This is a genomic window from Prevotella sp. (assembly GCF_036570325.1).
Classification (GTDB): Bacteria; Bacteroidota; Bacteroidia; order Bacteroidales; family Bacteroidaceae; genus Prevotella.
The window spans coordinates 403,700-519,042 of the sequence record NZ_DATCYK010000056.1 but is presented as its reverse complement, the minus strand read 5'-3'; the positions used below and the strand labels follow the sequence as shown (position 1 = coordinate 519,042).

The window sequence follows — 115,343 nt, the reverse complement described above, 5'->3', positions numbered from 1 at the left end:
CTCTTTAAAAAGCTGGGGGGCATTCCCGTAGAACGTTCCAAACATACAAGCATGACCGATAGAATGGCAGACTTTGCCATCAAAAGCGAACGTTTTGGACTTTGTATCACGCCGGAAGGAACTCGTAAACCAACAAAAGATTGGAAAAAAGGATTTTATTTTATAGCTTTAAAAGCTAATTTACCTATCTTGCTTTTTGGTGTAGATTATGAAAAGAAACTGATTAAGGCAACAAAAATCATTATCCCCAATGGTGACATAGAAGCTCAAATTGCTGAAATCAAGTCCTACTTTAAAGATTTTAAAGGCAAAATACCAGATAATTTTATGTATGAATAGTTTCCTTATGAGGAGAATTTGTCTATCCCTATTAGGGCTAATAATCATCTTTTGTGATAGCTTCTCGCAACCACAGAAAGGTAAATATTTTATTAATGACAAATCAAAAACTATTCATATACAATTAGATAATGACTATATAAATCAAGAAGTTACTACCAAGGGTATAAAGAAAATATATAAATATTGGCATAAAGTTTTATCCCCTTCCTACCCCAATTACAAGATTCAAGTCAATTGTGCCGGTGCACCCGTGGAATATTTCATAAAGGATTACAAATTACCTGCGGAATCTTCCACCGCACATTGGGGCCACATTGAATATAATGGTATCCCTTGGGTAGAAAAAAAAGATATTCCATTTGCAATTACGAATGGGCTACAGAACAGACACCTAAGTCTTTGGGCAAGCCATGGAAGATACTTTGACCAAAACAAAGGCTTTTGGAAATTCCAACGCCCCTTATTATTTGAGACTGCCGAAGACCTTTTTACTCAAACAATAGTGGTACCTTATTTAATACCCATGCTTCAAAATAGTGGAGCCATTGTCTTTTCTCCACGAGAGCGCGATTGGCAGGAAGATGAGATTATCATAGATAATGACAATCCCACAGAACCATCTTCACCTATCACACAAGGCACATATACCGAAACAAATCACTCTGAAAAATGGCAAAACACTCAACAAAATGGCTTTACTTTCCATGCGGGTGCTTATACAGATGGTGAAAATCCATTTACACAAGGAACGGCCAAATACGCAAAAACAACAAGAAGTAAGCATGCTTCCACTATTACTTATCAGCCAAGATTCCAATCCGCAGGGAATTACGCAGTATATGTCAGCTATCAATCACTCCCCAATAGTATTTCTGACGCAGAATATATTATAACCCATCAGGGACAAAAAACAACCTATAAAGTCAACCAACAGATGGGTGGTGGCACATGGGTGTACCTTGGAACATATAAATTTGACCAAGGCTGCTCGTCTGCCAACAATGTTGTTCTGACCAATGCTTCTAACAACAAGGGCGTCGTTACTGCTGACGCCGTAAGATTTGGAGGTGGAATGGGAAACATCCAAAGAAGTGGAGCCATCAGCGGATTACCCCGGGCCATAGAAGGAGCAAGGTATTCTGCCCAATGGGCCGGAGCCCCCTACAAGGTATATGCCAGTAAAAATGGCCTTGACGATTATGGGGACGATATAAACACACGCCCCCTTATGACCAATTGGCTATCAGGAGGCTCCTGCTTCAATCCAACATCAGAAGGCTTAAAGGTTCCCATTGAGCTTGCCTTGGCCATCCATAGCGATGCAGGCATATCGGCAGAGCCTAATGGTTTGATTGGTTCCTTGGCCGTATGCACAACAGAAATCAATGATGGCGTGTTTGCATCCGGAGTTTCCCGAGAATTATCTTTGGACTTTGCCCAACGCATACTCGATGGATTAGACCGTGATTTACTCTCTACTTATGGCAGATGGAACCGTCGCTATCTGTGGGACCGTAACTATGCGGAAACCCGATCTCCCGAAATTCCCTCAGCCATACTGGAAACCATGTCCCACCAAAACTTTGAAGACATGATTCTTGGCGAGGATCCCAACTTCCGCTTTACGATGGCACGGTCTATCTATAAGTCCATACTAAGATTCATCAATGATAACCACGGCAGACCAAGTATAGTGCAGCCATTGGCTCCCAAAGACTTTAAGATAGAAATACATGATGGTACAGCCACACTATCATGGAAGCCTACGACCGACAAATTGGAACCAACCGCAGTCCCAACTTCTTACAATGTCTATATTGCCGAAGGTGAGTCTGGCTTTAATAATGGCGTTCTCGTGACACAACCTGAAATGCAATTACAATTGACACCCGGCAAACAATATAATTTTAAAGTTACCGCTGTCAATCGAGGGGGCGAAAGTTTTCCATCTTCCGTGCTGTCAGCAATCTATCATTCCCAAGCTACAAGTAAAATACTCATTATAGATGGCTTCACACGCTTGTCAGGACCGGCCGTAATCAAAAATCAAAATGAGAAGCGATTTGATTTAAACGAAGATCCGGGTGTCAGCTATGGAATGACCGCCCAATGGCTGGGTGGAAAATTTATAATGGGCAATCAATATGACGACGTTATGGTTCATGCCGACGCCATGTCAGCCTTGCACGAATATAATGTAGAAAGCGCAACAATGGAAGCTGTCGAAAATGGGCTTGTAGACTTAAACAAATATGCCTTTATAGACCTCATGCTCGGCCTGCAAAGAAACATGCCACATGCGCTAAAACATTATAAGACATTTTCTCCCATGCTCCAACGGAAGTTATTGGCCTACGCAACAGCTTCCAAGGGCTTATTGGTAAGCGGAGCATACATAGGAACTGACATGACAAAGGCGAGCGAGAGAGCTTTTCTCCAGCAATTGTTCAAAATACAATACGAGGGGAGAAACAGAGATACGGAAAGTTCTATGATTCATGGTCTAAACATGAATTTCGACATATATAGGCAACTTAATAAAGACCACTACGCCGCTACATCCACTGACATATTAGTTCCGGACACTGTCTATACACAAGGACCATTCCGTCCCCAAAGTATCATGATGTACAGCGACTCCACAAGTGCGGCCGTCAGTTACCAAAGTCCTGATTATACAGCCATAGCCTTAGGATTTCCATTTGAGACGATAACCGCTCGATCGGTACGCAAATCTATCATGGAAGGACTGCTACGCTATGCCCTCCCTCGGCAAGAAGCCGTGGAACCCAAGAACAAACATAAACACTAACCATTATAAATAATAACAAGTATGTATAAAATACAAGCTAACAAAACAGGAACGAGAAGTATCGAAGTGACAGACGAACATCTGGCAACCCTCGATAAATACCAATTGCTTCGCAATTTAGTAGACAGCAACGGAATCATCGACGAAGCTATTTTAGACAAGCTCCGCCTTAACATCAGAGCTTTATTAGAATCAGAGAACGGAAATCAAAAAGATTTGCTCGACTTATGTCTTGATGTTATCTACAATAGTAATATGAAAGCATGTGGCTTAGAACACCTTGTACGCCTTTATATTGACTGGAAAGAGGAAAATACAGAAGCAGGAGGAAACGCCGAATGATGTTGACAGACTTCCTGCCAACCACACGAAAAGAATGCGATCTTAGAGGATGGGACCAGCTGGATGTCATCTTGTTTTCAGGCGACGCCTACATAGATCATCCGGCTTTTGGTGCCGCAGTCATAGGCAGAGTCTTGGAAGCACATGGCTATAAGGTCGCCATTGTTCCTCAACCTGATTGGCACGGTGATTTTCGGGATTTCAAAAAATTAGGCCGTCCACGCCTTTTCTTCGGAGTCTCGCCGGGAGCTATGGACTCTATGGTCAATCACTACACGGCTAACCGCAGGCGCCGTAGCGATGACGCATACAGCCCAGACGCCCGACATGGGCTTCGTCCGGATTACCCTTCCATTGTATATACCCGAATATTGAAACAATTGTTTCCCGATGTTCCCGTGGCATTGGGCGGCATTGAAGCCTCAATGAGGCGTCTGACCCATTATGATTATTGGCAGGATAAGCTCAAGAAATGTATCTTATGCGAATCCGGCGCCGACCTCATTATCTATGGCATGGGTGAAAAGGGTATCATTGATTTGGCAAAACGGCTGGAGACCGGTGAGCCAATCACCACCATAAGGGATATTCCCCAAACGGTTTTTCTATGCAATGAGAAGGATATTCCCAATGGCATTACCGATACGGACATCGTGCTCCACAGCCATGAAGAGTGTGTGGAAAACAAGAAATCACAAGCTGAGAACGTACGGCATATAGAAGAAGAATCGAACAAAATACACGCACAAAGACTTCTACAAGCCGTGGATAAGAAGTGGGCGGTTGTAAATCCTCCCTATCCTACCATGACTTCAGATGATTTGGACGCTTCGTTTGACCTACCTTACACCCGACTTCCCCACCCCAAATACAAAGGCAAACGTATTCCGGCTTTCGATATGATAAAATTCTCGGTGAATATTCATCGTGGTTGTTTTGGCGGCTGTGCCTTTTGTACCATATCAGCTCATCAAGGAAAATTTGTTGTTTGCAGAAGCAAAGAGAGCATATTGAAAGAGGTAAAGCAAGTCATAGCCATGCCCGATTTCAAAGGCTATCTGTCCGACTTGGGTGGCCCTTCGGCCAACATGTATGGCATGGGCGGTAAGAATCATGCCATTTGCGAAAAATGCAAACGCCCCTCGTGCATTCATCCGCAAGTTTGTCCCAACCTGAATACCGACCACAGTAAGATTTTGGATATTTACCACAGCGTGGACGCCTTGCCGGGAATCAAGAAAAGTTTTATCGGCAGCGGTGTCAGATACGACATTCTCCTGCATAAGAGCAAAGATGAAAAAGTAAACGAGGCCGCCAAACAATACACCAAAGAACTGATTTGCAGCCACGTAAGCGGTCGTTTGAAAGTGGCACCGGAGCATACGAGCGAAAACGTTTTAAAGCTCATGAGAAAGCCATCGTTCAACCAGTTCTATGAATTCAAGCGAATCTTTGACAGAATCAATGCCGAATACAACTTGAAAGAGCAGCTTATCCCCTATTTCATCAGTAGTCATCCCGGCTGTCATGAGGAAGACATGGCCGATTTGGCGGTAAAAACTAAGGATTTGGATTTCCACTTGGAGCAGATTCAAGACTTCACACCGACGCCGCTCACCATAGCTACTGAAATGTGGTACACGGGATACAATCCTTACACGCTTGAACCTATATTCTCCGCCAAGACGCCTAATGAGAAGTTAAAGCAGCGTCAATTCTTCTTTTGGTACAAGCCTGAAGAGCGCGACAACATAGAAAAGGAGTTGAAACGTATAGGAAGAGCCGACCTGATAGAGCGTCTATACCACGGAATGCCCCGTCGCAGGACATACGGACCGGGCGCCCCGGCCGGACGAAAAGGGAACACTGAGGCTTTCTCTCCGGCAAAAGACGCAGGCAGGCGCTCTAAGGCCAGACACGTACGCCGTCAGAACGAAACTTCCATCCAGCCGACTTCCGGTAATACTAAAACCAAAGGGCGGAAAGGTGGACGCAAAAGTTTTAACCCCAACTTTTAGGAATCCTGCTCCTGCATGTTGATACTTGCGTCATTCCAAACACGCATTATACACTTTACCGCCAAAAGCATATTAACAAAGAAGGCTCTCATATTTTTATGAGAGCCTTCTTTATTTTAAGGTAATATCAATAAATTACATCTTATCTATCAAACTTACACTTCTTCAGGTGTAATGAGCTTGTAGCCCTTACCATGGATATTGATAATCTCTATCTGATCATCATCCTTCAAATGCTTACGCAGCTTGGTGATATAAACGTCCATTGAGCGGGCATTGAAATAGTTATCATCTATCCAAATGGTCTTGAGTGCGAAATCGCGCTGCAAAATCTCGTTGGCATGAGAGCAGAGAAGTGCCAAAAGTTCGTTCTCCTTGGTTGTCAACTTTGTTTGCTTATCACCTATCGACAATAGCTGCTTTTGCGTGTCAAAGGTGAAACGGCCTATATGATACAACGTTGATTCCTTATTCTTCTTACCACGAACACGGCGGAGGATAGCCTCAATACGGAATACCAATTCCTCCATTGAGAATGGTTTAGTGATATAATCATCGGCACCTATCTTGAATCCCTCCAAAATATCGTCCTTTAATGTCTTGGCCGTAAGGAAGATAATAGGGATTTCCGCATTAGCCTGACGTATTTCCTGTGCCAATGTGAAACCGTCTTTCTTCGGCATCATCACATCCAACACGCAAATATCAAATTTACTCTTCATGAACTCTCTGTAACCAAGTTCACCATCGGGGCAAAGTGTTGCTACAAAGCCTTTGGCCTGAAGATATTCGCGAAGCAACATACCTAAGTTCTCATCATCTTCGCACAACAAGATTTTCAATTTTTCTTCCATAATTATATTAATTAAATGTTTATATTATTGTTTGCAAGCTGCCATCCTTTCTTTCATACGTCAGCCACAAAGGGCAGTTTTACCGTGAACTTCGTACCTTTACCATACTCGCTATCGACCTTGATTTCACCATCATGCAGATCGACCATCTTCTTGACATAGGCCAGTCCTAAGCCGAAACCTTTCACGTCGTGAACGTTACCCGTGTGTACTCGATAGAACTTATCAAACACCTTTTTCAGGTTATCGCGCTTGATACCGATACCGGTATCTTTCACCGACAGATAGACAAAATTTCCCTGATTCCATGTCTTAAGATAAACATTGAGCGGCTCTTCGGGCTTTCTGTATTTAACGGCATTGTCAAGTAAATTGAATATGACATTCTGAAAGTGCATCTCATCCACATAAATGGTTGAGTCGACAGCCGCTATGTCGGTATAAACTTTTCCACCGGTATGCTCCACTCGCAGGGTGAAAGAGTTGCCAATATTCTCCACCATCTCGTTTAGATCAAACTGTTTCTTTTTCAAGACAGCCTTTTTGCGGTCGTACATTGACATCTGTAGTACCTTTTCTACCAAAAATCTCAACCGCTTACTCTCATCATTGATGACTCCACCCAAATGGGCCATCATGCTCTCACTCTTGCTCACGCTCTTGTCATTCAGCATTTGCGCGGCCAAGGAGATACTGGCAATAGGCGTCTTGAGCTCGTGGGTCATGTTATTGATAAAGTCATTCTTTATTTCCGTATAGCGCTTTTGCTGGAAAACGACCACGATTGTGAAAATAAAAGTGACCAACAGCACAAAAGTAAAGACGATACTGGGAATCATGAACTTCACTGACGAGAAGATATAACTACCCATATCCGGGAAATGAACCCTGACAACACCCATTTTTGATGACGGGTCATTCCTAAACAGAGGTTGAGAATAGACGTTTTCCTCACCTTCGGCCGTATAGTCCGGACATCTGTAAACTTCGCGTCCATCTTGCGTACAAACCGTAAAATGATAGGGAATATTCACGCCATTGTTAATCATTTCGGCTTTCAAATCTTGATCGAGCAGCTTAAAATTAATACGCTCTTTCAAGGGTTTGTCACTTGCGGAGTAGAGGATAGAATAAACCACCTCATCCAACAATGCTTTCTGATAGACATATCGGTTCTTCACTATTTCCTGAAGCGACTTTGAAGCCTCGGAAATAGAATTCTTGTCGCTCTTCAATATCATCGCTTTAGGACGCTGTGCGGGACGGGTCTCGATGGTTTTCAGTTGAAAAGAGGAATAAATGGTACCGTCCTTCCCGGCCACGGCATAGGAGTGTGACTGCTGAATCGTGCCGTCATTGCCCAACGCTCCGGAGCGAGTCCCTACAGAGTCCTGCCTGAAAGCCTTACGTTCGGTTTCGTTTACATCCTTCTCCAAATATCGTAGGGTCTCATTCAGTTCCAAATTTCTCGAAGCTTGATAAAGGGCACGCATCACACTCTCGTCAAATTGCTCCTTCTTCATGCTTGCCATCTCCTGTATGTAATTAAGCTGGAGATAAAGAAGCGCCAAAAACGAAAGTCCCATAATAATGGCGATGGTCCAAATAGTTCGTTGCTTCATAAGGTATATTTTATTTAAACTTTTAGTTGTTGTGACAAAGATAGGAAAAACCTTAATACATTAACAATATTGTGTTAATATTCAAACTTGATTTTGCAATATTTAACCAAACAAGGAGTTTTTCGTTCAAAATATACAACTAATATTCCAATTATAGGCGTTTTATATGCTCAATATATAAAATAGCACTGTAAAAAGTCTGTCAACACAATAAAAATCATACCGCCAAGCATGGTTATTTTGTAAAGAAAACTATACGAAAAAAGCGCATGGAAAAATCATCCATTTAGAAATGAAAAGCCATTTTTAGCAAGTTAGAAAGCCGGAAAAACAATCCCGCTTTACCAATTGGCACCCTCTTAAAAAGCAATTACAGCCCTTTCGTCTACCCAAAGCACAACTTCTACCTCACAAAAGCAATGCTTTGAAATGTAGAAAATAAACAAAATAAGCGCTCAAAACAAATCCGAATCACAGACAAAATCAAATAAGTAACTAATACCAAAAGGATTACAAAGTTTTGTCAGATTCCATTATTTGCGGCCAAATCATTTTATTCCAAAAATAACGCAGAGATTTTCGACCTTTTGTAAAATAAATTCTCAACTTATTCCGGTGGTTATCTATCCTATTTACTCTACCACATAAAGATATGAAAAAGGCCGCATCGCAAATCTATTGCGGTGCGGCCCTTGTATGTTTTCAATCGCCTTTGCGATTAAGTAAATCGTTAGTCTTCGTCTTTCTGCTCAGCTTCGTGCTCAGCAATCAGCTTACCTTGAATGTCATTGGGCACAAGCTCGTAGCTGGCAAACTTGGTTGTGAACGAAGCCCGACCACCGGTCAGAGAGCTGAGGCTTATCGAATAGTTAGCCAATTCCTTGAGTGGAATCTTAGCTTGTAGCTTTTGATAACCGGCTTCACTATCCATTCCCATGATAAGGGCTCGACGGCCTTGTAAATCACTCATTACATCGCCCATGAAATCAGACGGCACATAAACCTCTAAATCATAGATAGGCTCAAGAATTTTTGGTCCGGCCAACTTAAACGCGTCGGCAAAAGCATGTCTTGCTGCTAACATGAAAGAAAGCTCGTTGCTATCAACGGGGTGCATCTTGCCATCAAATACAATGACACGAACGTCACGGGCGTAGCTGCCGGTCAACGGTCCATGTTCCATGCAGTCCATAATACCCTTCAAGATAGCCGGCATGAAGCGTGCGTCAATGGCACCACCAACAACCGAGTTGATGAATACGAGCTTGCCACCCCACTCCAAATCAACGACTTCTTTACCCTTGATATTCATCTTGAACTCCTGATCACCAAACTTATAGTTCACGGGATCAGGCATGCCTTCAGCGTAAGGCTCTACAATCAGGTGTACTTCGCCAAACTGACCGGCACCACCACTCTGTTTCTTATGGCGATATTCAGCCTTCGCGCTCTTGGTAATCGTTTCACGATAAGGAATTTTAGGCTCACCAAAGCTGACATGCAACTTCTCATTATTTTCCAATCGCCATTTCAATGTACGCAGATGGAACTCTCCTTGACCATGAACAATAGTCTGGCGCAATTCCTTTGACTGCTCAACTACCCATGTGGGATCTTCCTGACGCATCTTTAAGATGGCGGCCATCATCTTCTCTGTATCTTGCACATTGTCGGCCTTGATGGCTCTACTGTACTTAGAGTTAGGATATTTAATGAAATCAAAGCGCCACTCTACATCCTTACCGTTAAGCGTATTGCCCGTTTTCACGTCTTTCAACTTCACCGTACAACCAATGTCACCGGCCATCAACTGGTCCACAGCTACACGGTTGGCTCCCGCACAAGCATAAATCTGTCCCATGCGCTCACGGCTTCCCCTATCGGAATTGACAAGGTCGTCGCCCGGTTTCACACTACCGCTCATTACTTTGAAGTAGCTCACCTCACCAATATGGGGCTCCATACCGGTCTTAAAGAAATACAAACTTTCCGGACCGGTACAATCGGGAACGATTTCCTCACCACGTGTATTATGGAGTTTGGGCATTTCGCTCACGAAAGGCACAACATTACCAAGGAATTCCATCAGGCGTTGAACACCCATATCCTTGCCTGCGCAAACACAGAACACTGGGAAGATTGAACGAGTGACAAGTCCCTTGCGAATACCCTCACGTAACTCATCCTCTGTAAGCGTTTCTGACTCAAAGAATTTCTCCATCAATCCCTCGTCATTTTCCGCGGCAGCCTCAACCAAAGCCTTATGTAGTTCCATGGCTTTATCCATTTCCTCGGCGGGAATTTCCTCACGCTTAGGCTCTCCTCCGTCAGCCGACCATGAGAGTTTCTTCATAATCAGCACGTCAATAATGGAATTAAAACCGGCTCCGGTGCTCACGGGATATTGCACTTGAACGCACTTCGGTCCATAAATATCCTGCATGGTAGCGATAATGGAGTCAAAATCACATTTATCGGAATCAAGTTGATTAATTAAGAAAATAACCGGTTTTTGGAGTTTTTCTGTATATCTGAAATTGTTTTGTGTGCCCACTTCCGGACCATATTGGCCGTTAATAAGGATAACGGCTTGGTCGGTTACGTTCATGGAAGTAATGGCACCACCGATAAAGTCATCACTTCCGGGACAATCAATAATATTTAGCTTCTTGTTGTTCCACTCTACATGAAATACCGTGGGGAACACCGAGTAGCCATATTCAAGCTCAACCGGGAAATAGTCGCTTACTGTGTTTTTGCCTTCCACACTTCCCCGACGCTTGATAATGCCAGCTTCAAATAACATACTTTCGGCAAGAGTTGTCTTGCCGCTGCCCGCACTGCCAAGCAATGCAATGTTTTTAATCTCATTTGTTTGATAAACTCTCATATCAAAAGATTTAAAGTGTTAGTAATATTTGTTCATGGCCGCAACCGCTTTGCCTAATACGAGCTTCCAACAGTTGCTTTTTGTTGACGCCTAAGATACTATTTTTCACCACATAGCCCAAAGAATTAAGCTAAAAAGAGGGCAGTTTTAAAACATATTAGTAAATTTGTATGAATTTTGCAAAGCTCTCTTAACTTTACACATTATATAAATGGCCGGTCTTTATATTCATATTCCCTTTTGTGCCAGCAGATGTATATACTGCTCATTCTATAGCACCACCTCTCTCCAGCTCTCCAACCAATACGTCGATACTTTGTGCAAGGAGATTGATTTAAGGCGAAAAGAGGTTGATACTATCCAAACGATTTATCTTGGCGGAGGGACTCCCAGCCTTCTCTCACCGGCCCATCTACAACAACTTTTTCAAAAAATAAAGAGCTCGTTCAGTACAGCTTCTGATATGGAAGTAACCATCGAATGCAATCCTGACGACATAACGACCGAGTTTGCTGATTGCCTTGCCAACCTGCCTATCAACAGAGTGTCTATGGGTGTGCAGACTTTTAGCAACGAACGGCTGAAGTTCCTGCGTCGTCGACATACCAAAGAAGAAGTTTACAAGGCTGTAGAGAGATTGAGAAACGCAGGAATTACAAATATCAGCATTGACCTTATATTTGGTTTTCCTTCAGAACAACTCGCTGATTGGGAGGCAGATATAGACGAAGCATTAAAGCTAAACATACAACATATTTCAGCCTATAGCTTGTCGTATGAGGAAGGCACTCCTTTACATCGCATGCGCAAATCAGGAATCATTACGGACATCGACGAAGAATTAAGCCTTCAGATGTATGAACTACTCGTCAAAAAACTTTCTGAAAATGGCTTTGAGCACTATGAAATCAGTAATTTCGCCAAAACAGCAACAGCATTAGATGGTACTGCTATATCCTTTCGGTCAAAGCATAACTCAAGCTATTGGCATTCTATTCCCTATTTAGGAATAGGAGCAGCGGCCCATAGCTATGACGGAGAAACTCGAAAATGGAACATTGCAGACCTGAAAACTTATATGAACAGCATATCCAAAGGGATATTACCTCTTGAAATCGAGACTTTAGACGAACCCACAAGATACAATGATTGTATAACAACAGTTCTCCGTACAAAAGAAGGCATTAACCTTGAATGGTTCAAGAAAAACTTTAATTACGAATTATATGATTATCTGTTACGTGAGAGTGCTCCTTATATTAAGGCAAACCAATTGACCATACATAACAATCACCTCGCATTAACGGCAGAAGGCATTTTCATAAGCGACATGATAATGAGTGATCTCATATATGTATGAAGCCATAAGTATAGCGCTATTGGCCCATATTTAATAAAAAAATATTGTATTTTTGCAGCCTCTAAATTATATTGTTTTTATCAAGAGTAAAATGCAGAATCAATTTTCACGCACGCAACTATTATTTGGAAAGCCTGCTCTCGACACGCTAAAGGGAGCCCGAGTAGCTATTTTTGGAATCGGAGGTGTTGGTGGACATGTTGTAGAAGTACTGGCCCGCAGTGGCGTCGGCGAGTTAGCAATAATCGATAATGACCGTGTTTGTATAACCAATATCAATCGACAAATTATCGCCTTACAGTCTACTATCGGGAGATATAAGGTAGATGTTGCAGAAGAACGCATACATGATATTAACAAAGAATGTATTGTACACAAATATCAGATGTTCTATTTACCACAAAATGCGGATGAAATAGATCTATCTAAATATGATTATGTAGTAGATTGTATAGATACTATCACCGCGAAAATAGAACTCATCAAGCGCTGCCACAGCCTTCATATCCCCATCATATCAAGTATGGGCGCCGCCAACAAACTCGACCCAACAGCTTTCGAGATTGCCGACATCAATAAAACGCAAATGGACCCCTTGGCTAAAATCATTCGCAAGAAACTCCGCAAATTAAATATACCAAAGCTAAAAGTCGTATATAGCAAGGAAGAACCTTTACGTCCAATAGAAGAAACTACCATCCCCACTCCTAATGATGGCGCTTATGCTGATAACGATATGGAAAAACAAGCGGAACGCCGAACTGTCCCGGCAAGCAACGCCTTTGTTCCTGCCGCCGCAGGGATCATCCTCGGAGGCGAAGTTGTTAAGGACTTGATTGCCGCAGCCCACACAATGAGAATTACATCGGAAGACAGAGAGGCAAACAAATACGCACAAGCGGCTGCAGAAAAAGCACAAATTCATGCTAATAATCAAATTACTACGGAAACAAAGGCCACAAAAGAATAGCCATACAAGGCTTTTTATCTGCTGTATTTTAAAAGAATGATATGTTCAGACCATAACACTAAACAGAATATTCTCAAACAAGAATACAATAGTCAACACAATATTGCACAAAAAACGATAGAAAAATTTGGCCAATATAAAAAAAAAGTATATCTTTGCACTCGCAATTTAGGAATGACCTCAATTAGGAATAATCGGGGTGTAGCGCAGCCCGGTAGCGCTCCTGGTTTGGGACCAGGCGGCCGCAGGTTCGAATCCTGTCGCCCCGACTAACGGGAACATAAATATTTGGTGTCTTAACCGAGCGGTTAGGTAACGGTCTGCAAAACCGTGTAGAGCGGTTCGACTCCGCTAGACACCTCATAAAAAAGGAACCAATATTTGGTTCCTTTTTCTTTTGTATTTATGGATGTGCAAATTGAATACACACCGGATGCGGTAAGACTATCGGTTTATGGGTATTCGTAAGCATGCCGGTTTTACGATTAATTCTATATACTTCTATTACATTACTATCCCGACAAGCCACCAACAAATACTTTCCATTAGGCGTTATATTGAAATTACGTGGATGGATACCGGTCAACTGATACCCTATTCTTTCTAATTTACCATCGCTAAGTACCTTAAATATAGAAATACCATCCCCTTTCAAACGACTGCTTGCATAAAGACAACGACCATTAGGGGCGATATGAATGTCTGCCCCACCCCTTGCATGTAACGTATTTGATGGCAAAGACTGCATAAACTCCAAACGACCTGCATTATATTTAAATACAGATACCGCATCAGACAGCTCACTCATGACATATACGTGCTGCCCATCAGGCGATTGGATAATATGTCGTGGACCTGAATCCTTTTGCATTTTAGCGGCTACTCCGATGTATTGTAAGCGGCCATCTTCATGATTCAGGCGATAAGCTAATATCTGATCCGCACTAAAATCAGAAGCCAAGACAACACCATCGTTCATTAATTTTACGCAATGAACGTGAGGAGCAGCCTGCCGAACATTGTCCGGACCACCTATATGCCCATCAAATAATTGCATCCGTGGGGCAAGTGTACCATCCTCCTTTACAGCAAACACACTCAACGAACCTCCACTGTAATTAGCCGTGAATACAGAGTTATGGCCAAGATCGACATAACACGGGTCAGCTCCTCCCGTCAATTGATTATTCATTAAAGTCATATTCCCTGAACGCTCATTAAACTCTATGGAATTTAAAGAGGCCGACTCATTACTCAGCTCACTGACAGCATAAATAAATTTTCTATCCTTGCTGATGGTAAGATATGAAGGATTGACAATTGACAAAGAATCTAACAAATGGCATTTACCGGTCTTTTGGTTGAAGCGAAAGGAATAGATACCATGACTTTCTGTGTCAGTGTAAGTGCCAACAACCATTGACAACTCATTTATTTTACCTTGTGCAAAAGAATAACCACAAGCACCGGCAAGCAAAGCCAAAACAACAAGACGTTTGAACATAGCTATCCCCGCATATTTTTATCAACAAAAGAGAACGGCAACATATCTTTTACGGAATTAATAATATAAGTTCCATTCGTTCCATAAAGATAAATCTTCAGGTCATTGCCATACCGATCCTCCATTTCCATCATCACTTGGCGACATGCTCCACAAGGAGTGATGGGATTCTTCAGGAATCCTTCGTGATTCCGGGCGGCTATGGCAATCTCTACGATAGCCTGATCAGGGCATTGAGACTGGGCCGCAAATATAGCCGAACGCTCCGCACACAATCCTGATGGGAATGCCGCGTTTTCCTGATTTGCCCCAACCACAATTCTACCATCAGCCAACCGCAAAGCTGCTCCCACATAAAAATGGCTGTACTTCGCATACGAATTATTGGTCGCATCCAAGGCGACGTTAATCAATTCTTGCTCTGCCGGCTGCAGTTCCTCCAATTGAGTACACTGATAGTTTATTTCCAATTTTAGATTTTCCATATATAAAGCTATTAGTTTAAAGAGTAATCAGAATTTATCCTCACCGGATTCTTCTATAGTAACGCTATAAGTAATACTACACACGATTGCTTAGATAACGCTAATTATCGGTTTTTATTTTTCACATACCATGTATGTGTATAGAAATGATAGCAAATCAACGAGACAACAGAAAGCAAAATAGCAGCCTTCAATAGCACAGTCGGGTGAAATTCTAACAAGAAATAACCAAACGACAAACCTCCAAACAATCCCGATTCCCAGCTTAAGAAGAAAGAGCTTTGACTCGTCCCACGCTGACAGTGATTGCTCAATTTTATGAAAAACAGTTGGAATCGAGCGCCAATAATCCCCACTCCCAGTCCTATAAGCACGGGTACAATCATCCTTACAGACGTATCTTGCCCCTTGAGAAGCAAAAGTAATAAAGCTATAATGATAACAAAATGCCCTGTAATGATCTCACTTTTCAAATCAGCGTTCGCAAAAACCAAACGCTCTGATACGATAGCGAGAAGTAACCCCACAAAGACCATACCATAAAAAGCCAAATTAAAATTGCCGGCCAGCAACATACCTACCACCAACAAGATTGCTATTTGATTGAAAAAGAGAGCAAATCCCTGCGGCAAAAGGAATCTATCCAAGCTAATTTTAGGCACTTGATCGTCAGGAGCCTTAAAAGGAAAACTGACTAAAGACACTAAGAACAAGGCCCCTACCACCAAAGCGATAGCGGCAAGTTCACTAACATGAACCCCGCCAAGCATTCCCGCCACCACACACATCACCGGTCCCAAAGAAAGTGCCATGCGAGAAAACCATCCCGCGGCATAATTGGCTTCAGTTCTTTTAAACGATTCGCACACGTCAATAATCAATGTTGACATCAGAACCATCTGCGCAAGCCCATAGAAGACGCCCAATGACAGACTCGCACCTAAGCGGAGCGCAAAATACAAGTCAACCGGCAATCGCTTACTTGTTTCTGACAACAGCCATATAGCACCTAACGAAAGGATTACCCCCAACAGACTATTAATACAAACCCTATTCCGGCGGTAAGTCTGAACCAAGTAAGAACATCTTGCACCCAAGCCGTATAGTCCTATGGCATATACCCCAAAGACACACGCAACTTGCCCCAAAGATAGTCCCAAGGCCGAAAATAAAGAAGGAACCATAACTATCTGCATGTAAACAGCAGACGTTAACAAAAGGTTAGCTAAGGCTAACATCCAAAAAGCTTTATGCCAAAGCTTCGCATGAACAGGGGTATTCTGAGTATCCAAAAGCTAATCTATCTATTTGTCTACAAAAACAAGTTTCAACAAATCGTCCGGTTCAAGTCCCTCAAAATGTGGGATGACTATGTCCGACATAGGAGCTATGACATCCACGGGATTTGTTGTGGCCAATCCCACGACCGTCATTCCCGCGGCTCTAACAGATTTCAACCCGTTAATACTATCCTCAAAGCCCACACATTCTTGTGGTGAGCAACCGAAGAACTCGGCTCCTAATAAATAACATTGGGGATGAGGCTTGCTTTCTGTAAAATCTTCACTTGTGAAAATCCGGTCAAAATAACCTTTAAATTCGGGATGGTGCGCATAAACTTGTTCCATTTTCATGGCATTGCTGCTGGTCACCACTGCTGTCTTCAAGCCCTGCTCACGAAGTTTGGTCACAAAAGGTACAACTCCTTTGATATAGTCATAACTCATAGACTGCTCAAAGTCATTAATCGCTTCCACGATAGAAGCTTGTACTTCCGTTGCTCCGGGAAAATAAGAATCAAATATCTGCGTCAGGGTTTGTCCTTTAATCTTACTTCCCAAGCCCTCTATCTCTGGCAGATACTTTGCTCCTAATTGCTTCCAAAGGGCAGAATATTGCGTTTCCGTATCGAAAATGACACCATCTAAGTCAAAAAGAAACACTTTTTTCATGAAGATTCCAAATTTTGTGCAAAAATACAAAAAGTTTATATATATAAGGAGAAAGAAGAAACAAAATGATGTAATTTTGCAAAAGATTCAAGATGAATACATTGATAATGAAAAGTAGGATGGCGCTTATTACCGTATTCTTTGCTATTTGGGCAGGAATTTTAACGGGATGTCATAGGCAAACCACCACATCAGATATTCAATTTGACAGTTTGATGATAGATACTGTATATAAATTGACCGACAGCAAGAGCAGTCCCACCTTGACATTGCAGCTTCATTTAACCTATGCCAAGGGTAAAGGCAGCCAAATTATCAATCGGCAATTGGCCCGTGAACTCTTCAGCCAAGGCTATTCCGACAAGCATGCCCCAAGTAGTGAATAAGTTTGCCACCCAAATTCTCCACACATACCGGCAGGATTATGCTGCCATGCACCGAGAGGACGTTGAAAATGATTCGGCGTATAACCTAAGGTATACCCTTCATTCAGCAACCGTTTTCTCAGAAAAGGCCGTCACCTACTGCCTATACCGCCAAATACGACAAGGCGGTTACCAAACTCGGCAAGTAACTACACTCTGCTTTGACCCAAAAACAAAACGACTCTTATCGCTCAACGACCTCATTCCCGCTCCCTACACGAAGGACGCCAGAGCTGAAATCGTGGAAAAATTATGCAGGAAATTCAATGTGGATAACGAGCAACAATTGGCAGATTTGTCAATAACATTCAACGAATCATCCGACTATCCCTCAAATTTCATCCTACACGATGACGGTATCACTGTTATTTTCAATCAAGATGAAATCGCGCCACATAGCTTTGGGGAGATACGCATTAAGATAAAAAGATACTGACAATGGAACTCATCAACAAATATTTTAAGGATTTAACCGAGACACAGCGCAACCAGTTTGCCGCCTTAGCCCCACTCTACAAAGAGTGGAACGAGAAGATTAATGTCATTTCACGCAAGGATATAGCCAACATTTATGAGCATCATGTGCTCCACTCCTTAGCGATTGCCAAAGAATTCCATTTCAAAGCAGGAAGCCAAATCCTCGATTTTGGCTGTGGTGGTGGTTTTCCCGGTATCCCGCTTGCCATCCTTTTCCCCGAATGCCACTTTAAAATGATTGACGGAACGGGCAAGAAGGTCATGGTGGCCCGTGAGATAGCGCAAGCCATCGGGCTTAAAAACGCGGAGCCGGTTCACCTACGCGGCGAAGAAGAAAAAGGCAAATACGACTTTATTGTCAGCCGAGCTGTCATGCCACTTCCCGACTTAATGAAAATCGTAAGGAAGAACCTAAGCCCCAAAATGAACAACGCGAGGCCCAATGGTGTCATCTGTCTGAAAGGCGGACAATTGGATGAAGAGCTTAAACCCATGGGCAAGAAGGTAGAAGTTGTCCCCATCAGCAACTATTTTGAGGAAGAGTGGTTCGCTGAAAAATTCATTGTTTACTCCTATTAATATGCTGACCATTAAGACATTTGCATGCAATATGTTGCAGGAAAACTGCTACATTGCGAGTGATGAGACAGGAGAAGCCGTCATCATAGACTGCGGTGCCTTCTATCCGGAGGAACGGCAAGCTATCGTTGACTACATCACCACCAACAATCTCACCCCAAAACATCTGCTGGCTACGCATGGCCATTTGGATCATAACTTCGGAAACAACACCATCTGTGATGTTTTCCACCTGCAACCAGAGGTATCGCATAGGGATAAAAAGCTGATAGATACGCTCAAACATCAAGGCCGCCATTTCTACAACATGGAGCTTGACTATGATTTTCCGCCCGTAGGCCATTACTTTGAGGACAACGAAATCATCACATTTGGTAATCATGAAATCAACGTAATCGAAACTCCGGGCCACTCCAAAGGCAGCGTTGTCTTCTATATTCCCACAGAAAACGTACTCTTCAGCGGTGATACGCTCTTCTATCGCAGTATCGGCCGAACTGATTTTGCGGAGGGAAGCATGTTTATGATCATCAATAGTCTGCATCGATTGGCCCAGTTGCCCGACAATACAAGGGTACTTCCCGGGCATGGAATGGAAACCACTATCGGCGATGAATTGGCCCACAATCCCTACATGGGCCGCTAATCAATCCTCACAACCAACAAACCAAGCATTGAATAAACCCGAAAAAATTATATTAGGTATTGACCCCGGCACCAACGTTATGGGATACGGCGTGCTGAAAGTGTCAGGCAATACGGCCCAAATGGTTGTCATGGGAATCATCGACTTGCGAAAAATGAGCGATCCCTATCTGCGATTAGGCAAGATATTCGAGCGTGTGACAAGCATTATAGACGAATACCTGCCCGACGAAATGGCCATCGAAGCCCCTTTTTTCGGCAAAAACGTTCAATCCATGCTGAAATTAGGACGTGCGCAAGGGGTAGCCATAGCTGCCGCCATACGCCACGATGTACCCATACATGAGTATGCGCCACTGAAAATAAAGATGGCCATTACCGGACAAGGACAGGCCACCAAAGAGCAAGTTGCCGGCATGCTGCAACGCTTGTTGAAGCTCGACGCACGGGACATGCCCAAGTTCATGGACGCCACCGACGCCCTCGGAGCTGCTTATTGTCACTTCATGCAGATGAAAAATCCTCAGATTGAAGGCAAACAATACCGCAGTTGGAAAGACTTCGTCAGCAAGAATCCCGGTCGTTCCGGGCTATAAAGCAAGACTACAGACTGTCGGTGAGCACCCCGTTCAGCCGCAACAGTTTTTACATTAATAAGAGTTATAAAATATTAGTAATCAAGTATATAAAGAAATTATTAAACATTTAACGCAGCGTTGTGACGCAATGAGTTTCCAATAGCTTAGCTTTCACCTCCTCAAAGCAGCCTTTTCAGCGCCTCAAAACAGTCCTTTCAGGCGTCAAAAAAGGCTCTTTTGAAAAGTAAGAAAACTACTATTCGGAAATCATTTCCCAGCACCTCCGCCTCGCCCTTGGCATTATCGTGGTACAAGCATGCCCAAACGACTTTCTAAAAGAAGATTTATCTTCACGATAGAGTCCAATACCCGCATGTTTTCCCACCCTATTAAATACATAGAAATATTAATTAAACAACAAACAAATATGAAACAAACAATGATCGCGATTGCGCTTCTGTGCCTCTCTTTTGTGGAAGCAAAGGCGCAAGACGTCTATAAAGAAATCTTACAGACGTCAACCAAAGTTGCCACCGACAGGGCAAACGACATGGAAACCCGCAAGATTGCCACTTTCAAAGTGGATGCACTCAAGTATTTGCTCATGAAAACCAATGAGCTCATGCCCGACAGCAATATGCACATGGTGGATGTACAAGCCTACGCTATGTACAGATTCGTAAATGAATATGTAGAATCTTTGTCTAAAGCAAATAAGAAAAAGGACAAAGAACTCATCATGACGATTTACAAGGAAGCTACCATCCACAATCCACGGTTCAACGATATGGATAAGGAACTCATCCTTGCTTATTACAATAATGATAACTTCCTGACCCAATTCTCATTGGATTGTGACTGGGAAAAGGCCTTGAAAGAAGTTGAAAACGTAAAAGAGGCGGCTAAACAACTATAAATTCATTAAATAAAGAAAATCGGTTTCTGTTGTGAGAATGTCACCGCGGAAACCGATTTTCTTTATAATAAAACGACTATTTACATTACTCCGTCCTCACGGAGCTTCTCTTGCCATCGCCAAGCGCTCAACAGCACGTCCTCAAGCTGTGTGTCAGCTTTCCATCCCAACACCTCATTGGCCTTGGTACAATCGCCCCAAATCTTTTCAATATCGCCCTCACGACGGGGACCAAACTTCCAATTTACTTTCACACCGGTAGCCTTTTCAAAGGTATCAATAATCTCCTTGGTAGAATTTCCCTTACCGGTTCCGATGTTAAAGTATTCCAAACTGTCGGTTTCTTTATCCAACACACGGGTCATCGCAGCCACATGGGCCTTGGCCAAGTCCACTACGTAGATGTAATCACGGATGCACGTGCCGTCAGGAGTATTATAGTCATTGCCAAAGATCGTCAGTTCCTTACGCACTCCCATGGCTGTTTGAGTAACGAACGGTATCAAGTTATTGGGCACTCCGTTAGGCAATTCGCCTATCAATGCCGAGGGGTGAGCCCCGATGGGGTTAAAATAGCGAAGCACGATACTCTTGATAGGCGCATGGCTGTGGATATAGTCATAGATAATTTGCTCATTAATCTCCTTTGTATTGCCATAGGGCGACACGGCTTTTTGATGGGGCGCTGTCTCTGTCACGGGCAAATTCTCAGGCTTCGGCTGGCCATATACGGTGCAACTCGATGAGAAAATAATGCCCTTCACGTCATATTTGGGCATTAGCTCCAACAGATTCACTAACGACACGACATTGTTTCGATAATACAAAAGTGGTTTCTCCACGCTCTCTCCTACTGCCTTTGATGCGGCAAAGTGGATAATTCCCTCTATTTTGGGATATTTCTTAAATACTGATTCCGTAGCCTCATAATCCTTTAAATCGACTTTTTCAAAGGCAGGACGGACACCTGTAATTTTCTCAATGCCATCAAGCACTTCTATCTTTGAGTTACTCAAATCGTCAACAATTACAACCTCGTATCCCGACTCAATAAGTTCTACCGTAGTGTGGCTGCCTATAAAGCCCGTGCCACCGGTCACCAAAATGGTTTGTTTCATAATGCGATTGATATAATAAGTATAATTTCAATTCTGTAAATAAAGAAAAATATGAAGCCAAAATATAAAAAATTCACAATGGCTTCAATTATTTTGCTAAATTAAGCTATATTTGCCACATGGCAAGAATTATTCTACTGATATTTACATTTTTTAATCTTATGAGCGCGTTTGCCCAGCAAACGGTTGTTTATCACCCACAAATAGCCACGGTTACGGTGATGCGTGAAAACGATTGGCGCTCATTGCCGGTAATCCCGCTGCAAGGTGATCAAAGAATTTGCGTGGACTTTGATTGTTTCGACACCAACTTTCATCGCTTCTTATACAAGATAGAACACTGCGAAGCTGATTGGACGGTCTCGGAAGGACTGTTCACTACGGATATTGCCAATGGTTTCTTGGAAGATTTGGAGATACCCCACATCGAACCATCCGTAAATACCACGATTCCATATACGCACTATGCTTTCGCCATACCTAACGAACGGGTAAGCCTGAAATTGAGCGGTAACTACAAAATCACGGTTTACGACGCGGACGAGGATAATCAGCCGGTATTCACTTGTTGCTTTATGGTTGTCGACAAAAAGGTGGGTGCCTCGCTGAAAGTCAACACAAACACAGATATAGATATTAACAACGCGCATCAACAAATTGATTTTCGGGTAACCCATAGCGGTATGGTTGTCACCTCACCGCAAACCCAGTTCAAAACAGTAGTCCTGCAAAACCATCGTTGGGACAATGCGGTGTTCAACCCACAGCCACAAACTGTCAACCAGCAAGGCTTGACATGGCAGCACAACCGACAGCTGATTTTTGACGGAGGCAACGAATATCGCAAGTTTGAAATATTAGACACAGACCACCCCACGATGGGTATTAAGGATATAGTTTGGGACGGAAATATGACACATGCCTACTTATGGCCCGATGAACCTCGGCCCAACTACGTCTTGGCACCCAGTGCCAACGGTCCGTTTGTCATCCGTAACAGCGACAATACAGAAATTCACACAACAACGGATTACGTGGACGTGCACTTCATGCTCAAAATTCCGCGGCAGCAAGCACCAATCTATATCAACGGGAACTTTACAAATGGGCGCTTCGAGCCTCCCTTCCGAATGGAATACTCAACAGAGGAAAATCAGTACCAAGCCACTATCAGGCTCAAACAAGGCTACTATTCATACCAATATGTAGAGGAAGCAGGCAATGGCAAGCTCAAACCATTGCACACGGAAGGTAATTTTTACCAAACAGAGAACCATTATCAGCTACTCGTTTATTACCGTAAGCCTAACGGGCGAACCGATGAGCTGGTAGGATTGGTAGAATAATGGCAGGAGTAAAGTTCAGGTGTTATATATATAATAAGGTACAAGAGATAACAGAAAGACTAAAAACAATGCAAATAAGTGACAATTACATCTATTTTAAATATTTATAATAGCATTTTGTTTAAAATCTAAATATATTTCTTTAACTTTGCAACGAGAGATGAAGAAAAGCGATAAAGTTGTGTGCGAAAACAGCTTTATTCGTTACAAAGTAAAACTATTAAAACATAAAGCTTATGAAAGCAGTGGACATTGTTGAGAATTTAAAACAAAGATTTCCGAATGAACCCGAGTACATACAGGCTGTGAGCCAAGTATTAGGCACGATTGAAGAAGAGTATAACAAGCACCCCGAATTTGAGAAAGCCAACCTCATAGAGCGGCTTTGCATTCCCGATCGGTTGGTAGAATTTCGTGTTTCGTGGGTAGATGACAAAGGAAACGTCCAGACAAATATGGGCTATCGCGTTCAGCACAATAACGTCATAGGTCCTTATAAAGGTGGCCTCCGCTTTCATAAGTCAGTAAACTTGTCTATCCTGAAGTTCCTCGCGTTCGAGCAAACTTTCAAAAATTCACTGACAACACTGCCTATGGGCGGTGCCAAAGGAGGCTCTGACTTTTCACCACGTGGCAAAAGCAATGCGGAAGTCATGCGTTTCTGTCAGGCTTTCATGACCGAACTCTACCGCCATATCGGTCCGGACGAGGATGTTCCGGCCGGCGACATTGGAGTTGGTGGCCGTGAAGTGGGCTATATGTTTGGCATGTATAAAAAACTGACACATCAGTTCCAAGGCATATTAACCGGCAAAGGACAAGAATTTGGAGGCTCAAGAATACGGCCTGAAGCTACCGGATACGGCAATGTTTATTTCTTACAGAACATGTTGAAGACACAAAACATGAGTCTTGAAGGAAAGACCGTGCTCGTTTCGGGAGCCGGTAACGTAGCGCAATATACCATCGAGAAATTGCTCCAATTGGGCGCCAAACCGGTCACTTGCTCCGATTCCGATGGATATATCTATGACCCCGATGGCATTGACGAGGAGAAATTGTCCTATATCATGGAGCTCAAGAACATAGAACGGGGCCGTATCAGAGAATATGCTGAGAAGTATGGCGTGAAGTATGTGGAAGGGGCGAAGCCTTGGTTTGAGAAAGCTGACATCGCCACCCCATGCGCCACCCAGAATGAAATAGACGAAGAAGCCGCAAAGGCGCTTGTTGCCAACGGCGTAATAGCCGTAACCGAAGGCGCTAACATGCCTACCGTACCGGCAGCAATCAAGGTTTTCCAAGACGCGAAAATCCTATATTGCCCGGGCAAAGCCTCCAATGCGGGTGGCGTAGCTGTGTCGGGTCTTGAGATGACTCAGAACTCGGAGCGTCTCCGTTGGAGCCGGGAGGAAGTGGACGCCAAGCTCCATGAGATTATGGACGACATCCACAAAAGTTGCGTAAAGTATGGAACACAGCCCGACGGCTACATCAATTACGTAAAGGGAGCTAATGTTGCAGGATTCTTAAAAGTAGCCAAAGCTATGATGGCACAAGGTATCGTGTAATCAGTATCGGGTATTTCCAACGATAAAAGCCATATCCTAACTCTTTTAATCAGAGTGGATATGGCTTTATTTTATGCTGTATAAAAGTCAACCGGCAACTTAGCCGATTGACTTATTACGAACAATCATTTATTGAATTGCCCTTCGGTTCAATATTAGCAAACTTTCTCGAGCTTCTTCATCACAGAGAAGATGAATACGAACGAAGCAAGACAAAGAGCTACCAATACGCCCCAAACCACTGTCAAGGGGACGTTCTTCCAAAGATAGGCAGGAATCTGAACCAAGAAATTACCAATGGCGGTAGCACCAAACCAGCAACCCATCATAAGTCCCTGATACTTTTGAGGAGCAACCTTAGACACAAATGAGATTCCCATTGGTGAGAGCAAAAGTTCTGCAAAGGTAAGAACCAAATAAGTAGAAACCAACCAATTGGGAGATACACGCTGCTCGTCAGAAAGCGTATAGCTCAACCCTACGGAGGCCATAATCATGATAACATAACCCGCACCAGCAACAAGCATTCCATAACCAATTTTCCGGGGAGCAGTAGGTTCTTTGCCCCTTGAAGCCAGCCAGCCAAAAATAGCCATGCTGACAGGTGTAAGACCTACTACGAAGCAAGGATTGAACTGCTGGAAAATAGGAGCAGAAATAGCTGTGTCAACATCCAAAATGCTGTTATACTTGTAGCCAAGAAAGCATCCGGCCACAGCTATGATTACGAAAGCTATCGTCTTCCCCTTGGACGTTTTGCTCTGGAAAAGGGCGAACAATGCGTAGATAATCAAAATGACAGCCAACAAGTTGGTCACATCAAAGAGCATACCTTCAGCGCCATGCACGCTTGTAACGACAAAGTCACGGGCGAAATAGGTCAAGGTGAGGCCGTTCTGATGGAATGCCATCCAGAAGAAAATAACCACGGCAAAGACAAGGAACAAAGCCACCAAGCGTGACTTAGTGTCTGCTTTCTCTTCAGGTGTTTCCTCTTTCACAACCTTCGCTGCTGCCTCAGCAGACTTGTCACTCTTCTTAGCAGAGTTATCTACGTTGGCAAATGTCCAGCGGAAACCATAATAGATACAGATTGATACAATCAGAGATATACAAGCTACACCGAAAGCATAATGATAGGCAGTTTGCTCGGAAGCTCCCAAAGAAGTCTTAGCCCAGTCCATTATTTTCAAAGCGGCCGTAGGAGCGAACAAAGCACCTATGTTGATAGCCATATAGAAAATAGAGAAGCCTGCATCACGCTGCGACGCATACTTAGGATCGTCGTAAAGATTGCCCACCATTACTTGCAAATTGCCTTTAAACAAGCTCGTTCCAATACAAATCATCAGCAAGGCTCCCACCATGATAGATATGGCCGCAACACCCGAACCTGCGGGAATGGCCAAAAGGAAGTAGCCCAAGAACATGATTAGAATACCAAAGGTGACACATTTGCCAAAGCCTATTTTATCGGCAACCGCACCACCCGCAATGGGAAGGAAATAAACAAGCATGAGGAATGTGGAATACACTGTTCCGGCAAGACCTTCTCCCCAGCCGAAATTAGCCTGTAAAAACAAAACGAAAATGGCCAACATTGTGTAGTAGCCAAAGCGCTCACCGGTATTGGCAAGGGCCAAAGCATAAAGGCCTTTAGGTTGATTTTCAAACATAAGTTTTTGTAATTAATTAATATTAGGTATAATTTTCTGTCTGATTTATTAGGGTAACGGCCACTAAGAATTATTCTTTCTTCTTGGTCCGGGATATGTCAAAGAGATATGCCGCTTTGATAACAATATTGCCTAAATTGGACTTTGCAAAATAATCACGCTTGGAATTGCCGTAAATATTGCCTAAACCATAATAATAACGTCCTTCCAACAACATGTGTCCTAACTTGGGATGAGCATATTCTATTCCGGCTCCCAACGCTATTCCATAATCAAATTTATTCTCAAGCGCCATTGTTTCTTGAGCGATAATCTGATTACTACGGGCATTGAGATTACGTTTATCAAAGTCATAGTTCTTTTCCGTGGACTCACTGATGAAGAAACCAAACTGCGGTCCTAAGTTCACGAAGAACTGCAAGCCCTTAGCCTCCTTTCCCCAAGCCAAATGTGCAAAAATGGGTACTTGTATGTAATTCAATGTACGGCTATATTTCTCAGCTTGTCCGGTTGTTTCATTGATAACAGCTTTCCTCTCATGATCGATAATATCTTCTTCCCAACCTACTTGTGCATAGTTAACTTCACCGAGAATAGAGCAGATTGTTGAGAAATATTTCTCAGAAGTATATTTGATGGTGATACCTCCGGTAATGCCATTGTGCATTTTTAAATTCACCTTTGGGGTGAAACCAACGTCACTCAAGACCATACCACCGTTGACACCAACCTGAAAATCACTACGGTGAGAACCTACTTGAGCCTGCGCCGAAAGGGCTATAACGCCCAACAACATTGTTAAAAGTCTTTTCATAGAATGGATTTGTCTCATCACAAGTTAATATTTCATTAATTCTAACTTGTTGTCATAGCGGTAATGCACGAGCAAAAAGCTGTTATTCTGATAACCTCCCGCACCCACTTTCACAAAATGCAACGGTGTTTGCAATGCACGATAAGCACTTTGATTTTTCATTCCGACAAAGTTCTTGCCGTACGTATGCAGGCCCTGAATAAAATAACGAGCCTGATCATATCCGGTCAAGGCAAAACAAGGAAGCGCCATTTGCATTTCCGAAGCAAACCAACGGCTATAATAACGCTCAAGTTGTTGCGTGCTACTTTCCAAAGGATTATAATAGAAAGTGGAGGGTATATAGGTGTCAAACTTATGGAAATGTTCTATATTATATTTGGTATACATCAACCACTCCGTATAACCATAAAGCGAAATCAGCAGCCCTTTACGCATGGCTAAAAGCCCATCAAGTTTATTTAAGGCTACGGTCAGCTCCGGAGACCTTCCCGTATTGAGGATAACAACATTGCGTTTGTTCACGTCAAATGCTTTTGCAAAACTTTCCTCACTCGACTTCAAGTTAGTAATACTATAGGTTATGCCCATTTTTTCAAGCTGCTTGCGCAAACCGAAAGTAAATGGAGCTTTGGTACTGGTTGTATCGTTACAATCTATAAAAACCGGATGGGTATCCTTAAATTGCGATAAGAATATATCGATACTACGCTGATTCAATTGTGATGGCGACTGATAAACTTGGAAAATTCCCTGATAATTTTCCACATCATTCCCAGAAATAGAAAATGGTATCACCATTTTAATATGATTGCTCTTGCAAAACTGTGCAAGACTTTTCACTTGTTTTGTATAAAGAGGGCCAAAAATAATATCACAGTTTTTGGCTTTTGTATCTTTCAATATTGAATTTATATCTGTATCTATCGCGACATTCCAAGCACTGATATCCGTAGATATGCCCTTAGCTTTCATGTCTTCGCACGCCATCAGTACACCACGATAGTATTCTATCATACGACGTCCGTCTCCATCTACATCATGCAGTGGCAACATTACCCCTATCTTTATCCCTTTTCCGGCCTTATTCGCCTCTACCGGAGCAACCGTAGGCTTGAAAGTTTCTGCTCCTTGGCCAATATTTGCAGACGAGTTAACTGCTGATTTAGTGCCAACCTCGGCCCCATTTACCTGCGGAATCAGCACATAATCGCCATGCCGGAGCTCAAAGCCCTCTTGTTTCATTTCGGGATTAGCGTCTAACAACTGCTGAATTGTTAAACCAAATTTCTTAGAAATACCATAAACCGTGTCTTTTCTTTTCACTTTGTATTTCTCACGCACAACAAGTGACTGCGCCAACAAAGCACTGCTAAGAACAAATACAATGAGGAAAAAAGAAAATCTCTTTATCTGTAACATCATTATTCTCAATTTATTTACATTGCAAAATTAGTAAAATAATCGAATAATACTCAATAAAGGCATGGTTTTTCGATAGGTTTGGCAGCAATTAACACCATATAAGCATAGAAATATCATCCCATATTCAAGCCCTATTCCGTTAAACTTTCCATATTCATGCACTTTTTCAGGACGTTTTTTGTAACTTTGCTTCCTTAAAATTAAGCGACAATCGTAATGAAAAGAGCTATCATTTTTGCGATTCTATCAGTGCAATTAAGCCTTGGCTTAGCTCAATCCATGCCAAGTGTCTCCCCTACTGTAGACATAATTCCACCTGATAAAGATAAACTTACAAGCATTACGCTCTACTCCGGATCCGCTCCAATAAGTTGTTCATTCAAGGCTAACCCTATAGGAGCTGAGGGGTGGAACGCATATTATGAGTGGCATTTCCGATTAGACAATGCGCAAAGTGAACCATATTTAAGAAGATATGAGGAAGAAACACCATTACTTATCACCCAATCGGGAATCCACTATGCGCAACTTTACGCAAAATTTGTTCACGGAAAAGACACCATAATTTTCGATGAGCATGACATTCCCCCCATTAAAATAACCGTTTCAGAAAGTAAACTGGAAATGCCTAACGCTTTCTCACCCAATAATGACGGCATAAATGATATTTACAAACCAAAGAATGGATACCAAAGTATTGTTGAGTTTCATGCAACGATATTCAATCGATGGGGACAAAAGCTATTTGAATGGGGCGATCCATCGCAAGGATGGGACGGAACAAGCCATCGAAAGCCCATGAAACCGGGCGTTTACTTTTGCCTTGTAAAAGCAAAAGGAGCTGATGGAAGAGTTTTCAACATTAAAACTGATGTAAACTTACTTAGAGGATACGAAGATCAAACAAGCAATGAATAAGATAGAAGTATTGGGCGCAAGAGTCCACAACCTAAAAAATATTGACGTACAAATCCCAAGAGGGTCATTAACAGTTATCACCGGACTGTCCGGTTCCGGCAAGTCTTCTTTAGCTTTCGACACGATTTTCGCTGAAGGACAGCGTAGATACATTGAGACTTTCTCTGCTTATGCCCGCAATTTCTTAGGAAACATGGAACGGCCTGATGTTGATAAAATCTCAGGTTTAAGCCCCGTTATCAGCATTGAACAAAAAACAACCAACAAGAATCCACGTTCCACTGTTGGAACCACTACCGAAATATACGATTACTTACGCTTGCTATATGCCCGAGCCGGCACAGCATATAGCTATATTACGGGCGAGAAAATGGTGAAATATACCGAGGAAAAAGTAATCAAAATGATTTTTGAAGCCTATGCCGGAAAGTCTATTTACATCTTAGCGCCTTTGGTTCGCAATCGCAAAGGCCACTATCGTGAACTTTTTGAGAGCATGCGCAGAAAAGGATACCTGCACATTCGGGTTGATGATGAAATCATGGAAATAACCCGAGGCATGAAAACCGACCGCTACAAGAACCATAATATAGAGGTAGTTATCGACAAGCTGAAAGCTCCCGAAGCCGATTCATTAGACGACCAACACGTTCACTTAATCGCGGAAAGACTGCGTAAAAGCGTAGAAACTGCCATGAAACAAGGAGACGGACTTATCATGATTCTTGATAAGGACACCAACACGGGCAAATATTTCTCAAAACGACTGATGTGTCCCACCTCCGGAATCTCCTATAAAGACCCAGCTCCCAATATATTTTCTTTCAACTCACCCGAAGGAGCCTGCCCTCACTGCAAAGGATTGGGCTATGTCAACGAAATAGATATTAAAAAGGTGATCGAGAATCCTAAAGCAAATATCTATGAAGGGGGTATCATTCCATTAGGAAAATACAAGAACCAGATGATTTTCTGGCAGATAGAAGCCATCCTGAAAAAGTATGACTACAATTTGAAAACACCACTAAAAGATATTTCCCCAGAGGCAATGGATGAGATATTATATGGCAGTCTTGAAACCGTTAAAATCGACAAAGAGCTCGTCCACACCTCTACCGACTACTTCGTGACCTTTGACGGTATCATCAAATATATAAAGAATGTCATTGACAATGATGATACGGCCGCCGGTCAAAAGTGGGCCGACCAATTTCTTGCCGTTACCAAATGTCCGGAATGCCATGGAAAAAGGCTCAACAAGGAAGCACTCTCTTATAAGATTTGGGATAAGAATATCGCTGACGTTGCCAACTTTGACATTCTTGACCTGAAAGAATGGACCGACCAAGTGGAAAACCATTTGGAGCCACAGCAGCAAACGATAGCCGAAGAGATTTTAAAGGAAATACGAACCCGAATCCGTTTCTTATTAGATGTAGGTTTAGATTATCTGAGTCTCAACCGTCCCAGCGCCTCACTTTCAGGAGGTGAGAGCCAACGCATACGCTTGGCGACCCAAATAGGCAGCCAGCTTGTCAACGTCTTATACATATTGGACGAGCCAAGTATCGGCTTACATCAACGTGATAACGAGCGACTTATCAATTCACTGAAAGAGCTACGCGACCTCGGTAATACGGTTATAGTCGTAGAACATGATAAAGACATGATGTTGGCAGCCGACTGGATTATCGATATTGGACCCAAAGCCGGCCGTAAAGGTGGCGAAGTTGTATTCCAAGGCACGCCCAAAGAAATGCTCAAGACCCATACTATCACGGCCCAATTCCTTAACGGAAACCAAGAGATAAAGATACCGGAAACAAGACGGGAGGGCAATGGCAAGAAGATCACCATCAAGGATGCACGGGGCAATAACTTAAAACACGTCAATGTAGATTTCCCACTTGGGAAATTAATCGTGGTCACAGGCGTTTCCGGCTCAGGCAAATCTACCTTGATCAACGAGACACTGCAGCCCATTCTCTCGCAACATTTTTATCATTCGCTCAAGAAACCTATGCCCTATGGAACGGTGGAAGGCACTGACAATATCGACAAGATAGTAAATGTCGACCAAAGTCCTATCGGGCGAACGCCAAGAAGCAATCCTGCCACTTATACGGGCGTGTTCAGCGACATACGCTCTCTTTTTGTGAACTTGCCCGAAGCAAAAATAAGAGGTTATAAGCCCGGAAGGTTCTCTTTCAATGTAAAAGGAGGACGCTGTGAGACTTGTGGCGGCAATGGTTATAGAAGTATAGAAATGAACTTCCTGCCAAATGTCTTCGTACCATGCGAGGTTTGCCATGGCAAACGCTATAACAGAGAGACTTTAGAGGTAAGATATAAAGGTAAGAGCATAGCCGACGTGCTGGATATGACAATAAATCAAGCGGTAGATTTCTTTGAGAACGTGCCCAACATCCTCAATAAAATCAAGACCTTGCAAGATGTCGGATTAGGATATATCAAGTTAGGACAAAGCTCTACTACCCTATCAGGAGGTGAAAGCCAACGAGTAAAGTTAGCGACCGAGCTCTCCAAACGCGATACGGGCAAGACGCTATATATCTTAGATGAGCCTACCACCGGCCTGCACTTTGAGGATATAAGAATCCTTATGGACGTTTTGCAGACTTTAGTCAACAAAGGCAATACCGTAATCATCATCGAACATAACTTGGATGTCATTAAATTAGCCGACCATATTATTGATATTGGCCCTGAAGGAGGCCGGAACGGAGGTACTATTCTCTTCCAAGGCACTCCGGAAGACATGGCAAAACAAGGAATAGGACACACGGCTCCATTCGTGGCTCACGAACTTGGAATTAAATAAGTGTGAAAAATTACAGATTCGTATTTAATAGCCGTTAATACGATTAACATATTAGTTAAATTGGAATAAAAATTAACAAGAAACTCACTATTCGAATGTTATTAAGTTTATATTTGCAATCAATTAATCGAAAGAAGGCTAACGTTTTAACACTTTATCCTCTTTGAAACTAAATTGATTAAACTATAAACATCAGAAAATATGAAAAAGCATTCTAATTTGATTTTGTCTGCCATGTGTGTTACTGCACTGGCATTCTCTGCCGGTAGCTTTATGAAAGTAAACGCGGCCAAGAACGTTGCTTCTTCCGCTGTAGGACAGCCCGTTGATTTAACTTACGCTGCTGACAAAGCCCTGCCTGCTGTGGTTCATATAAAGTTTGTACAAAACTCCAAGATTCAGACTGTTGAGGTACAACCCGATCCGTTCAGTGACTTTTTTGACCCATTCGGATTCTTTGGAAATCCCAATCAAGGAAACAATGGTTCCCAAAGAAGAAGGGTGCAAACTCCTAAGAAAGAGGCTACCGGCAGCGGTGTCATCATCAGCCAAGACGGATATATCGTAACCAACAACCACGTTGTGAACGGTGCCGATGAGCTTACCGTTACGTTGAACGACAACCGTGAGTTCTCCGCAAGAATCGTTGGTACCGACCCCATGACCGATTTGGCATTGATAAAGGTCAATGGCAAGAATCTGCCTACACTGCCTATCGGCGATAGTGAGAAGCTCAAAGTAGGTGAATGGGTGCTTGCCGTGGGCAATCCTTACAACCTCAGCTCTACTGTTACGGCAGGTATAGTCAGTGCCAAGGCGCGCTCATTGAGTGGCAATGGTGATGGCCCGAGCGTTGCCAGCTTCATACAGACCGACGCAGCCATCAATCCCGGTAACTCCGGAGGCGCATTGGTAAACACCCAAGGCGAACTTGTGGGAATCAACGCCATGCTCTATTCGCAAACAGGTTCGTACAGTGGATATGGTTTCGCCATTCCTACCACTATCATGAACAAGGTAGTTGCCGACCTCAAAGCCTACGGTACAGTGCAGAGAGCAGTGTTAGGTATCAGAGGAGGTGATGTGTTAGACTACATCAACAGCCAAAAAGAGAACAACAAAAACGTGGACTTAGGTACCAACGAAGGCGTCTATGTAGGCGGTGTTGATGAAGGAAGTTCTGCAGCTAATGCCGACATTCAGAAGGGTGATGTCATCATTAAGGTAGACGATAAGAAAATCACCAAGATCTCCGAACTTCAGGAATACCTCTCTAAGAAGCGTCCCGGCGACAAGGTTACAGTAACCTATCTCCATAACAAAGAACGCAAGTCGAAAGCCGTTACCCTCAAGAATGCGCAGGGCAACACCAAACTTGTGAAGACCGCCGACTTGGATGTACTCGGCGCAAGCTTCAAACCCGTAGGCAAAGAAACCAAGGACCAATTAGACATTACTTTCGGTCTTGAGGTTACCAAGGTTGATAAGGGCGCCATCAAAGACGGTGGTATCGGTACCGGTTTCGTTATCTTGTATGCCAACGACAAGGCTATCAAGACCATAGCCGACCTACAAGAAGCTGTCAAGGCAGCCTCTACAAGCAAAGACCCGGTACTTATCATCAAAGGTATGTGGCCCACCGGAAAACAAGATTACAAGGTTGTAAAAGTCAGCGAATAAAATCATAATTGATTGATAATACATTTGAATTGCATGGTTAGCTATGAAGATAGTCGACCATGCAATTCTTTTTTTATGCCAAAACGGAATTACAGAACGATAAAAGCTGGCCTTTCATGCCGTCAAAAGGCTGCTATGAAGCCATCAAAGCTGCCTTTTGACAAGTCCAAAACACAGCTTTCAGAAAAGCACTTGCCCACCCTCGGACGACTCAAAATAAATGTCAAAAATTTGGAGAAAATAAAATAAACCACTACATTTGCAATTACGCATGTAAATTGACACCTTATGAGACAACTGAAAATCACAAAATCGATAACCAATCGGGAGAGCGCATCTCTTGATAAGTATTTGCAGGAAATTGGTCATGAGGAGTTAATCAGCGTAGAAGAAGAGGTTATATTGGCACAACGAATCAGAAAAGGCGATCGTAAGGCCTTGGAAAAACTGACCAAAGCCAACCTCCGATTCGTGGTTTCGGTGGCCAAACAATACCAAAACCAAGGACTAAGTCTGCCCGACCTTATCAACGAAGGAAACGTTGGCCTCATAAAAGCCGCGGAGAAGTTTGATGAGACGAGAGGATTTAAATTTATTTCCTATGCCGTTTGGTGGATACGCCAAAGCATATTGCAAGCCATCGCGGAGCAAAGCCGAATAGTAAGACTTCCACTTAACCAAGTCGGCTCCGTCAATAAAATCAATCGGGTGCTCAGCAAGTTTGAGCAAGAGAATGAACGCAGGCCCAATGCCGACGAGATAGCGGCCTGCATAGATTTACCCGAGGAGAAGATTGAAGAGGTATTGAAAGTTAATGGCCGGCATATTTCCGTGGATGCGCCCTTTGCCGATGGCGAAGAAAACGGGTTGCTTGACATATTGCCCAACATTGACACTCCTTCCGCGGACAACGAACTCGTGAAAGAATCGCTCCGAGAGGAAATAGGCAGAGCGCTCAACCTCCTGAATGAGAGAGAAAAGAACGTGATAGAGGCCTTTTTCGGGATAGGCATGCCGGAAATGACATTGGAGGAAATTGGAGATAAATACGAACTGACTCGGGAACGAGTAAGACAAATTAAAGAGAAGGCCATTCGACGCCTTCGCCATAATACGCAAAATAAAATGTTAAGATCCTACCTCGGGAGATAACAGATTATGATTTGAAAACTAAAATTAATTATGAAAATTAAGGGATTATGCTTAGCCTTGTTACTGCTATTTGGCAGCTTATCAATGAATGCTAAGCACATTTTAACGAAAGGCTTTTTGTTTGGCTTTGCCTCCTCATTCAATGATTCTACTGTTTACCTTACCAATATTCAAGAGGTAGATGCCATTTGGGTAGACAGCAAAAGCAAGTTCCTATACAGCAAAGAGAACTACTCCTATCAGTTAAGAGACCATCTGAAGGACAATGGCATGTCGACGCCTACTTGTGTAACGATATTCGCTACCAAGCGCAAAGACATTGAGAAAAAATACATAGCTTTGAGAAAAAGATATACTTCAAGTAAAAAACAGAACTTCATTGTCAAGTATCTGTCAGACACAGACTTCCAATTTAAGCCGATAACACTCAGCGAAGAAGAGAATAACAATGTTATTGTGAAACAAACCTCAAAGAAAAGAAAGAGCAAATAAAGAATGACGAGCTATATATTTTGCATAGCCCAACACTATATCAAATTAGATTTTGATGACCAATACATAATAAGGAAGCAGCTACTGCTTCCTTTTATGCCTTTTATGGTTAAAGAGATTGAGGACCATAGTCCGCTGCTATTTACCCTGACCGTCACGCAAGACGACATACAAACCAACAACGAAGCCGTCTCCCGAATGAGTACAGTAGATACGGGAAACGGTGACATCATAGTGGACCGGCTCCCCAACGGGGGGTATCAATACACGATTAAGAATATTGAGTCGCAAAAGTGCTGCCTTTTAAAGACGGATAAACTGTTCCAAAATTGCACATGCCAACTATTTGGTGATTATAACATGCAACGGTTTGGCCTCAACAATGCGCTCATGCTCTCCTATACTTTTGCGGGAAGTTACAAGAATACATTACTTATTCATGCCTCACTTATCAGGCACGAGCATAAAGCATACGCGTTCACGGCCAAGAGTGGCACCGGAAAAAGCACGCAAGCGAATCTATGGTTGCAACATATTCCCAACTGCGACTTGATGAATGACGACAATCCTATCATTCGATTGATTGACCAAAAGTTGTATGCCTTCGGAAGCCCGTGGAGCGGCAAGACGCCTTGCTACCGCAATATTCGTGCGGAATTAGGAGCCATCATTCAAATATGCAGGGCTCAGGAGAACTCCATTACCCAACTCTCTCCCATCCAATCGTTTATCATGCTAATGGGCGCATGCTCCTCTATGAAATGGGATGTTGACATTTACGAAAGAAACTGTCAACTGGCTAAGCAAATCATAGAGGCTTCGCCCATCTACGCACTTCACTGCTTACCCAATAAAGAGTCGGCAATACTATGCCAGAAAACAGTTGCGAAGTAAACAGTAATGAGGGTGCGACGAAGAGAGTTGTCATTCCCAATGCGATCCTTTTCCCGGAAATAGCCAAGCTGTTGGAGCAAGGCCATAGCGTTTCGTTACGATTATTGGGGGGCAGCATGCGCCCTTTCTTGGAAGACAAACGTGATATTGCGGTATTGAAACTATCCGAAAATTACCATGTAGGAGACATTGTGCTAGCCCAAATAACGCTTACTCACTTCGTACTTCATAGGATTATAGCCATAGCTCAAGACGATATTACACTCCGAGGAGACGGCAACTATGGTTGTGAATATTGCAAGATAAAGGATATAAAGGGTATAGCCTTGGGCTTCTATCGCAAAGGTCGTACTACGTTCGAGTCGGTAGAAAGCCGTAAATGGAAATTTTATGCGTGGCTATGGCCGGCACTTTTCCCGATAAGAAGATACTTGCTGTTTGCCTACCGGCTCAAACTTAAAATTACAAATAGCTATAAAAAATAAAATGGATGGCGTCAATTGACGTCATCCATTTCTATTATTCCTGCTTCATTCCATGCTTTGATGGTCTCTTGACAATCTGCTCGGGCAACTTCAGGCGCAACATCATATTCCTCAATTATGGCAGCCACCATCTCGTCAATGGTGAACCGCTCTTTATTTACTACGAAATTCCATAGGTAAGCAGCTGATTCATTGAGTCCTATTACCTTATTGAAATTTATGTTTTCAATGCCTTCGGCGATGATAACATTCTCACCGCATACCGTTAAAAGTCGGAATCCTGACTTTACTTTCATCGTCTTAAAAATTTAAATATATGAGAATTACTATTATTTCTTCAGATGTGTAATAAAGAAATTACTAACCTGACGTAGCAAATGGTTACGAGTGTTACCACCATAAATGCTATGATTACGATTTGTATAGTATATTTCTTTAAAATCTTTGTCAGCTTGTACCAATGCCTCGGCGTACTCAAAAGAGTTTTGGGGATGAACATTATCATCAGCCATGCCATGGCAAAGCAGGAGAGCTCCCGACAATTTCTCCGCACGACGGATAGGGTTTTCGCCATAACCTTCGGGATTTTCTTTCGGGGTGCGCATGTATCGTTCTGTATAAACAGTATCGTAGAACTTCCAATTGGTAGGAGGTGCTATCGCTACGCCTGCTTTGAAGACCGCGTCACCGGTACTCATACTCATCAAAGTATTGAAACCGCCAAAGCTCCACCCCCAAATGCCGATTGCAGACGCATCCACATAAGACTGCTTTCCTAACCACAAGGCTGTTTCTACTTGATCTTCGGCTTCCAATACACCCAAATTCAAATAGGTACATTTCTCAAACTCGGCGCCACGTCCTCCCGTTCCACGTCCATCTACACTGACAACGATGAATCCCTGCTGGGCCAAATAAGAGTCAAAAGCTCCTCCCTGCCCCATGCTTCCCGCACTCCAACTGTTTTTTACCTGCTGTGAACCGGGACCACTATACTGATGTAAGATTACCGGATATTCCTTTGAAGCGTCAAAATCAAGTGGCTTCACCATCCAGCCATCCAACTGTGTACCATTTTTTGTTACAAAAGAGAAAGCCTCGCGCTTAACAAAACCATATTCACCTACCAAACTTGCCAGCGCAGCATTGTCTTCAAGCACTACGATTTCCTTTCCACTCTTTGATAAAATGCTATACCGGTAAGGCGTGTTATAATCACTCCATGTATTAATAAAGAATTGGAAATCACCCGAGAAGATTGCTTCATTCCAGCCCTCCTTGGCAGTCAATCTTTCCATCTTCCCATTTTTATGAGCCACATAAATCTGTCGGTCATGGCTATTCAAGGTTGCGGCCTGAAAATAGACATCACCTGACTTCTCATCAAAGCCATATACCTCTGTTATATCATACTCCCCATCACCTATCTTGCGCTTTAAGCTACCGTTCAGGCTATATTCATAAAGGTGCATATAGCCATCCCTATCGCTCGGAAGCAAAATACTCTGCTTACCGATCAATATTCCTTCCATGGCTTCTTCTTTTACATACTTGTCAGAAGCCTCTTTTATAAGGAGCTGGGATAAAGTAGTACGGGGATTGACAGAATAAAGATTGAGCACATCCTGATGACGATTCATCGTGAATACAACGATCTGATTGGGATTAACAGTAGCCTTTATACGAGGCATATAGCCATCTTCGTCTAAAGGAACTTGTAACTGATTAATTTTGTGAGACTGAATATCATAAGCCCAAGCAGACACTTTCGCGTTCTGCTCACCGGCCTTAGGATATTTATAAGTATAAAAACCGGGATAAGTACCGTATCGTCTTAAAGTAGGATGAGAGCCTTCAAAAAGTTGAAGAGAATACTCTTTCACATTACGCTCATCATACTTGAGCCAACAAAGCATGGTTCCATCCGCATTAAAGACCAAAGATGAGTTGGTGGAAAATTCTTCTTCATTCACCCAATCAGGAATACCATTGATAATTTCGTTGAACTTACCGTCTTTCGTCACTTGCGTTTCTGCGTTATCATACAACAGTTTCACCAAATAAATATTATTGGAACGCACAAAAGCTACTTGATGACCATCAGGAGACCATACGGGAGTTTGCTGAGGTCCATTGACCGATAACCGCTCAAGTTTTCTGGTCTTTATTGTATAAATATAATATTCAGCGGTAAAAGAACGGCGGTATATTCGCTTGGTTTTTGTTTGTATGAGTAAGCGAGTGCCATCGGGAGAAGGAATATACCCGTCAATCTCCTTTATAGACTCTCCTTGCGTATTTTGCAAATCCAGCAATACACTGCTTTTCTTTCCGGTTTTAAAAGAATAAGCCTCTATCTTAGAATTATCATCACTTATGCAAGTATATAAGTCGGTTCCACTCACGGGGCGGATGTCACTTATCCCTTTGGCAGCAAACTTACCTGAAGTTATATCTGCAATTGTCAGTTTTTCTATAGCCATAAGTTGGAAAGCTGCAAACAACATGGCAGCGCACAAAGATATAATTCTTTTCATACGTACATCTAATAATTTATTTTTATATACAGTAGCAAAGATAGGGGAAAAATAGTATATTTGCAAAATAAAGCCCAATTAATTAGGATTCTACAAATGGTTTATAACGACTTTGGCCACTGGATTAGCCAACAATTTCCATTCAAAATACAAAAAATTTCTATTGACGCAGGGTTTTCCTGCCCCAACCGTGACGGGAGAATAAGCTTTGGAGGATGTACTTTTTGTGATAACAAGACATTTAGTCCTGCCTATACAAATAGAGCTAACAGTATAGCCGAACAAATAGAAAAAGGTAAAAGCTTTTTCAAACGAAAATATACGAACATGAAGTTCTTAGCTTATTTTCAGGCTTTTACAAATACGTATGCACCACTTGATTACCTGAAAGCCCTCTACGAAGAAGCCTTAATGCAAGATGATATTATAGGTCTTGTCATTGGGACCCGACCGGATTGTGTCAATGAAGATTTACTAAACTATTTGGCAGAAGTGAATCGAACCAAATTCGTACTCATTGAATACGGAGTCGAAACAATCCATGACGCAACGCTGGAACATATAAACAGAGGACATTCTTTTGAAAGCAGCGCAGAGGCCATTCGCATGACCCACGAAAAGGGCCTCCTAACAGGTGCTCACATGATTCTTGGGCTACCCAGAGAGAACAAAGACATGATTCTTCAACAAGCTGATATTATGTCCGCACTCCCTATTGACATACTAAAGGCACATCAAATGCAGATTATTAAGGGTACCGCATTGGCAAAAGAATACGCCACAACACCCTTCCACATCTTTTCGGTTGAGGAATATATTGAACTCATTGCTGAGTACCTCAGCCGACTTCGGCCAACAATCGTTATTGACCGATTTGTAAGTGAAGCTCCCAAAGACTTGCTCATAGCTCCGCAGTGGGGGCTAAAGAATTATGAATTTACGAATTTGCTCGCTAATTACCTAAAGAAAAATGAGATTAGTCAAGGCTGCAAATATAATCCAATAACAACTATTTAAATAGTGGAAATTATCTATTTAAATACAGAAAAGTCTTTACTGCTTAATAGTTTCTCAATCGTAACCGATGGATGGGAGCGCATATACTTATCAATAGAGTCAACGTAAGGTGCTGAAAAAAACTTTTTGTGCATTACTTTATTAGTAACCCACATCATTTTCCCCATGTGAAGATCGTGTTCTTTCTGTGAACGAGCAGCCAAATTATCCAATGGATACAAGCTCAACAGATAGAAACTTAGACAATCGGGAACTATATATTCACGGCGCATTGTTTCACGTTGCTGCAGTGAATAATACTTTTTATACAGAGGATAGTCTGTTCCTAAGTACTTATCAAGTGAGATTCCAATTAATTTATCGCCAATTAAGACACTCTGATTTAAGGCCCCTATTTGCGTATAAATTTCAGGAAGAGGGAGTTGAGGCAGTAACACTTTCAAACGAGAAAATGCCACATTAAATGATCTCTTTATGTCATCCAAATTTGCAAATTGAGCTTCCGCATCAGAAATTAAGGTTTGCAAAGTTGTATCTTGGTAAAAACTAAGAAACTTATTATTAATATCAGGCTCATAAACAGCCCCTATCTTTAATACGTTTTCTATAAGTGCACGAGTCTCTATCGGATATTCAGTATTCATTTGCTGCAAAGCAGAGAAGTCACCGGTAGTAAGATAACGGCTCTCTAAGCGATCATAGCGCTCTATTTTTATGACACAGCGTTCTTGATCCCCTAATGACTTTAAGTTAAAATCACAGCTCGTGCAAAATAAAAGTACACTTAACAATATGAATACTGATTTCTTCAACAAACTCTTCTTCGCTTTTAATTATAGTGCAAAAATAGCAAATAAACTCATACAAACCAAAATAAAAGCTAAATAAATCAAATATTAGCCTAAAATCATCCCTTTTGAGTAGCCGTAGTATTAATTTATTTAAATTATAATCATATTGAAATACATTATACTTCTATCTTTCTCATGGCAGTACTTAATGGCTATGATACTAAGTAAATAGGCATATAATTTGGTACTATATAGAAATTAAACTAAATTTGCAGTTGTAATCAATCTTTCAAATCTAAATTAAGAATGGCACAGAGTGAAAATAAGGTATTGTTAATTTATACGGGTGGCACTATTGGTATGGGACGAAACCCTCTTACGGGAGCATTAGAACCACTTGACTTCAACCATTTGAAAGACAATGTCCCTGAAATGAAATACATTAAGGCGGGCTTTGATGTTTACCAATTTACAAATCCTATAGATTCCAGTGATATTGATCCATCTACTTGGGCACGACTTGTAGATATTATTACAGAGAACTATGATACGTACATGGGCTTTGTCATTCTTCATGGTACAGATACAATGGCCTATACCGCATCAGCCCTTTCATTCATGCTTGAAAACTTAACAAAGCCTGTTATCTTAACGGGAAGCCAGCTACCCATCGGCCAACTTAGAACCGATGGCAAAGAAAACTTGGTTACCAGCATAGAACTTGCCTCACTTACCGACGACTCTGGGCACGCCATGATACCGGAAGTTTGTATCTATTTTAGTGGAAAAGTGCTTAGAGGAAACAGAGCTACCAAGCAAAATGCCGACGAGTTTAACGCCTTCGATACTTTTAATTACCCTCACTTATGCGAAGCCGGCGTTAATTTTACATTCCATGCACACCATATACTTAAGCCTGACTTCACCAAACCAATGATTCCTCATAAGGAGTTAAATCCTAATATCATTGTATTTTCACTATTCCCGGGTATTCAGGAGAGCGTAGTACGACATTTAATTGATGCACCGGAATTACGGGGTATTATCCTTCGCAGCTATGGTAGTGGCAACGCACCTCAATACCCGTGGCTAATTAACTTACTAAAGAAAGCGACGGAGCGCGGCGTATGCGTTGTCAATATCAGTCAATGTATATCAGGACGTGTGGAAATGGGACGCTATAACACTGGTTACCAACTAAAAGATGCGGGTGTTATCTCAGGATATGATAGTACGGTAGAAGCTGCTACGACTAAACTCATGTATCTTTATGCAAGATACGATAACATTCAAAAGATTCAAGAGTTAATGAATACATCAATAGCAGGAGAAATTAATACTTCCATTTCATATCTACCGGAAGATGATCAATAAATATGTACTCTACAAATGTACGAGTACGATTTGATACCTTATCATCTACACAATAATACGAGTCTTGTGATAATTCTCACGAAACTCTGTTGGTGAGCATGCTTTCTTCTTTTTAAATATCCTATTGAAATTGCTAAGATTATTAAAACCACAATCAAAGCAGATTTCAGATACTGATTTCATGGTGTCAACCAACATTCTTGAGGCATATCCTAATCGAATATCTATAATATAATCGGATAGACTTCGTCCGGTATGCAGCCTGAAGAAACGACTAAAAGCGCTGGGACTCATACCTGCCATATCAGCTAATATGGGCAATCGAATTTCGTGCATGAAGTTCTCATTTATATAATTTTTCACTTTCAGAACCCTGCGGCTATCATCCTCTATCACAATTTTCGCAAAGCTACTTGTCGCTAATGTTCGAGCCGTTGTACTCTTTGAAAGTTCATAAAGAATTGACATGAATTGGCTGACAGCATAAAATCCATCCTTAATACTACTCAACGTATCGAGTTGAGTATAGACTCGCAGCACATCCTCCATCGAAAAACATAATCCTTTTTTAGCCTCTGTCATCATCTTACGCATGCCTTTAAAAGGATTGCGACCAAAAAAGTTATCTTCAGTCATGTTGAAATCAAACTGCACCGTTATCTCCCGAATATCCTCGCTATGACAATCTGCTTGTTCCCACACATGTTCCAAATCCGCACTTGTAATCAATACCAAGTCATAGTCACCAATCGTTTCTGAAGAATCTCCTACAATACGCTTCACACCGGAAGCATGTTCAACGAAATTCAGCTCATAAACCTCATGGCTATGAATAGGATAAGTAAACTCTTTCTTATGTCTATCAGCGATGTATAATACATCCTTGTGCATAAGAGGAGTAATTTCATGTATGACTTTTCGCTCTTCGGACATAAACGATAACACCAAGAAAGTACACTATAAAAAACTAAATGCGTAGATCCTTTATAATTTCCGCCATCTTCTGCTTCGTCTTAATGGTAGTTGGAACCAGTGGCAAGCGTAGAACGTTTTCTATGAATCCCATATCATTTAGCAACGCCTTTACACCCGCCGGATTGCCATCGACAAATAAAAGGCTATATAATTCAGTAAACATGTGATGAATCTTCCGAGCCGGGTTATACTCTCCCTTAAACTCTAAACGTATCATACGTGAAAATTCCTTGGGCAAAGCATTTCCTATCACCGAGATAACACCGGCAGCTCCACTAGCCACCATTGAGAATGTCAGCGCATCATCGCCACTTATCACGTCAAATGAATCCGGTTTATTCTTAATGATTTCATCAACTTGTTCCAAACTTCCACTCGCTTCCTTTATCGCAACGATATTGTCAAAATCTCGTGCCAACCTAACGGTGGTTGCCGGTTTCATGTTGATTCCGGTTCTTCCCGGCACATTATAAAGGACAATTGGTAATGGACTTGCTTCCGATATAGCTTTGAAATGTTGGTAAAGTCCCTCTTGAGAAGGCTTGTTATAATATGGACAAATACTTAAAATACCATCAATACCACTCCAATCAGTATTGTTGATTTCATTAACAACAGCCGCAGTATTATTACCTCCACAATATTTCAGGATCCTGACCCTACCGCCATTCACTTGTTTTACCGTTTCTGTAATCTTATCTTTTTCATCTTTGGTAAGGCAAGGGGTTTCACCGGTCGTTGCCAATATGCACAAAAAGTTCGCACCATTGGTTATTTGATATTCAATTAATCTGGTTAAAGCCTTATAATCTACATTTCCTTCCGTGTCAAAAGGAGTTATCAGTGCTACCCCAAGTCCCTTAAAGATATTTTGCGCCATATTAATCTTCTTACAATTCTATTCGCAAAGTTACAAGAAATATGTTTAATCGCAAAAGGATTATGTTCAATTATTTCATTTTATCCAATACCGGAAATCAATGTGAACCGATATAAAGGCACACCATCCCTAATAAAACTAACAGCAAATCAAACAATTTTGCTTTGAGATTTTTCTCATGAAAATAGAATGCTCCAAAAACAAAACTGACCAAGACACTTCCCCGTCTCACCATTGATACGATAGAAATCATTGATCCCGGCAAACTAAGCGAGTAATAATACACGAAATCAGCCATGCTTAAAAATACAGAAATCAATAGTATCGACCAGTCCCAACGAAAGGGTGTTGATTGTTTTCTTTTAGGAAACCAAAGCAAGAGCATTACACTTCCCATGAGAATCATCTGATAAATATTGTACCAACTTTGAACTACCATCCGATTCAAAGCCAATCCACCACTCTCAAGAGGCGCCATCAAATACTTATCATACAGTCCGCTGACCGCACCAAGAATAGCGGCAAGCAATAAGAAGTATATCCATTTATTATGTTGGAAGTCCACGCCCTCCTTTTTACCGCTCTTACCTAACAAAGCCAAAGACACAATAGCCAGCAACACACCAACCATCTGCCAGCCATTCAGGCGTTCTCCATATACGAGCATTGCTCCTATCAATACCAATACCGGGCGCGTAGCATTAACCGGTCCCACTATCGTTAATGGCAGATGTTTCATGGCAAAATAGCCAAAAATCCAACTTGAAAGGACTATTAAGCTCTTTATAACAATATATTTGTGAGTCTCCCAACCGGCTGACTCCACGTAAAAAATACTACCATCCAGCACTGCTGTATTACCGGAGAGCACTATAAATGGTACAAAAATTAAGGAACAAATCAATGTGTTTAAAAACAATACCGGAATAACAGCATTGTCTTTTAACGAAACTTTCTTACAAGCATCATAACATCCCAGCAACGCTGCTGACATGAAAGCGTAAATGAGCCACATAAACTTTAATATTCTACATTCTCCAAGAACAAAGCATGCCCCGGCACACTCTCCCCCGCTTCGGTTCGCCGCTTGGAAGCCACAACCTTGCCAAAATCTTCTAACGACATACGATGGCGCCCCACTTCCAGCAAAGTGCCCACAATGGCTCTCACCATGTTCCGAAGAAAACGGTCGGCTGCAATCTCGAAATACCAATTATCAGCTGTTTCTTTCACCCAATGGGCACAAACGACATGACAAATCGTTGTCTTCGCGTCACTGTTACTTTTACAAAATGCTCCAAAATCGGTCACATCAAGCAAAAGAGACGCCGCCTGATTCATTAATTCAAAATCAAGACGTGTATATAATTCATAAGAATAGTGCCTCCGAAATGGATCTTTTCTTGTGTGTACATAATAATGATAAGTTCGCCTTACCGCAGAAAAACGTGCATGAAACTCATCAGACACTTGTTCAACCTGAAAGACCGATATATCTTTGGGCAGGATTCTATTCAACCGATACATCAATTGTTCACAGTCCACGGCTTGCTCTACATCAAAATGAGCAACCATCTTACGGGCATGAACTCCCGCATCTGTCCTACCGGCGCCAACCACCGATATATCTTGTCGAAGCAATGTGGTTAACGAGTCTTGCAATTTCTCCTGCACAGAGACTCCATTCGGCTGAATCTGCCAGCCATGATATAACGTACCATCAAAAGAAAATGTTATCGCGTAACGAGACATTGACAATCTATCTACTTCTTTAAAAACTACTTTTTATTAAAGGATCTCTTAAATGCCCTGCGATGAAAGCGTGCTTCTGCCTTCAAAATACGGAGCACCTTTCCCGGCGCCAATATCTTCAAAAATTTCTGATGATAACTTTGTTGTATCTTTTTCAAATGAATATCTATCAGGTCGCTTTGGATAATAGCTTCGCGACTGGCCTTATCATCCGATGTATCAGTATGACGATAATGCCGCATTCGTTCAAAGTATGTCCGCTGTTCTTTCATCATGGCACGATAAACCGGAAAGAATTTCGCCGCTTCAGCAGGAGTCAAGCCTGCATCTGATGTGATAAATTCTTCCAAATCAGCCTGAAACTTCACCGGGTCAAACTTGGGTCTTCCGCTTTCAGGATTCTCTGCCATTACATAAAAAGGCATGCAGAAGAGAAATAATGCGAGGTAAAATATTTTTAAAAGACGCATAGCTTTAATTATTTTCAATCAGTGAAGCATAAATATCTTCATTATCCATCATCGTATAGTCAACCATTTCATCTATTGCCGAATAAGCGGCATTGCCGGTCTCCGAAGTGGCAGTACGATTATTTCCTGAGGTATTAAAATAATACAGAGCCATCCATGATGAAACCGTAAGAACGCCAACAAATGCTGCCACACGAGCCCAACGGACATGCCACCTCATTGAACGCTTTGTCGTAGCAGGTTGCCGCGATTCTTCCGCTTGTTCGGGGAGCTTTGACATTATATTTTCTGTCAGTGTATCAAAATAACCTTCGGGCACCTCAAAACAGTTTTTGCGACCAAAATGCTTTAATATTTGATTTTCTTCACGTTCCATAAATATTAACTTTATCTGTAAGACGAGCAACAATGGCTAAGGTTTAATCCAAGCCATGAAAATAATCCACAATTTTCTTCACAGCCAAATGATAGCTGGCTTTTAGGGCGCCTTCGCTCGTTCCCAATATCCTACTTATCTCAGCATATTTCATTTGCTCAAAATAACGCATGGTAAATACAGCCCGCTGCACTTCAGGCAATCCCGCCACAGCCTCTTGTAATTGAGCCTGCGTCTCGTCACCATCAAAATAAGTATCAGCTAATAGTCGTTCCGCAATCGATTGTCCCTCACCTTCCTCCACCGTTCTGAACTTCTTTTTCCTCCGTAAGAAATCAAGTGATTCGTTATAAGCTATGCGATACAGCCACGTGAGCAGGCTTGAACGGTTTTCAAAACGCTCCAAATTATTCCATGCTTTCAGGAAAGTATTTTGCAAGATGTCATTGGCGTCATCGTGATCAAGCACAATATGACGAATCTTCCAATACAACGGTTCGCTATATTGGCCTACTAACAACGAGAATCCTTGCCGTCGGCTACTGCTCTCGCTCAGAAGTTTCAGTATTTGTGATTCGTCTATTTTCAACGGTAGTTTCGTAAATGTCGACCAATAACTTGGTCATAACCATAAATATCAGGATACTCACGCAATACACCACCCTCATTCGGATATAGTGTAAAATAGGTAATGAACAGCGGTATTTCAGGACTAACATTAATACTACGTACCAATTTATCCGTTTGAAGCGTATCTTGCACCTCCTCCGGCAAAGCAGGATTACGCTCAATCTCACGGGCAGCCATCGAATAAGACAGCTTATCTATCAATGCCTCATCTTTTTCTTCCATCATAAAGACAGCCAAATCAAAAGGCTTCTCTACCCGAATGCAGCCATGAGAGACATCACGGTCTTGCTGACTAAAGACGCCCCGTGAGCTCGTATCATGCAAAAAGACGGAGAAATTATTGTTAAATCTGAAGATAATTCGACCTAAAGAATTGCCCTCTCCTCCCTTTTGTGCCAACACATAGTCCTTACCGGTCAGCATTTCGCTCGTAATGTGTTCCGGAGCTATGACCTTACCGGTCTTACGTTCACGCACAAAGAAATTTCTTGAACGAAAATAAGCCGCATTACCGACATGTTTCAATACATCATTTTTTATAATAGAACGTGGCAACACCCATTGGGGATTCACGTCCATACGCTTTATTCTGCTAATCAGCAGAGGTGTTTTGGTTTCAAACGAGCCACAACCGATACGCATTGACAACACTTTCTCACCATCCACAGCCTGCAGATGAAACGAAGGCAAGTTCACTAATACATATTTATGATGCAGTGACGGATAATCCGGCTGTCGCCAGCGACAACGTTCCATATTGCAAAGAACACGATTATACGCCGGTGAGCCAGCCGAAAACCGTGACAACTCTTCTTTCAGCTGCATATAAAGAGGTCCCCTCGGTTGTATTTCCGCAAGGTAATGGTCCACGCTATCATGGCGTATCTTGTCAATCATCATTTGATAAGCACGCTTACCAAAGCGCTCCACGGGAATATCAAACAAACCTCTATACGTAGTATTGACCGAATCACTCTCTAAAACATCTAACCTATTAAGCAGGTATTTGGGATTAACGAAGCCAAAGCGCTGCCCTATCGCATACCTGAAGAAAGCCTTAGTCAGGTTATATTCCAATCGGGCAGCGACTTTGTTAATGGTATTAACATCGTCAAAATCCAACGAGCGGAAACGCTCTAAGTCCGCTTTAATCTGCGCACAGCGAAACTGTCGCTTGCTAAAGCCTAATTCATCTACCTTATTAATATAGTCTAACACGAATTGAGCCCTATGGTCAAAGCCGCTACGATCAAACCACAGAAAAGCTCCGTCACGCAAATAATAACTTCTCGCACGATAATCGGCGGTCATGGAATCTTTATCTGCCTCAACCATAGCCATCAGACTCTTTCGTATACTTCTGCTCTCCAGCGTATAGGAAGACTCCTTGAATTGGCTGTAAGCCTCAAGAGTGAGGTGGGTATTCGGATTTTTTATTTTTCCATCACAAGCCAATAACAATAGACTTAGGCTGAAAAAAAACAAATAACTAACAGATTTCAAAATGCTCGAACCGTACTATAAAATGATTATTTAATTACACAAAGTTAAGAATAATGAATGAAAATGTTAATACAAGCGATATTAACTTAGATTATTCTTAGATTAATTTAACAAGTTGCAAAGACCATTCTGCCAACAAATTCTCATGTCTAAATCATTTCTATGCTCTGTAAAAATAGGCATTTTACATAATTTACTTAGTTTTATTTGGATATAAGTGCTCTTTTGCGTATTTTTGCGGCATTAAGAGCAATGAAATCATTATGGGAAACCTTAGGTTAAAACTACAAAATGACGCACAGGAGAATAAAAGTTCTTTTGTGCTGTCAGACGTTTCTAAGGATGAACTTCAAAAGAGAAGAATATCCGTATATAATTACTTGTTGTGAACAGTTTACCCAATTCATATCCATTCTTCCATATCATGAGTGAGAATATAAATAAGAATGGACATGAACGAAACCTTTTATATAAGTTTAAATCGACAAAGTCGAATTTATGGTATATTGTACTTGTAGAACAATACAAGTACAATGTTTTTGCGGTAAAGTTTTACCCTAAGAAGTGGGCAAACTCACCACATAAATACCAAATGCTTACAAACACTTATGAACCAAGGAAAATCATAAATACTTGTATAAACGTTATGATGAGTCTTTATGAGAAATGTCCTAATGCTTCATTTGGCTTTATCGGTTCAAACAAAATAAACGAAGGACATAGCGAGACGAAGAGATATAAAGTTTATTCTACTCTCATTGCTACATATTTTAGCGACAAGCTTTTCTTTCACAAAGAAAATAAAGATAAAAGTGCTTATTTGCTAATCAACCGTAAAATGCTTACGAATAATTTGTCTCTAATCTCCGAGATAGAAAATTATTTTAAAGAACAGTACGATTACTTTGACTAACAATCCGTAGAGTCCTTTATAAGGGAAGATTGAATACTCTGCAAAACAGTTTTTACCGTAAGCTAAAGATACTTCTCACAAAAGAATTGATAAGATGTCAATAAAGGATAGCTATAAAAACACCCCTCTATTGATACCACTTTATATTTATACACAAAGCTATCACAATTTTCTTTTTCCTACATACATGCTTTTGATTCTCAAAAGCTGGCTTTCCACCCCGCAAAAGTTACCCTTTTACACGCTGACAGCAGTGCTTTTACAATCTCAAAGCACTGCTGTCAGAATATTCTAATCAAGCGTTTAAAATACTAAAAGCCCAAAAGCCATCTATCGTTTTCTAAATGGGGCAATCCGAAAGTAAACTTATTTTCAGAATAATCATTACAAATATCCAACTCGATAAGCCTACTATAAATTTATCATTCAACTCCGTGGCAGAATATTTATGACCATTCCCTCATTGGATAATTCCGTATTGGCGAACTCGGTCCGGGCCTCTTGCAAGATTCTATCTTCACGCTCATAACGTGCGCTATAATGCCCAAGTATTAATTTGCCGGCATTCGCAGCCTTAGCCACAAGCGCCGCCTGACGTGCCGTGCTGTGATAATAAAGTTTAGCACGGTCAGCACAATCCTCGGTATAGGTACTTTCATGATACAACACATCTACATCCTTCAATCTTTCGTAGAGTTTTGGAATGTAACGTGTATCGCTGCAATAGGCATAACTGCGCCCCGGAGTGCCGGCGGTAGTCAACCGATTGTTAGGAACAACCTCACCATCTTCGGTCACCCAATCAGCACCCAATTTAATATTATTGATTTGCGAAACCGGTATTTCGTAACAGTCCAACATATCTCGCAAGATATGGCGGGCAGTATCTTTCTCTCTGAACAGAAAACCGCAACAAGCTATGCGGTGCTCCAACGGCACTGTTTCTACCGTAAGGCTATGATCTTCATAAATAACGGCTTGTCGTGTCGTGTCTATCGCATGGAAAACAACTTTGAAATCAAGTCCGGTACAAAACAACTGAAGCTGCATCTCCAACATCGGCTCCAGTTCCTTGGGAGCATAAATATGCAAATCGGCAGTCCGCCCAAGCATACCAAACGTTGAAATCATACCTATCAAACCGAAGCAATGGTCACCATGCAGATGCGAAATGAAGACCGTACGAATCTTCATAAAGCTGATATGTGTACGGCGCAACTGCACCTGCGTGCCTTCACCACAATCTATCATAAACATCTTTCCCCTAACCTCAACTATTTGAGACGAAGCATTATGACGAAGCGTGGGCAGCGCACTGCCACAACCTAATATGTGTACACGAAACGGTTCCAAACTATTGCTGACGCTTAAAGGTGAATATGCCGCTGGCATTCTCCAAAAGCAAGGAGTCTGCTCCCAAATTATCTACCCTGAATGTGTCTTTATTCAAGAGTAACCGGCCGTTCAGTATCTTCCAAGCGGTCCATGGATTTGACTCAGCCTTGACACTTGAAACCACGGTTCCGCCTTCCTGAATTTCAAAATTCTTATCCAAGCTGGTCCAACGTCCCAATAAGGCCGTCAAGTTAAGCACTTGGTCGGCTACCATTTCGCCATCAGCCTGATGACCGACAACCGCCATACGATCTCCCGTAAACAAGCCTCCTTTCACGATTAGGTCCTGACCATCAGCCTCATCTATAAAATAGCTGACGGTATCCCCATCATCCTTTATCAGTTCCAAGGTGTGCATGGCCGTGTTTTCACCGCAAATGCCATAGACAGTTGTGTCCTGCGCAGCCTCAACAGATAAAGAATCGGCCATCAATCCGGACGCAGGCGCTTTCTTAGGTCCGCAGGCGCTCATTACTGCGATTAGGAGAAAAGCTCCTCCCCATCCTACTATTTTCATGCTATGTTTCATATCTTTATTTTTCATTTTGCTTTGCTTCATTCCAAAGTTTATCCATTTCTTCTAAAGAAGTGTCATTAAACGACTTATGCTTCTCCTTTAAAGTCTCTTCTATAAACTCAAAACGACGAATAAATTTCTGATTGGTCAACTCTAAAGCATTGTCAGGATTCAGCTTATAAAGACGTGCGGCATTAATTACACTGAACAAAAAATCACCTAATTCCTGCGTGGCTTTGCCGGAATCCTGCTTCTTGAGTTCCATCTCCAACTCACCCAATTCCTCTCGCACCTTGGCCCATACATCCTCAGGACGCTTCCAATCAAATCCCACATTGCGAGCCTTATCCTGAATGCGATAAGCCTTTATCATGGAAGGCAACGAATTCGGCACACCACTTAAAACGGTTTTATTGCCACCTTTTTCCTTTTGCTTGACCTGCTCCCAAGTCATTTCCACTTCGGAAGCCGTCTCAGGATGATCCTCTGAAATAACTTCTTCCGAGCGGTAAACCACTTGTCCCCTACCATTTATTTTCATATCAGGATTGCTTACAGTCCAATTTCCTGCCTCGTTCCAATTGATGAAAGGATGACGAAACATCAGTTTGTCGGCTTGCTGATTACAAACATCAGCTATATCAAAGTCAGCCGACTCGCTACCCATGAGCGCATAAAAGACGATATGCTCCAAAACATCACCCAATTCTTTCATCGTATCTTGGGTATCATGATTGAGCAATGCGTCGCATAATTCGTAAACTTCTTCGATTGTGTTAGGACGCAAAGATTCCGTAGTTTGCTTCCTATCCCATGGACACTCCTGCCTTAAACGGTCTTGAACATCAAGCAACCTGCCAAAGGCCTCGAGCTTTTCTTCTTTTGTATGCACAGCAATACTATTTATTTAAACTAAATTCTAATTACACAAGCTATTAAAACACGGCTAATAGCAGTAATTATTGATGCAAAGATAACCATTTTACGTTAAAAGTTCGTACATTTGCAGTGTTTTTAAAGAAGAATAAATAAAATCGAGCAATAAAAATGGAATTAGCAAGTAAGTATGATCCGCAATCGGTGGAATCAAAATGGTATGAATATTGGCTCAACAATAAACTTTTCAGTAGCAAACCTGATGGAAGAGAACCCTACACAGTGGTTATTCCCCCTCCCAATGTCACAGGCGTGCTCCACATGGGGCACATGCTCAATAATACCATACAAGACATTCTTGTGCGCCGCGCAAGAATGGAAGGAAAGAACGCTTGCTGGGTTCCGGGCACCGACCATGCCTCTATCGCGACAGAAGCTAAAGTCGTAAACAGACTTGCTCAAGAAGGAATTAAGAAGACAGACCTTACCCGTGACCAATTTTTGGAGCACGCATGGGACTGGACACGTGAGCATGGTGGTATTATTTTAAAACAACTCCGTCGGTTAGGCTGCTCATGCGATTGGGACCGTACCGGATTCACAATGGACGAAATACGCTCAAAAAGCGTTATTAAAGTCTTTGTAGATCTCTATAATAAAGGTTATATTTACCGTGGCGTGAGGATGGTAAACTGGGATCCACAAGCCCAGACGGCTCTTTCTGACGAGGAAGTGATTTACAAGGACGAACATTCCAAACTATATCATCTCAAATATTACGTAGCCAAGGAAGACCAAGCCAAGGTTGTCCGTAAAGCAGAGGGCAACGTGATACACCAAGATGACAAAGGTTACTACGCCGTTGTGGCTACAACACGTCCTGAGACCATCATGGGTGACTCCGCGATGTGTATCAATCCGGAAGATGAAAAAAACACATGGCTGAAGGGACTGCATGTTATCGTACCATTGGTAAACCGTGTCATCCCCGTAATAGAAGACAGCTATGTCGACATTCAGTTTGGTACGGGTTGCTTAAAAGTGACGCCGGCTCACGATATTAACGACCATGCACTCGGATTAAAGCATGGATTGGAAACGATAGATATATTCAACGATAATGGAACTATATCAGAAGCAGCCGGACTCTATGTGGGACAAGACCGCATGGAGGTAAGAAAACAGATTGCCAAAGACTTGCAAACAGCAACCTTGATGGAAAAAATAGAGGACTACGATAACAAAGTAGGCTTCTCTGAACGTACCAACGTGCCTATCGAACCCAAGCTCTCTACGCAGTGGTTCTTAAATATGCAGCATTTTGCTGACATCGCTCTCGACCCGGTCATGAGTGATGACATAGAGTTTTACCCCAAGAAATACAAAAACACTTATCGCCATTGGCTGGAAAATATCAAAGATTGGTGTATCAGCCGTCAGCTTTGGTGGGGTCATCGTATTCCTGCTTATTACTTCATGACCGAGGATGGCAAAAAGGAAGTGGTTGTGGCCGAAACCAAGGAAGAGGCCTTCAAACAAGCACTTCTGAAAAATGAAAAACTGACACTTGATGACCTCGCGCAAGATGAGGACGCTCTCGACACTTGGTTCTCTTCATGGTTGTGGCCCATCTCACTTTTTGACGGTATTAATAATCCCGATAACGAGGAAATCAATTACTACTATCCCACCGCCGACTTGGTAACCGGTCCGGATATTATCTTCTTTTGGGTAGCACGCATGATTATGGCCGGCTACGAATACAAGCAGGCCATGCCTTTCAAACATGTTTACTTCACGGGTATCGTGCGTGACAAGTTGGGTCGTAAGATGAGCAAGTCACTTGGCAACTCCCCCGACCCCATCGCCTTGATTGAAAAATACGGTGCCGATGGAGTCAGAATGGGTATGATGTTGGCAGCCCCTGCGGGTAATGACATCCTCTTTGATGAAACCCTATGTGAGCAAGGTCGTAACTTTAACAATAAGATATGGAATGCCTTCCGACTGGTACAAGGCTGGACTACGGCTCAAACAGAACAACCGGAAGCCTGCAAGACCGCTGTTGCATGGTTTGAAGCAAAACTGAAGGAAGTCAATGAGGAAATGCAAAAGCAGTTTAAGGAATACCGCATTTCAGAAGCACTGATGACCGTCTACAAGCTATTTTGGGATGAATTCTCAAGTTGGTATTTGGAAATGGTTAAACCTGCTTATGTTAATGGTGAGGCCCAACCTATTGACCAATCCACATACGAAGCTACATTGCGTTTCTTCGACGAGTTGCTGAAAATGCTTCATCCTTTCATGCCGTTTATTACAGAGGAATTGTGGCAACACATTTATGACCGTAAAGACGGTGAAAGCATAATGAAAGCAACATTAACAATAGCAGCTCCCACCGCTGAAGAATTGCAACTGACACAGCAATTTGAGTCTGTCAAGCAGATTGTAGCCGGTGTCCGTGCAGTTCGCAACCAAAAGAACATTGCTCCCAAAGAGCAATTGGAGCTGCAAGCCATTGCTTCCAACAACTTTGAGAAGTTCAATCACGTTATTACTAAGATGGCAAACCTCAAAGCTATCAGCGTAAGTCCGGAGAAAGCTACTGACGCCAGTGGCTTCATGGTAGGTACGGATGAATTTGCTGTGCCGGTAGGCGACCTGATTGACGTGAAAGCAGAGTTGGAAAAAGCCGAGAAAGAATTGGCCCATTTGGAAGGATTCTTGATGGGAATCAAAAAGAAATTGGCCAATGAAAAGTTTGTGGCTCATGCCCCGGAAGCTGTTGTTGCCCTCGAACGCAAGAAGCAAAGTGACTCTGAAGAGAAGATTGCTGCGCTCAAACAGACAATAGAAGAACTGAAAAAGAAATAATAAGACGCACAAAGAATAGCAGCCTAATTGGCACAATACATCATTGTGGCCAGTTTGGCTGCTATTTTTTTACACATTTCACCCCACTTTGTTATATATGAAAAAAATATTAATCGCATGTTTATCGATCATTACAACCTTATCTTTTACAAGTTGTCGTGGTGAAAAGATGCCCGAAGATGAATATGAGAATGTAAACAGAACGCTTTTTGTCTATATGCCATGGACTGGCTCCATCAACTCCACCGGCAATTCATTGACAGCCTTTTTTGATAAAAATATCATTTCAATGAAGAACGCCATCAACATGGAAAGAGGAGCCAAGCAAACCGACATCATTGTCTATAAAGCCAGCTCACAGACAAAAAGCGTTCTATTCAGAATGAAATATAACCGCACACAGCAACGTTGTGAACTCGATACACTAAGTACCAACGCAGGTTATCATAGTGTCTCAGAAGAAAATTTACAATCGTTGCTCAATCTTGTTGCCTCACACAGCTCTACCAACAATTACTCCATGCTGATTGGCTGTCATGGAAGTGGATGGACTCCTAAAGGCAGTGACGAAACAATGCCGAGGGCACGAGCTTTTGGTGGTATTGGTAAAGCCATGCAATATGATGTAAGCGATTTGACAAAGGCTATCTCTCAATCTTCCATGCGCAAGATGGAGTATATATGCTTCGATGATTGCTACATGGCCAATGTTGAGACGGCTTATGAATTAAAAGATGTAACCAACTATCTGATAGCCTCTACAAGCGAAGTTATGGGTGACGGTATGCCCTATGATGATATTTTTAAATATATGCTAGGTGAGCCTAATTACGAAAAATGGGTTCAAGGTTTCTACAACCATTATGTAAAGTCTGACACGCCTTATGGGGCTCTATCGGCAATACGTTGCGGAAAGTCTATAGAGAACATGGCCCAAGTCATGAAAGCCATCAACCAAACATATACTTTAGACGCACAAAAAATGTCAGAAATACAGTTCTTAGATGGATATAATGTCAATGTTTTCTACGATTTATCCAGTTATGTAGACAAACTTAATGTCTTAGATCCATTGTTGGCAAACTTCAAAACAGCCTTGACAGAACTTGTTCCCTACAAACTGACAACCCCATATATATATACAACATATAGGAATGATTTCCGACCGGGAGATTCTTTTTGGCCTCATAATACATTTAAGGTCAACACGTTCTGTGGAATAACGATAAGTGATCCTACCAAGAATAGTACTGTTTTTACATCAAAAGAAAATACGGCTTGGTGGAAAGCAACCCATTAAAATAAATATTGCAAACGCTGTAGCGGAAGGACTCTGCAAAGAAAATATATAAAAGAATAAGCGCAATACAAAGATTCGTCCTTGTATTGCGCTCATTTTATATAAGCATGTAAGCAGAGAACTTAATCTCTGCTCACATACAATTTAATATTCTTCCCAAGCCTTTATTTCTATCTCATCAAGCTTTGTAGTGCAGAAAGCATAGATAAATGTGCTTGCCAAACGACTGTTCGTTATCAATGGCACATTCAAATCAATAGCCGCACGACGTATCTTATAGCCATTAGTCAGCTCATGTTCCGTGAGGTTTTTCGGAATATTGACCACCATATCGATTTTCTTATCATGCAAAAGGGTCAATGCCTGAGGTTCTTTTCCTTCGTCTGACGGCCAATAAACAAGTGTGTTGTCGATACCATTTTCCTTTAAATACTTACTTGTTCCACCTGTCGCATAAAGCTCATAACCACTTTGAACAAGGCGTCGAGCCGCGTCGAGCATTTCTGCCTTTTGCTTTGCTCCACCCGTTGACAGCAAAACGGTATGCTTAGGAATACGATGACCAACGCTGAGCATACTCTTTAACATCGCATCATTCGTGTCATCACCCAAACAACCTACTTCACCCGTAGAGCTCATATCCACTCCTAAAACGGGATCGGCCTTCTGTAAACGGTTGAAAGAGAACTGACTGGCCTTTATACCTACATAATCCAAGTCGAACAAGTTCTTACTTGGCTTTTCTACCGGTATGCCTAACATTATCTTCGTTGCCAATTCGATTAAGTTAAGTTTCAGCACCTTACTTACAAATGGGAACGAACGTGAGGCACGCAGATTACATTCTATCACAAGAATCTCATTATCTCGGGCCATGAACTGTATATTAAATGGGCCATTGATATGAAGTGCCTTGGCTATCTGACGGCTTACACGTTTAATACGTCGCATCGTCTCAACATACAGTTTCTGCGGAGGGAACTGGATTGTTGCGTCACCGGAGTGAACACCGGCAAACTCTATGTGCTCACTGATAGCGTAGGCCATGATTTCTCCATCATGAGCCACCGCATCCATTTCTATTTCCTTGGCATTCTCAATGAACTTAGAGACTACAACGGGATGGTCTTCACTGACATTTGCGGCTAAGAGCAAGAATTTCTCAAGTTCCTCTTCGTTAGAGCAAATATTCATAGCTGCTCCTGAAAGAACATAGGAAGGACGCACAAGAACCGGGAAGCCTACTCGCTGAATGAACTGCTGAATATCATCCATGCTGGTCAAAGCGCTCCACTCCGGTTGGTTAATACCATTCTCAGTTAGCATAGCGGAGAATTTAGCACGGTCTTCCGCATTATCTATGTCCTTAGCTTTAGTACCCAAAATAGGAACATTCTGCTCGTCAAGTTTAACTGCTAAATTATTAGGTATTTGTCCACCGGTAGAAACGATAACGCCATAAGGATTTTCCAATTCAATAATATCCATGACACGCTCAAAGGTTAGCTCATCGAAGTAGAGCCTATCACACATATCATAGTCAGTAGATACAGTCTCAGGATTATAATTAATCATGACAGAGCGGAAGCCTTGCTTGCGAATTGTATTCAAAGCCTGCACACCACACCAGTCGAATTCTACAGAAGAACCAATACGATAAGCACCAGAGCCCAAGACTATCACGGAGGGAACTGTCGGAGTTATGGCTCCTGAAGCTCCCGGGCTGTTAAAAGAAATATCATGAGCTGTTCCTGCATAAGTAACATAAAGGTAATTGGTTTGAGCCGGATATTCCGCTGCCAAAGTATCAATTTGCTTTACAACCGGCAAGATTCCAAATCCTTTACGCAACTGTCGAATTACCAACATGGCCTTGTGCATATTATGCAATTCCTCTTCCAAATTAACGGCTCTTGCGATTTGGAAGTCAGTAAATCCATAAACTTTCGCCTCACGCAATGATTCTTTATCCAAGGTATTGACATTACATTTTTTCAAATGCTCATCAATATCTATGATATGCTTCAACTTATAAAGGAACCACCTATCTATCTTAGTTAGATCATGAATCTGGTCTACGGTATAACCACGGTGCATAGCCTTTGAAATCACAAAGATACGCTTATCAGTAGGTTCACGTAAGGCTGCGTCTATGTCTTTTATTTCAAGTTCTTTGTTCTCTACAAAACCGTGCATGCCCTGCCCTATCATACGAAGTCCCTTCTGAATGGCTTCTTCAAAATTACGACCTATAGCCATAACCTCGCCTACCGACTTCATGCTTGACCCCAATTCCTTGTCTACTCCATGGAATTTTGACAAGTCCCAACGAGGAATCTTGCAGACAACATAGTCCAAAGCCGGCTCAAAGAAAGCGCTTGTAGTCTTTGTAACAGAGTTCTTCAATTCAAAAAGTCCATAACCCATACCCAATTTAGCAGCGACAAAAGCCAAGGGATAGCCCGTAGCTTTTGAAGCCAACGCAGAGGAGCGACTCAATCGGGCATTTACTTCTATTACTCTATAATCCTCACTTACAGGGTCAAACGCATATTGTACATTACATTCTCCTACGATTCCGATATGGCGAATAATCTTAATTGCCAAGGCACGGAGCTTATGATACTCACTATTTGTCAACGTTTGAGATGGCGCTATAACTATTGACTCACCCGTATGGATACCAAGTGGGTCGAAATTTTCCATATTACAAACCGTAATACAGTTATCGTAGCGGTCACGTACTACTTCATACTCTATTTCTTTCCAGCCTTTTAAGCTCTTTTCCACGAGCACTTGAGGAGAGAAAGAAAAGGCTTTTTCTGCCAATTTATTCAACTCGTCCTCATTATCAGCGAAACCACTACCCAAGCCTCCAAGTGCGTAAGCTGCACGAATAATGACAGGATAGCCAAGAGTTGCAGCGGCAGCACGAGTTTCTTCTATCGTTTCACAAGCCTGACTTTTAATTGTCTTTACATTTATTTCATCAAGCTTCTCTACAAACAACTCTCTATCTTCGGTATCAATAATCGCTTGGACGGGCGTACCTAAGACCTTTACTCCATACTTCTCAAGAATACCTGAACGATAGAGTTCTACTCCACAATTAAGCGCTGTCTGTCCTCCGAAACTCAACAAGATTCCATCAGGTTGTTCCTTTTGAATAACACGCTCAACAAAATAGGGCTGAACCGGTAAGAAATAGATATGATCGGCAACTCCTTCCGAGGTTTGCACCGTTGCAATATTGGGATTGATAAGGACAGTCTCTACTCCTTCTTCACGCAAAGCCTTCAAAGCCTGCGAACCGGAATAATCGAATTCACCTGCCTCACCTATTTTTAAAGCTCCGGAACCAAGAATTAAGACTTTCTTTATGCTATTATCTTTCATAATAAATAAATTGGATAAGAAGATATATGAATATGATTAACGCTGAAGAGCAGATACAAATTTATCAAACATAAACTCTGTATCTACAGGCCCCGAACATGCTTCAGGATGGAATTGGCTGGAGAACCAAGGATTTGTTTTATGACGAATACCTTCATTTGAGCCATCATTCATATTGACAAACAACTCTTCCCAATCTGCGCCAAGAGTAGAAGCGTCAACCGCATAACCATGATTCTGGCTTGTGATAAAACACTGTTCCGTACCAACAAGGCGCACCGGCTGGTTATGAGAACGATGACCATACTTCAACTTATAGATCTTCGCCCCCCCGGCTTTAGCCAATAATTGATTACCCATACATATACCACAAATCGGCTTGCGGCTTTGGCTCATTTGCTTGCGGATAATATCAACAGCTTCTTGACACATATCGGGATCGCCCGGGCCATTGGCTAAAAACAATCCATCAAACTCCATCGAAGTATAATCATAATTCCAAGGTACTCTGATCACTTCAACGTTGCGTTGAATCAGCTCTCGAATAATATTTGCTTTGACACCACAATCTACTAAAATAACCTTGGAACCTGCGCCTTCATTATACTTAATGACTTCCTTGCACGATACCTTATCAACTAAATTCACTCCTTCATAGGCTGCTGTTGGGATATTATCAGGCTGGTCGTCAAATAATATTTTTCCTCCCATTACTCCATGCTCACGCAGAACTTTAGTCAACTGACGTGTGTCAATACCGGTTATACCCGGCACTTTTTCACGCTTTAACCATGAAGATAGGCTCTCTGACGCATTCCAGTGAGAGAATTGCTCACTATAATCCGAAACAATAATGGCAGAAGCATAAATTCTATCACTCTCCATATATGTGGGAATACCATTCACTTCCACTGTAAATGGGGGAACACCATAATTGCCCACTAATGGATAAGTAAGTGCCATTAACTGACCTGCATAAGAAGGATCGGTCAAACTTTCAGGATAGCCCATCATAGCCGTATTAAATACGACCTCGCCCGCAACCGGTTCTTCATATCCAAATGATTTACCTCGGAATTGAGTTCCGTCTTCTAAGAGTAAAGTTACATTTTTCATTATATAATCGTTGAGTTGTCTATAAAATTAATAAAAGCCTGCAAACAAAGGGTTGTTCCTCCGGGAGTTGGGTAATGTCCCGTAAAATACCAATCACCAAGATGATGTGGAATTGCCTTATGAAGTCCATCGATAGATTGGTAAACAATTTCTACGGGAGTTGACATATCTACCGGACGAAGAATATCTATAATCTTATGATTAATTTCTTCAACCTCAAATGGTTCATATATCTTACGCACAAGATTATGGCGCTCATCCTTAGGTTTTTGCAGTTCTAATTTACATGCCTCATAAACAGCTTTCACATGACCAAGCATATTCCTTTCTTTAAGAAGTTCAATAGTTGCACGGAAAGCACAAAACTCCTCTAACCGAGGCATATCTATACCGTAATAGTCAGGGTATCTAATCTGTGGGGCACTGGAAACTATTACTATTTTCTTAGGATGTAAGCGATTCAGTATTCGCAAGATACTTTTCTTCAGAGTAGTCCCCCTTACAATGCTATCGTCTATGATGACAAGATTGTCACTCCCCGCCTCTAAGCTGTCATAAGTGACATCATATACATGTGACGCTAAATCATTACGAGAATTGCCTTCCGTAATAAATGTACGCAACTTAATATCTTTAATCGCTACTTTCTCGCTCCTAACATAATCATGAATAATTCGCTCTAATTCTTCACGTGTAGGCTTATGATCCAGCTCTTCTATACGAGCTATCTTTTGTTCATCCAACCAATGGTTCAGTCCTTGCAACATTCCATAGAACGCAACCTCCGCCGTATTAGGAATAAAAGAAAAGACCGTATGTGCGATGTCATGATTAACGGCTTTCAATATAGGTTTTGTCAAAAGTTCACCTAATTTCTTCCGCTCTCGATAAATATCCCTATCGCTTCCTCGAGAGAAATAAATACGCTCAAAAGAACAAGCTTGGCTGGCTTTAGGTGCTAAGATTTGATCCACCAAACAATTACCTTGTCGAGTAACCCTAAGTGCAGAACCGGGGAGCAACTCAACAATATCCTCACACTCCAAGTCAAATGTCGTCTGCAATACGGGACGCTCACTTGCAACTACAACGATTTCTTCATTCTTATAATAATATGCAGGGCGAATTCCCCAAGGATCACGCATGGCAAACAACTCACCGGAACCAGTCAGACCACAAACCACATAACCTCCGTCAAAACTATTCATAGAAGTTTGCAATACGTTGACAGTATTCACATGGTCTTCTATATAACGAGTTATCTGTCGGTCTTCATACCCCAGCTGTTGAGCCTCAACAAAATTGCGTTCCACTTCCCTATCCAAACGATGGCCCATCAATTCCAACATAATATAGCTATCGCTATAAATTCTCGGACATTGTCCTTGCGTTGTTAATCGCTCAAAGACTTCATCTATATTCGTCATGTTGAAGTTGCCACACAAACACAAGTTTTTAGCCCTCCAATTATTTCTACGAAGAAAGGGATGAACATAAGAAAGTCCACTTTTTCCAGTTGTAGAATATCTCAGATGGCCCATATACATTTCGCCGGCAAACGGCAAATGCTGCTTGGCATACTCGACATCACTCAACTGTTCCGATGGAACTGAATTGTACACAGAATGAACCTTACCAAATATTTCCGTTATAGCATTCGTTCCTTCCGCTCTCTCTCGAAACATATATTCGTTGCCGGGTTCCGTATCGAGCTTTACACACGCCATTCCAGCGCCTTCTTGACCACGATTGTGCTGCTTTTCCATCATAAGATAGAGCTTATTTAAAGCCCACATCCATGTGCCATATTTCTTTTGATAATATTCAAGAGGCTTTAAAAGTCGTATCATTGCGACTCCACACTCATGCTTCAAAGATTCCATCTTAGTAATTACTTATTTTGTAAGTATGAAATACAAATATCTCAAACTCTAATTATAAAAAAAGAAGAATGATATTGCCAAGCAATTAGTCATTCTTCATTTATTTATTCCATTTAATTTCTTAATATATTTACCAACAGTGAGGCGACACTCGTAACGATTCCAACAAAAGAAATCCATATTGTTGTAGAACTACCTATCGCCGAATTCTTAGCTTTAACGCTATTGGGTTCTACATAAATAATATCATTTTGTTGTAAATAGTAATATGGCGAATTTATTAATTCCGCATCATTCAAATTCAATCGATGTGCCTCTTTCTGCCCATTGGCATTTTCTCGAATAAGCATTACATTATCACGCTTTCCATAAATCGTCAAATCACCAGCTTGAGCCAAAGCTTCTATTATACTCATCTTCTCCGTTGATACGGGTACAACACCCGGCTTATTTACTTCACCAGTTATTGTAACACGATAGCTAGCCATCGTTACTGTTACCACAGGCTTTTCTGAATCTGCCAAATAGGGAGAAACTTTTCCACGAATTAAATCCTGGCACTGTGTTTTTGTCAATCCTACAACATGTATCTTTCCTATCACCGGGAAATTAATATTACCTTCGTTATCAACCAAATACCCCTGAAGGGCTCCTAATCCAGAACTTAACTGCCCCAAAGCACCGATGGTATTTTGAACTGACAGATTGAAAGGAGCAGCAGCTTGAGGATCGGTTGTTATGACCGTTATAGTCAACATATCCTTCGGCATAATCTTCGCATCGTAAAGTCCCTTGGAAGATTCAAGACTTACTTGATCTATATTTTGAAAATAAGGAACCTGCTTACTGCTAGAACAACTACCTAACCACACTATCATTAACAAAAGGAATAGGGATTGTATCGCTTTTTTCATACTTAACAATTTCAATTCAAAATCAATTGCAAAAATAAACCTATTTTTTTTATTTTACAAATTTTATGGTGTAAAAGTGGAACGAAGTCACAGAGTTTCAAACGTAATGAATGCTTGCAGCCTAAACTACGAGCGACGTTTCTTTAGTTTAAGAGCTGGAATTTTAAGCATTTCCCCTGCTGTCACTGTTTTCTTACCATTCAGGACTTCCACATAACATTCCATATCAGGGCCTAAATATAGCCGACTGATAGATTGAAGGGTTTGCCCTTTCTTAACTTTTACAACAGACTTCACACCTACGATTCTATATGCCCCGGTCCGCACACGGACATCCTTTCGATTCAAGGAAGAGTAATCTGTATTCTCACTGTGTTCACTATCAATTTTCTTCTCGGCAGGCTGTTGTATTTTTTCTTTCGGCAAAGACGGCTGCTGAACATTTTCCTCAACAACTTGTTTCGTTTCTGCAGCCGGAGTGGAATTCTCCGGTACACTTGCACGAGCTTGCTGCTCCTCCTCTACTTTAGCTGTAGGTTTGCTAATAGCTTTATGAGAAGAGTTATTATGCACCTTATTAATCTTTACAATCAAGTCGTCTATTTGACGATTACGTTGATCTATAACCTTCAGCGTATAATAAAAAAGGCCACCACACATAAAGAGAAGTAGGACACAAAGAATAGACAACCATGTAACAACTCTCTTTAAAGAGTGCTGTACCTTAGCTTTATCATCCGACTTTTCCTCTGCTAATTCGTCCTTCTGATGGTGCGAAACGGGTGCAAACATAGCTACCGTAGCACTTTCCTCAGATTTTTCCTCCACAAGTTCTACAGAATCTAATTCTTTTGATGCGCTTTCTTCACTCTGCACGTCATGGATTATATTTGAATCCAAAGTTGAATCGATAGCGTTTACAACCTCATCCGTTACATTTTGGCATTCTTCCGCAGGCTCTTCTGTTAATTCAGGGTGAATATCATTAAGAGAAGTTTCTTCCTCTATAAAAGTATTTTCCTCTGCTTTTTCCAAAGCCACGGCTTCATTCGATTCTTCTTGCAACCCATTACTTCTGATTTCATCCATTTCGTTGGATTCTTCAGAGGCTGTATTTTCGACATTAAGTAGTTGCTCTACATCTACACCTTCGTTTATGATAACAGTCTCAAATTGGGCGAAAGGACGATTTACGTAATCTCGAAGCACCGCATCAGGACTAAAAGAAATTTTGTCGCGACCGTCAATCACAATACGCTCTCCCGTATTGACATCAATACTTTCGCGAGCACTGACACTGGTTACTTTAAAAGTACCCAATCCTTTAACCTTTACCAACCTATCATTACTTAATCCTTCATCAATTAGTTCAAATAATAGATTGACAAAGCGCTCTGCCTCTTCCTTGGTCAGTTTATGCACCTTTACAAGGTCTTGTACTAAGTCGTTTGTTTTAATCATAAACTGCCTTTCCATTTTTTAATCGCTCTTTTACAGAAGAATTTGGTTTAAAATTAAGAACTATTTTAGGTGGAACCAACATTTTCAAACCTGTTGATGGATTATTAACTACTCGTTCTAACCTCTTTTTGAGCTCAAACACCCCGAAAGAAGATATATTGACATCCTCGCCGGAGTCAAAAGCTACCATCATACGATCGATAATGGAATTTACGAGCTTCTGTGTGTCAGCTTGCGTCAATCCACTTCGTTGGGCCAATTCCGAAATAAATTCTTTATTATTCATCGTTACTTAAACCAATTCGCCATAAAGATCGAACTCTTCCGATTGTACAATCCTTACGTTATAAAAACAACCTACCCGCAAAGTTTTCTCACCTACCGGAATTAAAACTTCCGGATCAACTTCCGGAGAGCAGAACTCTGTTCTACCGATATAATAAGAACCTTCTTTCCTATCGATAATAACTTTCAAAATCTTTCCTACCTTTTGAGCTTCTACTTCCGCACTGATGTCCTGCTGAACAGCCATCAATTCATCAAGGCGCTTCTGCTTCACGGCCTCAGGAACATTATCCTCATAATTGTCTGCACTATATGTTCCTTCCTCCTCGGAATAAGCAAACGCCCCCATGCGCTCAAACTTAGCCCATTTAACAAACTCAATAAGCTCTTGGAAGTCCTCATCTGTCTCGCCCGGGAAACCAACCATCATTGTTGTACGCAGATGAATACCGGGCACACGCTCACGAATTTGTTTTATAAGTTCTACGGTTTCTTCTTTTGAGACATTACGGTGCATAGCCTTCAATACCGGATTAGAAATGTGTTGCAATGCTATATCCAAGTACTTGCACACATTGCTTTTCTCATTCATCACATCCAATAATTCTATTGGAAACTGGTTAGGATAGGCATAATGCAATCTTATCCACTTAACACCGGGCACGTCTGCTATATCACGTACTAAATCAGCAATATGACGATGGCCATCAATATCCACACCATAATAGGTAAGTTCTTGAGCGATCACTTGAAACTCCTTTACACCGGACGCTACCAAATCGCGTACTTCCGCAAGAATTTCTTCCTTCGGTCGCGAAACATGTTTGCCGGTTATGATGGGAATGGCACAATAAGCACAATGGCGATCGCAGCCTTCAGCTATTTTTAAATAAGCATAGTGGCGTGGAGTTGTTAAATGCCTCACACCATCACACGATGGGACCGTGGCTTTGCCTAAATCACAGAGAAGCTGTTTATAATTGAACTTACCATAAAATTTATCCACTTCAGGAATCTCGCTTTCTAACTCGTCTTTATAACGCTGCGACAGACATCCCATGACAAAGAGCTTATTAATCTTTCCTTCGCTCTTAGCATTGACAAATTCTAATATCGTGTTGATACTTTCCTCTTTTGCAGTCTCTATAAATCCACAAGTATTAATAACAACTATCTCTCCTTGAGGATTCTTGCTGTCATGCTTACATATATAACCATTAGCCTCAAACTGCTTCATCAAGAGCTCGCTGTCTACGAGATTCTTTGAGCAGCCCATGGTAATAATATCGATTTGATTTTTCTTCATTTGACTAATTATTTATTAAATAAAGAATCAACAAACTCGTTTCGATTAAACAATTGTAAATCCTCTACCTTTTCTCCTAAGCCAATATACTTCACGGGTACCTTCAGCTGATCGCTGATACCTATGACCACTCCACCTTTAGCCGTACCATCTAACTTGGTAATGGCAAGGCTGGTAATATTGGTTACGGCTGAAAACTGCTTAGCTTGTTCAAAAGCATTCTGGCCGGTACTGCCATCCAATACCAGCATTACCTCATTTGGTGCGGTTGGTATGACTTTTTTCATGACCTCCTTAATTTTTTTCAGCTCATTCATCAAGCCTACTTTATTATGCAATCTACCTGCGGTATCTATCAGAACAACATCGGCATGATTTGCTTTCGCACTTTGTAAAGTATCGAAAGCGACGGAAGCAGGGTCAGCTCCCATTTGCTGTTTGATGACAGGAACACCCACTCGTTCTCCCCAAATACTGATTTGCTCTACCGCGGCTGCCCTAAATGTATCGGCAGCTCCTAAATAAACGCTTTTGCCTGCACGCTTAAATTGATGTGCCAGCTTTCCGATGGTAGTCGTTTTTCCTACCCCATTCACACCAACCACGAGAATAACATAAGGGTCTTCCGAGGCGGGTAAATCCCAATTGTCATTATCTTCGGTGTGATTCTCCGCCAATAAGTTGGCTATTTCATCACGAAGAATAGAATTAAGTTCAGAAGTGGAAACGTATTTATCCCTAGCCACTCTCTCCTCTATTCTTTCTATTATCTTCAATGTGGTATCTACCCCTACATCACTGGTAATCAAAACTTCTTCAAGATTGTCTAAGACGTCATCATCAACCTTAGACTTTCCTGCGATGGCACGAGACAACTTATCAAAAACACTTTGTTTAGTCTTCTCCAACCCCTGATCTAATGTCTCTTTCTTCTTTTTACTGAATAATCCAAATATTCCCATCGTTGTTATTTGTTAGAAGCCCTTTTTGAGCCTGTCATTGCTATCTTTTGCAAAGGTAATAAAAGTTTTCTAATTGTTCAAAAAAAGGCAAATCACAAAGTGATTCGCCTTCTATTAATTTAATTGCTCTAAATAATTATCTATCAATTATTAACGCTTCCACCAACGATGTCAAGCAATTCGCTTGTAATGGCTTGTTGTCTGCTCTTATTATACTGCAAATTTAACACTCTCAACAGCTCATCAGCATTATCTGTAGCGGTTTGCATTGCAACCATACGTGCAGCGTGTTCACTGGCATTACTATCAAGCAAAGCCGTATAGACTTGCAAATTAAGCTCCTTAGGTATTAAGGAATCTAAAACCGCATCCAAACTTGGCTCTACGATAAAGTTATCATTAAGGGCCTGAGTTTCAGTCTTTTTATCAGAAGCCTCTCTCGCCTTTTTCTGGCGAAGATACTCTTGTGCCTTTGCGGTGACAAGGTTGCTGGATAAATCACGGTCATTTTCCTTGCCAATATTCTCCGTAGATAAGTCAATAGGCAAAAAGGTCTTGCGTGTTAAAATCTGACTACCGGCTGATTTAAAATGGTGATAAATCAATTCTACCCTATCCAATTCATGAGTAGCAAACTTCATTCGCAATTCTCTGGAAATGACAGCACATTCAGTAGCATTAGGCTTGTCAACCAAAGAAAGGAAACTACCAGCGATTTTCATTCCACGCTTTACAGCGTATTCCTCGGCCTTTCTACCTATAGGATAAATTAAAATATCTTCTATCCCTTGAGCCTTGTATTCATCAACTGTTGTCTGAAGCAACTTCAGTATATTATTATTAAAGCCACCACACAACGAACTATTGCTTGTGAATACAACAAGTGCCACATGCTTTACCTCTCGCTCCGCTTGAAATTTATTCTGCACTTCAGGCACGGTTATCAAGAAAGACTTCAGTATATGCTCAAGTAAATTTTCATAAGGTAGCATGTTCTGAATAGCAGTCTGTGCATGATGGAGTTTACTTGAGGCAACCATCTTCATAGCACTCGTAATCTTACGAGTATTATTGACGGAGGCTATACGTGTCTTTATCTCTTTTAATGATGGCATTGCGTTGACATTTAATAAATTACTTCTTATACAATCCGGCAATATTAGCCATTGTTTCTTCAATAACCTTTATCGCGTCATCAGTCAACTGGCCCTCAGCCAAAGAGTTGATAACCTCTTTATGAGAGGAACGCATTGCATCAAGGAACTGCTCTTGACACGCACGAACTTGGTCTACGGGCACATCATGCATCAAACCATGTACACCACAATACAAAATGGCTATCTGTTCGCCAACCGGCATCGGGCTATATTGCGGCTGAATAAGCAATTGGTTATTCTTTCGTCCACGGTCCAAAGTCATCGCTGTGACCGCATCCATATCGCTTGAGAATTTAGAGAAAGCCTCTAACTCCCTATATTGTGCCATATCGAGTTTTAACGTACCGGCAACCTTCTTCATACTCTTGATTTGGGCCGAGCCACCTACACGAGATACGGAAATACCAACATTAATCGCAGGACGGAAACCTTGGTTGAACAAGTTAGTCTCAAGATAAATCTGACCATCAGTAATAGAAATTACATTGGTCGGAATATAAGCCGAAACGTCACCAGCCTGAGTCTCAATAATAGGCAGCGCCGTAAGTGAACCACCTCCACGAACATGACCTTTCATGCAAGCGGGTAAATCGTTCATTTGCTCTGCTATTTCCTGCTGATTGTTAATACGAGCAGCTCGTTCCAAAAGACGTGAATGCAGATAGAACACATCACCGGGATAAGCTTCACGTCCGGAAGGACGACGAAGAATCAAAGAAACTTCTCGATATGCTACGGCTTGTTTTGACAAATCATCATAAACAACAAGCGCACTGAAGCCGCGGTCACGGAAATACTCACCAATAGCAGCGCCCGCAAATGGAGCATAATACTGCATTGCTGCCGGATCAGCCGCAGTGGCACTTACTATTATAGAATAAGGTAATGCACCATGCTCTTTCAATGTCTGTACTAAAGTTGCTACAGTAGATGCCTTTTGGCCGATTGCCACATAAATGCAATATACTGGTTTGCCTGCGTCATAAAAGCTTTTTTGATTGATAATTGTATCAACAGCAATGGCGGTTTTACCCGTTTGTCGGTCACCAATTATCAACTCGCGCTGGCCGCGTCCTATGGGAATCATGGAATCGACAGCCTTTAAACCTGTCTGTAAAGGCTCTTTTACAGGCTGACGATAAATAACACCCGGCGCCTTACGATCCAATGGCATTTCAAAGGACTCCGTCAAATCTATATCGCCTAATCCATCAATGGCTTGTCCCAACGGATTAACGACACGTCCCAAGAAGTTGTCATTCACTCGAATAGAAGCAATACGGCGGGTTCGCTTCACCGTCTGGCCTTCTTTAATACCTGCAGTAGGACCAAGAAGCACACAACCGATATTATCTTCTTCCAAGTTCATCACAATAGCCATTGTGCCATTCTCAAACTCAAGCAACTCACTTGCCTCAACATTCCGAAGACCATAGACACGAGCCACACCATCCGCTACAGTCAGTACAGTGCCGACTTCGTCAAATTGCTCTCCGCTGTTAATGCTTTGAAGTTCTTTAAGAAGCACTTCTGACACTTCACTCGGTTTAATTTTATCAGACATCTTTTATCTTTTTCTATTAAACTAAATACTTATTTTTTAAGCGCAGTAAGAATCTTACGAAGTTTACTCCGCACACTGGCGTCCATACGGTAGGTATCATATTCCAATATAAAACCACCGATGATGTTAGTATCTACCTCTGTATTAAATTCCACCGGACCTTGAGTCTTACTTTCTACCATCTGCTTCATCCTTGTTTCTGTATCATGGTTGACTGCAGCGGCTGTTATAAGCTTACCACGGGTGATATTCTTATATTTCCTGTAAAGAGTAATGTACGATGCGGCCATGAATTGCAAGGCGTTCTCCCTATCTTCTTTCAATACAAGGGCAATAAACTTCTTTGTAAGACTACTTACATTTGCTCCGCAGGCAAGTTCCAGCACAGCTTGTTTCTTATCCTTTTGAAGCATGGGATTATCAATCGTAAATCTCAGTTCAAGTACTTCAGCATAACTCTGCAAAAGGATCTGCATCTCTTTATAGAGCTCATTCTCCTGCTGGTCAGCCAAAGCTGCCTTCAGCAGTGCACGGGCATATCGAACTGATATTACACCTAAATCCATAACAACACGTTTTTATTCTTTATATTCTTTCTGAGAAACTTCATCCAGCAGGCGATTGATCATATCCATTTGAGACTTATCGTTTGATAAATGCTCACAAAGGATTTTTTCGGCTACCTGAACACTGAGTTCAGCCACCTGAGAGCGGATTTCACGAATAGCTCCTTCTTTCTCCATCTCTATCTGCTTCTTTGCCTCAGAGATTATACGAGAGCTTTCTTCGTGTGCCTTTTCTTGTGCCTGCTCAACGATAGCGTCACGGGCAGCGGCCGCCTCTTTCATTATCTTAGCCTGCTGCTCACGAGCTTCTTGCAAGAGGGCTTCACCTTCCTGCTTTATATGCAGCAAACGTTCTGAAGCTTCATTTGCCTTACTCAGACTTTCATCTATATACAATTTACGCTTTGTAACAGTTGCGATAATTGTAGGGAAAGCAAAAAATCCAAGTCCGACAAAGACCACCAAGAACGCAAGGAGCATCCAAAAAAGAAGTCCAAGATCAGGCGTCAATATTGATGGCAAATTCTCCATTCGAAATATTTAAATACTTATTTAATGATAAATGCGCAAGCAGCAATCGCAAACAAAGCACAGCCTTCAACGAAAGCAGAGGTCAAAATCATGTTTGTCATAATCTTACCTGAAGCCTCGGGCTGACGAGCGATTGCGTCCATGGCGCTACTACCAATCTTACCAATACCCAAACCTGCACCAATAGTTGCAATACCAGCACCAAGACTGCAGCCCAGCTGAGCCAGACCTGAAGCAGCCAACAAAGTTGAAATCATCATAATTATTCGTTTTAACTTATTATTAATATTTGAAAATTCTATTTTATTTTATGCAAAGACTACTCTGCCTCTTCTTCCTTATGGGCCAATCCTATAAAGACTGCGCTCAACAGTGTGAACACATACGCTTGAACGAATGCTACCAATAACTCCAAGCAGTTCATGAACAAGAGCATGATAATACTAAATGTATTTAGCCCAAGTCCAAAACCAACGCCCATAGACCATCCCAAGAAGATAACGCAAGTAAAACTTAGGATAACAGCATGACCGGCCATCATATTTGCAAAAAGACGAATCATCAGTGCAAACGGTTTCGTGAAGACACCGAACAACTCTATCACCGGCATTAAAGGGACTGGAGCTTTTAAGAAGAAAGGCACATGGGGCCAAAAAATATCTTTCCAATACTCCTTATTACCAAATAGATTGACTGCTATCATTGTACATACTGCAAGGAATAAGGTTATATTGATATTACCCGTTACGTTGGCACCTCCCGGGAAAATAGGCAGCAATCCTATTAAATTTGCTGTCAATATAAAAAAGAAGACTGTCAACAAATAGGGAGCAAAACGCTTGTAATGTTTCTCTCCTATAGAGGACTTAACAACATCGTCATTAATCAACATGACTATCATTTCCATTGCACCAACGAAACCACCGGGCGCTTCACTCTTCTCATCACGATTCTTATACCAACGTGCGCAATAGCTGAAAATACCTAACAAGACAAAGACAACGATCCAAATTTGAGCTACCGTTTTCGTTATACTCAAATCCAAAGGTCGTACAGTACTACCATCGGGCATTTTCTCGTAAATCTTTCCATGATGACCTTCATCAAAATAAAAATTTGAAGGTAAAGTTTCAGGGCCACAAAAGATCCAATCTCCCGTAGCCGAACTTCTGAGAATAATAGGCAACGGGATACTAATCTCTTTATCCTTGTAGGTTACGATATGCCATTCATAATCATCAGAAAGATGACCAAGCACTATCTCTGATATATTCATTTCCCCACCTTTGGTCCCATGCGCCGCAAAAGAAGACAGCGGCAGCAATAGAAACACAATAAGGAGAAGTAAAGATTTGATCTTTTTCATTTTATTTTATACCGTTAGGCCATTCAACGAGTTTTATTCATACTTGAGAAGAAGACAGAATGATGTATCAACACTGCCAAATAACATGGCGCAAGCAGCAAGATAAATGTGAACATCGATCCGCTCTCAGACAACAGATAGTAGACAAATATCAGCAAGAGAGCCAACAAGAATCTAAAACCTGATACAGCCATAAAGAACGTTGCTTTTGTATCATCATCTTGTTTTTCCATCTTCTGCCATATAAGCGCTTCACTGATTTCCACAACTAAAGCAAACCCTATACTGACAAGAATAGGAGTCAACGATAAATCCTGATTCAGGACTTGAAATGCCAACAACTCTAAAAGAAATAAAGCAAAGACTATCATGATTGCTTGTTTGATATATGTCTTGCTTGCAGACTTAGAGTTCTTCATGCTTCTACTTCTATATGATTACAATTCAACACACAACCGGATTTCGTTTTTCTGAACTTCTACAAAGCCCCCTCGAATATCTAAAACTTGTGTATCTTTACCTTGCGACTGATAAGTCACTCGTCCTTTATCTAAAGATGAAATAATGGGAGCATGATGTTCTAATATTTCAAACTCTCCCATAGAGCCGGGCACAATAACCCGAATCACCTCACCTTTAAAAACCTGCTTTTCAGGAGAAACTATTTTCAACTGCAACATAAACCTAACTTTTAAGTGTCCTTACTATATCAACTTAATTGATTATCTATCAGAACTTAGGCATTAGCAGCTTCAAGTAACTTCTTTGCTTTCTCCTTTGCATCTTCTATTGTACCGACATTGATGAAAGCCTGCTCAGGTAAGTCATCAACCTCACCGTCAAGAATCGCGTTAAAGCCCTTTATCGTATCTTCAATAGGAACCATCACACCTTTAAGACCGGTGAACTGCTCCGCCACCGTGAAAGGTTGAGAAAGGAACCTCTGCACACGACGTGCACGGTTTACGGTCAATTTATCTTCATCGGATAACTCATCCATACCCAAAATCGCAATAATATCCTGCAATTCATTATAACGCTGCAACAATTGCTTAACACGTTGGGCACAGTCATAATGAGCTTTACCGACAATCAGTGGGTCAAGGATTCGAGAAGTACTTCCCAACGGATCAACAGCAGGATAAATACCAAGCTCAGCTATCTTACGAGAAAGCTCTGTCGTTGCGTCCAAATGCGAGAATGTTGTGGCCGGAGCAGGGTCAGTCAAGTCGTCAGCAGGAACATAAACCGCCTGAACAGACGTGATAGAACCATTCTTCGTTGAAGTGATTCGTTCCTGCATGGTTCCCATTTCACTTGCCAAAGTAGGCTGATAACCTACAGCAGATGGCATACGTCCCAATAGCGCGGACACCTCAGAACCTGCTTGCGTGAAACGGAAGATATTATCAATAAAGAACATAATATCCGCAGATTCACCATTCTTTCCACCATGATCACGGAATTCTTCGGCCACGGTTAGTCCGGACAAAGCCACAGAAGCACGTGCGCCCGGCGGTTCATTCATCTGACCATAAACCAAGGTTGCCTGACTCTCTGCCAACTCTTTCTTATCTACCAATGACAGATCCCATTTTCCTTCTTCCATGGCTTTCTTGAAAGCCTCGCCATATTTGATAACGCCACTTTCAAGCATATCACGTAACAAGTCGTTACCCTCACGTGTACGTTCACCTACTCCTGCAAATACGGAATAGCCATTATGTCCTTTGGCAATATTATTGATAAGCTCCATGATAAGCACAGTCTTACCAACACCGGCACCACCAAACAGACCAATCTTACCACCTTTCATATAAGGCTCCAAAAGGTCTATCACCTTAATACCGGTTGCCAGCATTTCCTTGTGAGTAGAAAGTTGATCGAATGTAGGAGCTTCGCGGTGAATAGGATAAGAGCCTTCCATATTCAACTCTTCCATTCCGTCAATAGGCTTACCGATAACATTCATCATACGGCCTTTGATTTGCTCTCCCGCAGGCATGGTTATAGGACTACCTGTAGGCAAAACCTCTAATCCGCGCTGCAAGCCATCAGTATTATCCATTGCCACACATCGAACGGTATCTTCACCTATATGTTGCTGCACCTCAATGACCAATTCGCTGCCATCAGGCCGTTCTACTTTCAAAGCTTCGTAAATCTTTGGCAATACTTTCTCGGCATCTTGTCCCTTTGTTTCAAAATAAACGTCAATAACAGGACCGATAATTTGGGAAATATGCCCGATAACTTGTGACATAAGCTATTATTTTATATGTTAACTTTCTAACTATTTGATAAAACAAAAGTAACAATAATTACTGAAAACTGCAAAACATTTTGTAGTTTCAAAGAACTATTCTCCTCTTTTTAATACCTTTTAATATTAGGTGACAGGTTCATCTTGTGATTAAATACTCAACTCGTCAAGAACCTTTATCAGCTTACGATCAAAAGGTTTGTCGCTTCGGATGGCCTCACTCAATGGCACATACACCACCTCGTTATTTCTAACACCAACCATAATATTACGCTGCCCCTGCAAGATTGCCTCTATCGCGCCTACTCCCGTTCTACTGGCAAGAATTCGGTCACGAGCCGTTGGTCGGCCTCCACGTTGCAGATGGCCCAAGATAGACACACGCACATCATATTCAGGGAATTCCTTCTTTACACGGTCCGCATAATACAACGCACCACACTTCGGGCTTTCGCTGACAATTACGATACAGCTCTTTTTACTCTTGCGTATGCCACGCTCCATGAATTGTGCCAATTGGTCCACATCCGTACTATCCTCGGGGATAATCGCAGCCTCCGCACCGGAAGCAATGGCAGAATTCTGAGCCAAAAATCCGGCGTCACGTCCCATCACCTCTATAAAGAAAATACGCTCATGGCTCTGCGCCGTATCTCGAATACGGTCAACACATTCCATAATCGTATTCATCGTTGTGTCATATCCGATGGTATTATCCGTTCCATAAAGGTCATTATCTATCGTTCCGGGCAAACCGATACAACAAATATCGTACTCACGAGCAAACTCCATGGCACCCGTCAACGAGCCATTACCACCTATGACGACAAGGGCGTCAATTTCTTGCTGCTTAATATTCTCATAAGCCCTCTTACGTCCTTCCTCTGTCATAAAGTCTTTACTGCGGGCTGTTTTAAGTATCGTTCCACCCGTACCGATTATACCACTAACATTCTCGGTCGTAAAAGTCTTTATCTCATTATTTATCAAGCCATCAAAACCACGATACACAGCCTTAATCGTAAAGCCATTGTAAATACCTGCCCGAGTCACGGCTCTGATGGCAGCATTCATGCCGGGAGAATCTCCTCCCGAAGTCATAATGCCAATTGTCTTTATGCGTGTCATAAACCTATATTCTTTTAAATTATTTCTTTACTCGTTCATTAGGCAGGTGGAACTGATAACGACGTTCAAACACTTCCTTCACCTTATTTATCTCAAGGAATGTCGTACCACCGCCTTCACCAAAACTACCACTCAAATAGGCAATCTTATCAGTTAATTCTATATACCCCTTCTGTCTCAACATTCTCAAGGCCGCAAAGAACATATATTGAGAAGACACATGTTCTTTTTGATAAATAGGAATCACACCATAACAAAGATTGAGCCATCGCTGTGTTTTCTCCTTGTAGCAAATCGCCAACACGGGAACGGGACCTCTAAAGGCAGCCAAATTACGTGCCGTCTCTCCCGTTTCACTATCGGTAATGATACCGGCCACACCCATTTTTTGGGTAGCCTTAATAGCCGCACGAGCCAAGAACTCACGCTGATTGCAATCAGGCGCCATCGGAATCTCAATATCATTCTCACGAGCTTTGTCCTTTTCGGCCTCCTCCGCAATACGGGCCATCGTCTGAACGGCCTCCAAAGGATATTTGCCACTGGCGGTCTCACCACTCAACATCAACGCATCCGTACGATAATAAATAGCATTCGCAATATCAGTAACCTCGGCACGTGTAGGTCGGGGATTATTAATCATCGTATGCAACATTTGAGTTGCCACGATAACGGGACGTTTTTTCACGACACACTTACGGATAATTTGGCGCTGAATACCCGGAATCTTCTCAATAGGCACTTCAATTCCTAAATCACCACGGGCAATCATAATACCGTAACATGCGTCAATAATCTCATCTATATTGTCGACTCCTTCCTGATTCTCTATCTTAGAAATAATCTTAATATCGCTGCCATGCGCATCAAGAATATCCTGAACAGCCTTCACATCAGAGGAATTTCTAACAAAAGAATGGGCTATAAAATCAATATCAAGTTCTATAGCCAACAAGATATTCATTTTATCTTTCTCTGTAAGTGCCGGCAAATCAATATGTTCTCCGGGAACGTTCACGCTCTTTCGAGCACCCAATGTGCCATCGTTCAGTACCTTCGCAATCAACATAGGGCCTTCATTTTCCATCACCTCCATGTCGATTTCTCCATCATCGAAGAGCAGATGGTCACCGACTTTCACGTCCTTACAAATATCCACATAGGACACATTAATAATATCACGTGACGAATCAATATCCGGGCGTCCAAAAATCTTTACCACATCACCCGTCGTATAGCGAATAGGTTCCTGCAATCCGGTGGTTCTCACTTCAGGTCCCTTCGTGTCAATCATAATACCTATGTGCGGCGACACTGCCCTCACATTCGTAACAATCTGCCTAATGCCATCCGGCGTTGCATGTGCAGTGTTTATTCTTACAACGTTCATGCCCGCAAAAAACAACTTGCGGATAAACTCTTGATCACATCTGCGGTCACTAATCGAAGCAACAATCTTGGTCTGTTTCATACGATATTCTCTTGTCTTTCTGCAAAGATACAAAAATAATCATACTTCATTATCTTTTAAAAGATAAATTCTAAAAAAACTGTAGAGCCACAATTAGAAATAAATTATACACATAAATGCAATAATAAAAATGTGCTTTTATACCCTTGAATATCTGATTATGTGTTTTCGGATTACTCCCATATTGTAATCCTGCTTTAAGATAGCTTTTTATCTTTTCTTTTTTTGGCTTAACTCCATTGAGTGGCTGGATAAATGTTCTTCACCGATTAACACTATTAAATCTACAATAACTATACCATGTTCATAACCTGCACAGTCATAAATATCCAGCAGTGCTAATTGGCATACGGCAACTTCTTCTCCGTTTACTGCCTCATTTAATAAATGAGAATAATTTATACTTTGTTGTTCTGAAACAATAAGTAACAATTCAGAGACTTCAATGCTAGTTATTATCCTGCTTCCAGAACAAGATAAGCACATAAATAATATAAAATTTAAAACTATTTTCTCATAGATAAATTTGTATATTCTTATATGGAATTTTATCTTCTCCCTTTAACTTATAATATTCCGTATTTTGTTAATTTGGGAAAAGGATTAATCCACTGTCTCCCTCTTCTTTCTGGAACAGTAATAGTACTCGTAGAAGTTAATATCAAAACAATACTTCTCCAATAAAAAATATGAAATTGTTTCATATCTTCCTATATACTATGTTCATTATTCCAGAAATCAATAATTTGATTTTGGGTAAGATTAATTTTAATAGTATACCCTCTATTGAACATAGCCATTTCTTTTAATTGCATATATCCTGAAAAATCAATGAAACTATCTATTATAATCACATAAACATAGATCGTTTTTCCGACTTTTTCACCAATATATTGCCGGAAATACTCATTTGGTGACTTTAAAACAAGATGAGTATCTTGTTTGTTAGACTTATACTCTTGGTTGCCAATAAAACTAAAAAACAAGTTACGAGCCTTAATCATCTCATATTTGTTGATAATATACCATTGACTTCCAAAATCAGAATTAGTTCTTTTTGATTTGATGATTATATCTAAAGAATCAACATGAAAGTTTTTAGCTGTTATAGAATTCCGAAAATGAATAGTATTATTCCTATATGATTTTTTTAGTTTATACGTATAATATTTTTTGTCTGATTCTATTTTGAGTATAGAATCAGATAGCTCTTTTATACGATATTTGAAAATCTTATCTTCATCCTGTAACACGAGCGTGTCATTTTGAACTTTACATGAATTAAAATAATAAATAGTATCACTGATAACAGGATCTATCCACGCTTCTTGCAGACTAAATAAGTCCAATTTAGGGCCAATTGGTTGTGACGGTTTAAGACTCATAACTGTGTCATTACAAGCCCAATAGCCATAGATTAACTCTGGATCTACTTTACTATTACAGCTGCATACCATGGCTAATATAAAAAGCATGCATAAAATGTTTTCCTTATTTTCCATATTCATTTTTTAGTGTTGACCATTCGGAATTATATAATATCCAAGATTTAAAATCATTACCAGCAACCTTCTGCTCTTCTACATATTCGATAGGAAATTTATATAAAACATCATCAACACGATAACAATTGGTGTTACACTGCAAGTTCTGTCCGTAAGCGATATGCTTTGTAGCCATCAACAGAATCAATAGAATAATCTTTTTCATGGCGGCAACTGATTTTGAATGAATTACTCTTAATGATCAATATAGATTACAAATCTAATAAAGAAAATGAAAGGTTGTTATTTACCAACTCCTTTTTAACACTATTTTCCTATTATGATTTACACAAGCACCAAGAAGACTATAAATCACTATATTTTTTTTTGACAAATAGCACACAAAAAGTAACTATTTTCAAAAACAGAAATACTTTATTCTTGAAAAGAATCGTATTTCAAAAAACTATATTATACCATGGTTATCAACAAGTTTAGTAATATATCTCTATTTCTGTTGCTGATAAAATCCGACCATAGTTATCCTTTAATACTCCCAAAGGATAGTTGTTAAAAGCTACAAGCTCTGCTTTACAAAACAAAAAAAAGCCCTATAGGTCTTCAAAAGTATCCCTTTTAGAGATAGATATATACAAATAGGCTGTATAAAAAGGGGGAAATAAAAATAAAAAAACAAAAAAAAGAATGAATATTTAGTTAGATGATGAAAAAATAAAACGCTATTTTCATGAGCAAAAATTTACAAAACAGAGTAAAGAAGAGCATACAAGCTATGAAGCCGGTAACAATCTCTGCTTGTTAATTAAAAGAGGATACGGCCAAGCCGTATCCTCTCCGAAATATCAATCGTTATACGAATCTTACAATGCTTCACACTGCTGAAGCCACAAGGCCCCTACGGCGTCGCTCGGCATACGCCAATCGCCACGAGGACTCAAGCTGATACTACCTACTTTTGGTCCATCGGGCAAGCAAGAGCGCTTAAACTGTTGTGCAAAGAATCGACGATAAAACGTTGTTAACCAAGATTTTATTATCTCATTTTCATACTGTCCCTCAAAGGCTTTGCAGGCCAGCATATAGATTTTACGGGGACTGAATCCATAGCGAAGCACGTAGAAAAGGAAGAAGTCGTGCAACTCATAAGGCCCCACCAAGTCTTCCGTCTTCTGCTGAATATTACCTTGCTTGTCAGCAGGTATCAACTCCGGACTGATAGGCGTATCTACAATATCCTGCAAGATGGCAGCAGCCTCGCCCTCCAGCCAATTGGTAGCCGCATATCTGACCAAATAACGAATCAAAGTCTTGGGAATACCGGCATTGACACCATACATGCTCATGTGGTCTCCATTATAGGTAGCCCACCCTAACGCCAATTCGGACATGTCACCGGTACCGACTACCAAACCACCCAGCTCATTGGTGAGGTCCATCAGTATCTGCGTACGCTCACGGGCCTGCGCATTCTCGTAAGCCACATCATGCTTTTCAGGGTCATGGCCTATATCCTCAAAATGCTGAAGCACGCTTTTCGCAATATTAATTTCTTTAATGGTTACTCCCAAATGGCCCATCAGCTTCAACGCATTGTTATAAGTACGGTCGGTAGTTCCAAAGCCCGGCATGGTAACTCCTATGATACCACTCCGCTCATAGCCGAGTTTATCGAATGCTCTCACGCAAGCCAATAGGGCCAAGGTACTGTCAAGACCGCCACTGATACCTAAAATAACCTTCTGAGTATGTGTATGGAGCATGCGTTTCACCAGTCCCATCGCCTGAATATTAAAGATTGTCTCGCAAGTTTCCTGCCTTTGATCATCAGAAGGGATAAACGGAAGATGAGAAATCGTCCGCTCCAACTTGAATTCTCTCGAAGTAGCAGGCTGGCATGGCCTTACGATGATTTCTGACAAATGCACATTGGCGTCAGGACGCTGCGCATTCACAAAAGTGGTATTCCTGCGTCGATTGGCTCTCAACAGCTCTATATCTATTTGAGCAACAATCATTTGGCTATCCAATACGAAACGTTCTGTCTCGGCCAATAATGATCCATTCTCATAAATCAGCGCACTACCACCATAGACCACATCCTGCGTGCTCTCGCCAAAACCGCAACTGCTATAAATATAGCCCGTAGCGGTACGGGCACTCTGCTGGGCCACCAAACTTTTTAGATAGCCATGCTTGCCGATAAGCTCATCGCTTGCCGACAGATTGAAGATGAGGTCGGCACCGGCCAAGGCCATCACGTTGCTGGGAGGCGTAGGAGCCCACACGTCTTCACATATCTCTATACCAAACAATGCCCCACCCGATGTTCGGAACAACTGCGGATCGGCAGTGACTGTGACCAAGTTTCCCGCATAACGAATCTCACGCGGGCGCAGGTCTTGGGCAGAGGCAAACCAGCGTTTCTCATAAAACTCACTGTAATTGGGCAAATACACCTTAGGCACCAATCCCAAAAGCTTACCACTCTGAACAACAGCCGCACAGTTCAGAAGTAAATCTCCCACAACAACGGGAAGCCCGACTATGGCTATAACATCCATCTTACGGGTGAAATCGAGCAAAGCCACCATGGCATGCTCGCAGCTGTCAATCAACAGTTGCTGGTGAAACAAATCCTGACACGTATAAGCCGTGATGCAAAGTTCGGGAAAAACCACAATCTCAACACCGTCAGCCTCTGCCTTTTCTATCAGCGATTCTATCTGTGTCAGATTATATTCACAATCAGAAACCTTAACCACGGGCACCGCGCTGGCCACTTTTATAAAACCATATTCCATAATGATTAGCTATTAGATTATTTGATAGTTACTTGCGTAGCACCATATCCATACTCCTGAAACGACGCGTCTTGATATGAATATTGCTTATAGCGATAGTTCAAATCATTGACGAGGGCACGGCGCAGCACACCCTCGCCCTTGCCATGGATAAAGACTATTTTCTGTCCTTTCTTGCTACTATATTCAGCTAAGGTATCACGAAACTTCTTCAATTGATAGTTTAGTATATCTATAGGCTGCATCCCGGCAGTAGAATCGAGCAAAGCGTCAATATGGAGGTCTACAACGACCAAGTCTTTATCATCTTTATGCTTCACGACAAAGGGATTACCTTTCTTTCCTCCCTGCTCATAACGCCTTACGTAAGTATCTTCTGATGTACGATTCGCCTCATTCTCGGCACTCGTTTGATTAGGAGCAAACATCTGCTGTTTCAATCGCTTGGCGTCGATAACAAGCGGCTTGGCCGGCACGTCATTCTCTATAATGGTATAAAGCAATGCCGGCTGCTCAAAGAAATCATTGTCCTGAAAGGTATGGAGCTTATAAAACTTCACGGGGTCTATACGGAATTGAGCCTCAACACAAGGCTTGAGAATAAAACTCTTATCCCTTTTATAGGCCATCATTTGAATGGCTACCTTACCCATATCGTTGAGAACATCACGGCCAAACTCCTCTATAAACAGTTTGGTATTGGGCTCCAACTCGCCCTGCGAGCGTAAAGTCCAGCTATTTCCCTCGGAAACAAGATAAGTATATTGGAAATAATAATTCGTATCGTTCACCAAGTAAGTCTCAAAACGAGTGTTGGTAACTTCCTTAATATCAATGGGCACGAAAGCCAAGTACGCCGAAAGCGTATTTCCCCCTTTACGTTCCTGCACGGGGGCACGATACGTTATAGCCTTGTCGGCAGGGTCATTGTCTTCCTCCATTGCCACTGCCATGTCACCCGTGTCGCTCAACAATGCTTTCACACTGCGCTGGTCAGCACCCAACTCGGGGGAGACACTTTGGGCAGTCTGCCCTAACTTATTGCTGACAACCTTGGCCGTACTGTAATCATCGGTACTTACTACCACAACTTCATTGATGGCTGTCGGAATCTGAAAACTATCCTCATCTTCAACAAGCACTATATTTTTTCCTTGAAAACCGGCAATTTTTCCACCGCCGGTTTCACTCAGAAATCTTACTTTATCACCTATTTTCATATTTATATGATACTTAATTAATGTCCTAAACTATATCTACGGGATGAGCAGCGAACTGTCACCATAACTAAGGAACCTGAAATCATGAGACAACGCATAATCATAAATCTCACGCCAATCACCTTTCACGAAAGCACTGACCAAAAGAAGCAGTGTGCTCTTAGGCTGATGGAAATTGGTAATGAGCATATTTACAATTTTATACTCATATCCCGGGGCTATAATAATCTGCGTGCTGCTGTGCAAGGCTTCAAGTTCATTACGATTAAGCCAATCAACGATATTCTGAATGGCCCGATCAGCAGGGATGTCTGTAATGATTTTTCCTTCACGCCCATGCTCATAGGGGTCCCATTGGTTTACATGCAACTCCGTCTCCTGCGCCTCGGGGTGAGTTTCTAAATATACACCCATGTAGTAAAGGCTCTCTAAAGTGCGCACACTCGTGGTACCCACGGCAATGGTTTTACAATCATGGCGAAGCAGTTTTTCCAACGTATGCCGATGCACGCAGATATATTCGGTGTGCATTTTATGGCCGTCTATCTCCTCAGTCTTGACCGGTTTGAATGTCCCCGCCCCTACATGGAGCGTAACCTCCTCACGGTCAATACCATTCTCATCCAAAGATTTCAAGACACGATCGGTAAAATGCAGTCCCGCCGTCGGTGCAGCCACACTACCTTTCACCTTGGAATAAACCGTCTGATAAGTCACCTTATCGCTTTCTTGCGTCTCACGATTCAGATAAGGCGGTATGGGTAATTCGCCTACTGCTTCTAATATTTCCGCAAAACTAACGTTAGCATTATCCCAAGAAAAATCTACCCAATAATTGGTTCCTGCCTTGTTTTCCAACGACGCGTTCTTTTCTTCATTACGAATAGCGCTTAAAGTCAACTTATGGCCTTTTATTTCAAAATCACGTTTCAACGTGCCTGTCTTCCATTTCTTCAGATTACCTATCATACACAGCCACGAACACCGGCCGGAAGTCTGGAACATCAGCTCATAATCCGTAGGAGCGGCAGGCTCCATGAGGAATATTTCGATTAAGGCTCCCGTTTCTTTACGGAAGTGCATACGTGCTTGAATAACACGGGTATTATTGAAAACCATCATCGCTCCCTTGGGAAGGTATTGCGGAAGATTATAAAAACTTTCTTCCTTAATATTCCCTCGGTCATAAATAAGTAACTTGCTGTGGTCGCGCTGGCTGATAGGAAATTTAGCTATACGCTCATCCGGCAAGGGATAATCAAAATCGCTGATATGAATATGTTTTGTTTCCATTTATACAAACAAATATATTTAAGAGTAAAATACGTATGAACGCGTCAGATCCAAGCAAATGAAAAGAAGATGGAACTAACAAACAACAAGGCCAATACGCAAAGAACAACATCTACATCGGACAAGCTGTAGCCCGTAGCTGTGTATTGGGTAGAGACATAGGTGATACGAGGTGTCACCATGTTATAGAAATAAATATAGACCCGATAAGAGAAATAGCCTACAAACAGTCCGAATAATATGCCTACCAAAATATCGGATGGATAGTGCATTCCTAAATAAAGGCGAGTGTAACAAGACACCGCAGACCAAAATCCCAAACCTATCATCAATCGCCAATCCCTAATCAACAAACTAAAGAATGTACTTAGCGCACAAATATTGGCAGCGTGGGCCGAGAAAAAACTAAAGTTCTTATCGAACAAACCGGGCACTGTATCAATGATATATTTTAAGGCTGGCTCGTTACAAGGCCGCAGCCGTCCGACAAGGGGTTTCACAATACCATCGGTAACACCATCGGCTACCAACACACACAGCACTGCACCACCGACAGCCAGCATAATTTGTGTCATTGTTTCATTATTCTTAACGATAATATAGAATAATGACAGATAGAGCGGAATCCACAACCAACCGGATGTGAGCGCCATTATCACCCCATCAGCAAACAAAGAATCACTGCCGTTAAATAGCAACAATATGTCCTTGTCAAGCTCTAAAAACGTGGATAATTCCAATTTTAAATTATTATATTTCTTCTATTGAAGAGACGGGAATCCAGCCTTCACGCCCATCTCCCAACCTGATTTCACGCCATTGGGCCATGGTCTTATCAACAATCTCAACACGTGTACCCTCATGCAGAATAAAATCTTCTGACGCACTGCGGGCTGGTGTTTTCTTAACACCTATAGATGAACTGATCACAATGGCACCCGTCCTATTATCAAACTGATGTTTCTGTTGCCACGCAAACAGATTGGTCAATAAAAACAATACCACAAATAATCCGGCACCAAAGAAACCTATCTTACGAACCGTAGCATTGGGACCGAACAAATAAATGAGCAAAAGAACCAAGACGCTGCAAATAGAGAATACGGCTATTGACGCCCAGCGATCAACACTGGTATAATTGACAACTGCTTTATACCAAGTTATGAAAAACATTTCATCGGCCGGAACAATTTTATCAATGGTTTTACTTCGTGCGAACTGAAGATTAAAGCGAATATCACTGTTCCCCGGATCAAGCATTAAAGCACGCTCATAGTTTAGAACAGCCTTAGTGATATTGTCAGTACGATAATAGGCGTTGCCAAGATTGTAATACAACTCACTGCTCACACCATTTTTGAGCAATCCTTCGTAATCTTTTATAGCCTGCTGATAATTGCCTTTCTTATACTCCAAATCAGCATTTTGCTTTGTAACGGCAAAACTTTGGATTACATAAGCAGACATCAAAAGCAAGAGTACCACAGCTTTCTGACCTGCATGGGCGGAACGCCTCGCGGACTTCATCACATTTTCTATATTCATAATAGCGGTCATAGCGCTTTCAAATGTATGATTCATATTACCAACCGGGTCACCGGGAGCATAACGTGCATACTCACATTCATCAATCGCGTTGATGAATTTATGCACAGTATCCGCATCTATATTATGCATTATCAGATTATCGGATATATTATCACGCGACAGTAATTCTACGGGCATGTTCAACTTATCGCTGACATAGCCCCACAAAGCACGCAGAACCTCATCATAAAACTCGTTCTGCTTACCATCCAACATAAGTTGATTGGCTTTTCGCAATCTGCGAGTCGCAATCTTACTTGCTTTCTTTCCACGCATCTTCACGATGTCGGCATTATCTATAGCCCTCTGACGGAAGATGATCAACAGAATGATAAAAGCCAACAAAGGAATGACATTGGCGACAATATACTCCCAAGAACCAAAGAAAAAGTCATTGAGCGCATGCTGGGAATTATCTGTTTCATGAATACCCCGAATATCATTATCCTTGCTACCACCGGTAAAATCGGCCACCTTGCCACGACTACCATCACCTTTAGCTACAGTAACTGTAAAAGGCTGTGTCTTTATAGTGCGATAAGTGTTAGCAGAAGTATCGTAATAAACAAGTTCAACTCCCGGAATTGTGTACTTACCCTGATTCTGAGGAACGGCTAAATAGTCATACACCATATTTCCCTCAAGACCATTAGAAGTCAGTTTTGTTTTATCTGTGACTTTGGGATCATACTTGTCGAAATCCTTGGGGAATTGGATCACCGGTTGCTTGATTAACTTCAAATTACCTACGCCCCCAACAACAACTCGGAACTGCAGCGGCTCACCGGCCTTTACATCTACCTTGTTCAACGAAGCAGAGATATTAAACTTACCCACTCCACCCGAAAAGTTGGCTGGACGTTTGGGCAAAGGATCAACTTGAACTGTAATCCCCGGGGCCACAATGTTACGCTTTACCTCGACGTATCCCGACCCACCATTGAAGAAAGCCTCAATAGGATTCACGTTTCTGTTTTGCTGGACTACGATTCCCTTAAAGGTAATGCTTGGTATTTGAAGTTTACCCGTCATTTGCGGATACATGACATACTGGCTCCATGTTACGCATCGATAAGGCCGTCCATTTACATTCTCCACATGAAAACTCTTTTGTTGAGGCAACTTAATTTCCTGAGTATGGAATCCTGTCAGGTCCGGCATTTTTCCCTCAAGCTGCGTCAATTCGACCAACGTATAAACCTTATAAGTCAACAATATCGGTTCTTGCTCATGTACCCTTTTCTTATTGGCACTCACCTTGATGAACAAATCATTGCCGGAGATAGTAGTTCCGGCTTCACGCACATGTGGAGCAGTATTATCATTGTGCATATTGGGTGCCCCACCCGTATTTGGCACATGTCCGGCCACCGTCACCTTCACGGAACGGGAAGCGATTCGTTTACCATTTATAACTGCATGAGCCTCGGGAATGGTATAGGTTCCATTCTTACTCGCATACAAAGTATAGGTCAATGTTATGGATGATGAGCTGGAAGTGTGGCCATTTATCATCTGATAACTGGACTGCTGTGAGGTATATGGACCGGCTATCAACTCTAATCCACTGGGGATAGTGGCAATCCTAAACTCATCCACATCATCTGTATTAATCGTATAAGACAATCGAAAATTCTCACCGGCTGATACGCGAGACGGTACCGATATGGATATAGATTGGGCCCACGAAAGATGGAATCCGCAAAAAATACAGATTAGTAATAAACAATAGTATTTATGATATAACCTCATGATAGCTCAAAATTGGATATAGAAACATTCAAAAAACAATTACCAGTTTTTCTGCAACTTACGCGAACGAGGAGCAGACAATGCTTTTTTTAGGCGTTGCTGGGTATTCTGCTCTTCCTGCATGGCCGCATTCAATAATTGCTCAGCATTTTCCTTGCTCATCTTTTCTTGTGAAGGTTGCTGCTGCGATTGCTGCTTCTTATTTTTATCTTGCTTTTCCTTATTATCTTTATTGTCTTTGTTATCTTTATCCTGCTTCTTGTTTTGCTGCTGATTTTGTTTAGGTTGGTTCTTCTGCTGGCGTTTGCAAAGTACCAAATTGTAACGCGTCTCGTTATCGGAAGGATTATTTCTCAGCGCCTCTTTATAGGCATTGATGGCTTCTCCGTACATTTGATGACGCTGAAAAAGCACACCTAAATTGTGATAAGACATGGCTTTCCGCAGCTTAGCGGTCTCAAGTTGACCGGCTTGTTGGAACTGTAAAGCTGCCAAAGAGTCTTTTTGCTGCATAGTCAAAGCACAACCCAAATTATAAAGGGCCTGAGGATTTCTCGCATTCTTTGACAATGCTTTTCTGTATTCGACCTCTGCCTTGGCATAATTTTGCTGATGAAACAAGCGATTACCTGAGCGTATATAATGTCTATCGGTTTGAGCAAAGGTCACCAAACTACCCATTCCCAACAACAATACAACCAAACTAAAACGTTTTTTGAAAATATTTATTCCACGCATAAGCGGATTTCTACTTTCCATAATACATATTTCGAGAGCCAAAAGCAGAATAATAATTAATCCAAAGGCTTGGAATTGCTCATTATACTCACTATATATAACACTGCTGGTCTCACCATTCTGCAACTTTGTAAGTTCATCATTTAACTGTTCTTGGGCTGCGCTCGTATTATCCACATGAATATAAGTGCCTTTCCCTGCTTGAGCTATTTGTCGGCACATGTCTTCATTAAGAACTGACATCACCGTTTGTCCAGCGTTATCTTTAATATAGCCCCCTTGCCCATCAGGAATTGGAGCTCCCTTAGGATTACCAACCCCCAACACAAAAACGTTAATTCCTTTCTTCCGAGCTTCCTTAGCAGCCTCCAACGCACCACCTTCATGGTCTTCACCATCGGTAATGACTATGATAGCCTTTCCTACCTTATCCTGCTGTGTAAAGCTGGCTGCGGACAACTGGACGGCCCGGGCTAAATCAGTACCTTGTAATTGAATCAAAGAGGGATCTATATTTTGTAGAAACATCTTCGCGGAAACATAATCACTGGTAATGGGAAGTTGAACAAAAGCTTCGCCCGCAAATACGACAAGACCAACTTTGTCGTTTGTAAAATGGTCAACTAAATTCTCTACCAACAACTTACTCTTGGCCAAACGTGAAGGTTGTACATCTTCAGCCATCATGGAGTTACTAATATCCAAAGCTATGATGGTCTCTATACCCGACCGTTTCTCGTGACTGATTTTTGTTCCCATCTGAGGGCGCGCAAGCATTAAGACCAATATACTTATAGCTAACAGTAAAATACATAGCTTAACCGTTGGCCTATATTTGGAGACATCAGGCATAAGTTGCTGCAATAATTGTGGTTCACCAAAAGCACGTAACTTCTTAACACGACTACGCCAACTGACCAAATTAATGATCAGCAGAACCGGTACTATCAATAATAGCCAAAGATATATAGGATCTTCAAATCTTAACATGTAGCATACAAAGATTAAGGAATACGTCGCAAAACCGTGGAACGCAACAATATCTCAATTAATAATGTAAAGAGTGCCATCAGTGCAAATGGCTGATAGGCTTCATAGCGCTTAGAGAACTTCTTGACACTCATCTTGGTTTTCTCTAATTTGTCTATATCTTTATAAATCTGCTTAAGCTGCTGATTGTTCGTTGCTCTGTAGAAATTAGCGTCTGTCGTTGCCGCAATATCTCCAAGCGTTTTATTATCTATCTCTACAGGAATATTCACATATTGCACCCCACCAGCCACGGGCATAGGATAAGGAGCTACTTTATTCGTTCCAACTCCGATCGTATAAACACGAATACCAAGGCTTTTGGCTATTTGGGCAGCGGTCATCGGTGAAATATCTCCCATATTATTGCTACCATCAGTCAGCAAAATAACGACCTTACTCTTGGCTTTTGAACTCTTCAAACGGCTCACAGCATTGGCTAATCCCATACCTACGGCCGTTCCATCACTAATCAATCCCCGAGCAGCTATGTCAGTACGCACTCCCTGCAACATATTTACCAAAGACGAATGGTCTGTTGTCATAGGGCATTGTGTAAAGGCTTCACCTGCAAATATCGTTAATCCTATATTATCATTGGGCCGATCAGAAATAAACTCTGTAGCGACACTCTTGGCAGCCTCTATTCTGTTAGGCTTTAAATCCTCTGCTAACATCGAGGTCGAAACGTCCATCGCTAACATAATATCAATACCTTCAACAGATTTATTGTCCCAAGAATTATGTGTTTGTGGGCGAGCCATAACAATAACGATCAATATAAAAGCGATGCAACGTAAACACATGGGCAAATTGATCATGCGCATACGCCAACTCTTGAAGCCAAAACGATACGCGAAAGTATCGCTTAGGCGCATTGTTGGCTCACTTTTTTTTCGATAAAGAAAATACCACAATATATAAGGTATCAATAAAAGGAGCAGGAAGAAATATTCTTTATTAGCAAATTCCACTTTTATTCACTTTTATAATAAGTTAGCCTATAATCTGATATAGATACCAGAAAATGCTCACTATAATACAAACAATAACCAATGTTGAAACAATCAACAACGCCTTAATCGTAAATCGGTTCTTTTGTTGCTTTTGCTCATCGGAGCTCAACTGCGGTATAACTCTTTCCTCAACCGTATTTTGTTCTTGCTTAGTTTGGTCTATGAAATTAATAGCATTGACCAAATTCAAATCTTTTTCATTAACAAGAGTCGAATACTTTGCAAACTTTACCAAATCCGCAGTCTGAAATAATTCTTTCAATTCATAGATCATCTTTTGGTCTCCTGCCTGCTGCAAATGGTAAATTATCTCAGAGCTTGTCATTTCCATTGCATTGAAACCAAAACGTTCTTGAATATACTGACGCAGAACATCGGTCAGAGCCGTATAATAAACTTTTTGATTCTCCGAAGTAATCAACTTCTCTACCTTGATTTTTTCAATAGAATCCAATGCTTTTTGATGAGCCGGAATATGACGGATGATCTTTACTTTAGCGATAATAGGTTTATTCTGCTTTAACCTCACAAAAAGATAAACAGTTAAACCACAAACAATTAGTAGCAAAACGCTAAGTAAGAATGGAGGTACCCACTCACTTGCGAGAAAAGGATTATTTTGAACATCCTTAGGAGGGAAGAACTGATTGGGATGTAACGTGTCTACATCCATTGTCAAGACCTTTAAAGCTAATGTCGTTCCATCATAAGACTTGCCATTAACTTTGACTTTCAAAGCCGGTAATGGGTACAAACGCTCATCAAAACTCGTTAAAGTATAAATTTGACTTACCTTTTGTAAATCATCAACCTTTGCCGTATCGAGCTTAGTCTCTACAATTTCCACTCCCGGAACCAAATATTGTGCTTTCTTGAATTGGGGAAAAACAACTTTAGCTCCTTGTGGTGTCGTCACACTAAGCGTCATATTAACTTGCTGTCCAATAAAGATTTGGACAGAATCTATAGTTTGCTCAACCTGCACTTGGGCATGGGCAACTATAAAAACAAATAATATGGATAATATTGAAAATAATCTTTTCATTAAAATATTATGCTCTTTTCTTAAACAACATCATTAATGATTTTACATAATCATCATCCGTTGCTATAGAAGTCCAATCAATCTTGCTCTTACGGAATGTCTGCATTAAATACTCTTGACGCTCAAACCAATATTGCGTATGGGCTTGTCGAAGCTTCTTAGAGCTTGTATCAATTATCATTTCATGACCGGTTTCCGCGTCACAGACTTTCATTAAACCAACATCTGGCAATGTTTTCGCTCTTTTATCATAAACTTGAATCGCAATCATATCATGCTTACGATTGGCTATTTGCAACTGTTTCAGAAAATCCTGACGGTCATAAAAGTCACTCAAAAGAAAGACCGTACAACGCCGTTTCAACATCCGTGTAAGAAATTCTACCGATGCACCAATGTCTGTTTTTTTGCTATCAGGTGTAAAATCAAGTAGCTCACGAATAATAAATAAGATATGCTTACGCCCTTTTTTAGGTGGGATATACTTTTCTATCTTATCTGAAAAGAATATAACTCCTATCTTATCATTATTCTGAATGGCACTGAACGCCAATGTTGCCGCGATTTCCGTCACCATCTCTCGCTTCAATTGACGGACTGTTCCAAAATCTAAAGAACCACTGACATCAATCAGCAACATAGAGGTAAGTTCCCGTTCTTCTTCAAAGACCTTCACGTAAGGCCTATGAAAACGTGCGGTCACATTCCAATCTATATCTCTAATATCATCGCCAAACTGATATTCTCGCACTTCAGAGAAAGCCATACCTCTCCCCTTAAACGCAGAATGATATTGTCCTGCGAATATATTCTGACTCAATCCGCGAGTCTTGATTTCTATTTTTCGGACCTTCTTTAAAATTTCCGCCGTTTCCATTAAGGCACCTCTACCTTGTTTACTATTTTAGATACGATCTCCTCAGAAGACACATTGCTTGCTTCTGCTTCATAACTCAAACCAATTCTATGTCGCAGCACGTCATGAACAACCGCTCTTACATCCTCCGGAACGACATAACCTCTATGCTTAATAAAGGCATAAGCCCTGCTGGCCTTAGCTAAGTTTATGCTGGCACGAGGACTGCCACCAAAAGTGATGAGGTCCTTCAGCTCCGCGAGCCCATACCTTTCAGGATAACGAGTTGCAAAAACTATATCAGCTATATACTGCGCAATCTTTTCATCAATATATACTTCATTGACAATCTTGCGGGCATTCATGATCTCCTCCGCAGAAGTTACGGCATGCACAGTCGGCATTGTAGCATTCAAGTTCTCACGAATAATCAACTTTTCCTCTTCAAGTGTTGGATAGTCAATAACAACTTTCAACATAAAGCGGTCCACTTGTGCCTCTGGCAAGGGGTATGTACCTTCCTGTTCTATAGGATTTTGTGTAGCCATTACCAAGAAAGGCTTAGGCAAATCAAATGTCATTTCACCTATAGTAACCTGATGCTCCTGCATAGCTTCTAACAGCGCACTCTGAACTTTGGCCGGAGCACGGTTGATTTCATCTGCCAATATAAAATTAGCAAAGACCGGTCCCTTCTTTACTTGGAACTTCTCTTCCTTTTGTGAGTATATCATAGTTCCGGTAACATCGGCCGGTAATAAATCAGGAGTAAACTGAATACGACTGAAGTTCGCGTCGATCAACTGTGACAAAGTCTTTATTGCCAAAGTTTTTGCCAATCCCGGAACACCTTCCAAAAGAATATGCCCATCACTCAACAAAGAAATCAACAAAGAATCTATCAAATGTTTCTGACCGACAATCACTTGATCCATGCCATGAACAAGATTGGTTACAAAACCACTTTGCTGCTCTATGCGGATATTTAATTCACGTATATCTATAGCTTCTGCCATAATTATATTATTATTTTCTATATTTTATCTAAAGGCAAAATTACAATAAATAGCAAGAAGTATAGAAGATAAGTGACTAAATTATATTAAAAAAGGGCCTAAAACCATTTATTTTAAGAAACTTTCAATTTGTTTTCACCACCTCTATTTACGCTTCTTACTACATATTTTCTTACACGATTTAATACTTATTTTACGAAGAATAGAAATAAGACAAATGAGGGGCAACTGCCTTTGCAGCTACCCCTCATTATTGCTTTTGTAAATGTTCGAAGATTAAGCTTCAGCAGGAGCCTCCTCTACGGGAGCTTCTGTTGCTGTTTCCTCAGCAGCTTGTTCAGCTTCAGCCTCTGCTTTTGCAGCAGCTTCCGCAGCTTTCTTCTCAGCTACCTTCTTTGCAATCTCTTCGTTGATTTTCTTTTCTGCTTCAAGCTCTGCATTCACAGCGGCTTTCTTAGCTTTTGCGTTTTGCTCACGAACAGCTTCTACGCCCTTTACCTTTGCATCTTTCCATGCATCGAACTTCTTCTGAGCTGCGGCTTCATCGAAAGCGCCCTTCTTAACGCCACCACGAAGGTGCTTCATCAAGTAAACGCCCTCACCCTTCAGGAGGTTACGAACGGTATCGGTTGGCTGTGCGCCAGTTTCTACCCAGTAAAGTGCACGGTCGAAATTCAAATCTACAGTAGCAGGATTGGTGTTAGGATTGTAAGAACCAATCTTTTCAGTAAATTTACCATCACGTGGTGCTCTTGCGTCAGCGATTACGATGCTATAGAAAGCATAGCCTTTACGACCGCCACGCTGCAATCTGATTTTTGTTGCCATTTTTTATATTTAAATTAGGTTTGAATTAATACTATCAACTCGTGATAGCGGTGCAAAGGTACTATTATTCACTGAATATCTATTTGTATAAGAAAGAGCAGCACACACCTTTACGCATTTTTAACATTAAATTCAACTTTGCACCTATAAAACAAGAAATACCAACAGCCTTTTTCCATGTTTTCCCCGTAACTTTGCAACTATGAAAAATCCAATAGACGACCATATACTTCGGATAGCAATTCCCTCAATTATTTCAAATATTACCATCCCCTTACTTGGCCTTGTTGACATAGCCATCGTGGGACACATGGAAAATATTGCCTATATCGGTGCCGTTTCCATAGGTTCAATGATGTTTAATCTCACCTATTGGCTTTTTTCTTTTTTGCGAATGGGAACCAGCGGAATCACCTCGCAATTATTAGGAAAAAGAGATTTGCCCGAGACAGTCTCTACTCTTATACGCTCAATTCTTATCGCATTGGTTCTCGCAGCCATCATCATTATTGCTCAACAGCCACTCTTTGATTTATTCATGAGTATTATAAAACCTGACAAAGACATTATCCCATTCATTAAAACCTATTTTTATATTGCTATTTGGGGAGCTCCCGCAGTTCTGTGCTTGAATAGTCTCACGGGATGGCTTATCGGCATGCAAAACACACGGACGCCCATGATGGTTTCTATCGGGCAAAATATTATCAATATATTCATCAGCTTGACATTAGTCTATGGCCTCAACATGAAAATAGAAGGTGTTGCCATAGGAACCGTTCTTGCCCAATATGCCGGCCTGCTGATAGCCTTGTCATTAATAGGAAAGCATTATATGCGACTGTTAAAATACTTTCAAAAAAATAATCTATTCCTCACTTCCAGTATTTTTCAACTCTTTTCTGTGAATAGAGACATTTTCTTTCGTACCTTTTGTATCGTCTTTACCAATTTATATTTCACATCCACGGGTGCCCAATTAGGTACCATTATCCTCTCTGCTAATACGGTTATTCTACAATTTTACCTTCTGTTTTCCTATATCATGGATGGCTTTGCCTATGCCGGAGAAGCCCTTGGTGGACGACTTTATGGCGCCCAAAATCTCACAACATTCAGACTTATGATTAAAAGATTGTTCGGATGGGCCCTCATCATGACAATTATCTATACAGCTCTATACACATTTTTCGGCATGCGCTTCGTAGAAATATTAACCAATGAGGAAAATGTGATCCAAGCCATACGCCCCTATATATACTGGGCATGGGCCATTCCTCTTGCCGGTGCGGCAGCGTTTATTTGGGACGGGGTCTTTATTGGCACAACCTCCACCAAAGCGCTACTCACATCCGCGGCCGTCTCAACAATCTGCTTTTGGGCCATCTGCCAACTCACAACACCAATAATAGGTAACCACGGCTTATGGTTGGCCATGATTACCTATTTGGCTTTACGAGGCATTATTCTTACTTATATTTATTTACAATCCGATAAATATAAGTCCGTTACAGACTAACGATTCTTTAAATAGAAATCCAATGCCGCTCCTATCGCCGTACAGAATTCGCTATATTTAGGTATGCGGAAATGAACATTATACAACTTTTCCATGGCCGGGTACACATCTTTACATTGAGGCAACAACGTAAGATTACCTATCATGACGAAATCACGTATGCCACTGCCCAAACTCGATAGGAAACTGCTGCTGCCAATAGTCTGTAATACCATATAAATAAGTCCCAATGCAATGTCTTCCCGGGTAGCGTTCGCCTTCGCATTACTAAACAGCGAAGCCGTGGCATTCATCGGCAATCCCGGCAATGGCTTCGCGCTGATGTCACCTATATGAAGATTGATGTTATTAATATCTCCCTGCATGGCCATGCTGGATAACTGCTTAATATCGTCTGTTTTCAGCATAATACGACTTAATCCCGCTAAAGTACCACCTCCGACGCCGATACCGCCAATATGTTTTATCTCGTCTCCGTCACATTTAACCAAACTTGTGCCGGTACCCATACTGACAACTATCATCCTGTCTAATTTACTTTCGTAACGAGCACCAAGCCCATCTGCTATAAACTCTTCGCTCTTGGCTGTCGGCAATCCGTAAATAGGTGTCTCTATATAAGCCGAACCTACGCCCGTCACCATTACCTGACGTACATCATCCAGCTGGATTTTATTATCATATAAATACTTTCCAAATGCTCCATAAAGACTGGTAATAGGATCAGTAGCCTTGATTCTGAAAGGATTGATAACCATTCCGTTCTCATCTATTCCTACAATCTTGGTCGTGCTGATACCAACATCTATCCCGATAACGATATTTTTCATATTATAATAAAATGATTAAGGCCACAAAAATAGCAATTAAATCGCATAAGCACAAAAATTAAGATATTGTTTTTGTCCTTTAAGGGCTTTTCAACTATCTTTGCAAGATACTAAAAGATTATGCCATAATAGGCAACTCGCATTATAAATCATGAGTGATATGGAAGATAAAATACAAGAAATGCAGCGTATCATCAACCAGCTGAACGAAGCCTCTGCCAACTACTACGGTGGCAAACAAGAACTAATGACCGACTACGAATGGGACGCAGCATTTGATAGACTGAAAGATTTGGAGGAAGAAACAAACACAATCCTTCCTGACAGTCCCACAAATAAAGTTTCCGAAGAAGTCATCAGCGGCCAAAAAGAGGAACATGAATACCCAGCTCTCTCCCTTGCCAAGACCAAGAAGCCTGAAGAACTCGTGAAATGGGCTGACGGAAAGGCCATTTGGATTTCGTGGAAACTGGACGGACTCACGTTGGTTGTCACCTACGATGGCGGTCGCCTCAGCAAAGTTGTTACACGAGGTAACGGACATATTGGTACCAATATCACTCACTTAGCAGCTTCTATTAAAGGCATTCCTTCAAAAATCAACGATACTTCCCATGTTGTTATTCGGGGAGAATGTGTCATTTCATACGCTGATTTCGACCAATACCTTCTCGAAAGTGGAGAAGATTATGCCAATCCGCGCAACTTAGCTTCAGGATCGCTCACTTTGAAGAATCCTGAAGAAGTTAAGCAGCGCCATCTGCAATGGATTCCTTTCTCTCTCGTCTATACCGAAGAGCCTATTAACTCTTGGGGTGAACGAATGAATTGGGTAAAAAAGAACGGAATGACACCGGTCGATATGGAATGTGTCAGCACCCCATCGCTCGCGAATGTTGAGCAAGCCATCAACCGATGGACCGAGAAAGTAACGACTTTAAAGAATCCTTTTCCGGTCGATGGGCTCGTCATATCTTACGACGACTATGCCTTTTCACAAACAGGTAGCATAACCGGACATCATGCCACACGGGCCGGACTGGCCTTCAAATGGCAAGATGAAGCTGCCAACACCACGCTTGACCATATAGAGTGGAGTTGCGCGGCCAACACGATCTCACCGGTAGCCGTTTTCGAGCCCGTAAATTTGGAAGGAACAGTTGTAAAAAGGGCCTCACTCTGTAACATCAGCGAGTGTCACAGATTAGGAATCGGCACAACGGGCACTAAGATTTCGGTCATCAAAGCTAATAAAATCATTCCGAAGGTCATACAAGTAGACCAAAAGATTGGTGAGCTTACCATTCCCACTCACTGCCCCGTATGTGGTTCACCCACCGAAATCAAGACCAGCGAAGCCAGTGGTACTCAGACGCTACACTGCTCTAACGACCATTGTCCTGCCAAACAACTCAAAAAGTTTGCTCGTTTTGTCTCCAAAGAAGGCCTAAATATCGATGGTGTTTCCGAGCAAACAATAGCCAAGTTCATCAATCTTGGCTGGATAACCCACTATTCCGACATCTTTAGTCTTAAAAACCACGCAACTGAACTTGCCACATTGGATGGCTTCGGTACAAAGTCAGCCTCCAATATCCTGCAATCCATAGAAAAGTCGGTTGACGTTGAGGCTCGTCGTCTGCTCTATGCGCTCTCCATACCGCTATGTGGTCAAGACGTATGCAGCAGGCTCCTATCCGGCACAAAACTCACAGCGCTGGTAGAAGCCGCGACAACTACCGACGATACTGACTATTTTGCGGGAATCGATGGTATCGGCCCCGAGAAATCACGCTCGCTTGTCAATTGGTTCCACCAGCCTGACAACGCAGAAGAGGTGAAGCGCCTGATGGGCATTTTGCGCATATCAGAACCCGACTTACAGCCACAAGGCAATCGCTGCGCAGGCAAAACATTTGTCGTGACAGGAGATGTATTCCATTATAAAAACAGAAATGAATTGAAAGAATACATCCAAAATCAAGGCGGAAAGGTAACCGGCAGCGTCAGCAAGTCTACCAGCTACCTTATTAATAATGATGTAGAGTCGACAAGTGGTAAAAATCAAAAGGCGCACTCTTTAGGTACGCCTATTATTTCTGAAGAAAAATTCATTGAAATGTTTGTCGACTAAAAAGTCCATTTCAAAGCTAAGGTTGGGATGGCATAGAACTTATCGTTCTCACCTTTCTCATTCCAAACGAAGTTATTGCTAACTTCCACCTCGGTACCGACGCTAAGATTTACGCCGTCCCAGCCTTTCAGTTTATTCATATTAAACCAAAATTGCGGTTCTGAAAGGAAAATCAATTTGCCTTTCACCGTGGGATCATACCACAAATCGGCGAAACCACTAAATGTCATCATGCCTTTGGCCAACTCCATTCCCCATACTGCCGTAGTCTGGAAGCCATTGAAAGGACGAGCACCCGTGTGTCCGTTCTTGAAATAATACTTATACATGGCCTGCAAAGAGAAAGTTTTGGAGAAATCGGCATTGTGCCAATTCCACGCACCACCCAATAACACAGCGTGCTGGAAGCGATTTCCATAATAGCTCTTGGTAGGAAGCTCACCCGTAGCCGCACCGCCATTGTACTCAATATGAGCCGCGAACTGCTTGTTGCGAGTGATATTGAACTCGCGGGCTATTTCCCAATAAGCTCCCATCACACCATCGTTCTTATAATCCAAGTCGGTAAACATGAAAGTGCTACCCCATTTGTCGGGCTTAAACATTTCAACTGTAGTGGTAACAGACCCACGCGAAGACAAACCGTCATACAGAGAACGACCCAAATCATAGTGTAACTGAACATTCTGAGCGCTTACACCTAAGCAGGCCCCTAAAGAAAAGAGAGCCAATAATACACGTTTTTTCATTATACTGATATTTAGTTTGAGAGGGCAAAGGTAGTACAAATAGCCCCAATGGCAAAATATAAATGTAATATTTTCGGAATCAAACATTTTTTGCTACCTTTGCCGACCTATGAGAATCGATATAATCAGTGTTTTACCAGAAATGTTTACGGGCTTCATAAGTGAGTCTATCTTAGCTCGTGCACAAAAGAACGGAATAGCGGAAATCCATGTTCATAACCTTCGTGATTACACTTTAGACAAATGGAGACGTGTAGACGACTATCCATACGGCGGAAGTGCGGGCATGGTCATGCAGTGTGAGCCTATCGATAGGTGTATTTCCGCCCTCAAAGCTGAGCGGGAATATGACGAGATCATATATACCAGCCCGGACGGACAGCAGTTTGACCAGCACATTGCTAACGAACTGTCGCTCAAAGGCAACATCATGATTCTTTGCGGACATTATAAAGGCATAGACCAACGGGTGCGTGACCACCTCATCACACGTGAGATAAGCATTGGCGACTATGTTCTGACAGGCGGAGAGTTGGCTGCCGCCGTAATGGCCGACGCCATTGTACGCCTCATCCCCGGCTCTATCAGCGACGAACAAAGCGCTTTGAGCGACTGTTTTCAAGATGACATGCTGGCAGCGCCCATCTATACCCGTCCTGCCGATTACAAAGGATGGAAAGTTCCCGAGATTCTGCTCAGCGGAAACGAAGCAAAGGTAAGACAATGGGAGCTTGACCAAGCCATGGAACGCACCCGCAGGCTGCGTCCCGACTTACTGAAAAAGAAATAAATTCAACCCTTTTATTACGCAATCATGCGCTTTTGCGGGGAAACAGCCACACTATTCTGTATCACAACGACAGAAAGTGGCTGTTTCCCCGCTTTGTTTTACCCATTTTCCCTTACTATAACGGCCATCCAATAGCTATGCTTTGACGTTACGAAAGCAGTGCTTTGACCGGGCGAAAGAGCCACTATGACCTTGTCAAAGCATAGGAATGACAAAAGCGAACTCCACCCTCCTCTTTTCATCTGCCACGTATGAATATGCTATTTGATGATTTTTTCCTTGCGATTTCTCATATTTTCAAGTATAATTATGTATCTTTGTAGGCAATACATCAAAATTATATTAAAATATGTTTGATACAGCAACATACGTGAGACGCCGCGCCGAATTGAAGAAACTCGTCAAGCAGGGTCTCATCATTCTATTTGGAAACAACGAATCGCCGGCGAACTTTCCCAACAACGGTTATTTCCCGTTTCGCCAAGATTCAACATTTCTCTATTATTTCGGTCTTCAAAGAGACGGATTGGTGGGCGTTATCGATGTGGATAACAACCGTGACATACTTATTGGGAACGACATCGACATTGAAGACATCGTATGGTTTGGCTCCGTGGAGAGCGTCCAGACGATGGCACAAATGAGCGGCGCTGACGAGGCACAGCCCATGAAGGCACTGAAAGCCATCTGCAATGAGGCGCTTCGTGCCAAGAGAGAAATTCATTTTCTGCCACCCTACCGTCACGACATCATGATTCAGATGTTCGATTTGCTGGGTATTCACCCTTTCCAACAAAAGGAATCGGCCAGCATGGACCTCATCAAAGCCGTCGTGAAAATGAGATCGACAAAGGAACCGCAGGAAATCGAGGAACTCGAACGGGCTGCCGTCATCGGTTATAAGATGCACACTACAGCCATGCGGTTGACCAAACCGGGGCTAACGGAGAAGTTCATCGCCGGTCAGGTTGATGGCATAGCCCACTCTTATGGCTCAATGGTCAGCTTCCCCACTATCTATACACAGCATGGCGAAATCATGCACGGTTCTCCATCGATGAACATTTTGGAAGCCGGCAGGTTGGCCTTGTGTGACGCCGGTGCCGAAACCATCAACACTTATTGCAGCGACAACACCCGAACAATGCCCGTTAACGGCAAGTTTACACAGAAACAATTGGAGATTTACTCCATCGTTGAGGCTTGTCATGACTATGCGTTAGAGGTAGCCAAGCCGGGTGTAAAATATGCTGACGTGCATTTTGCCATCTGCCGCCTGATGTTTGATAGGCTCAAAGAGCTTGGACTTACCCGTGGCGATACCGAAGAGGCTGTCAAAGCGGGCGCTCACGCCATGTTCCTTCCCCACGGTCTCGGCCACATGATGGGCATGGACGTGCACGACATGGAGAATTTGGATCAGATAAACGTGGGCTTCGATGAGGAAACACGGCCTAACTTGGACCAATTCGGCACTAATAACCTTCGCATGGGACGCCGTTTGGAAGAGGGATTTGTCGTGACCGACGAGCCCGGTATTTACTTTATTCCGGCCCTTATCGACGAATGGAGAGCCTCCGGCCACTGCAAAGACTTCCTCAATTTTGACAAATTGGATACTTACAAAGACTTTGGTGGCATACGTATTGAGGACGACCTGCTCATCACGAGCGATGGTTGCCGCTTCATCGGTAAAGACCGAATTCCCTATCATCCGAAAGATGTGGAAGCATTCATGGAAAATAACTAATTACATAAATTAAAATAGATGAGAAAAATTTTAGCTATGGCACTGCTTGCCTTGGTGGCAACGAGTGCAAACGCGCAGGAGAAAGCGGAGAAGAAGAATCCCAACAAGCCTGTATTCAGCGTCGTTAAGGAAAACAAAATCACAAGTATCAAGAACCAAAGCCGCAGCGGTACCTGCTGGGACTACTCTACGCTGAGCTTCTTTGAGGCTGAGATTTTGAAAAATACGGGCAAAACATACGACTTGTGTGAGTCTTTTGTTGCTAACAAGACTTACATGGACCGTGCCATTCAGGTAGTAAGACTCCATGGCGACTGCCAATTTGCGCAAGGTGGAAGCGCTTACGATCCCCTCTTCTGCCTACAGAATTACGGTATTTGCCCCGAGGACGCCATGCCATTCCCCGGCAGTCTCTATGGCGACTCACTGAATAACTACAACGAGCTCTTCAGTATCATGACCCCATACGTTCAGGCTGTGGCTAAGAGCGACGCTAAGAAACTCTCCAACCAGTGGAAAGTGGGATTGCAGGGCATACTCGACGCTTACTTAGGCAAGTGCCCCGAGAACTTCATGTATCAAGGCAAGAGCTACACACCGAAGAGCTTTGCTGCCAGCTTAGGTCTGAATTTCAATGACTACGTGACCATCACCAGCTACACTCATCATCCTTTCTGGACCAGCTTCGCTGTAGAAGTGCAGGACAATTGGCGCAATCCACATTCATGGAACTTGCCGATGGAAGACATGATGAGAGTGATTGACAACGCCGTAATGAACGGTTACACCATCGCTTGGGGTGGTGACGTGTCGGAAGAGGGCTTTACTCGTCAGGGTCTTGCCTATGCCTACGACACGAAAAAGGCACAGAGCCTCACCGGAAGCGACATGGCCCGTTGGTTGAAACTTACCAAAGTACAGAAGAACAGCATGTTGGACTCATTGGGCTGCAAGGCTCCTGAAATTGTTCCTACACAGAAAATGCGTCAGGAACGCTTCGATAATTGGGAGCTGACCGATGACCACGGCATGTTGATTTACGGTATAGCGAAAGACCAATATGGTAAAGAGTATTACATGGTAAAGAACTCTTGGGGTGAGACCGGAGCCTACAAAGGCATTTGGTACATGACAAAGACTTTCGTAGCAGCCAACACCATGGATTTCATGGTGAACAAAAACGCCATTCCAAAGGATATTCGTAAGAAACTCGGAATCTAATCCTACCTATAATATAATAAGCCTCGGAATTCATCCGGGGCTTTTTTTGTCGCGTAATCTCAAATAGAGCACGCTTCCGGCAGGGCTAAAGCTTATTAATTTATTTGATAAACAAGATTCTAATTCATAATATTTTATTATCTTTACAGCGGATTATTTTATATTGGAGAAATAGCCTCCAGTCACAATCCGGCGGCGAAAAGCACAACCGCAATAGCATTGAAGAAAATAAAAATATATACATAAATGAATTTCAAATGGAATTACGAACCACCTACATCAGAAGAGAAAGCGGCTGCAGCTGAGCTTGGCGAGAAGCTAAGTATCAGTCCCATATTGGCACACCTGCTCATCAGGCGTGGCATATCGACGGAGTCGGGTGCGAAAAGATTCTTTCGCCCACAGCTGGCCGACCTCATCAATCCTTTCCTCATGAAGGATATGGACGTTGCGGTCGACCGACTCAATGACGCGATGGGGCACAAAGAGCGCATTCTTGTCTATGGCGACTACGATGTAGATGGATGTACGGCGGTAGCTTTAGTCTACAAATTCCTTCAACAATTCTATTCCAACATCGACTATTACATCCCCGACAGATACGATGAGGGCTATGGAGTGAGCAAGAAAGGAATCGACTATGCGAAAGCTACGGGCGTAAAATTGATTATTATCCTCGATTGTGGCATTAAGGCAATCGACGAAATTGAGTATGCCAAGTCACTTGGCATTGACTTTATTATTTGCGATCACCACGTGCCGGACGAAATCATGCCCAACGCGGTGGCCATTCTCAATCCTAAACGTCCCGATGATTCTTTCCCCTTCAAGCACCTCTGCGGATGTGGAGTGGGCTTTAAGTTCATGCAAGGATGGGCCAAGAATAATGGTATTCCGTTCACTCACCTCATCCCTTTGCTGGATTTCTGTGCCGTGGCGATAGCCGCTGACATCGTTCCGGTGGTTGAAGAAAATCGTATTCTTGCGTTCCATGGATTAAAACAGCTCAATCAGAATCCCAGCATAGGCCTGAAAGCGATTATAGACATCTGCGGCCTCAACGGGCGAGAGATTTCCATGAGTGACATCGTTTTCAAGATAGGACCGAGAATCAACGCCTCAGGCAGAATGGAAAATGGCAAGGAAAGTGTGGATTTGCTGATAGAAAAGGACTTGTCGGAAGCACTGAAAAAAGCCAAGCACATCGATGAATATAACGAACAAAGGAAAGACATCGATAAGCAGATGACCGAGGAAGCCAATCAGATTGTCGCAAAATTGGAGAATCAGAAACACCAAACGTCCATCGTACTTTACGATGCGAATTGGAAAAAAGGCGTTATCGGTATCGTGGCTTCTCGACTTACTGAAATCTATTTCCGCCCAACGGTTATCCTTACAAAAGACGGAGAGCTGGCCACCGGCTCGGCAAGAAGCGTCACGGGATTTGACATCTACTCCGCCATCAAGCACTGCAGAGACCTGCTCATGAACTTCGGAGGACACACTTACGCGGCGGGCTTGACATTGAAATGGGACGATATTCCCGTGTTCAGAAAGAGATTCCAAACTTATGTGGATGAGCATATACTGCCGGAACAAACGGAAGCCACGCTCAACATCGATGAGGTAATCGATTTCAAAGACATAACGAAAAAGCTTTATACCGATTTAAAGAAATTCGCTCCGTTTGGTCCTGACAATACAAAGCCGCTCTTCTGCACCATGGGAGTTTACGACTATGGCACCAGCAAGGTAGTTGGCAGGGAGCAGGAACATATCAAACTGGAACTTGTTGATTCAAAATCATCCAATGTTGTCAATGGTATTGCTTTCGGTCAAAGCGCTTCTGCCAGATACATTAAGTCAAAAAGGAGCTTTGACATAGCCTATACACTTGAAAGCAACGTATTCAAACGAAACCAAATACAACTACAGATAGAAGATATTCGACCGGACGACAGAAAACAAGGCGACGAGAACTGATAAAGTCATGATGGGATATAAGGAAATCCTTCAACAGTATTGGGGCTATCCTGAGTTTCGTGGTATTCAGAAAGAAATCATTGAAAGCATTGGCAATAGGCAGGACACACTGGGCCTAATGCCGACAGGAGGTGGTAAATCTATCACTTTCCAAGTTCCCGCATTGGCCATGGAGGGAGTTTGTATCGTCATAACTCCCCTTATAGCTTTGATGAAAGACCAAGTGGATCACCTCTTGGCAAAAGGTATCAGGGCTGCCGCCATTTATTCGGGAATGACACGGCAGGAGATTATCAAGACGCTTGAGAATTGTATCTTTGGAGGAATCAAGCTGCTTTATGTCTCTCCCGAACGACTTGCGTCCGAGCTTTTCCAAACAAAATTACGCCACATGAAAGTGAGCTTCATCACAATTGATGAAGCTCACTGCATCAGCCAATGGGGTTATGATTTCAGACCTTCCTACCTGAAGATAGCCGATATTCGCAAAATACTTCCTGAAATTCCGGTCTTGGCGCTGACTGCAACCGCCACACCGCGGGTGGTTGATGATATTCAAGAGAAGCTAAACTTCCATAAGAAGAATGTTTTTCAAATGAGTTTTGAGCGTCGCAATCTGGCATACGTCGTTAGAACTGCCGGCGACAAGACGCGCGAACTGACTCATATCCTCAAATCTGTGCAAGGAAGTGCCATCGTTTACGTAAGAAGTCGTAAGAAATGCAAGGAAGTTCATGAGCTTTTAAGCCAAGAAGGTATAAGTTCAACCTTCTATCATGCAGGCTTAGACCATTTCACAAAGAACGAACGACAAAGGAAATGGCAAAATGACGAAATCCGAGTAATGGTCGCAACCAATGCGTTTGGTATGGGTATTGACAAGCCCAACGTAAGATTGGTGATTCATCAGGACTGCCCCGACTCTATCGAGGCCTATTTCCAAGAGGCCGGACGTGGAGGAAGAGATGGTAAAAAAGCCTATGCGGTTCTGATTTATAACGGTAATGACAAGAAGAAACTGTACCGTCGCATTGCCGACACATTCCCTGAAAAAGATTTTATCAAGCAGATTTATGAAGAGTTAGCCTATTTCTTCCAAATAGGTGTGGGCAGTGGCAAACTTTATTCTTTCGCCTTTGAGATAGAAAAGTTCTGTAGAGCTTTCCAACATTATCCGCTATTAGTTGATTCCGCGCTGAGAATTCTGCAGCGAGCCGGTTACATCTATTATGAATATGAGCCTGAAGCAGCCGCAAGACTCATGTTTCTCCTCTCCCGAAACGATTTATACAAACTTCAAGAGTTGCCTCCATTGCAGGATAAAGTCATCACAACACTGCTCCGGCTCTACGGAGGTCTATTTATCAACTACACCAATATAGATGAAGGAGTGATAGCTAACGCAGCGGGAATTACCCGGCAGGAAGTTTATCTTACGTTGAAATCGCTTAGCCAAAGACACATTCTGCATTTCATTCCACAGCGAAAAACTCCGTTTATTACTTATCTCACCAACCGCATTGACGGAGATAAAGTTATTATCAGCAAGGAGATTTACGAGGATAGAAAGGAACAATTTACAAGTCATGTTGACGCTATTCTCCAATATGCTACCACTAATCAGATTTGCCGGAGCCAACAGCTGCTATCCTATTTGGGCCAAAAAAATGTTCCAAAGTGCCAATGTTGTGACGTCTGTCTTGAGAACAATACCGACCAAGAGTCGGAGGAGCGTGTAGAACCGGTGCTACAAAAAATACTGACACTTCTCTCTGACAAGCAACTACACCCCCTACAAGACATCTTAGACTTAGAACTTCCGAGGCGACAGCTTGACGCAGCCATCAATATACTGCGAACAGAAGAAATCATTCACATAAAAGAAGATAAGGTATTTATCGAATAAAAGAGGAGAATTATGGACCTGATATTACACAAGATCTTCACTATATAACAAAGAAAGAGGGCTTTCCACCACGGAGAACCCTCTTCAATTAACATTATGTACGAGAAAAAAATAAGTTATATCAGTCAATTTATCTTATTGTTCTTCGGTCGCAACCGTCAAACTTGCTCATAACACATGTATAAGCTCTAACGTTTGCAAATATAATAAATCATTATTTATTAGCAAAATTTTAAGCTATTCTTTTACGAATTTCAATAAAATTCTTACAACCTCAACCTCTTCTGCGCTGTTTTTTGAGTGTTTTGTAATACGAACAAGATACTCATCAGCATTTTGTTGCACATAAAAGTTCAACTTATCTCCTTGATGGCTCTCCGCAACATAGGCCACATCACATCGTCTCAGACGATATTCTTTATAGAAATCTAAATCAAACAAATCAAGTGTATGCTCTATATATTTAACCGAATTGATATGCCCATTGATGTCAACATCGTTATAATAAGTATCAATTGTTCTTTTCAGGACCGATTCACCCTCGATTTTTACACGTGAACTTTTCTTAATTGGGCATGGTTTCTCGGTCTCTATATATTCGGAAATCAACCCATCACGAACAGCCAATATATCTACCGGCTGACGAGTATTGGTATCTATCATTGCCCATATACTACGGCCATAGCCAAGAGTCTGCCCTTCGGAAGAAGTGACAGCAAAGTTACGGCTCGTAAAATACTTCATAGCCCCTTCTACCCACGTAGCTATTTTAAACTTATCATAGGCTTTCGGCAATGTATCCATTTCTATTGTAAGCCGGCTCAACACCCAAGTACGGTGAACAGTATTAAGATATTCCATTCCATAACCACGATCATTACTGTGATAATCAGCGGCATTAAGCATAGAATTTCCTAAATGTCCCAACATCAACTGATGCGAGAAATCGCAGTGAAAAGGTTCAGCTATGAACTCATATTCTCCAATCTTATCAAGCATATTTACTTAGTTTTTCTTCATAAGGTCCCCACTTCTATGAAGATATGTCATAAAAGTAAAGAGGACTGTATGATATTATATGTTTAAAACTTGTTCTCTTATTCTTATTAAAAGCAAAAGTCACTCACAAGATAGCCCTCCGCATACGGTTATATCACCGATGGCTTATGCTATTTGATAACAAAGGTAATGAGAATTCCTCACATAATGCGCCTTACGCAGCGGATTATTCACTATTCAGCGCCTATTTATAAATTGAAAAGGGCCCGTCATTGAATAGCTCAATCAAAAGTTTTACTCTCTTACCCAAGCACTTCTACTTTATTCAATAAGTACCGGTGAAGCCGTCACTGTCCCACGCCACTTCAGCGGTCAAGCCAAAAGAAGCCTCACGATTTGGCCCCGCATTCTGAAAGAAAGAGCCCGAGAAAGTTGTTATCTTGTTTATCTCAACGGGTACATCTTCCAACAAACGATCCAACATTGTGTTTTTGGAATTGTCTTGGGCCGAAATCGTTATCTTCAATTTTCGACCGTCAGCATGGGGGAATGTGTAAATTTCGTAGTTAGAAGCAGCATGACGTGCCTCTGAAGCTACCGTTCGCACCTCTGTTTGCCGCGAATTGACCGAACCATAACCCGTTTCCGGATTAAACGTACTGCTGCCACCGGAATATGCGAACTGGAATTGTGTAATGTCTGAAGGCACATTGTCATTGACTTTTAACACAAATTTTGCAACAGCGCGCTTTAATACAATATCATGCTTAGCCTCACCTTTAACGGTTATATCCTGACAATAATAGAATGTATCAGACACTTTATTATCAGCAAACTTCACTTCCTGCGACGAATTGATGGACGCTTTAGACTTGCAGCTATGGGCTATTATTACAACTTTAAAGGTACCTTCAGGCAATTTTGTCGCGATAGTACCAAAGCCTTTATCGTCAGAACTCTGATTCACCAAACGCATTTTATTCTCACCATCGAACACTGCAAAATCGATATGGGTACACACTTGGTCAATAGCCTTTACCGCCCGAACATCAAGATTGGGGATATTCTCAAAATCAGAAATCTGATAAGGTGAAATCGAAAAGACGACCTCATCACCTACTTCATTACCTCTACCCTCAAGATACTTGCTCAAGTCAACATGTTCACAAGCACTTAAAAGCACACATAACAATACAAATGAAAATTCAGTTAACAGTCTGTTCATGGCAATTAAATTTAAAATAGATTATAGTTTTATGAAAATATCCAACTCAAAAACAACAAGCACCCGACTAAAAGCAAAAAGGATGAACACAAAGTTCACCCTTTTTCTATCATTTATTCTTCTGTTTGGTTTGTTCTGTCATCCACATTGTCACCGTCAGTTGGTGCCAACACTTCTTTAAAATTAGTGATTCCGTTGTTCACAAGGATGTTATACCACTGTAAAAGTTTCTTTATATCGCTATCGTGAACACGCTCTTGATCAAAGTTTGGCAGCACTTCAGAGAAATACTCACGCAACTCTTTGCTTGAACATTTCTTGTAATCCAAAGAAGAAACCTTAGCTTCCTCCTTCTTGCATAGATTCTCCAACACTTGCCATAGGGCTACATCATCCGCATCTGTGTACATGGCTATATCGGCCAAGCTGGTTACCCGATCCGTAGCAAATGCGGGCATACGCTTATGTGTCTCGTCTAAAGCTTCAACGATAAGATTCATTTTACCACGAGAAACCAGTTTATATAATCCCGGTTTACCTGCAATAGATAGAATTGTTTCCATTTTTCTTGTTGTAATTTACTATTTGAATATAATAATTATATTAACTCTATTGTTATTTCTTTTTCGTTTCCATAGCCGCAAGAGAGTGTAAGAGAACTTCTACTTGCTGCTCCACGTCATGTTTTCCGTCATTAATTATCTCAAAATCACTGCGACGCAAGATTTCGTACTGTGGCATTTGACATTCTATCCACTCTTGTGCTTTATCACTACTGATATGATCCCGAAGGACAATCCGGCGTCTCCTAACTTCTTCCGGAGCCGTCACACAAAGCACATAGTCCAGCTTTACTCGCTTATCAAAGCCGGCTTCAAACAGAATTGCGCTCTCAAGCCAGTCCATACCGCTTTGCTCAAAATCACGAGCCACATAGGGATGGACCACGTCTTCCACCAACTTTTTATTTTCATCGCTGGCAAGCAGGAACTTTGCCAATACGCTTTTCTGCAATATTTCCCCGGAGTAGACATCTTTGCCGACTACCTTCAAAAGCTCCTGACGCAAATTTTCGTCAGTTGCCATCAAACGCTTGGCCGCATCATCGCAATCATATACTACGAACCCCTTGGAGTTCAAGACGCGGCACACATACGACTTCCCTACTCCAATTCCCCCCGTTATGGCGATCTTCATTGCTGTTCTATCAAATAGTCTACAGCCTTTATCTCCAAGCGGGCACCGCTCACAATGTTCGGGAACGCACGAAGATGGAGTTGGCATTTATCGGACGGATGATTCTCCAAGTCATGATAATCAACGACAACCGAGAACATTTCGGGCTTGACCATCCTGAATTTGCTGGCACCAACCGTGAACTTAATCCTCACCTTGGAGGGGAATGTGCGCAGAACTTTACCTGCCGGCATGTTAATAGCTTGTATAGGCACATCAACAGTCTCCTCTGTCAGCACATCAGGATAGAAAGATACCTTGACTGATGATGGTATAAACTTAACACCCGGTATCTTTCTTAACGGCACATCCTTTACAACCGTGTCCTCAATATTTACCAGATTCAGTTCTTCTGTATAAACATATCGAATGCTATCCAGCACATTCCGGCTGGCATAAACCAAGACATTATGCGGCCAAATCCGTGTACCTGCCAAGTAATAGCTCCTATGAGCCATCACCCTTCCTCGCATTTTAACCGGTATTCGCTTCGACAAACCGTAGTTATAATAGTACACAAACTTATCAGGTTTTACCGATACGATTTTAGAGGAAGTATATAATTGCTGACCAATCAGCCGCTGCAACTCTCCTTGAGTTACTGTTCCTTTCTCCGCAACCTTATTGGCATACAAGCTGAAATTAATCGCAACTGGTCTAATTTTGTCACTATATTCATAGGTAGCTATCGTAAATCCCTTGTCTCTTACCGTCACCCGGAAGGTATCATCAGCCTCCGTTGTCAAGACGATATTACGCGGAACATTCACAATACGCACAGACACGGAAATATCAGCCTCATAGGTTTCGTTCAAAGTCATCAATAACCAGAAGAGACCACTCAAGGCCAAAAAGAACAAAAAAATCAGAAACTCTCTATTCAACCAACTGAACAGAAAGTTCCTGATAATCCTATATATGTGCGCTAAGCCACCAACCATTTCTTAAGCGTTAGCAGGCTGCGATGTAGCGTCTGCGAAAACATACGACTTCGCTACCGTGATGACAACGCCACGAGCGATTTCCACATCCACAGTATTATGCTCTATATCAATACGTTTTACGGTTCCATAGATTCCACCGCCGGTTACTACTTTAGAACCTTCGGCCAAAGAGTTTTGAAAGTTTCTGATTTCTTTCTGCTTCCTCTGCTGGGGACGAATCATGAAAAGCCACATTATAACAAAGATAGCCACCATCATGATGAGCATACCCATACCACTACCGCCTTGTGCTGCCTGAGCAGCTAAAATCATTGTATTCATTATTATTACAAGTATAAGTTTATTTTCTTAACTATTTTGAACTGATAAAATCATCAGCTCCTAAAATTACCATTCCCATTGGACCGACGGTCCTCACGAATAGGCATGGATTTCATCAACACCCCTTCCTGAATCAAGTAACGGGCAATAGAATCCAACATGCCGTTGATGTAATTTCCACTACGTGACGTGCTGTAAAGTTTCGCCAAATCCACGTACTCATTTATCGTCACAGACACCGGAATATTGGGGAAGGTCATCATTTCCGCCAAAGCGATTTGCATGATAACGACATCCATATAAGCCAAACGGGAGAAATCCCAATTCCTACTAGCGTCGCTCATGTACTTCTGATACTGCTCAGCGTTCAGAATCGTACTACGGAAAAGCTTTCTCGCAAATTCCTTATCCTCCTCATCCTTATATTCGGGCAGCAACTCCTGATCAGCTTTCGCTTCCGGGTCAAACCGCTTTATCGTCTTTAAGACAAAGGTGTCAACGACTTCCTTGTCATCATTCCAATAAAGACTTTTCTCTTCCAAGAGGCTATCCAAGTCGCTATTTTCCTGAATCAGCTGCTTATAGAGCTTGCGCCACACCTCACGATTGGCCTCATAAGAATCATCATCCGAAGCCATGTAGGCCTGATAAGCCTCGCTCTGTTCTATTTGGTTACACAACTTTCTTACCGACTCAATGTCATCAGCCCATGTTTGCTTCTGCGCTTCAACAAAATCATTCAGCATTTTGTTTTCTTCCAGCTGCACCGCAAACTTATTATAAGCAAACTTCTGAGACGGAAGTTCCGTACCCTCACGTTGTGCCCGCTGCGTTGCGATTTCCACTCTCAGCCTCTCTTCCTTTGTAACAGCTACAATAAGTTCCAGCAGATAGTTGTATAAATCATAAGCTTTTGATAAGCTGAAAAACAACTCTTTTTCAGCCACGTCCATGTTTTTGTTGCCGTTCTGATAGTATGCGTAGGTTAACTGAACTACCTTTATACGTATAAGTTCCCTATTAATCATTCTCTAATAATTATATGTTTCCTGTAAATGATACATGTATTTACCATGCAAATGTAGTCAAAAATCCACAATCTCGCAAGCAAAAGTATGCTAATTTGCCCTTTTTTAGCAGTTAATCTTGGGCATTTCACAGAAAAAGGCTACCTTTGCACCGCTTTTCGAATTGAGAACTATAACAAACTTAAAGTTTTGTTCTGCATCTCAGTGTGATGGCGAATTAATAATTACAATTTTAATTTAGAGTAACACAAAGTTATGAAAGAGATTAATGTAACAGGTCAGAAGCGTGAGAACCTTGGTAAGAAAGCTTCTAAAGAATTACGTAAGCAGGGTTTGATTCCATGCAACCTCTATGGTGAGAAGAAAGGTGAGAACGGTTTACCCGAGGCTTTAGCCTTTACCATTGCCTTCAGTGAGCTGCGCAAGGTAATCTACACGCCCCACATCTATGTTATCAACATTGACTTGGACGGCGTTCACCACACCGCTATCCTCAAGGAAATTCAGTTCCACCCCGTTACTGACGCTCCCTTGCACGTTGATTTCTACGAAGTAAACGACCAGAAGCCTATCACTATCGGTATTCCGGTTAAGCTCGTTGGTTTGGCACAGGGTGTTCGCGATGGTGGACGTATGAACCTTTCTATCCGTAAGATCAACGTAACAGCTCCCTATCAGCAGATTCCTGAGCACCTCGATGTAGACGTTACAAGCCTGCGAATCGGCAAGAGCATCAAGGTAGGCCAGTTGTCTTATGAAGGTTTGGAGATTGCTACCGGCAAGGAAGTTATTGTTTGCTCTATCAAGATGACACGTAACGCAGCCGCCAATGCAGCAAAAGCTGCCAATGAGGCTTAATACCGGTCAATGGATAAGTATTTAATCTGTGGTTTGGGCAACCCCGGAGCAGAATATGCAGGGACCCGACATAATACAGGATTTATGGTATTGGACGCTTTCGCTGAAGCGTCCAATATTCATTTTGAGGACAAGCGTTATGGCTTCATAGCGGAAACTTCCCTGAAAGGTCGAAAGATCATTCTTCTGAAACCCACTACTTTCATGAACCTTAGCGGCAATGCCGTGCGCTATTGGCTCACCAAGGAAAATATAGACCAAAGCCGCCTCTTGGTCATCAGCGACGAATTGGCCCTGCCTTTGGGAGCGTTCCGGCTTAAGAACGGCGGCAGCAACGGTGGTCACAATGGGCTCGGACATATCCAACAGATGATAGGCCAGAACTATGCACGCCTCAGAATGGGTATAGGCAATGACTATCCGCG

Annotated in this window: 102 protein-coding genes and 2 tRNA genes (2 of these 104 running past the window's edge); 37 read left to right on the top strand and 67 right to left on the bottom strand. The window is 41.9% G+C overall.

Features of this window, described 5'->3' with window-relative positions:
- The 4 genes from VIR50_RS06335 to VIR50_RS06320 all read left to right on the top strand — a co-directional run.
- On the top strand, positions 1–339 hold the 3' portion of the coding sequence (locus VIR50_RS06335; RefSeq protein ID WP_331934293.1) for a 1-acyl-sn-glycerol-3-phosphate acyltransferase. The gene continues 210 nt to the left of window position 1, outside the view; the window shows 339 of its 549 coding nt (coding positions 211–549); its start codon lies off the left edge, out of view; its stop codon occupies positions 337–339.
- Between the two features lie 526 nt (positions 340–865).
- On the top strand, positions 866–3,154 hold the full coding sequence (locus VIR50_RS06330; protein WP_331934292.1) for a golvesin C-terminal-like domain-containing protein: 2,289 nt from the start codon (positions 866–868) through the stop codon (positions 3,152–3,154).
- Between the two features lie 21 nt (positions 3,155–3,175).
- On the top strand, positions 3,176–3,496 hold the full coding sequence (locus tag VIR50_RS06325) for a hypothetical protein (protein ID WP_331934291.1): 321 nt from the start codon (positions 3,176–3,178) through the stop codon (positions 3,494–3,496).
- Positions 3,493–5,514: a YgiQ family radical SAM protein gene (locus VIR50_RS06320; RefSeq protein ID WP_331934290.1), complete on the top strand. Its 2,022-nt coding sequence runs from the start codon at positions 3,493–3,495 to the stop codon at positions 5,512–5,514. Before VIR50_RS06325 ends, VIR50_RS06320 begins: the two co-directional genes overlap by 4 nt.
- 155 nt (positions 5,515–5,669) lie before the next feature.
- Here VIR50_RS06320 and VIR50_RS06315 read toward each other — a convergent pair whose 3' ends face one another.
- The 3 genes from VIR50_RS06315 to VIR50_RS06305 all read right to left on the bottom strand — a co-directional run bounded on the left by VIR50_RS06315 (position 5,670) and on the right by VIR50_RS06305 (position 10,880).
- Complete coding sequence (locus tag VIR50_RS06315) at positions 5,670–6,368, bottom strand: response regulator transcription factor RprY (protein WP_331934289.1); 699 nt, start codon at positions 6,366–6,368, stop codon at positions 5,670–5,672.
- A 53-nt stretch (positions 6,369–6,421) separates the two neighbouring features.
- Positions 6,422–7,990: a sensor histidine kinase gene (locus VIR50_RS06310; protein WP_331934288.1), complete on the bottom strand. Its 1,569-nt coding sequence runs from the start codon at positions 7,988–7,990 to the stop codon at positions 6,422–6,424.
- 730 nt (positions 7,991–8,720) lie between these two features.
- Positions 8,721–10,880: an elongation factor G gene (locus tag VIR50_RS06305; protein WP_331934287.1), complete on the bottom strand. Its 2,160-nt coding sequence runs from the start codon at positions 10,878–10,880 to the stop codon at positions 8,721–8,723.
- Between the two features lie 211 nt (positions 10,881–11,091).
- On the opposite strand from VIR50_RS06305, the gene hemW reads away from it, so the two are divergent.
- The 4 genes from hemW to VIR50_RS06285 all read left to right on the top strand — a co-directional run bounded on the left by hemW (position 11,092) and on the right by VIR50_RS06285 (position 13,571).
- On the top strand, positions 11,092–12,240 hold the full coding sequence (gene hemW / locus VIR50_RS06300) for a radical SAM family heme chaperone HemW (RefSeq protein ID WP_331934286.1): 1,149 nt from the start codon (positions 11,092–11,094) through the stop codon (positions 12,238–12,240).
- A gap of 91 nt (positions 12,241–12,331) precedes the next feature.
- Positions 12,332–13,210, top strand: a complete 879-nt coding sequence (locus VIR50_RS06295; RefSeq protein ID WP_331934285.1) for a tRNA threonylcarbamoyladenosine dehydratase — start codon at positions 12,332–12,334, stop codon at positions 13,208–13,210.
- Between the two features lie 195 nt (positions 13,211–13,405).
- A tRNA-Pro gene (locus VIR50_RS06290) sits at positions 13,406–13,479 on the top strand.
- 21 nt (positions 13,480–13,500) lie between these two features.
- Positions 13,501–13,571, top strand: a tRNA-Cys gene (locus tag VIR50_RS06285).
- A 42-nt stretch (positions 13,572–13,613) separates the two neighbouring features.
- On the opposite strand, the gene VIR50_RS06280 is transcribed toward VIR50_RS06285, so the two are convergent.
- The 4 genes from VIR50_RS06280 to VIR50_RS06265 all read right to left on the bottom strand — a co-directional run bounded on the left by VIR50_RS06280 (position 13,614) and on the right by VIR50_RS06265 (position 17,151).
- Complete coding sequence (locus VIR50_RS06280; protein ID WP_331934284.1) at positions 13,614–14,714, bottom strand: lactonase family protein; 1,101 nt, start codon at positions 14,712–14,714, stop codon at positions 13,614–13,616.
- A 2-nt stretch (positions 14,715–14,716) separates the two neighbouring features.
- Positions 14,717–15,199, bottom strand: a complete 483-nt coding sequence (gene cdd, locus VIR50_RS06275; RefSeq protein ID WP_331934283.1) for a cytidine deaminase — start codon at positions 15,197–15,199, stop codon at positions 14,717–14,719.
- Positions 15,200–15,303: 104 nt separating this feature from the next.
- Positions 15,304–16,491, bottom strand: coding sequence for an MFS transporter (locus tag VIR50_RS06270; RefSeq protein ID WP_331934282.1), 1,188 nt, complete (start codon positions 16,489–16,491; stop codon positions 15,304–15,306).
- A gap of 12 nt (positions 16,492–16,503) precedes the next feature.
- A complete protein-coding gene (locus VIR50_RS06265; protein WP_331934281.1) occupies positions 16,504–17,151 on the bottom strand; it encodes an HAD family hydrolase in 648 nt (215 codons plus the stop codon).
- Positions 17,152–17,243: 92 nt separating this feature from the next.
- Between VIR50_RS06265 and VIR50_RS06260 the strand changes: the two genes are divergently transcribed.
- From VIR50_RS06260 to VIR50_RS06235, 6 genes are all read left to right on the top strand, one after another.
- Positions 17,244–17,537: a hypothetical protein gene (locus VIR50_RS06260; protein WP_331934280.1), complete on the top strand. Its 294-nt coding sequence runs from the start codon at positions 17,244–17,246 to the stop codon at positions 17,535–17,537.
- Positions 17,518–18,012 (top strand): RsiV family protein, encoded by a 495-nt coding sequence (locus tag VIR50_RS06255; RefSeq protein WP_331934279.1) that lies wholly within the window; start codon positions 17,518–17,520, stop codon positions 18,010–18,012. Before VIR50_RS06260 ends, VIR50_RS06255 begins: the two co-directional genes overlap by 20 nt.
- Before the next feature lie 2 nt (positions 18,013–18,014).
- On the top strand, positions 18,015–18,632 hold the full coding sequence (gene rsmG / locus VIR50_RS06250) for a 16S rRNA (guanine(527)-N(7))-methyltransferase RsmG (protein WP_331934278.1): 618 nt from the start codon (positions 18,015–18,017) through the stop codon (positions 18,630–18,632).
- 1 nt (position 18,633) lies between these two features.
- Positions 18,634–19,278, top strand: a complete 645-nt coding sequence (locus tag VIR50_RS06245) for an MBL fold metallo-hydrolase (RefSeq protein WP_331934277.1) — start codon at positions 18,634–18,636, stop codon at positions 19,276–19,278.
- Entirely contained in the window at positions 19,244–19,873 is a 630-nt protein-coding gene (gene ruvC / locus VIR50_RS06240; RefSeq protein ID WP_331934276.1) for a crossover junction endodeoxyribonuclease RuvC, read from the top strand. The genes VIR50_RS06245 and ruvC overlap by 35 nt, the downstream gene beginning before the upstream one ends.
- A gap of 409 nt (positions 19,874–20,282) precedes the next feature.
- Positions 20,283–20,771, top strand: coding sequence for a hypothetical protein (locus VIR50_RS06235; protein ID WP_331934275.1), 489 nt, complete (start codon positions 20,283–20,285; stop codon positions 20,769–20,771).
- 80 nt (positions 20,772–20,851) lie between these two features.
- Here the strand turns inward: VIR50_RS06235 and galE are convergent, their stop codons facing one another.
- A complete protein-coding gene (gene galE, locus VIR50_RS06230; protein ID WP_331934274.1) occupies positions 20,852–21,889 on the bottom strand; it encodes a UDP-glucose 4-epimerase GalE in 1,038 nt (345 codons plus the stop codon).
- A gap of 119 nt (positions 21,890–22,008) precedes the next feature.
- Between galE and VIR50_RS06225 the strand changes: the two genes are divergently transcribed.
- Both VIR50_RS06225 and VIR50_RS06220 read left to right on the top strand, forming a co-directional pair.
- Positions 22,009–23,235 (top strand): type IX secretion system plug protein, encoded by a 1,227-nt coding sequence (locus VIR50_RS06225; protein WP_331934273.1) that lies wholly within the window; start codon positions 22,009–22,011, stop codon positions 23,233–23,235.
- Positions 23,236–23,471: 236 nt separating this feature from the next.
- Entirely contained in the window at positions 23,472–24,806 is a 1,335-nt protein-coding gene (locus VIR50_RS06220) for an NADP-specific glutamate dehydrogenase (protein WP_331934272.1), read from the top strand.
- A gap of 155 nt (positions 24,807–24,961) precedes the next feature.
- On the opposite strand, the gene VIR50_RS06215 is transcribed toward VIR50_RS06220, so the two are convergent.
- The 3 genes from VIR50_RS06215 to VIR50_RS06205 form a co-directional block, all read right to left on the bottom strand.
- The gene (locus tag VIR50_RS06215; protein WP_331934271.1) at positions 24,962–26,482 is read right to left on the bottom strand and encodes a peptide MFS transporter; all 1,521 of its coding nucleotides are present in this window, start codon (positions 26,480–26,482) and stop codon (positions 24,962–24,964) included.
- A 70-nt stretch (positions 26,483–26,552) separates the two neighbouring features.
- Entirely contained in the window at positions 26,553–27,296 is a 744-nt protein-coding gene (locus tag VIR50_RS06210; RefSeq protein WP_331934270.1) for a porin family protein, read from the bottom strand.
- Between the two features lie 24 nt (positions 27,297–27,320).
- Positions 27,321–28,721 carry an amino acid ABC transporter substrate-binding protein gene (locus VIR50_RS06205; RefSeq protein WP_331934269.1) on the bottom strand — a complete coding sequence of 467 codons (1,401 nt, stop codon included), beginning with the start codon at positions 28,719–28,721 and terminating at the stop codon, positions 27,321–27,323.
- A gap of 216 nt (positions 28,722–28,937) precedes the next feature.
- Here VIR50_RS06205 and VIR50_RS06200 point away from each other — a divergent pair, with 216 nt between their 5' ends.
- From VIR50_RS06200 to VIR50_RS06170, 7 genes are all read left to right on the top strand, one after another.
- On the top strand, positions 28,938–29,639 hold the full coding sequence (locus VIR50_RS06200; protein WP_331934268.1) for a gliding motility-associated C-terminal domain-containing protein: 702 nt from the start codon (positions 28,938–28,940) through the stop codon (positions 29,637–29,639).
- Entirely contained in the window at positions 29,632–32,481 is a 2,850-nt protein-coding gene (gene uvrA, locus VIR50_RS06195; RefSeq protein WP_331934267.1) for an excinuclease ABC subunit UvrA, read from the top strand. Before VIR50_RS06200 ends, uvrA begins: the two co-directional genes overlap by 8 nt.
- A 201-nt stretch (positions 32,482–32,682) precedes the next feature.
- Complete coding sequence (locus tag VIR50_RS06190) at positions 32,683–34,161, top strand: trypsin-like peptidase domain-containing protein (protein WP_331934266.1); 1,479 nt, start codon at positions 32,683–32,685, stop codon at positions 34,159–34,161.
- A 288-nt stretch (positions 34,162–34,449) separates the two neighbouring features.
- Entirely contained in the window at positions 34,450–35,313 is an 864-nt protein-coding gene (locus VIR50_RS06185) for a sigma-70 family RNA polymerase sigma factor (protein ID WP_331934265.1), read from the top strand.
- A 30-nt stretch (positions 35,314–35,343) separates the two neighbouring features.
- Positions 35,344–35,805, top strand: a complete 462-nt coding sequence (locus VIR50_RS06180) for a hypothetical protein (protein ID WP_331934264.1) — start codon at positions 35,344–35,346, stop codon at positions 35,803–35,805.
- A 3-nt stretch (positions 35,806–35,808) separates the two neighbouring features.
- Positions 35,809–36,699, top strand: a complete 891-nt coding sequence (locus VIR50_RS06175) for a hypothetical protein (RefSeq protein ID WP_331934263.1) — start codon at positions 35,809–35,811, stop codon at positions 36,697–36,699.
- A complete protein-coding gene (locus tag VIR50_RS06170) occupies positions 36,675–37,184 on the top strand; it encodes a S24/S26 family peptidase (protein ID WP_331934262.1) in 510 nt (169 codons plus the stop codon). Before VIR50_RS06175 ends, VIR50_RS06170 begins: the two co-directional genes overlap by 25 nt.
- Before the next feature lie 11 nt (positions 37,185–37,195).
- On the opposite strand, the gene VIR50_RS06165 is transcribed toward VIR50_RS06170, so the two are convergent.
- Together VIR50_RS06165 and VIR50_RS06160 are read right to left on the bottom strand one after the other, a co-directional pair.
- Entirely contained in the window at positions 37,196–37,480 is a 285-nt protein-coding gene (locus VIR50_RS06165) for a PqqD family protein (RefSeq protein ID WP_331934261.1), read from the bottom strand.
- Positions 37,481–37,513: 33 nt separating this feature from the next.
- Complete coding sequence (locus VIR50_RS06160) at positions 37,514–39,721, bottom strand: S9 family peptidase (RefSeq protein WP_331934260.1); 2,208 nt, start codon at positions 39,719–39,721, stop codon at positions 37,514–37,516.
- Between the two features lie 96 nt (positions 39,722–39,817).
- On the opposite strand from VIR50_RS06160, the gene VIR50_RS06155 reads away from it, so the two are divergent.
- Positions 39,818–40,738, top strand: a complete 921-nt coding sequence (locus VIR50_RS06155) for a TIGR01212 family radical SAM protein (RefSeq protein WP_331934526.1) — start codon at positions 39,818–39,820, stop codon at positions 40,736–40,738.
- A 14-nt stretch (positions 40,739–40,752) separates the two neighbouring features.
- Here VIR50_RS06155 and VIR50_RS06150 read toward each other — a convergent pair whose 3' ends face one another.
- The gene (locus VIR50_RS06150) at positions 40,753–41,553 is read right to left on the bottom strand and encodes a gliding motility protein GldB-related protein (RefSeq protein ID WP_331934259.1); all 801 of its coding nucleotides are present in this window, start codon (positions 41,551–41,553) and stop codon (positions 40,753–40,755) included.
- Positions 41,554–41,835: 282 nt separating this feature from the next.
- On the opposite strand from VIR50_RS06150, the gene VIR50_RS06145 reads away from it, so the two are divergent.
- Positions 41,836–42,903 carry an asparaginase gene (locus VIR50_RS06145; protein WP_331934258.1) on the top strand — a complete coding sequence of 356 codons (1,068 nt, stop codon included), beginning with the start codon at positions 41,836–41,838 and terminating at the stop codon, positions 42,901–42,903.
- 45 nt (positions 42,904–42,948) lie between these two features.
- Here VIR50_RS06145 and VIR50_RS06140 read toward each other — a convergent pair whose 3' ends face one another.
- The 8 genes from VIR50_RS06140 to VIR50_RS06105 all read right to left on the bottom strand — a co-directional run bounded on the left by VIR50_RS06140 (position 42,949) and on the right by VIR50_RS06105 (position 49,321).
- A complete protein-coding gene (locus tag VIR50_RS06140; RefSeq protein ID WP_331934257.1) occupies positions 42,949–43,836 on the bottom strand; it encodes an AraC family transcriptional regulator in 888 nt (295 codons plus the stop codon).
- Between the two features lie 34 nt (positions 43,837–43,870).
- Entirely contained in the window at positions 43,871–44,758 is an 888-nt protein-coding gene (dapA, locus tag VIR50_RS06135) for a 4-hydroxy-tetrahydrodipicolinate synthase (RefSeq protein WP_331934256.1), read from the bottom strand.
- Positions 44,759–44,855: 97 nt separating this feature from the next.
- Positions 44,856–45,773, bottom strand: a complete 918-nt coding sequence (locus VIR50_RS06130) for a DMT family transporter (RefSeq protein ID WP_331934255.1) — start codon at positions 45,771–45,773, stop codon at positions 44,856–44,858.
- 5 nt (positions 45,774–45,778) lie between these two features.
- Positions 45,779–46,510: a tRNA pseudouridine(38-40) synthase TruA gene (truA, locus tag VIR50_RS06125; RefSeq protein ID WP_331934254.1), complete on the bottom strand. Its 732-nt coding sequence runs from the start codon at positions 46,508–46,510 to the stop codon at positions 45,779–45,781.
- A 26-nt stretch (positions 46,511–46,536) separates the two neighbouring features.
- Positions 46,537–46,980: a hypothetical protein gene (locus VIR50_RS06120; protein ID WP_331934253.1), complete on the bottom strand. Its 444-nt coding sequence runs from the start codon at positions 46,978–46,980 to the stop codon at positions 46,537–46,539.
- 4 nt (positions 46,981–46,984) lie between these two features.
- On the bottom strand, positions 46,985–47,356 hold the full coding sequence (locus VIR50_RS06115; RefSeq protein WP_331934252.1) for a hypothetical protein: 372 nt from the start codon (positions 47,354–47,356) through the stop codon (positions 46,985–46,987).
- 43 nt (positions 47,357–47,399) lie between these two features.
- A complete protein-coding gene (locus VIR50_RS06110) occupies positions 47,400–47,945 on the bottom strand; it encodes an RNA polymerase sigma factor (RefSeq protein WP_331934251.1) in 546 nt (181 codons plus the stop codon).
- A complete protein-coding gene (locus tag VIR50_RS06105) occupies positions 47,942–49,321 on the bottom strand; it encodes a L,D-transpeptidase family protein (RefSeq protein ID WP_331934250.1) in 1,380 nt (459 codons plus the stop codon). The genes VIR50_RS06110 and VIR50_RS06105 overlap by 4 nt, the downstream gene beginning before the upstream one ends.
- 814 nt (positions 49,322–50,135) lie before the next feature.
- On the opposite strand from VIR50_RS06105, the gene VIR50_RS06100 reads away from it, so the two are divergent.
- Positions 50,136–50,402, top strand: a complete 267-nt coding sequence (locus VIR50_RS06100; RefSeq protein WP_331934249.1) for a hypothetical protein — start codon at positions 50,136–50,138, stop codon at positions 50,400–50,402.
- A 426-nt stretch (positions 50,403–50,828) separates the two neighbouring features.
- On the opposite strand, the gene VIR50_RS06095 is transcribed toward VIR50_RS06100, so the two are convergent.
- Genes VIR50_RS06095 through mazG form a run of 3 tightly spaced genes read right to left on the bottom strand, consistent with a single transcriptional unit; the run spans position 50,829 to position 53,206 of the window.
- Positions 50,829–51,755 (bottom strand): ribonuclease Z, encoded by a 927-nt coding sequence (locus tag VIR50_RS06095; protein WP_331934525.1) that lies wholly within the window; start codon positions 51,753–51,755, stop codon positions 50,829–50,831.
- Between the two features lies 1 nt (position 51,756).
- On the bottom strand, positions 51,757–52,341 hold the full coding sequence (locus VIR50_RS06090) for a hypothetical protein (RefSeq protein WP_331934248.1): 585 nt from the start codon (positions 52,339–52,341) through the stop codon (positions 51,757–51,759).
- Positions 52,331–53,206 carry a nucleoside triphosphate pyrophosphohydrolase gene (gene mazG, locus VIR50_RS06085; protein WP_331934247.1) on the bottom strand — a complete coding sequence of 292 codons (876 nt, stop codon included), beginning with the start codon at positions 53,204–53,206 and terminating at the stop codon, positions 52,331–52,333. The genes VIR50_RS06090 and mazG overlap by 11 nt, the downstream gene beginning before the upstream one ends.
- 155 nt (positions 53,207–53,361) lie before the next feature.
- Between mazG and VIR50_RS06080 the strand changes: the two genes are divergently transcribed.
- Positions 53,362–56,067, top strand: coding sequence for a valine--tRNA ligase (locus VIR50_RS06080; protein ID WP_331934246.1), 2,706 nt, complete (start codon positions 53,362–53,364; stop codon positions 56,065–56,067).
- 169 nt (positions 56,068–56,236) lie between these two features.
- The gene (locus tag VIR50_RS06075) at positions 56,237–57,367 is read left to right on the top strand and encodes a clostripain-related cysteine peptidase (RefSeq protein WP_331934245.1); all 1,131 of its coding nucleotides are present in this window, start codon (positions 56,237–56,239) and stop codon (positions 57,365–57,367) included.
- A gap of 144 nt (positions 57,368–57,511) precedes the next feature.
- Here VIR50_RS06075 and carB read toward each other — a convergent pair whose 3' ends face one another.
- From carB to VIR50_RS05910, 33 genes are all read right to left on the bottom strand, one after another.
- Positions 57,512–60,763 (bottom strand): carbamoyl-phosphate synthase (glutamine-hydrolyzing) large subunit, encoded by a 3,252-nt coding sequence (gene carB, locus VIR50_RS06070; protein ID WP_331934244.1) that lies wholly within the window; start codon positions 60,761–60,763, stop codon positions 57,512–57,514.
- Between the two features lie 36 nt (positions 60,764–60,799).
- On the bottom strand, positions 60,800–61,879 hold the full coding sequence (gene carA / locus VIR50_RS06065; RefSeq protein WP_331934243.1) for a glutamine-hydrolyzing carbamoyl-phosphate synthase small subunit: 1,080 nt from the start codon (positions 61,877–61,879) through the stop codon (positions 60,800–60,802).
- The gene (locus tag VIR50_RS06060) at positions 61,879–63,762 is read right to left on the bottom strand and encodes an amidophosphoribosyltransferase (RefSeq protein WP_331934242.1); all 1,884 of its coding nucleotides are present in this window, start codon (positions 63,760–63,762) and stop codon (positions 61,879–61,881) included. Before VIR50_RS06060 ends, carA begins: the two co-directional genes overlap by 1 nt.
- Before the next feature lie 113 nt (positions 63,763–63,875).
- The gene (locus tag VIR50_RS06055) at positions 63,876–64,676 is read right to left on the bottom strand and encodes a polysaccharide biosynthesis/export family protein (RefSeq protein WP_331934241.1); all 801 of its coding nucleotides are present in this window, start codon (positions 64,674–64,676) and stop codon (positions 63,876–63,878) included.
- Between the two features lie 126 nt (positions 64,677–64,802).
- Entirely contained in the window at positions 64,803–66,137 is a 1,335-nt protein-coding gene (locus VIR50_RS06050) for an HU family DNA-binding protein (RefSeq protein ID WP_331934240.1), read from the bottom strand.
- Positions 66,130–66,423, bottom strand: a complete 294-nt coding sequence (locus VIR50_RS06045; protein ID WP_331934239.1) for an HU family DNA-binding protein — start codon at positions 66,421–66,423, stop codon at positions 66,130–66,132. Before VIR50_RS06045 ends, VIR50_RS06050 begins: the two co-directional genes overlap by 8 nt.
- 6 nt (positions 66,424–66,429) lie before the next feature.
- A complete protein-coding gene (rimO, locus tag VIR50_RS06040) occupies positions 66,430–67,728 on the bottom strand; it encodes a 30S ribosomal protein S12 methylthiotransferase RimO (RefSeq protein WP_331934238.1) in 1,299 nt (432 codons plus the stop codon).
- An 8-nt stretch (positions 67,729–67,736) separates the two neighbouring features.
- Positions 67,737–68,690 carry a signal recognition particle-docking protein FtsY gene (ftsY, locus tag VIR50_RS06035; protein ID WP_331934237.1) on the bottom strand — a complete coding sequence of 318 codons (954 nt, stop codon included), beginning with the start codon at positions 68,688–68,690 and terminating at the stop codon, positions 67,737–67,739.
- Between the two features lie 143 nt (positions 68,691–68,833).
- On the bottom strand, positions 68,834–69,805 hold the full coding sequence (locus VIR50_RS06030; RefSeq protein ID WP_331934236.1) for a F0F1 ATP synthase subunit gamma: 972 nt from the start codon (positions 69,803–69,805) through the stop codon (positions 68,834–68,836).
- Between the two features lie 19 nt (positions 69,806–69,824).
- Positions 69,825–71,411, bottom strand: a complete 1,587-nt coding sequence (gene atpA / locus VIR50_RS06025) for a F0F1 ATP synthase subunit alpha (protein ID WP_331934235.1) — start codon at positions 71,409–71,411, stop codon at positions 69,825–69,827.
- Positions 71,412–71,440: 29 nt separating this feature from the next.
- Positions 71,441–71,977, bottom strand: coding sequence for a F0F1 ATP synthase subunit delta (locus tag VIR50_RS06020; RefSeq protein WP_331934234.1), 537 nt, complete (start codon positions 71,975–71,977; stop codon positions 71,441–71,443).
- A 12-nt stretch (positions 71,978–71,989) separates the two neighbouring features.
- Entirely contained in the window at positions 71,990–72,508 is a 519-nt protein-coding gene (atpF, locus tag VIR50_RS06015; protein ID WP_331934233.1) for a F0F1 ATP synthase subunit B, read from the bottom strand.
- A gap of 17 nt (positions 72,509–72,525) precedes the next feature.
- Entirely contained in the window at positions 72,526–72,768 is a 243-nt protein-coding gene (gene atpE, locus VIR50_RS06010; protein ID WP_331934232.1) for an ATP synthase F0 subunit C, read from the bottom strand.
- 59 nt (positions 72,769–72,827) lie between these two features.
- Positions 72,828–73,874: a F0F1 ATP synthase subunit A gene (atpB, locus tag VIR50_RS06005; protein ID WP_331934231.1), complete on the bottom strand. Its 1,047-nt coding sequence runs from the start codon at positions 73,872–73,874 to the stop codon at positions 72,828–72,830.
- A gap of 23 nt (positions 73,875–73,897) precedes the next feature.
- Positions 73,898–74,293: a hypothetical protein gene (locus VIR50_RS06000; RefSeq protein WP_331934230.1), complete on the bottom strand. Its 396-nt coding sequence runs from the start codon at positions 74,291–74,293 to the stop codon at positions 73,898–73,900.
- A gap of 18 nt (positions 74,294–74,311) precedes the next feature.
- Complete coding sequence (atpC, locus tag VIR50_RS05995) at positions 74,312–74,554, bottom strand: ATP synthase F1 subunit epsilon (protein ID WP_331934229.1); 243 nt, start codon at positions 74,552–74,554, stop codon at positions 74,312–74,314.
- 56 nt (positions 74,555–74,610) lie between these two features.
- Positions 74,611–76,137 carry a F0F1 ATP synthase subunit beta gene (atpD, locus tag VIR50_RS05990; RefSeq protein WP_331934228.1) on the bottom strand — a complete coding sequence of 509 codons (1,527 nt, stop codon included), beginning with the start codon at positions 76,135–76,137 and terminating at the stop codon, positions 74,611–74,613.
- A 150-nt stretch (positions 76,138–76,287) separates the two neighbouring features.
- Positions 76,288–77,265: a 6-phosphofructokinase gene (gene pfkA, locus VIR50_RS05985; protein ID WP_331934227.1), complete on the bottom strand. Its 978-nt coding sequence runs from the start codon at positions 77,263–77,265 to the stop codon at positions 76,288–76,290.
- Between the two features lie 19 nt (positions 77,266–77,284).
- Positions 77,285–78,736 carry a pyruvate kinase gene (gene pyk / locus VIR50_RS05980; RefSeq protein ID WP_331934226.1) on the bottom strand — a complete coding sequence of 484 codons (1,452 nt, stop codon included), beginning with the start codon at positions 78,734–78,736 and terminating at the stop codon, positions 77,285–77,287.
- A 210-nt stretch (positions 78,737–78,946) separates the two neighbouring features.
- On the bottom strand, positions 78,947–79,168 hold the full coding sequence (locus tag VIR50_RS05975) for a hypothetical protein (protein ID WP_331934225.1): 222 nt from the start codon (positions 79,166–79,168) through the stop codon (positions 78,947–78,949).
- A 278-nt stretch (positions 79,169–79,446) separates the two neighbouring features.
- Positions 79,447–80,238, bottom strand: coding sequence for a hypothetical protein (locus tag VIR50_RS05970; protein WP_331934224.1), 792 nt, complete (start codon positions 80,236–80,238; stop codon positions 79,447–79,449).
- Positions 80,228–80,446, bottom strand: a complete 219-nt coding sequence (locus tag VIR50_RS05965; RefSeq protein ID WP_331934223.1) for a hypothetical protein — start codon at positions 80,444–80,446, stop codon at positions 80,228–80,230. The genes VIR50_RS05970 and VIR50_RS05965 overlap by 11 nt, the downstream gene beginning before the upstream one ends.
- Positions 80,447–81,101: 655 nt before the next feature.
- Positions 81,102–83,042 (bottom strand): NAD(+) synthase, encoded by a 1,941-nt coding sequence (locus VIR50_RS05960; RefSeq protein ID WP_331934222.1) that lies wholly within the window; start codon positions 83,040–83,042, stop codon positions 81,102–81,104.
- Between the two features lie 17 nt (positions 83,043–83,059).
- On the bottom strand, positions 83,060–84,262 hold the full coding sequence (locus VIR50_RS05955) for a DUF2027 domain-containing protein (protein ID WP_331934221.1): 1,203 nt from the start codon (positions 84,260–84,262) through the stop codon (positions 83,060–83,062).
- A gap of 36 nt (positions 84,263–84,298) precedes the next feature.
- Positions 84,299–85,555: an S-adenosylmethionine:tRNA ribosyltransferase-isomerase gene (locus VIR50_RS05950; RefSeq protein WP_331934220.1), complete on the bottom strand. Its 1,257-nt coding sequence runs from the start codon at positions 85,553–85,555 to the stop codon at positions 84,299–84,301.
- Positions 85,556–85,599: 44 nt separating this feature from the next.
- Positions 85,600–86,295, bottom strand: a complete 696-nt coding sequence (locus tag VIR50_RS05945) for a phosphatase PAP2 family protein (protein ID WP_331934219.1) — start codon at positions 86,293–86,295, stop codon at positions 85,600–85,602.
- Between the two features lie 10 nt (positions 86,296–86,305).
- On the bottom strand, positions 86,306–88,894 hold the full coding sequence (locus VIR50_RS05940; protein ID WP_331934218.1) for a BatD family protein: 2,589 nt from the start codon (positions 88,892–88,894) through the stop codon (positions 86,306–86,308).
- A 39-nt stretch (positions 88,895–88,933) separates the two neighbouring features.
- Positions 88,934–90,622, bottom strand: coding sequence for a VWA domain-containing protein (locus VIR50_RS05935; protein ID WP_331934217.1), 1,689 nt, complete (start codon positions 90,620–90,622; stop codon positions 88,934–88,936).
- Between the two features lie 14 nt (positions 90,623–90,636).
- Positions 90,637–91,635 carry a vWA domain-containing protein gene (locus VIR50_RS05930; protein WP_331934216.1) on the bottom strand — a complete coding sequence of 333 codons (999 nt, stop codon included), beginning with the start codon at positions 91,633–91,635 and terminating at the stop codon, positions 90,637–90,639.
- A gap of 22 nt (positions 91,636–91,657) precedes the next feature.
- Entirely contained in the window at positions 91,658–92,722 is a 1,065-nt protein-coding gene (locus VIR50_RS05925) for a hypothetical protein (protein ID WP_331934215.1), read from the bottom strand.
- A 7-nt stretch (positions 92,723–92,729) separates the two neighbouring features.
- A complete protein-coding gene (locus VIR50_RS05920) occupies positions 92,730–93,599 on the bottom strand; it encodes a DUF58 domain-containing protein (protein WP_331934214.1) in 870 nt (289 codons plus the stop codon).
- Positions 93,599–94,594 (bottom strand): AAA family ATPase, encoded by a 996-nt coding sequence (locus tag VIR50_RS05915; RefSeq protein ID WP_331934213.1) that lies wholly within the window; start codon positions 94,592–94,594, stop codon positions 93,599–93,601. The genes VIR50_RS05920 and VIR50_RS05915 overlap by 1 nt, the downstream gene beginning before the upstream one ends.
- A 276-nt stretch (positions 94,595–94,870) precedes the next feature.
- Positions 94,871–95,422, bottom strand: a complete 552-nt coding sequence (locus tag VIR50_RS05910; RefSeq protein WP_331934212.1) for a 30S ribosomal protein S16 — start codon at positions 95,420–95,422, stop codon at positions 94,871–94,873.
- Between the two features lie 202 nt (positions 95,423–95,624).
- On the opposite strand from VIR50_RS05910, the gene VIR50_RS05905 reads away from it, so the two are divergent.
- Positions 95,625–96,941 carry an MATE family efflux transporter gene (locus tag VIR50_RS05905; protein ID WP_331934211.1) on the top strand — a complete coding sequence of 439 codons (1,317 nt, stop codon included), beginning with the start codon at positions 95,625–95,627 and terminating at the stop codon, positions 96,939–96,941.
- On the opposite strand, the gene coaW is transcribed toward VIR50_RS05905, so the two are convergent.
- Positions 96,938–97,771: a type II pantothenate kinase gene (gene coaW / locus VIR50_RS05900; RefSeq protein WP_331934210.1), complete on the bottom strand. Its 834-nt coding sequence runs from the start codon at positions 97,769–97,771 to the stop codon at positions 96,938–96,940. The genes VIR50_RS05905 and coaW overlap by 4 nt on opposite strands.
- A 151-nt stretch (positions 97,772–97,922) precedes the next feature.
- Here coaW and ligA point away from each other — a divergent pair, with 151 nt between their 5' ends.
- Complete coding sequence (gene ligA, locus VIR50_RS05895) at positions 97,923–99,905, top strand: NAD-dependent DNA ligase LigA (protein WP_414703531.1); 1,983 nt, start codon at positions 97,923–97,925, stop codon at positions 99,903–99,905.
- Here ligA and VIR50_RS05890 read toward each other — a convergent pair.
- Positions 99,902–100,654: a nucleoside-specific channel-forming Tsx family protein gene (locus VIR50_RS05890; protein WP_331934208.1), complete on the bottom strand. Its 753-nt coding sequence runs from the start codon at positions 100,652–100,654 to the stop codon at positions 99,902–99,904. The two genes, ligA and VIR50_RS05890, sit on opposite strands and share 4 nt — an antisense overlap.
- 109 nt (positions 100,655–100,763) lie before the next feature.
- Here VIR50_RS05890 and trmD point away from each other — a divergent pair, with 109 nt between their 5' ends.
- The 5 genes from trmD to VIR50_RS05865 all read left to right on the top strand — a co-directional run bounded on the left by trmD (position 100,764) and on the right by VIR50_RS05865 (position 108,307).
- Entirely contained in the window at positions 100,764–101,444 is a 681-nt protein-coding gene (gene trmD / locus VIR50_RS05885; RefSeq protein WP_331934207.1) for a tRNA (guanosine(37)-N1)-methyltransferase TrmD, read from the top strand.
- A gap of 349 nt (positions 101,445–101,793) precedes the next feature.
- Complete coding sequence (locus tag VIR50_RS05880) at positions 101,794–103,194, top strand: aminopeptidase P family protein (protein ID WP_331934206.1); 1,401 nt, start codon at positions 101,794–101,796, stop codon at positions 103,192–103,194.
- An 18-nt stretch (positions 103,195–103,212) separates the two neighbouring features.
- Entirely contained in the window at positions 103,213–104,415 is a 1,203-nt protein-coding gene (locus VIR50_RS05875) for a C1 family peptidase (protein ID WP_331934205.1), read from the top strand.
- A gap of 246 nt (positions 104,416–104,661) precedes the next feature.
- Complete coding sequence (recJ, locus tag VIR50_RS05870) at positions 104,662–106,401, top strand: single-stranded-DNA-specific exonuclease RecJ (RefSeq protein ID WP_331934204.1); 1,740 nt, start codon at positions 104,662–104,664, stop codon at positions 106,399–106,401.
- A gap of 10 nt (positions 106,402–106,411) precedes the next feature.
- On the top strand, positions 106,412–108,307 hold the full coding sequence (locus VIR50_RS05865; protein WP_331934524.1) for a RecQ family ATP-dependent DNA helicase: 1,896 nt from the start codon (positions 106,412–106,414) through the stop codon (positions 108,305–108,307).
- A gap of 237 nt (positions 108,308–108,544) precedes the next feature.
- Here VIR50_RS05865 and VIR50_RS05860 read toward each other — a convergent pair whose 3' ends face one another.
- The 7 genes from VIR50_RS05860 to nusB all read right to left on the bottom strand — a co-directional run bounded on the left by VIR50_RS05860 (position 108,545) and on the right by nusB (position 114,060).
- The gene (locus VIR50_RS05860) at positions 108,545–109,306 is read right to left on the bottom strand and encodes an acyl-[acyl-carrier-protein] thioesterase (protein WP_331934203.1); all 762 of its coding nucleotides are present in this window, start codon (positions 109,304–109,306) and stop codon (positions 108,545–108,547) included.
- A gap of 325 nt (positions 109,307–109,631) precedes the next feature.
- A complete protein-coding gene (locus VIR50_RS05855) occupies positions 109,632–110,531 on the bottom strand; it encodes a FimB/Mfa2 family fimbrial subunit (RefSeq protein WP_331934202.1) in 900 nt (299 codons plus the stop codon).
- A gap of 113 nt (positions 110,532–110,644) precedes the next feature.
- Positions 110,645–111,094, bottom strand: coding sequence for a DUF5606 family protein (locus tag VIR50_RS05850; RefSeq protein ID WP_331934201.1), 450 nt, complete (start codon positions 111,092–111,094; stop codon positions 110,645–110,647).
- Between the two features lie 52 nt (positions 111,095–111,146).
- On the bottom strand, positions 111,147–111,728 hold the full coding sequence (gene coaE / locus VIR50_RS05845; protein ID WP_331934200.1) for a dephospho-CoA kinase: 582 nt from the start codon (positions 111,726–111,728) through the stop codon (positions 111,147–111,149).
- The gene (locus VIR50_RS05840; protein WP_331934199.1) at positions 111,725–112,588 is read right to left on the bottom strand and encodes a YbbR-like domain-containing protein; all 864 of its coding nucleotides are present in this window, start codon (positions 112,586–112,588) and stop codon (positions 111,725–111,727) included. The genes coaE and VIR50_RS05840 overlap by 4 nt, the downstream gene beginning before the upstream one ends.
- Positions 112,589–112,711: 123 nt before the next feature.
- Positions 112,712–113,032, bottom strand: a complete 321-nt coding sequence (gene yajC / locus VIR50_RS05835; protein ID WP_331934198.1) for a preprotein translocase subunit YajC — start codon at positions 113,030–113,032, stop codon at positions 112,712–112,714.
- A gap of 53 nt (positions 113,033–113,085) precedes the next feature.
- The gene (gene nusB / locus VIR50_RS05830; protein WP_331934197.1) at positions 113,086–114,060 is read right to left on the bottom strand and encodes a transcription antitermination factor NusB; all 975 of its coding nucleotides are present in this window, start codon (positions 114,058–114,060) and stop codon (positions 113,086–113,088) included.
- 255 nt (positions 114,061–114,315) lie between these two features.
- On the opposite strand from nusB, the gene VIR50_RS05825 reads away from it, so the two are divergent.
- A complete protein-coding gene (locus VIR50_RS05825) occupies positions 114,316–114,918 on the top strand; it encodes a 50S ribosomal protein L25/general stress protein Ctc (RefSeq protein WP_331934196.1) in 603 nt (200 codons plus the stop codon).
- A gap of 9 nt (positions 114,919–114,927) precedes the next feature.
- Positions 114,928–115,343: the 5' portion of an aminoacyl-tRNA hydrolase gene (pth, locus tag VIR50_RS05820; RefSeq protein WP_331934195.1), read on the top strand. 157 nt of this gene lie beyond the right edge of the window; the window shows 416 of its 573 coding nt (coding positions 1–416); its start codon is at positions 114,928–114,930; its stop codon lies beyond the right edge, outside the window.

What these genes read in the sequence shown, in the direction of transcription:
- VIR50_RS06330 (WP_331934292.1), top strand. Translation starts at nt 866, where the DNA reads ATGCTTCAAAATAGTGGAGCCATTGTCTTTTCTCCACGAGAGCGCGAT.
- VIR50_RS06325 (WP_331934291.1), top strand. Translation starts at nt 3,176, where the DNA reads ATGTATAAAATACAAGCTAACAAAACAGGAACGAGAAGTATCGAAGTG.
- VIR50_RS06320 (WP_331934290.1), top strand. Translation starts at nt 3,493, where the DNA reads ATGATGTTGACAGACTTCCTGCCAACCACACGAAAAGAATGCGATCTT.
- VIR50_RS06315 (WP_331934289.1), bottom strand. Translation starts at nt 6,368, where the DNA reads ATGGAAGAAAAATTGAAAATCTTGTTGTGCGAAGATGATGAGAACTTA.
- VIR50_RS06310 (WP_331934288.1), bottom strand. Translation starts at nt 7,990, where the DNA reads ATGAAGCAACGAACTATTTGGACCATCGCCATTATTATGGGACTTTCG.
- VIR50_RS06305 (WP_331934287.1), bottom strand. Translation starts at nt 10,880, where the DNA reads ATGAGAGTTTATCAAACAAATGAGATTAAAAACATTGCATTGCTTGGC.
- hemW (WP_331934286.1), top strand. Translation starts at nt 11,092, where the DNA reads ATGGCCGGTCTTTATATTCATATTCCCTTTTGTGCCAGCAGATGTATA.
- VIR50_RS06295 (WP_331934285.1), top strand. Translation starts at nt 12,332, where the DNA reads ATGCAGAATCAATTTTCACGCACGCAACTATTATTTGGAAAGCCTGCT.
- VIR50_RS06280 (WP_331934284.1), bottom strand. Translation starts at nt 14,714, where the DNA reads ATGTTCAAACGTCTTGTTGTTTTGGCTTTGCTTGCCGGTGCTTGTGGT.
- cdd (WP_331934283.1), bottom strand. Translation starts at nt 15,199, where the DNA reads ATGGAAAATCTAAAATTGGAAATAAACTATCAGTGTACTCAATTGGAG.
- VIR50_RS06265 (WP_331934281.1), bottom strand. Translation starts at nt 17,151, where the DNA reads ATGAAAAAAGTGTTTCTTTTTGACTTAGATGGTGTCATTTTCGATACG.
- VIR50_RS06260 (WP_331934280.1), top strand. Translation starts at nt 17,244, where the DNA reads ATGAATACATTGATAATGAAAAGTAGGATGGCGCTTATTACCGTATTC.
- VIR50_RS06255 (WP_331934279.1), top strand. Translation starts at nt 17,518, where the DNA reads ATGCCCCAAGTAGTGAATAAGTTTGCCACCCAAATTCTCCACACATAC.
- rsmG (WP_331934278.1), top strand. Translation starts at nt 18,015, where the DNA reads ATGGAACTCATCAACAAATATTTTAAGGATTTAACCGAGACACAGCGC.
- VIR50_RS06245 (WP_331934277.1), top strand. Translation starts at nt 18,634, where the DNA reads ATGCTGACCATTAAGACATTTGCATGCAATATGTTGCAGGAAAACTGC.
- ruvC (WP_331934276.1), top strand. Translation starts at nt 19,244, where the DNA reads ATGAATTGGCCCACAATCCCTACATGGGCCGCTAATCAATCCTCACAA.
- VIR50_RS06235 (WP_331934275.1), top strand. Translation starts at nt 20,283, where the DNA reads ATGAAACAAACAATGATCGCGATTGCGCTTCTGTGCCTCTCTTTTGTG.
- galE (WP_331934274.1), bottom strand. Translation starts at nt 21,889, where the DNA reads ATGAAACAAACCATTTTGGTGACCGGTGGCACGGGCTTTATAGGCAGC.
- VIR50_RS06225 (WP_331934273.1), top strand. Translation starts at nt 22,009, where the DNA reads ATGGCAAGAATTATTCTACTGATATTTACATTTTTTAATCTTATGAGC.
- VIR50_RS06220 (WP_331934272.1), top strand. Translation starts at nt 23,472, where the DNA reads ATGAAAGCAGTGGACATTGTTGAGAATTTAAAACAAAGATTTCCGAAT.
- VIR50_RS06215 (WP_331934271.1), bottom strand. Translation starts at nt 26,482, where the DNA reads ATGTTTGAAAATCAACCTAAAGGCCTTTATGCTTTGGCCCTTGCCAAT.
- VIR50_RS06210 (WP_331934270.1), bottom strand. Translation starts at nt 27,296, where the DNA reads ATGAAAAGACTTTTAACAATGTTGTTGGGCGTTATAGCCCTTTCGGCG.
- VIR50_RS06205 (WP_331934269.1), bottom strand. Translation starts at nt 28,721, where the DNA reads ATGATGTTACAGATAAAGAGATTTTCTTTTTTCCTCATTGTATTTGTT.
- VIR50_RS06200 (WP_331934268.1), top strand. Translation starts at nt 28,938, where the DNA reads ATGAAAAGAGCTATCATTTTTGCGATTCTATCAGTGCAATTAAGCCTT.
- uvrA (WP_331934267.1), top strand. Translation starts at nt 29,632, where the DNA reads ATGAATAAGATAGAAGTATTGGGCGCAAGAGTCCACAACCTAAAAAAT.
- VIR50_RS06190 (WP_331934266.1), top strand. Translation starts at nt 32,683, where the DNA reads ATGAAAAAGCATTCTAATTTGATTTTGTCTGCCATGTGTGTTACTGCA.
- VIR50_RS06185 (WP_331934265.1), top strand. Translation starts at nt 34,450, where the DNA reads ATGAGACAACTGAAAATCACAAAATCGATAACCAATCGGGAGAGCGCA.
- VIR50_RS06180 (WP_331934264.1), top strand. Translation starts at nt 35,344, where the DNA reads ATGAAAATTAAGGGATTATGCTTAGCCTTGTTACTGCTATTTGGCAGC.
- VIR50_RS06175 (WP_331934263.1), top strand. Translation starts at nt 35,809, where the DNA reads ATGACGAGCTATATATTTTGCATAGCCCAACACTATATCAAATTAGAT.
- VIR50_RS06170 (WP_331934262.1), top strand. Translation starts at nt 36,675, where the DNA reads ATGCCAGAAAACAGTTGCGAAGTAAACAGTAATGAGGGTGCGACGAAG.
- VIR50_RS06165 (WP_331934261.1), bottom strand. Translation starts at nt 37,480, where the DNA reads ATGAAAGTAAAGTCAGGATTCCGACTTTTAACGGTATGCGGTGAGAAT.
- VIR50_RS06160 (WP_331934260.1), bottom strand. Translation starts at nt 39,721, where the DNA reads ATGAAAAGAATTATATCTTTGTGCGCTGCCATGTTGTTTGCAGCTTTC.
- VIR50_RS06155 (WP_331934526.1), top strand. Translation starts at nt 39,818, where the DNA reads ATGGTTTATAACGACTTTGGCCACTGGATTAGCCAACAATTTCCATTC.
- VIR50_RS06145 (WP_331934258.1), top strand. Translation starts at nt 41,836, where the DNA reads ATGGCACAGAGTGAAAATAAGGTATTGTTAATTTATACGGGTGGCACT.
- VIR50_RS06140 (WP_331934257.1), bottom strand. Translation starts at nt 43,836, where the DNA reads ATGTCCGAAGAGCGAAAAGTCATACATGAAATTACTCCTCTTATGCAC.
- dapA (WP_331934256.1), bottom strand. Translation starts at nt 44,758, where the DNA reads ATGGCGCAAAATATCTTTAAGGGACTTGGGGTAGCACTGATAACTCCT.
- VIR50_RS06130 (WP_331934255.1), bottom strand. Translation starts at nt 45,773, where the DNA reads ATGTGGCTCATTTACGCTTTCATGTCAGCAGCGTTGCTGGGATGTTAT.
- truA (WP_331934254.1), bottom strand. Translation starts at nt 46,510, where the DNA reads ATGTCTCGTTACGCGATAACATTTTCTTTTGATGGTACGTTATATCAT.
- VIR50_RS06120 (WP_331934253.1), bottom strand. Translation starts at nt 46,980, where the DNA reads ATGCGTCTTTTAAAAATATTTTACCTCGCATTATTTCTCTTCTGCATG.
- VIR50_RS06115 (WP_331934252.1), bottom strand. Translation starts at nt 47,356, where the DNA reads ATGGAACGTGAAGAAAATCAAATATTAAAGCATTTTGGTCGCAAAAAC.
- VIR50_RS06105 (WP_331934250.1), bottom strand. Translation starts at nt 49,321, where the DNA reads ATGGTTGAGGCAGATAAAGATTCCATGACCGCCGATTATCGTGCGAGA.
- VIR50_RS06100 (WP_331934249.1), top strand. Translation starts at nt 50,136, where the DNA reads ATGATGAGTCTTTATGAGAAATGTCCTAATGCTTCATTTGGCTTTATC.
- VIR50_RS06090 (WP_331934248.1), bottom strand. Translation starts at nt 52,341, where the DNA reads ATGAAAAATAAAGATATGAAACATAGCATGAAAATAGTAGGATGGGGA.
- VIR50_RS06080 (WP_331934246.1), top strand. Translation starts at nt 53,362, where the DNA reads ATGGAATTAGCAAGTAAGTATGATCCGCAATCGGTGGAATCAAAATGG.
- VIR50_RS06075 (WP_331934245.1), top strand. Translation starts at nt 56,237, where the DNA reads ATGCCCGAAGATGAATATGAGAATGTAAACAGAACGCTTTTTGTCTAT.
- carB (WP_331934244.1), bottom strand. Translation starts at nt 60,763, where the DNA reads ATGAAAGATAATAGCATAAAGAAAGTCTTAATTCTTGGTTCCGGAGCT.
- carA (WP_331934243.1), bottom strand. Translation starts at nt 61,879, where the DNA reads ATGAAAAATGTAACTTTACTCTTAGAAGACGGAACTCAATTCCGAGGT.
- VIR50_RS06060 (WP_331934242.1), bottom strand. Translation starts at nt 63,762, where the DNA reads ATGGAATCTTTGAAGCATGAGTGTGGAGTCGCAATGATACGACTTTTA.
- VIR50_RS06055 (WP_331934241.1), bottom strand. Translation starts at nt 64,676, where the DNA reads ATGAAAAAAGCGATACAATCCCTATTCCTTTTGTTAATGATAGTGTGG.
- VIR50_RS06050 (WP_331934240.1), bottom strand. Translation starts at nt 66,137, where the DNA reads ATGATTAAAACAAACGACTTAGTACAAGACCTTGTAAAGGTGCATAAA.
- VIR50_RS06045 (WP_331934239.1), bottom strand. Translation starts at nt 66,423, where the DNA reads ATGAATAATAAAGAATTTATTTCGGAATTGGCCCAACGAAGTGGATTG.
- rimO (WP_331934238.1), bottom strand. Translation starts at nt 67,728, where the DNA reads ATGAAGAAAAATCAAATCGATATTATTACCATGGGCTGCTCAAAGAAT.
- ftsY (WP_331934237.1), bottom strand. Translation starts at nt 68,690, where the DNA reads ATGGGAATATTTGGATTATTCAGTAAAAAGAAGAAAGAGACATTAGAT.
- VIR50_RS06030 (WP_331934236.1), bottom strand. Translation starts at nt 69,805, where the DNA reads ATGCCATCATTAAAAGAGATAAAGACACGTATAGCCTCCGTCAATAAT.
- atpA (WP_331934235.1), bottom strand. Translation starts at nt 71,411, where the DNA reads ATGTCTGATAAAATTAAACCGAGTGAAGTGTCAGAAGTGCTTCTTAAA.
- VIR50_RS06020 (WP_331934234.1), bottom strand. Translation starts at nt 71,977, where the DNA reads ATGGATTTAGGTGTAATATCAGTTCGATATGCCCGTGCACTGCTGAAG.
- atpF (WP_331934233.1), bottom strand. Translation starts at nt 72,508, where the DNA reads ATGGAGAATTTGCCATCAATATTGACGCCTGATCTTGGACTTCTTTTT.
- atpE (WP_331934232.1), bottom strand. Translation starts at nt 72,768, where the DNA reads ATGATGATTTCAACTTTGTTGGCTGCTTCAGGTCTGGCTCAGCTGGGC.
- atpB (WP_331934231.1), bottom strand. Translation starts at nt 73,874, where the DNA reads ATGAAAAAGATCAAATCTTTACTTCTCCTTATTGTGTTTCTATTGCTG.
- VIR50_RS06000 (WP_331934230.1), bottom strand. Translation starts at nt 74,293, where the DNA reads ATGAAGAACTCTAAGTCTGCAAGCAAGACATATATCAAACAAGCAATC.
- atpC (WP_331934229.1), bottom strand. Translation starts at nt 74,554, where the DNA reads ATGTTGCAGTTGAAAATAGTTTCTCCTGAAAAGCAGGTTTTTAAAGGT.
- atpD (WP_331934228.1), bottom strand. Translation starts at nt 76,137, where the DNA reads ATGTCACAAGTTATCGGGCATATTTCCCAAATTATCGGTCCTGTTATT.
- pfkA (WP_331934227.1), bottom strand. Translation starts at nt 77,265, where the DNA reads ATGACACGCATAAAGACAATTGGCATTATGACTTCGGGAGGAGATTCT.
- pyk (WP_331934226.1), bottom strand. Translation starts at nt 78,736, where the DNA reads ATGAAACAGACCAAGATTGTTGCTTCGATTAGTGACCGCAGATGTGAT.
- VIR50_RS05970 (WP_331934224.1), bottom strand. Translation starts at nt 80,238, where the DNA reads ATGGAAAATAAGGAAAACATTTTATGCATGCTTTTTATATTAGCCATG.
- VIR50_RS05965 (WP_331934223.1), bottom strand. Translation starts at nt 80,446, where the DNA reads ATGAAAAAGATTATTCTATTGATTCTGTTGATGGCTACAAAGCATATC.
- VIR50_RS05960 (WP_331934222.1), bottom strand. Translation starts at nt 83,042, where the DNA reads ATGGAATATGGTTTTATAAAAGTGGCCAGCGCGGTGCCCGTGGTTAAG.
- VIR50_RS05955 (WP_331934221.1), bottom strand. Translation starts at nt 84,262, where the DNA reads ATGAAAATAGGTGATAAAGTAAGATTTCTGAGTGAAACCGGCGGTGGA.
- VIR50_RS05950 (WP_331934220.1), bottom strand. Translation starts at nt 85,555, where the DNA reads ATGGAAACAAAACATATTCATATCAGCGATTTTGATTATCCCTTGCCG.
- VIR50_RS05940 (WP_331934218.1), bottom strand. Translation starts at nt 88,894, where the DNA reads ATGAGGTTATATCATAAATACTATTGTTTATTACTAATCTGTATTTTT.
- VIR50_RS05935 (WP_331934217.1), bottom strand. Translation starts at nt 90,622, where the DNA reads ATGTTAAGATTTGAAGATCCTATATATCTTTGGCTATTATTGATAGTA.
- VIR50_RS05925 (WP_331934215.1), bottom strand. Translation starts at nt 92,722, where the DNA reads ATGAAAAGATTATTTTCAATATTATCCATATTATTTGTTTTTATAGTT.
- VIR50_RS05920 (WP_331934214.1), bottom strand. Translation starts at nt 93,599, where the DNA reads ATGGAAACGGCGGAAATTTTAAAGAAGGTCCGAAAAATAGAAATCAAG.
- VIR50_RS05915 (WP_331934213.1), bottom strand. Translation starts at nt 94,594, where the DNA reads ATGGCAGAAGCTATAGATATACGTGAATTAAATATCCGCATAGAGCAG.
- VIR50_RS05910 (WP_331934212.1), bottom strand. Translation starts at nt 95,422, where the DNA reads ATGGCAACAAAAATCAGATTGCAGCGTGGCGGTCGTAAAGGCTATGCT.
- VIR50_RS05905 (WP_331934211.1), top strand. Translation starts at nt 95,625, where the DNA reads ATGAAAAATCCAATAGACGACCATATACTTCGGATAGCAATTCCCTCA.
- coaW (WP_331934210.1), bottom strand. Translation starts at nt 97,771, where the DNA reads ATGAAAAATATCGTTATCGGGATAGATGTTGGTATCAGCACGACCAAG.
- ligA (WP_414703531.1), top strand. Translation starts at nt 97,923, where the DNA reads ATGAGTGATATGGAAGATAAAATACAAGAAATGCAGCGTATCATCAAC.
- VIR50_RS05890 (WP_331934208.1), bottom strand. Translation starts at nt 100,654, where the DNA reads ATGAAAAAACGTGTATTATTGGCTCTCTTTTCTTTAGGGGCCTGCTTA.
- trmD (WP_331934207.1), top strand. Translation starts at nt 100,764, where the DNA reads ATGAGAATCGATATAATCAGTGTTTTACCAGAAATGTTTACGGGCTTC.
- VIR50_RS05880 (WP_331934206.1), top strand. Translation starts at nt 101,794, where the DNA reads ATGTTTGATACAGCAACATACGTGAGACGCCGCGCCGAATTGAAGAAA.
- VIR50_RS05875 (WP_331934205.1), top strand. Translation starts at nt 103,213, where the DNA reads ATGAGAAAAATTTTAGCTATGGCACTGCTTGCCTTGGTGGCAACGAGT.
- recJ (WP_331934204.1), top strand. Translation starts at nt 104,662, where the DNA reads ATGAATTTCAAATGGAATTACGAACCACCTACATCAGAAGAGAAAGCG.
- VIR50_RS05865 (WP_331934524.1), top strand. Translation starts at nt 106,412, where the DNA reads ATGGGATATAAGGAAATCCTTCAACAGTATTGGGGCTATCCTGAGTTT.
- VIR50_RS05860 (WP_331934203.1), bottom strand. Translation starts at nt 109,306, where the DNA reads ATGCTTGATAAGATTGGAGAATATGAGTTCATAGCTGAACCTTTTCAC.
- VIR50_RS05855 (WP_331934202.1), bottom strand. Translation starts at nt 110,531, where the DNA reads ATGAACAGACTGTTAACTGAATTTTCATTTGTATTGTTATGTGTGCTT.
- VIR50_RS05850 (WP_331934201.1), bottom strand. Translation starts at nt 111,094, where the DNA reads ATGGAAACAATTCTATCTATTGCAGGTAAACCGGGATTATATAAACTG.
- coaE (WP_331934200.1), bottom strand. Translation starts at nt 111,728, where the DNA reads ATGAAGATCGCCATAACGGGGGGAATTGGAGTAGGGAAGTCGTATGTG.
- VIR50_RS05840 (WP_331934199.1), bottom strand. Translation starts at nt 112,588, where the DNA reads ATGACTTTGAACGAAACCTATGAGGCTGATATTTCCGTGTCTGTGCGT.
- yajC (WP_331934198.1), bottom strand. Translation starts at nt 113,032, where the DNA reads ATGAATACAATGATTTTAGCTGCTCAGGCAGCACAAGGCGGTAGTGGT.
- nusB (WP_331934197.1), bottom strand. Translation starts at nt 114,060, where the DNA reads ATGATTAATAGGGAACTTATACGTATAAAGGTAGTTCAGTTAACCTAC.
- VIR50_RS05825 (WP_331934196.1), top strand. Translation starts at nt 114,316, where the DNA reads ATGAAAGAGATTAATGTAACAGGTCAGAAGCGTGAGAACCTTGGTAAG.